Genomic DNA, 104,679 nt, shown 5'->3' with positions numbered 1-104,679 from the left:
CGGATGCGCGGCGGCAAGGCGCAGCGCGGCGGCGGGGCCGCGCGCGACCAGCGCCGGGCCGGTGCCGGGGGCGGCGGCGATGGCGGCGCGCTCGGCCGCCGTCAGCCGCGCCGTGACGCGCGGCCCCTTGCCGCCCTGCGCGGCGCGCGTGACGCGCAGCGCCAGCGCCATGCCCTCGTTCACCGCCTCGGCGATCGGGCGGCGGGCCTCGCCGGTCTCGCGTTCGGGCAGGAAGCCGGTCTCGCCGCCGGCCAGCGCCACGAAGGCGCCGGCCATGGCGGGTGCCACCGCCGCGACTCGGCCGCGATGCAGGTCACCCACGCCGTCGGGCCGCGCGGGGCGCTCGACCCAGGCCTCGACCGCCGTGCCGTCGACCAGCAGCGCCGTCCGCCGTTCCCCCGGCGACGCGCTGACGAGGATCAGGGCGTGAGCCACCCGATCCCCCGCAGCAGCTGCGCGGTCTCGAACAGCGGCAGGCCGACGACGTTGGAATGGCTGCCCGACAGGAAGCGGATGAAGGCTTCCGCGCCGCCCTGGATGGCATAGGCGCCGGCCTTGCCGCGCCATTCGCCCGACGCGATGTAGGCGTCCATCTGCTGGCCCGTCAGGCGCTGGAAGGTCACCTGGCTTTCCACGCTGCGGAACAGCCGCCGCCCATCGGGCAGCGCGAGCACCACGGCGGTGACGACGCGATGCCGACGTCCCGACAGCAGGTCGAGGCAGGCGCGCGCCTGCGCCTCCGTCTCCCCCTTCGGCAGGATGCGGCGGCCCACGCCGACGACGGTATCCGCGGCGAGCACGATGGCGGCCGGCGCCTGCGCCGCGGCGGCCTCCGCCTTGGCGCGCGCGAGCCTTGCCGCGTGCGGGCGCGGCACCTCGCCCTTGTAGGGCGTCTCGTCGATGTCGGTCGGCAGGACCCGGTCCGGCACGATGCCGAGGCGGGCAAGGAGTTCGAGGCGCCGCGGGCTGGCGCTCGCCAGCACCAGCGGCGGGCGCGCATCGGCCATGGGCGCGGTTACTTGAAGCGGAAGGTGATGCGACCCTTGGTCAGGTCGTAGGGCGTCATCTCCACGTTCACGCGGTCGCCCGCCAGCACGCGGATGCGGTTCTTGCGCATCTTGCCGCTCGTGTGCGCGAGAACGATGTGGTCATTGTCCAGCTTCACGCGGAACATCGCGTTGGGCAGCAGTTCGACCACCTGCCCGCTGAACTCGATCATGTCTTCCTTAGACATCGGGCCTCTTTGAATGGGCGCGCACAAGGCGCGCGGGAAATGGGGGGCGCGGAAAAGCGCCGCAAAATGGTCCTCGCGCCGCGCCGGGTCAACCACCAAGCCGCAGGGCGACGCTGCGCGCATGCGCCGTCAGGCCCTCGGCCTCCCCCAGCACGACCGCGGCGGGGCCGACCGCGGCGAGCGCCGCCGCATCCGCCTCCACCCAGGTTGTGCGCTTGAGGAAGTCGAACACCGACAGCCCCGAGGCGAAGCGCGCCGTCCGCCCCGTCGGCAGCACATGGTTCGGCCCTGCCACGTAGTCGCCCACCGCCTCCGGGCAGAAGCGGCCGAGGAAGGCCGCCCCGGCATGGCGGATCTGCGCGAGCAGGGCGCGCGGTTGTTCCACCATGAGTTGCAGGTGCTCCGGCGCCAGCCGGTTGGTCAGCGCCGCGGCCTCATCGAGGTCCCGCACCAGGACGATCGCCCCATGCCGGCGCCAGGACTCGGCCGCGATGGCCGCGCGCGGAAGGCTGCGCAGCTCCTCCTCCACCGCGGCCGCGACGGCGGCGGCGAGCGCGGCGTCCGGCGTCACCAGGATCGACTGGGCGCTCTCGTCGTGCTCGGCCTGGGCCAGCAGGTCGACCGCCACGTGCCGCGGGTCGTTCCCCGCATCGGCGATCACCACCACCTCCGACGGGCCGGCGATGGAATCGATGCCCACGCGCCCGAAGACCTGGCGCTTTGCCTCGGCGACGTAGGCGTTGCCGGGGCCGACGATGCGGTCGACCGGCGCGATCGACGCCGTGCCCCAGGCCATCGCCGCGACGGCCTGCGCGCCGCCAAGGCGATAGACCTCGGTCACGCCGGCGCGCCTGGCCGCCGCCAGCACCAGCGGGTTCAGCTCGCCGCCCGGCGTGGGCACGCACATCGCGATGCGCCCGACGCCGGCGGCGCGCGCCGGGATCGCGTTCATCAGCACCGATGACGGATAGGCCGCCTTGCCACCCGGCACGTAGATGCCGACGGCATCGAGCGCGCCCCAGCGCATCCCCAGCGTCAGCCCGGCCGCGTCCTTCATCTCGAGATCGGCGGGCAGCTGCGCGCGGTGGAAGGCCTCGATCCGCTCGGCGGCCATGTTCAGCGCGGCTCGGCGGTCGGGCGGGATGCGCGCGTCGGCGGCCTCGATCTCCTCCGCACTCACGCGCAGCGCCGAGGCATCGCGCGGCGTCCAGGCGTCGAAGCGGGCGGTGAGGTCCACCAGCGCGGCGTCGCCGCGGGCGCGGACGTCGGCGATGATCCCGGCGACCGCGGCGTCGACGCGGGCGGTCGTCTCGCGCGCTTCGTCCAGCAGGGCGGCGAAACGTGTCTCGAAGTCGGGGGCGGTTGTGTCGAGGTGCTTCATCTTGATCAGGCGGGGGGAGAAGGGAACTTCTCCCCCCGTACCCCCCTCAACCTTCTTTGGGAATTGGGTTCAGCGGGCGTCGCGTTCGGCCAGCGCCGCCCGGAAGCGCGCGATCCACGCCCCGATCGCCTCCGGTCGCGTCTTCAGCGCGGTGCGGTTGACGATGAGGCGGGAGGTGACGTGCGCGATCACCTCGCTCTCCCGCAGCCCGTTCGCCTTCAGCGTCGATCCGGTCTGCACCAGGTCCACGATCAGCCGCGCGAGCCCCATGGACGGGGCGAGTTCCATCGCGCCGTTCAGGTGCACCACCTCCGCCTGCACGCCGCGCGCGGCGTAGTGGCGGCGCGCGATGTTCGGATACTTGGTGGCGACCGTCACGCGCGACCAGCGGGACGGGTCGTCGGCATGGCCCGCGACGGGTTCCGCGACGCTCACGCGGCAACGCCCGATGCCGAGGTCGAGCGGCGCGTAGATCTCGGCATAGTCGAATTCCATCAGCACATCGGCGCCGCAGATGCCGATCTGCGCCGCGCCGTGGGCCACGAAGGTCGCGACGTCGAAGGACCGCACGCGAATCACGTCGAGCGAGGGGTCTTCCGTCGGGAAGCGCAGGCGCCGGCTGCTCTCATCGGCATAATCCGCCGCCGGCACGATGCCAGCGCGCGCCAGCACCGGGCCCAGTTCCGACAGGATGCGGCCCTTGGGCAGGGCGAGGACCACCGGCCCGGCATCGTCGGGCGTGGAAGGCGACATCGGCGTCGGGATCGGGTGGTCCATGCGCGTCAGCCCGGCAGGCGTTCGATGTCGGCGCTGACCGCGGCGAGCTTCGCCTCGATCCGCTCATAGCCGCGGTCGAGGTGGTAGACGCGGTTAACGATCGTCTCGCCTTCCGCCGCCAGCCCCGCGAGGATCAGGCTGACCGAGGCGCGCAAATCGGTCGCCATCACCGGCGCGCCGGCCAGCCGCGGCACGCCGCGCACGATGGCCGACGCCCCGTGGAAGTTGATGCGCGCGCCCATGCGCAGCAGCTCGGGCACGTGCATGAAGCGGTTCTCGAAGATCGTCTCGGTGATCATCGACGCGCCCTCGGCGACGCACATCAGCGCCATGAACTGCGCCTGCATGTCGGTGGCGAAGCCCGGGAAGGGCTCGGTGATGACGTCCGTGCCGCGCAGGCCATTCAGGCGGGAGACCTTCAGGCCACCCTCGGCTTCCGCCACGTCCACGCCCGCGTCGCGCAGGATGCGCACCACGGCGCCGAGATGGTCGAGCCGCGCGCCCGCCAGGAGCACCTGGCCGCCGGTGATGGCCGCGGCGCAGGCGAAGGTCCCGGCCTCGATCCGGTCGGGGATGATGGGATGCACGGCCGCGCCCAGCACGGGCACGCCTTCCACCACCAGCCGGTCGGTGCCCAGCCCCTCGATCCGGGCGCCCATGCGCATCAGGCAGGCGGCGAGGTCGGTGATCTCCGGCTCCCTCGCCGCGTTGACGATCTCGCTGGTGCCGCGGGCGAGGGTCGCCGCCATCAGGATGTTCTCGGTCGCGCCGACCGAGACCTGCGGGAAGATGATGCGCGCGCCCTGCAGCCCCTGCGGCGCCGTCGCCTCGATATAGCCCGCGGTGATCTCGATGACCGCGCCCATCTGCTCGAGCGCCTTCAGGTGCAAATCCACCGGCCGCGTGCCGATGGCGCAGCCGCCGGGCAGGGAGACCCGCGCCCGCCCGTGCCGCGCCAGCAGCGGCCCGAGCACGAGCACCGAGGCGCGCATCTTCCGCACCAGGTCATAGGGCGCTTCGAGATTCGTCGCCGTGCCGGACAGCGTGATGGTGCGCGCCTGCTTGTCGCGCGCGACCGTCAGCCCGTGCTGGGCGAGCAGCCCGGCCATGGTCGTGACGTCGGCGAGGTCCGGCGCGTTGGTCAGCGTCAGCGGCCCGTCGCCCAGCAGCGCGGTCGCCATCAGCGGCAGCGCGGCGTTCTTGGCGCCGGAGACGGGGATGGTGCCGGTCAGCGCCCGGCCGCCGCGGATGCGGATTCGATCCATCGTTCAGAGCCTCGGCAGCGCGACGCCGCGCTGGCCCATGTATTTGCCGCGCCGGTCGGCGTAGCTGACTTCCGGCGGGCTTTCGCCCTTCAGGAACAGGAACTGGCAGACGCCTTCATTCGCGTAGACCTTGGCGGGCAGCGGCGTCGTGTTGCTGATCTCGATGGTGACCTGGCCTTCCCATTCGGGTTCGAGCGGCGTGACGTTCACGATCAGGCCGCAGCGCGCATAGGTGGACTTGCCGAGGCAGATGACGAGCACGTCGCGCGGGATGCGGAAGTACTCGACCGTGTGCGTCAGCACGAAGGAATTGGGCGGGATGATGCAGACGGGGCCCTTGCGGGTGACGAAGCCTTCCTCGCTGAACGCCTTCGGATCGACCACGGCGTTGTCGACATTGGTGAAGATCTTGAACTCCTCGGCCGCGCGCGCGTCGTAGCCGTAGGAGGACAGGCCGAAGGAGATGACACCTTCGCGCCGCTGGGCTTCCACGAAGGGCTCGATCATGCCGTGCTCGGCCGCCATGCGGCGGATCCAGGTGTCGGGCATGATCGGCATCGGGTTGGGCCTGGCCTGCGGAGGGTTGGCGGGCGGCGCGGCGCCGGCGCGGCCCGGGGGCGGCCGGATTAACCGATGGGGGTGCCCGGGGCAACCTTGGGCGGCGGCGCGGCATCCATTCCGGCCGCGTCTTCCCGCGCCCGGGCCTGGGCCTTCCGGCGCTTCAGGTTTTCCCGCAGCGCGGCGGCGCGGCGCGCCGCGCGCTCCTCGGCCGGGGTGGGGGGCTTGGCGGGGGGCTTTTCCACGGCGCGGAAGGTGGCGGGGCGCGGCGCGCGCGGCAAGGGTTGCGCGGGGCGGGCCGTCCGCCTAGAGAGGGCGCCGCCTGGACACCCCGGGGCTGCTGTAGCTCAGTGGTAGAGCACTCCCTTGGTAAGGGAGAGGTCGAGAGTTCAATCCTCTCCAGCAGCACCACCTTTTCCCTGGGTTTCAGCGATCTCGGCGGGCCAACACAGAGGGTCGTGCCAACACCAGGCCAACACCAGCAAGAGTGCCCGCTTGTTTTCGCGCTGCGACGGCCCCTGGCGGTTGCCGTGGTAGCCTCGCGCTATGCCCGACGCCGTCCCGCCCCGCCGCTCTGCTCGCCCTGACGCTGCCGTAAGTCCGCACATGGGCGACGACGGGTCGCTTACGCTCGCGGCCTACGAGCGTGTCGCCGACGACTACTGGCTGAGCCTTATCTGTTCAGGCTTGAAGGGGTGCCAGCGCGTCGTCGATCTCGGCATCCGGCCCGCTATCGCGCGCTTCGGTAGGGGCACGACGGCCCGAGGTCTGGCGCGGCGGCTCAGGTGCAGCGCCTGCGGTGGGCGCGAGGTTCGTCCGATGCTCGGTTCGGACACCCGCGGCCAGCACGCCCGCGAGCGCGATGGGCCTGCGCGGGGGACACGCGCTCATCTTTCGCTGGCAGAGCCGCATCCGCTCTGCTTTCCGAGTGATCACGTCGGCGAACCCACGCGGGGGGGGGGCGAGTGTTTTTGACCAAGACAGCGAAATGCTACCGGAGCGGCCAGCTTATCCGAAGAATGTCGGGCGAAATCCGTAATGGCCCCTAATTTTGGCAGTGCCAGTTCGGAGGAGAGACAAAGTGAAGCCGATGATCCTTAGCTTCGCCGACGCGAATATGGCGGGCTTCTCCTGGCGGTGGGAGTTCTATGTCGAACGGAAAGCAAAGGGATTTAGGCTAAGTGCTCGCCAAGTTGTTTGTGAGGACATACCCACTGTCGTCGATCCCGTGGACGGTCTCCGCGACGGGGCAGATATATATAGGGCTCTCGACAGCATGCTCTGCGACGTTGGGTATTCGCTGAACCAAGACGACGTCCCGGAGATCTCGCGCAGAATTGCAATTCTTGATCCGAAGGCTGCCGACGAGTTCCGTCGCGGGCAGGAAATCTTGGATGCACGGGACGAGGCGGAAGCTGCGCGGCGCGCATCCGAGCGTGATCGCAAACTCGCTCCCTTCCGGTCGCGCATTGACGCCTACGTCCTGAGGTTCAGCGATGCGCCGTTCCGGAACTATGGCGGAAATCGAAGGGTCTTCGCGCGGGCATTCATTGAACAGTACGTGTTGGAGAATGGGCGGTTGCCGACTGGCGAACACCACATCCGTGTCGGAGGCTATAGCGGCGGCAGCCACGATTTCACCGATCTGCACTCATAATGCGTACCGTGCTGATGTCCGTGCGCCGAGGCCAATTCGGGCATGCCGTACGTCACGGCACCCTTGAGTTACGCTCGGCCCGTGTTCGGTGCAGGTAGGAGCGCGACACGGGACGTAACCCAACGGCGGTGGAGGGGTAGGGCGATGGCCACGTCATGGGAGGTCCATGGCTATGTCGATGGCAGATACGAACTGCACTTGGCTTTGGGTACGCCGGGGGAAGACCTCTTCGTGCCCGTGAAGAGGGAGGACGCTCCCGCTGTGCGCTTCACGTCCATGGAGGCGGCTGAGAAGGTCGCCACGGAGCAACCTGCTGGACCCTCGTTGGATTGGCGGGCCGCCCGTGCTGAAGGCGGATCGTAGCCCGATGCGAGGCCGGAGCCTGCCGGAAGGCATTATCGCGACGGGTGAGTTCTCGGGCGCCATCGACGCTTGGCCGGAGTACCTCCGGCTCTATCGTCTGCCAGGCGGCGGCATCGAACTCGCGTCCATGGGCAACGCGGTGATCGGCGAACCGGGCGACTTCGGGGAGCAGGACGAAGAGACCGGCGAGTGGGCCCTGCCGGACGAGATCGACGACCAGCGGGTGTTCCTGCAGGGCGATCTGGTCGTGTCCGAGGCCCTGGTCCCGGCGAACGATGACGCAGTCGCGGAGTTCGCGCCGGGCGAGGTCGAGGACGCGCTCCAGTGGCTTCGCGACTATGGGTGGGGCGGTGGCAAGGACTGGCCCAGGATCGAGCGCGCCGTTCGTGCCGCGCTGGAGCCGCCGGGGTCGCTTTAGACGCGGTCGCGTCGTGCGCATTCGGGAACGCCCGAATGCGAAGAAGTCACGGTTGCACCGCTTTGCAAGCGGGCGACATGACCATGGCAGCCCAATCTCCCAGCAGCATCGTATCCCTAAGTTTCGGTCGGCCAAGATATAGAGGGAATGATTAGACGTTGGCGCTTTTGCAAGGCGCGTTTTGTTTTATCGGAGCACAAATGACTTGTGATGATAAGAAGGAATTTTTGATCGTTAGGATGCATTGAGCGAAATAAATGAAGTATGGTCTTCTCTTTTTCGTCGGCAGCAAAATCAGCAAAATCCAATATGTCTTTTATATCAATGTCTAGTAGTCGCGATAGGGATTTTGCGTTTTCAAAAGATGGGGCGCATAGATTATTTTCCCATTGCGCAATGGCTGAGCGAGAAAGGCCAAGATGTCGTGCAAGTTTATCTTGGCTTAAGCCGCTGTCTTCGCGCGCTTGGGCAATTTTTCCACCAATGGTGCTCAGATCACGCAAACGCTGTCTTGGCATCCCATCCCTCCGAGGTGAAGTGTAGCGCCGAAAGATGCACACGCATGCGGGCGGGTAGTGTCGGGCAACTCGAACTTATCCGCCCTGAGTACGTTTCCGCCCGAGGACTTCGTCTGCCTTTGGCGCCCGATCCGCCCGCTCGGACCATGAACGCATTCCCGTCGATGCCGTATCCGCCACCCATCCCAACCGAAGCTCGACACCCGCGCACCGCCGTGGCGGCGAGATGGCGCCGATGTCCACCGGGCACTGGAGAAGCTGCGCGAAGGCGACAAAGTCGCTGAAGGACGTGCGCGTCGGGCTGAACGAATGAACGAGCATCAGCGCGCGGTCGCAGCGGTATCTCTGTGCCTCGTAGATGGCCGACGCGGTGCGGTGGAGGAGTTGGTAGCGGATGCTTCCGACGGCGGCGGCATCCAGCCCCAGCGTGTCGCAGAGGCTCCTGAGGCGAACCTGCTTGTTCGGTGATCCGTTGTCCCATTCCACGACGGTCGGGCCGAAGACCTCCTCGGCCTTCCCCTCCACCGCGACAACGGCGTAGCCGCCCGCCGCCTTCACGAACGCCATCAGGTCGGTCTGGCTCGCGGCGCCCCTCCCGGCGAGTTCTATCTCGCGCTCGAAGAAGCCCTCAATCAGTTCGGCGCGCTGGTAGTCCGGGCAGGTGTCGAGGACAGCGCGGACGGACGGCGGGATGCCGTCTGCCGCGACCCACGAACGCGCGAGTTCGCAGGCGGATTTGCCCGGCTGCCAGTCCCCGATCCCCTTCTTCAGGAACGGGATCACATCCTCGGGCTGGACGATCTCGGTGAGGTGGAACAGGCGACGCATGACAGGCCCCGTTCGACCGTCGCTTCTCGTCATCAACCGTCCGCGGCCTTAAGCCGGGCCAAATCCGCCGAAACGGCTGCTATGAGCGCGGCGACTTCCGCAGCCACGGACGCCTCCGACGCGCCGTTGGCCATCGTGAAGACGTAGCCAGAACCCCCCGCCGGTCCCTGGTCGGCAGGACCGTGATCAGCCATCACCTCGATGCTTGGCAACTGCTCCAGCAACATGGCCAGGTCGCTGTCCGGCTCGTACGCAAGATCGACGGCGCCTGATGGCAACAAGATCCGGAGTGGGCGGATGTGCTCCGGGATGAGATCTTGGTACTCGTATGGGGGAAACGCGCGGAGCGGCTCAAGGAGCGGACCCGCGATCAGTTGCCCGTCCCAAGAGTGGCCGAGATATCCGGGTGTTTCTTCGATGGGCGTAGCGTCTGCCGCGTCATCCCAATCTTCGTCGCCCGTCATTCTCCATTCTCCTGCACGCAGATCGTCAGGTACGCTACAGCACACATGATCGCTAAATCATCCGCTTCGTGGGTGTCCTTCGCTTCGGCAGCGAGACATTGCCGAAGTCCTGACGCGGCGGGAGGTTTGGATCGAATGGCACTGAGGAGCGGTATGCATGTCGGGTGACTTGGCCGAGATCGAGAAACGCCTCTGGGCGGCGGCCGATGACTTCCGGGCTAACTCAGGCCTCATGCCCTCGGAGTACGCGGCGCCGGTCCTGGGGATGCTGTTCCTGCGCCAGGCCGAGGCCCGGTTCAATGAGGTCGGCCAAAGGCTAGGGGGAGGCAAGGGACGCCGGGGCGGTCTGGATCCAGACGACTACAAGGCCAACGGGGCGATGTACCTGCCCGAGGAAGCCCGCTTCTCCCACCTCCTGGCCCTCCCTGGCTCAGAGGACCTGGGCAAGGCCGTCAACGGGGCCATGGCTGCCATCGAGAAGGCCAATACGGAACTTGAAGGCGCCCTGCCGCGCACGTACGGGCAGGTCCCGAAGGCCACGCTGCAGAACCTGCTGAAACTCCTGGCACCCCTCGACATCCCAGGGGACGCCTTCGGCAAGGTCTACGAGTACTTCATGGGCGCCTTCGCCATGGCGACCATGCAGAAGGGCGGCGAGTTCTACACACCCGAGAGCATCGTGCGCCTGATCGTGGAGGTCATTGAGCCCTTCCATGGGCGGATCCTCGACCCCGCCTGCGGCTCGGGTGGCATGTTCGTCCATTCGGCAGACTTCGTGCGGCGGCACCAGCGCAGCCCGGAAGCGGAGATCTCCGTGTTCGGGACCGAAAAGGTCCGCGAGACGCTGCGAATGTGCCGGATGAACCTCGCGGTCCATGGCCTCTGGGGCAACGTCAAGGAGAGCAACACCTACTACGAGGACCCGCACAACGTCGTCGGCGGCTTCGACTTCGTCATGGCCAACCCGCCCTTCAACGTGGACGGCGTGGACAAGGCCAGGATCGCCAAGGACCCGCGGTTCCCCTGGGGCATCCCTGGCCCTGACAACGCGAACTACCTCTGGATCCAGTTGTTCTGGTCGGCGCTGAACGCCAATGGTCGCTCGGGCTTCGTCATGGCCAACAGCGCGGGCGATGCGCGGGGCAGTGAGGCCGAGATCCGCCGCAAGATGATCGAGACCGGCACGGTGGACGTGATCGTCGGGGTGGGCCCGAACTTCTTCTACACTGTGACCCTGCCCTGCACGCTGTGGTTCTTCGACAAGGCGAAGGCCAAGACCACTCGCAAGGATCAGGTGCTGTTCATCGACGCCCGCCACGTGTTTCGCCAGATCGACCGGGCGCACCGGGACTTCACGGATGGCCAGATCGCGTTCCTGGCCAACATCGTGCGGCTGTGGCGCGAGCGGGACGTGGAACACCAAGGTGACAGCGAGGCGCTCCTGGCGGCGAAGCTCCCCGAGGCGCGGTACGTGGATGTTCCCGGCCTGTGCAAGGCGGCGACGCTGGCCGAGATCGAGGCCCAGGGCTGGTCACTGAACCCTGGCCGCTATGTCGGGGCGGCTCCGGGCGAGACCATGGACGCCGTGGACTTCAAGGAACGCCTGGAGGCGTTGCAGGAGGAACTGGAGATACTGAACGCCGAGGCGGCTCGGCTGCAGGCCCGGATCGCGCAGAACGTCGCCGAGGTGCTCCAAGCATGACGGGCAAGGCGCACTGGCATGAGGTGGCCCTCGGCACAGTGGCTGAAGTCCGCTGGGGCGACACAAAGACCACGAAGGCGTCCTACGTCACCGCCGGTTACCCCGCATTCAGTGCGACCGGAAAAGACGGACTTCTCGATCATTACGACCATGAGGGTCCGGGCATCGTCTTGAGTGCCATCGGCGCACAGTGCGGGAAAAGTTGGTTCACCGACGGTCGTTGGTCGTGCATCAAAAACACAATCTACATCAAAGGGGACAGTAAGCGCGCCGACACGCGGTATCTGTCGTTCGTACTCTCTGACCCAGACGTCTGGCCGAAGAGGGGAGCCGCCCAACCATTCATTTCGCAGACCGACGCGCGTGCGGTCCAGATACGCCTCCCTCCCTTGGACACCCAGCGTCGTATTACCGGGATCCTCTCGGCCTACGACGACCTCATCGAGAACAACGAGCGGCGCATCGCGATCCTGGAGGAGATGGCCCGGCGGATCTTCCGCGAATGGTTCGTGGACTTCCGGTTTCCTGGGCACGAAGCGGTCCGCATGGTGGACACGGAGGCGGGGAAGATCCCGGAGGGGTGGCAGTTTGGGCCCGTCAGCAGGATCGCGGAGGCAACAGGCGCGTCGATCTCGCCGTCTCAGTCGCCCCAAAGGTTCTTCGCGCACTATAGCCTTCCCGCATTTGACGCTGGGCAGCAGCCAGCCGTCGAGTTGGGCAGTGCGATCCAGAGCAACAAACTCCTCTTCGAGCCGCCAGTCGTTCTCCTGGCAAAGTTGAACCCAAGGTTTGACCGCACCTGGGCGATCACCGAAGCCGCAGGCCATAAACAGGTGGCTTCCACCGAGTATGTGCCTCTCCGGCCTCGGCCAGGTGTTCCGCTCGCGTACCTGCAATGTGCCGTTCAAGGAACTGCGTTTCGGGACAGACTGCTGGGGCTCGCGCAGGGTACATCGACGTCACATCAACGGGCGAAGCCCCAGGACATCCTCGCCATCAACGTTCCTGTGCCTCCGTCGAGGCTGCTGCAGTTGGCAGACGAGCACCTCGATCCACTTCTCGTAGGAGCGAAACTAGCCCGCGCAGCAAACGTGGGTTTGCGACGTTCCAGAGACCTCATCCTCCCACGCCTGATCTCGGGCGACCTCACCGTGTCCGCAGCCGAGCTCGCACTGGAGACGGCGGCATGACCAAGAAACTCGGCACCCTTGAGCCCGTCGATGTCCGCGACGCGTGGCCCAATGAGGCCTCAGACTTCACGCCGTGGCTCGCCTCAGAGGAAGGCCTGAAACTCCTCGGCGAAGCCCTGGACATGGACCTGGAGGTCGAGGCCACCGAGGAGAGCGTCGGCCCCTTCAGCGCGGACATCCTCGCCAAGCGCACCGACACGCCCGACGAACACTGGGTCGTCATCGAGAACCAGTTGGCGAAGACGGACCACCGGCATCTTGGTCAGTTGCTCACCTACGCCGCCGGGCTGAAGGCAGCCACGGTCATCTGGATCGCCACCGAGTTCACCGAAGAGCATCGCGCGGCCATCGACTGGCTCAATGAGATGACCAGCGACCGCCTGCAGTTCTTCGGCCTGAAAATCGAGTTGTGGCGCATCGGCACCTCTGATCCGGCCCCGATGTTCAACGTCGTTTCGGCGCCTAACGAGGCCACAAACGCCGCAGGAATGGCCCGCGAGACCCTCGAAGCCGGACTGTCTCCCCTTGGTGCGCAGAAGCGGCGCTACTGGGAAGCCTTCGCCACCGTGCTGGCCGCGAAGAATGGGAAGGTGAAGCCCGCGAGGCCAAGGCCGCAGCACTGGGTCTCCTTCGGTCTCGGACGCTCGCACCTCTGGCTGAGCACGATGCTGAATAGCAAGGACAAGACGATCGCGGTCGAGTTCGCCTTCAATGGGCCGATGAAGCAGGCATGGTTCGATCAACTGGCGGCCAAAAAAGCCGAGATCGAGGCGACTGCGGGCGAGACCCTGTCCTGGGAGGCGATGGAGACGAAGAAGATGAGCCGCATCGCACTTTACCAGTCGAACAGGGATCCCACCGTCGAGACCGACTGGCCGTCGCAGCATGCATGGCTCGCCGAGAAGGTCGAACTCTTCCACAAGGTCTTCAAGCCGTACGTCCAGGCACTTCCTGGCCCCGCAGACACCACGAGCGAAGACGCCCAGCCCGAGCCCCCGGAGGCCGGATCGTGAACCGTCTCCTTGTCATCGCCCTCGCCACGCTGCCGCTCGCGGTTCTGTCCCGTGAAGCCCTGGCATCTTTCTGCCACCGCCCGACGCCGCCGCGATGCACCATGTACCTGATGTCCAACTCCCCGAACTGGGAGTTCGAGGATTGCCGAGGCCGCATCGAGCGCTTCCGCCAGGAAGTCCAGGTCTTCTTGGACTGCCAGCGGGACGAACAGGCGACAGTGATCCGCGAACTCAACGAGGAGGTCCGGCAGTTTAACGCCTGCGCCCGTGATCGGTTCTGCTGAAGCCACATGGCCATCGGCGAACTGCAACTGGAAGGCCGCACGGTTCTGCAGTGGCTCACGCGCGCGTCCGAGGATGAGTGGGGCGCTCTCATCGATTGCCTCGTCGATGACGGAGACAGGGAGGAGGCTTGGCTGATCGTCAACGTGCGCCGGAACCTCCTGGAGGTGACCACGGAGGGAACACCGGCGGCCCGAGTGAGGCGTCAGTGGACTTGGCTGAGCAGCGGCTTTGTGATCATCCCCGAGGCTCGCCGCGAGGTTGTCGATCTCGTCGAGCGTAGCCGTCCACCCGAGGTCGTGGCCTTCGAGGCGGCACAGGCGCGTTTGCGGAACCTCGGCTTCGATCCGCACCGCTTCGCGACGTCCGACGATGTCTTCCTGGTGGACAGGGTTCTCGCAGAGGCAGCGACTGACCGGGTCGTGCCAAGACGCGCTGACCGCTTCGCCTTCTACGAGGCGCTGAAGTCCTGCGGGCAGTTCCGCCCCGCGATCCCGCACCTGAGAGCCTGGATGGCAGCAGTGGAGGCGGATCAGGAACCGCTCGTGGATGCCAGCGAGCGCTTGCGCCTGTCCGTGATGCTGCGCCACGCCGGTCAACCTGGGGCATCACTGGATGTCAGCGCGGTGGTTGACCTTCCGCCGACCTTGCTGCGAGCCGAGGACGAGGTCGTCGCCATGCTCTGCACGCACCGGGCCGCTGCGTTGCTGGATCTCTTCGACAGCACCGGAGACTGCGACCTGCTCACTGACGCACGCCGCTACCTCGACCGGGCATGGCGGCTGAAGAAGGGTCCCGAAGCCTCCAACACATACCAGCGCTGGCACCGGCTCAAGGAGCGCTGCAAGCCCGCCAGGACCTCACTGGGGCTTCGCCGAGAGGATCATTAAGCGGTGGCACCATCCCCGATCAACGAGAAGGCACTGGTCGAAGATCCAGCCCTGGAGCGATTCCAGGAGGTCGGCTGGACCACGAAGAGCCTGCTCAAGGAGTTCGATGGCGGAGCGAGCAGCGAAGGCCGTGAGACCAAGCGTCAGCCCTACCTGCCCAGTCGGCTCCGTGCAGCCCTGGCCCGCCTGAACCCCGGCCTGGACGCCACCGTCATCGACAAGGCGGTCGAGGAAGTCACCAGGTCCCGGTCCTCCATGGCCTTCGTGGCTGCCAACAAGGAGGTCGTGCGGCTCCTCCGTGACCGCGTCCCGGTGCCCACTGTCGGCGAGGACGGCCAGCCGACCACCGTGCATGTCACGGCCATTGACTGGGAGAACCCTGGCAACAACGAGTTCCTCATGGCCAGTCAGGTCTGGTTCGCGGGCGACCTGGGGCAGAAGCGGGCCGACGCGGTGGGCTTCGTCAACGGTATCCCGCTGCTGTTCTGCGAGTTCAAGGCACCCACCCAGCCCGTCAGCGATGCCCTGGATGGCAACCTGAAAGACTACCGGGCAACCATTCCGCACGTCTTCGCGCCCACGGGCTTCGGCCTGATCTCCAACGGCCACGACACGCGCCTGGGAGCCGTGGAGGCGCCCTGGGAGCACTGGCTGGAGTGGAAGCGCCTGGACGAGGACGACGCCCCCACGAACAGCCTGGAGGTCGCCATACGGGGTGCCTGCGAGCCCGCGCACTTCCTCGATATCGTCGAGAACTTCGTCGTCTTCCAGGAGGAAGCCCAGAAGACCGGGACGGTTCGGCTGATCAAGAAGGTGGCGCGGAACCACCAGGTGCTCGGCGTCAACCGCGCCATCCAGGCGGTCCAGGATCTCCGGAGCAACCAGGGGCGCCTGGGCGTCTTCTGGCACACCCAGGGGTCCGGGAAGTCGCTCTCCATGGTGATGTTTGGGGAGAAGGTCCATCGCAAGGTCAAGGGCAACTGGACCTTCGTGGTGGTCACGGATCGCCAGGAACTCGACGACCAGATCGCCCGGACCTTCGCCGAGTGCGGTGCGGTCACCGAAGACATCCACGAAGTCCAAGCCTCGTCTGCGGCTGATCTGCGACGGCTGCTGCGGGAAGACCATCGCTATGTGTTCACCCTGATCCACAAGTTCCGCCCGGAGCCCGGCAAAGCGATGGAGGTGCTGTCGGATCGCAGCGACATCATCGTCATCACGGACGAGGCCCACCGGAGCCAATACGACGTCCTGGCGCTGAACATGCGGACCGCACTGCCGAACGCCGCCTTCATCGGCTTCACGGGCACGCCGCTGATCAAGGGCGAGGAGGAGCGGACCCGCGAGGTCTTCGGCGACTACGTCTCGGTCTACGATTTCGGCCAGAGCATCGCCGATGGCGCCACGGTGCCGCTGTACTACGAGAACCGGATCCCGGAGGTGCGGCTGGCGAACCGCGAGTTGGGCGACGACTTCGAGAACCTTGTGGAGGAAGCCTCCATCGACGAAGACGTCGAGGCCCGGCTCCAACGGCAGTTCGCGCAGGAATACGCGCTTCTCACCCGCGACGACCGCCTGGATATCATCGCCAAGGACGTGGTGCGGCACTTCACGGGCCGTGGCTACCGGGGCAAGGCTATGTTCGTCGCGGTGGACAAGGCGACCGCCGTGCGGATGTACGACAAAGTCCAGGCCCACTGGCAGGTCATGCTGGCCGAGAAGAAGGCCTTGCTGGACAAGGCAGCACCCGAGGACCGCCAAGCCGTCCAGGCCGACTACGACTGGCTCCGCGAGACCGACATGGCGGTCGTGGTCAGCCAGGGCCAGAACGAAATCGAGGATTTGGCGAAGAAGGGTCTCGACATCGTCCCGCACCGGAAGCGGATGGTGAACGACAACCTCGACCTGAAGTTCAAGGACCCCGACGACCGCCTGCGCCTCGTCTTCGTCTGCGCCATGTGGATCACCGGCTTCGACGTGCCGACGTGCTCGACGATCTACCTCGACAAGCCGATGCGGAACCACACCCTGATGCAGACCATCGCCAGGGCGAACCGAACGGCACGGGGCAAGACGGCGGGCCTGATCGTGGACTACGTCGGCGTCTTCGCGAACCTGAAGCGCGCCCTGGAGATCTACGCTACCGGTGGCCGTGATGCTCCGGCGATCCGCGACAAGGCCGCTTTGGTCGAGGACATCCAGCGCGGGCTCCGCGAGACCAAGGCGTGGATGGCCGAGCGGGGTGTCAGCGTGGATGCTATCGTGGCTGCCGAGGGGCTGGCGAAGAGCGACCTGATCGGTGGGGCCAGGGCGAAACTGACCCTCCCGGACGATGTGAGGATGCGCTTCCTCCGCATGTCCTCAGAACTCTGGGCCGCCTTCAAGTCGGCGCTGCCGGATCCGCTCGTGGGCGCGCTGTTCCCCGAGATCGACACGGTCCGCAAAGTCGACATCGCGATCCGGGAGCACCTGCCAAAGCCGAAGATCGGCGACCTCGCTGCCGAGATGGAGGATCTCCTCGACAGGTCAGTGGTGGGCATCGAGATCACGCGGCCCTTGCCCGATCCCGACAGCATGGACGGCTTGGTGAACCTGGGTGCCATCGACTTCGAGCGCTTGAGGGCGCTGTTCGCCAAGGGGCGTGGTCAGAGCGCCGTGCAACTGGCCCGCAACGAGGCCGAGACGCGCGCGAAGAACCTCGCTGCCCAAAACCCGACCCGCCAGTCTTTCCTCGACCGCTACCAGCAACTCGTCGCGGACTACAATGAGAGGCGCATGACCGCCGAGGAGATCTTCGCTGAACTGATGCGCCTGATCGAGGCGATGGGCGAAGAGGATCGGCGCCATGCCAGGGAGAATCTCGGCGAGGAGGAACTGGCGCTGTTCGACGTGCTGACCCAGCCAGATCCGCAACTCCCTGAGGCGAAGCGCGACGAGGTCAAGGACGTCGCCCGAGATCTCCTGACGAAGTTGAAGAGCCTATTCTCGGGGATCGACTGGCAGGCCAACCCGACGATGCGGGCCAAGGTACGGACGACTATCAAGGGCGCGCTGCGGAAACTGCCCGACGAGTACGACGACAACCTGTGGGAAGCGAAGGTGGCCGCCACGGTGGATTGGGTGTTCCGCCGGTACGGGGGCGCCGCGTAGTTCGTTCTTGGAACGGGGACGGCCCGGGCTGGTAATGACGCCTTCTCACCGCGCCAAAATCGGAGCTTCGCCGGGCGGGGGGGGGAGGGAGACAGGCGGTTGGGGGAGGGGGGGGGCCTGCCAGGTCCTCGTGTTGGGGGATCAAGGCAGGCCCTCAGTTCCCCCGCCCGGTGGGGGATGGCCCCTGGGGGGGGCTGGCCTCGTCCCACCCTGCCGCGGCGTCTCCCGGCATGCGGCCTTTATCAGGCCAGCGGCGACCGACCCAGACGGGCGAGCAAGCGCTGAACCTGTACCGCCTGCCAGGAACCGGCCTTGCCCGACGGCAGCGGCACGCCGCGCGCCGTCAGCGCCTGCGCGGTGGCGGAGGCACTGGTGACGCCCTCGGCGCGGATGGCAGCGATGGTCGTGGCGTAGTCGGTCGCCCGCCTGTCGGCTTTGGCAGTGCGCGCTACGGAGGCATGCAGGAGCGCGGCTCGGGCCTGCTCGGGCGTCGGCGGGCGCGGCGTGCCCAGGCGCACACCACGCGCCTTCGCGGCTGCCAGCGCGGCCCTCGTGCGGGCCGAGATTGCCCGCGCTTCCTCTTCCGCCACCAGCGCCATAATGCCGACGGTCAGTCGGTTAGCGTTCGGCATGTCGGCGGCAACGAAGTCGATGCCCGCCTTCTGCAGGCCCAGCAAAAAGTGAGCGTCGCGAGCGAGGCGGTCCATCTTCGCGATGACTAGCGTGGCGTTGTGTAGTCGGCAGGCCGCGAGTGCGGCGGCGAGTTCCGGGCGGTCGGACGTACGTCCGCTCTCAACCTCGACATGCTCCGCGAGCAGTGACCAGTTCCCCCCGTTCAGGTACGCGGCGACGGCGGCGCGCTGCGCCTCCAGGCCCAGGCCAGAATGGCCCTGCTTCGCGGTGCTGACGCGGAGGTAGGAGACGAACCGGCCCTCGGCCATGGATTTACACCTTCGGAAACGACCGTTTCTGATAATGTAAGTATCGCCCGGCGATGTGGCAATGTTCTCACCGCACGCGAGACTTGGTCGCGCCTGCCGCGCCGCCAAGCGCCTTCGGCCCCGACTGCGAGTGTACCGCGTCGCGTCCTGCCGCCCTTCGCGACATCAGACCGACGGGTGCGCCGTCCTCCGCCACCTCCGGGGGCGGGCGGCGAGCGACGCAGAGTTCTCGCCCGCTTAGGAGAGCGGGTCGATGGCGGGTTCTCGATCTCCGGCGGCTTCGGAGGGATGACCTTCTGCGGTGTCGTTTTCTTCGGTGGCCTCAAGCGAGGCTACGATCAGCCCGCGCTCGTCGATCATGTCCTGCGTCACCTCCAGGCCGATTAGCCCCGCCTCTTTGGCTGTGAGGTCGAGTAGCGGCCCCGTTCGCGCCGCCGCCTTCTCCAACAGGCCGCGCCACGCCATTAGGACATCCAGGGGAACGCCAGAGAGGTAGTCTCGCTGGACGTGATGGGTGGTGCTGTTCAGGCCCTGGATCCGACCGATGCCGTCGATGGCGCGCACGGCGACCTGTGGCGAGCCGCGCCGGGTCTCCAGTGCGATGCCGCCCAGCTGGTTTGTCGCCCAGGCGCGCAGCCGTTCTTGTTCCCATGTGCCGAAACCGGCGGGCGGCTCCTGCGGCTCGAAGGACACCTGCGGGGGAAGCGGTACGGACGCAGACGGCTCCGAAGCGGCTTTCGGTCCGTCAGGAAGCAAGCGCGTCAGAGAGTGCGATGGTCGAACGATCTCAGCGGGTGGGACGCCCCTGATCTCTCCAATGCGGGCGATGACCTCCGGCATGCGCAGATACTCCGGTCCGCGAACACGGGCGCTTGCGGCGCTCACACCTGCTGACCGCGCCGCCTCCTTCGCGGTCGCTTTTGGGTTCGCGGCGATGTGTTGAGCGAAGGCCTCCAGGCGGGTGTCGGGCAGTGCGGGCACGGCTGCGGCTCCGGTGTGTGAAGGGCGAACTGCTATAGCAGATGGCAGTGATCCGGTCAGCATTTCAGGCACACCGGGGCGCAGGTCAGGCACGGCGGGGGCACAGGGCACAGGCACAGAGGCACAATGCTGCCAGGCCTTGTGCGCTTCCCTAGCAGCGAGGGCTTTCCGCCCCTAAAGGCGCCTCGCGCCTCGAACTGCGGGCCTTCGACGTTCGCTGTCTGGCTTGAGCCGCCATGGCTCGGACCACGTCCGGCCCTACGGTGTGGCGCCTCGGCGGAGGTCGTTACGATTACGGGGTGGCGATGGTGGTGATGGTGCCTCCGCCCACACATATCGTGCCCACGCGTATAATTAGCGAGCCCTTATCAAGTGCGCATCACCTTACGGACGGCTCCGAAAAGCATCACCACCATCGCCACCCTGCGCTCGTAACGAACCCCAAAAACCCCAGTTTTCTGACCCCTCCGCGAAGGCGTTCATCTCAATTCCATCACCACCCTGATCGCTTTTCGTCGCCACCCCGCGAGCAAAACGATCCTCTGCGTGCTGGTCCCTCACAACACCCACTTGCAGCCCGCCGCCATCCACACCCCGAAGGCGTTGTTGCGCGGCACACTACGCCGGGAAATCACTACCCTCCCGCAGGCGGATACCCTCGACGACGGTCACGCCATTGACTGCCTTCCAGCGGAAGCTCCTAGGCCGCCTCGTCATCTCCTCTTTGAATGTCGCTCGGCTGAGTTCCCGCTCCCGGTTGACCCGCGCCCACTGGTTGTAGTCCGCAAGCAGCGCCGACGGAGGCGTCTCGACACGACCCCCTGTCACGCAGCGACCCGCGATCCAGGCCCCGACCGTGTCCTGGTTGATGAAGTACTGTTGCGTGGCTTGATTTACGCTTTCGGGCGTATCGAGCTTCGTGCCGCTACCCCAGCGGGCCGCGCCATTGACGAGCCACCGCAGAATGCCCCGCGCCTCGCCCTTAAGCCTCTCCGACAGAGTTGCATCAGGGTTCTCAAAGAACGCATCGAAGGGCACCACGCGCAGCCGCCGCGTCATCGCAGGCTGAATGCCCTCAGCGAGGCGCGGCATGTGGTTGGTCGAGATGACCGGCGTGAAGCTCGGGGTCATGGTGAAGAAGTCCTTCCCCATGAACCTCGCCGCTACAGGATCGCCGCCTGTCAAGGCTTTGAGACGCATCGCGTCCAGGGTGTCATCGGCGCCCATCTCGCTGACCGTCAGAAGCCTCGCTCCCTTCAGCCGCGCCATGCCGGTCGGGTGCTTGTCGCCCCGTGTCAGCCTGAACAGATCGAGGTCGCCCTGCTTCGCGTAATCCTTCAGCACATGGGCCACCGTGTTCAGCAGCACGCCCTTCCCATTGCCGCCCGGCCCGTACATCACCAGCGCGATCTGCTCGTCCGTCAGACCGATGATCGAGTACCCCAGCGCCGCCTGGAGGTAGTCGATCAGTTCCTGCCTGTTCCTGGTGATCTCCTGCAGGAACTGGTGCCAGCGCGGGCAGTCCTCGGTGTCGGCGGGCCCGACCGCCGTCGTCATCGACACGAAGTCCATGGCCCTACCAGGCCGCATCACACCCGAGCGAAGATCCACGACGCCTTCGGGCGTGCCGAGCAGCCAGGGGTCAGCGTCGAACAACGACGGCTCGATGACCACCGCACGGTCCACCTTTGCCAGCGCTTCGACGCCATTTACGAAGGAGGCAGCCTGCATCGCGAGGCGCTCCCTCGGACCCAGACCGCTCGCCTGCGCCGCTTCAACGCGGCATTGTTCCCGGATGGCGTCGCGTACGAAACCATCCTCGTCCTTCCGCCAGACGCCGCGCTGGAACACGAACCAGCCGCCTGCCTGGGCGCAGTACTTCATGCGCTCGGCGTTCTCCTGGACGAAGGCGAGCGCGATGGCGTCATGTCCGCGCACCGTCGAGACTGCCACGCTTGTCGCCTTCTGCACGGCGTGGCGCTGGCGGATCTGTTTATCCAGCGTCCTCACGCTGACGCCCAGCGCCTTCGCGGCCCCCGCGCGCTGCCGGTCGTACTCGAAGGGGGCGAGAGCCGCGAGCCGCGTAAGTTCCTGCTCGTCGGTTTCCTGCGTCACGATATCGGCGCCACCAGTGCCGCCTTTCATCCCGTCCTTCATGCGCGCTCCTTCTTTTCGGCAACGAAGCTGCTGAAGCACCCCTCCAGCCTTGTTAGGTCGTTCATCACCGCCTCACGGGTTGCACTGGCGGCGTCCGCGCGCGTCGATCTGCCGCTCGCGGTATCGCGCGCGGCGACACCAACAACCCTGGCGATCTCATCCAGCGCGCGGTCGCGCTCGCTCTCCTGTTGCGCCGCGCAGAACCGCGCGAAGCCCGGCAGCGTTCCGCTGAGTGCCACGAGATAGGCCCGGTCGGCGCCGCACCGCTCTGCGACCGCTACGCACCGCGCGATAATCCCGTTTGCATCCGCCTTTGCACCATTCTCGCGGACCCAGCGCGCGATAATCTTCTTGCTGCTCTCGTAGAGGCCGATGCCGCCCATGTGCATGGGCCGCATTGCGGCGAGCAGCTCCTCGACCGTGCCGCTCATCTCCAGGCCAGCAGCGGTCCCGCTGAACTGCGTCAGCAGGCGCATAGGCATGGGTGGGATAGGGGGCACGACCGCGAGGCGGTGCTTGGACCGAAAGAGATACGCCCGCGCCTTGCCCGGCAGCGGATCCGCGACACCGCCACGGAACACGGGGCGCGCCGTGTAGATCGGCTGCACGGGCACCAGCACGCTGGCGTCGAACGTCGTCCGATCCGCCAGCAGGCGCATAATCTCCTCGCGCACCAGGGGCCGGTCGAGCAGATGCCATGTCCGGATCCGCACGGTGGGCTTGAAGCCCATGCCGCTGGTGAACTGCACAATCATGTCGGCGTCGAGCAGCCACTCCGGCAGCACCGCGTTCGCCGCCTCGCGGGCGCAGCGCCCCGGTTCCGTGCGCCAGTCCACACCGGCAGGGAACTCGACGGCGTCGAGGTCGAGGGCCAGCCATTGGCGCCGCACCTCGACCATTGTCGGGCGCCCGTCGGCCTCGTCCGGGCGGTCGTGCAGGAGCCTGCGCTGCTGCTTCGCCAGATCGACGCCGGGCAGCACGGCTCCACGCAGGACGCAGATATCCGGACGGTCCATCAGCCGCAGCAGCAGGCGGTCCAACCTCGCTATCTCGTTCGGCAGAACGAGGGGCTTCAGGGTCATGCGCAAGAACCGGGGAGCCGAGGTTTCGTCCCTTGGCTCCGTCCCGTAGCGAACTTTTGTGGCGATGCTGCCCTCAGGGGAAATGGCGAGCGTGCAGCCCCACACCCCAGTGGGATCGACCTGCGGCGTGGTCATGACCGCACCCCCAGTGCCGCGAAGCTCCTCAGGATCGGCACCATGCGCCCGTTCGGGGTCTTCCAAGTGGCGAGAGCCACGCGGACCCGCCTGCGGTTGCCTTGGAGAGCCGCCAGGAGCCGCCCAAGCCTCTCCGGCACCTCAGGCACTTGCAGCGCCCTGAGGAGGCCAAGCAGCCTCGCCAGATCGCTCTGGCGGCGCTCCGGCGCGCCTCCCGCCACCAGCAGCCTGACGGGCGCGGCGCCGCCCTCGGTCACGAGCATCAGCCGAAGCCAAGTTTCGCCGGGCCGGGTGGTGTCGATGCGCGCACAGTCGATGCGCACGTCGTGTTCGCCGGAGGGCAGCAGCGGCGTGTGACCAGTCGACAGGCGGGAATACTCAACGCTAGACCCGGCGCCGATGGCGCACTGTGTCACGACAGCACCTTGGTGGGATCGTGTGCTACTACGCGCCGTTGTACGAGCCAGGCCAACACGTCGGCGCGGTGGTAGCGGATGCTGCGCCCGAGGCGCGTGTAGACCGGTCCCTCGCCACGAGGGCGCCAACTCTCCAGGGTCTGCTCCTGCACCTTGGTGAAGGCCGACAATTCGCGCGTCGTCATCAGGATCGGCAGCGTGTCGGGGTCGGTGATCGCCGCAGGCGGTGCCTGAGGCGTTTCGACGGTGGGCGCTGCCTTGCTCTTCGTCTTTGGCATGGTCCTCTCCGTGGCAGCGCGGAATGCACGGCCCGGCAGACCAACTATCGCAGACGAAATGCGAGGTGCTCTGTATCCTGCAGACTATTTTCGTCCGGTTGCGTTTTTCTCGGCCTCGACCCAGGAGCGGATAGTTGAAGGCGGCGGAAGGGGGCGCTTGATGCCCGCCTTCGCGTCCCCCTCGACCAGCAGGCGCCGGGTGACGTTGAGGCGCTCGCTCTGTCGCTTCAGATGCGTGGTCTGGTTCAGGTAGATCGCGACGGCGTAGTCACGCACGTCAGCCCCGTACTTGGTGTGGCCCTTCTTCGCGCCGCCGCCCTTCGCCGCCGGGGCGCGACGCACGTCCGTCTCCGAGCGCAGCATGCCGAGCACAGCCATCAGGACCATCTCATGGAGGAACTCGCGGTCGAACTCGTCGGGCGGGGGGCGATACAGCCGGTGTTCGCTGTACAACGTGAACTCGGCCTGGGCGACCAGCAGCACCAGCACCGCCCGGCGTAGCAGAGCGGCGCCATGTTCGTCGGTCTGGAGGCGCTCTGCGAGGGTGCGGTCGCCCGGTTTGCCACTGGCGGACAGGCGCGCCAGGATTTCCGCCCGCACCTCGTCCTCGCGCGGCACCGTTTGGGCAGGTACAAGATCCCCGTCGATCTTCTTCCTCGTCGTCACGACGCCACAGCCTTTCGCGGCAGGCGCACGACCTTACCGGTGCTGGGCTTCTTTTCGGGCGGCAGCAGCCAGGCGCAGGCGCGCCGTGTGGCTTCGGCGCGAGCAGGAAGCCGGTCGGCGCGGTCGTACCTCTCGATCAGGTCGTCGCGCACGTGGTTCAGCAGGAACTCCGCCAGGTCCGTCTCGACGCCCGCCTCGGAACATGCGCTGCGGAAGGTGCGGCGCAGATCGTGCAACCGCAGGCGAGGGGCCTCGGCCTCGGCGCCGTGCTTTTGCCTCCAGGCCCAGGCAAAGGCGTCGTTCATCGCCTCGTTGAAGCGCGTGCGGTTGTCGCTCCACGCCTTCGCGCCGCCGAAGACGTAGCTGCCGATCCGGTCGAGCGCGTCGAGCGCGGCGGCGATGGTAGGGACGAGGAAGACTTTGTGCGCCCGCGCGTTCTTGGCGTTCGCCGCCGGGATCGTCAGCCACGAGCCGTGGGCGTCGGTCGTTATGTCCGACCACTTGGCCCGCTCCGCTTCCTGCCGTCGCATGCCGGTTGCCAGGAGGAGCAGCAGGAACGCGCTCTCCCGGTGCGGTAGGGCGGCGCGCGCGGCGTGCAGCACTTCGACCTCGACCTTCAACAGCGCGCGCCCAGCGCGGCCCTCGCGCTCCAGCATCTCGGCCTTGGTGGCACGGGGCTTCCTCCATCCCGCAAGGGGGCTGGCCGTGATCAGGCCGGTGTTGGCGGCCCAGTTCAGCATGCCCCCCGTGTCTCGCCGCAGCATCTCGGCTGCGCCGCGCCTGCCATCTCGCTCGACGGTGGAGATGCGCTCGATGAGGTCGGCTCGGGTCAGGTCGCGCAGGCGCCGCGTCCCGAGTTGCGCCGCCAGTTCTCGGCGAAGGAGGCTGGTGATGGTCTTGTGGTTGCGGTGAGAGGCCAGGGTCGCAGCGTACTGCTCGATCGCCTCGCGCACCGTCATGGCGGCCCTGGCGGCGGCCCGCTCGGCGGCAGGGTCGCGGCCCTCGGCGGTCTGGCCCATGACCTTCCGCGCCTCGGTGCGCGCCACCTCCGGCTTCGTCTCGCGCGCGTCGCCGAGCGTGACTTCGCGGACGCTGCCGCGCCTGCCGCCTGTGGTCCTGTAGACCACGACCCAGGACGCGGCGCCGGAGGCCCGCTGCCGGAGGGCGAGGTGCCGCACCTTTTCGTCCCAGGTACGCCGGTCGGCGGGTTCGGCCAGAAGCCGCTCGACTGCCGCCTGGGTCAGGTTCACTCGATCCGCCATTCGACCTCTCCCGCCTTTCGGGGCCAACACCGGGCCAACACGCCTAATCCGACTTGGTCAGGCTCAATATCGCGGGAGAGGTCAGATATACAAGGTATAATAAGGACAACGTAGGGCTCAATTGGGGAGGCTCAGGCTCGATCAGGCAGGGGTGGCACCCTTGGTAAGGGAGAGGTCGAGAGTTCAATCCTCTCCAGCAGCACCATCCGAAGCCCTTGACGGGCCTCGATATCTCGGAAAATCAGGACATTGCGACGCCCCTCTAGGCACAAAGGGGCGGCACATGGCCTTGGTGATGACGCGACCGACGAAGGACCCAAAGAGCGGCATTTGGGAAGTCCGCAAGGGCGTTCCGAAGGCCCTGCGCGCCATCATCGGCGTTCGCGAATTGAAGCGCTCGCTGGGCACCAAGGACGATGCGGAGGCGCGGCGGCGCGGTCCTGCCGTCATTGCAGAGTTCGAGGCGCGCATCGCGGCGGCTTGGGCCCAGCACCGCGGCGCTGCTGCGTCCCTCAGCCCACAGGAAGTCGCCGCCATCGTCGGCGAGTGGTATCGCGTTGAAGGCGCGAAGATCGACGCGGCGCCCGGCGACCCGGATGTGCGCGACGTGGAACAGGACATTGTCGTCAACGACCGCGTTGACCCCATTGAGGGCGACGTGACGGCGACGGATGACGACCAAGCCACCGCGGATGCGGTCCTTGCGCTTCGCGGGATCGCTGCGGACGAGACGACCCGCCGACTGACAGCAACAGCGATTGCCGGTGCCCGAATAGACCTTGCGGTGCGGGCCGTCCGGCGCGCCGGCGGGCGCTGGGCGCCTGATCCCGCTGAGGCGGAATTTCCCGCTCTCGTCTCGCGGGAGCCCACCGCGAAGGCCGAGCCGCTCAGAAGCGCAGCCTTGCTTGCGGCCTGGGCGACGGAAACGCGGCCGGCGCCAAGCACGTTGAAGAAGTATCGGGCGACGTTCCGACAGATCGAGCGCGTCCTGGGGTTCGACGATGTCCGCCGCATCACGGTCGCGGACGTGGTGAGGTTCAAGGAGGCTCGCCTCGCGGAAGGCAAGGACGTTGGCACCGTTGCGGACGATGTTTTGAGCGCGGGAGCGGTTTTCCGTTGGGCGGTGCGCAACGGGAAAGTCTCTGACAATCCGTGTGCTCAGATGGCGCCGAAGGTGAACCGCCGAGGCCCCGCGCCGCGCGCCCCATACGACGATGAGGAGGCGGCGCGCATTCTCACCGCTGCGCGACAGGAGAGCGGTGCGCTGCGCTGGCTACCTTGGCTCTTGTGCTTCACCGGCGCGCGGATTGGCGAACTCGCCGAACTTCGGCGCTGCGCTGTGCAGAGGGAGCGCGATGTTCCGTTCCTCGATATTCGCCCAACGGAGACGCGAGCGGGCAAGAACGCGACCATGCAGCGCATGGTGCCTTTGCATCCGGCGCTAATCTCGGAGGGCTTCCTCGATTATGTCGCGGGTCTTCCCGCGAACCCCGACGGCCCCCTGTTCCCGGACCTCGCGCCCGACCCACGCGGCTCCCGCGTCGCGCCCGCTCAGGGCCGAATTGGACGGTGGATGCGCCGCTCGGTCGGCATCACGGACAAACGAAAGGCCCCGGCGCATTCCTGGCGGCACCGCATGGAGGACGAACTTCGCAAAGTCCGGGCGCCGGCCGAGGTACAGGACGCGATCACTGGGCGGTACAACCCGCGGAACGCCGGCGCAGGTTACGGCCTTGGTTTTCGCGGGATGCCTGATGAGGTCCTGAAGGACCTGCGCCGTATCCCGTCGCCCTTGGAGCAGAGGGCGGCGCAGGGTCCGGAAGACGCCTAGCCCGCGCCGGCGGCGTTCGCGAGGGGCGGCGGGGGACGTCGCGGCAGGGTCTTCGCGAACGATCTCAGAGCCGCCGTGCCGTCCCTCCCGCGCGCCACCACGACGCCCGCGGCGCTGTCCACCACCACCATCCCGCCTCCCGCGGCCGCGGGCTGAAGCGCGAACAGCGCGGGGCCGCCCGGCCCGTCGCCGACCTCTAGACTGACGAACCGCAACCCGTCGTCGGTGCACAGGGGGACCGCGACGATATCGGGCCGCGCGGTGAGGCCGCGCCGGATCGTGGCGTGCTGCTCGGTGATCTCGGCGAGGCGCGCAGCGACGCGCTGTGCGACATGTGCCGCGAGCGAGGCGCGGCGGCTGGATCGGGAAGAGGGCATGGCGGTCTCCGTCGGGTTCCGAAGCGCCGTGTGGTGGGGCGCTCGAATCCTCGCCGCCAAAGGCGCCAGCGCCTAGTGAGCGGATTGCTTTATTTTCGCTGGTGGAATCAGCGTCGCGCCTTGCCGCGAGCCCTTGGGGTCTTCGCAGCCCGCGCCCGCATCTCCTCGCCCGCCCGGGTGAGCCATTCACACGTCGCCTCCGAGAGCCCCGTTGAGAGCCCGGTGTCCGCTACGGGGCGCGGCGCACGGAATCTGTCCAACTCGCCCGCCTCGGCAACCTGCGCCGCGATCTCCAGGGCGAGCCGCATTGCATCGACCGGGCTAAGGAAGGGCGCGCCCGCGGCGTCAGGCACCGCGCGGGCAAGCCGGTGGACGCGCGCAGCGTCCTGCAACGTGAGGCGGAGCGTCAGTGGCCACGGAACCGGCAAGGCGGACGGCGGGGGTGTGCAAGAGGCTAGCGGGGGCATGGGGGATTTCTCCATTTCGAATCGCGGCGGGGCCGTCACGCCGCGAACTCAGGGATGCCGCACGGGTGCGACGCTGGCGGCTCCAGGGCTGCTTGCGGCGCCGCTGGTGGGGACGATGCGGCGGACGTCGAAACGCCGTCCTTGGTCGCCACGTGCCGGTCGCGCTCGGCCGTCCAGTCGCGATGGGGACGCAGACGGAGCCCGCTGTCGTCTTCGTGCAGCGTGAAGCGCGCGGCACGCTCGACGGCACGGACGGTGAGGCGCAGTCGCCCACCCTCGTCGCGGACCTCGGCCGGGCCTACGAGACCCGCCGCGACCATTGCTCGGCAGAGGCGCCGGAGGGCATCGGTGCGATGCGACGCCGAGAGACCTCCGCATGTCACGGTCTCGATGCCGCGGCGGTGACGTGTGACGATTTGGTGGGGCGACGGTGAGGCAGGAATCGCGGGGACGGATTGCATGGGTCTGCTCCTTGGATGAAGCGCGCCCGTGTCTCCCGCGCATCGCGGTGGATGCGGGGAGGCGCTCGGATGATGGGTGACAGTGGCGGCCGGACCGATGTGGCGCGGGCCCGCGTGACGGCCTTTTTGCGGTCGCAAGTTAAAGCAGGGGGGTCTTTAGGAACTCTCCTTGCGTGGTCCTTGGACCCTGGTGGCGGGCGCGAGAGCGTCGCTTCCGACGCCCGCGGCTAGACCACACGAACACCCAAGGCGCACAGGGTGTCGTGAGGTTGATCGTGTGGGATTCCCTAGGTCGGGCGACCAAGCACGCGCTCCCGCGCTCGCGCCCTGCTCAGGCGTACCATCGGCGAGTCCACAGGCGTGGCTCAGCGTGTCTCGGAGCGGTCCTGTGGAACGTCCGATGGTCTGGCCAAGAGCGACGGTGACGGGCGGCGGAGGCGCCCGCCGTTCTCTGCCATCTCCATCAGCGCCCAACCACGGATCAAGGGCGGCGCGCTGCCAGCAGCAGTGCGTCGTCGTTGGTCTTCAGCCGCGGCACGGGCTTTAGCCGCCGCCGCCTCAACGGACCTCTGAGACATCCCGCTGAGCCTCTTCAGTTCGTCGTTCGGGAGGTAGTGGTGCCAGCGAACGAGCCACTCCAGGCGCCGGCGCTTGTCCGCCAGCCGGGCGCAGTGCGCGGCGATCCGGCCCAAGTCGAGCGTCCACAGGACGTCGTCCAGGCGGTCTGCGAAAAACACTGGGAATGGGGCGGAGCGGGCGAAGCCGCTTATGCGCGGGCTGTGCTTCCCGGTGGTCTCGACATTGTGCCCCAGGCCCGCGCGTTCGGCAGCCTCTGTCACCAGCGTCCGTCGCTGACGCCCGTGGTAGGCGTCCGCGAGGTATCCTTGATGGATCATCGCGGCCTTGAGCGTGGACCGCGATATTCCAGTCTCCTCCTCGATCTCCGAGAGGGTCAGTCCGCGGGCATGTGCCCGGCCGGATGGGCGACGCGTGCCTCCGCGCTTGCCGCGTTTCGCGCCGCGGCCGGGAAGCGGCTCAACGAAGACATCCTCGCGCGACGCTAAGACGGCCTCGTGCATCGCGCGGACTCTCAGCGGGTCCTCCCGAGGAAGAGCGGCGCACGCGGTATCGGGGCAAAGACCGCGCAGCACGCAGTCGGCGACGGCAAGCGCTAGCGTCTGGGGCGACAGTGTCGCCGCGTGGACAGTCGTGGTGGACATCTCGTGATCCCGTGGGTGCGCGCCCTCCGCGCCACGGCGGTGTGGCGCAAGGAGAGGCCCCGTGGCGGGCCGGCGTTGTCTGTAAGCGGCGCGGGCGACGGCCCGGCGCAGATAGGAGGGGGGGGGCGCGGGGGCGCCTCAGGAGCGTCTCAGCGTTGGCCGCCGCGCCTGGTCGTCAGTGCCCCGCAAGGTCCGCGCGATACCGCGCGAGGACGGCGTCTAGGTTCCCCTGGCGCGCGAGGATTGCGGCGGCGCGGAGCGCGGCGCGGATCGCCGCGGTGGCGGGGAGGAAAGGCCGGCGGGAGGAAGCGCGGAGTGCATCAGCGATGGCCGCGAGGTTCGCCGCGTCCTCCTGCGTGGAGCGGACGGAGATCGTGGGGTAGGTCGCAAGGTGGCTCATGCGGTGGCCTTCTGGAGTGCAGACTGACAAACAGGGGCGCGCAGATGCGCCGGCGATGACGAAGGACGCCCCACGGCGTTGGCGGTCCTTCTGTGAGAGTGTCGACTAAAGAGGCTGCGCTTCTGAAATGCACGCCGCGCGGGCGCCCTGCTGCCCAGTGCCCGGCCGTTACTGTGCGAAAGCGAGGGCGGCCAGCGCGACGAAGGCGGCTGCCTGGGCAACGATGCCGGACCAGTCGCGCGCCTCGCGCCGCCATTCACCGGGCGGCCTCGGCGTCTCAGGAGCGCGCCGCGGGCTGTGACCGCCAATGGGCGCCGGGCTGGCGTCGCGGCGGACGTCAGGCACGGACGTGGACGCCGTCCAGGTCCCCGGCAATGCGGGCGCGCCAGGGTTTTCCAGCGCGTGCAACCGGGCGGCCCAGTCGCGGTCCACCGGTCAGCCCTCCACGGACGCGACGGAGGCGCGCAGCATGGCGCGGCGGACGGCCGTTGCAGTCCATGCGCTTCCCCCTCGCGGCGTGGGGACGCCTTCGGCCGAGAGGGCAGCAGCGACGCTGGCGAGCGACGCGCCTTCGGCGCGCAGGGCTTCAATGCGCGAAAGGACGCGATGGGCGGCGTGGTCTGCCTTCCGCTGACGTGCTTCCTGGGATGCCGCCGCGCCGCGCTGCGCCGCTTGCGTGTCGGGAAGTCGCTGGCCGGGCCTTAGGCCGCCGAGCGTCTGTCCGCGGGCCTTGGCGGCGGCGAGTGCGGCGCGCGTGCGCTGGCCAATGAGCCCCGCCTCAAGTTCGGCCACGGCCGCCATTTGCGTCAGCAGGAACTTGCCCACGGGTCCGGGCGGGATCGTCGGGAGGTCGAGGAATACGACGCCAGCGTCGCCCGTGCCCTCGACCACGCTGAGGAGGAACCGGGCGTTGCGGGCGAGTCGGTCGAGTTTGGCAACCAGCAGCGTCGCGCCCGTTGCGCGGCATTTTGCCAGCGCCTTGGCGAGTTCCGGCCGGTCATTCCGGCGGCCGCTTTCGACCTCCACAAAGGTGGGGGTCAGCAGCCGGTCGCCGGGGCGGAGGAAGGCGCGGATCGCCGCCTCCTGCGCGTCTAAGCCAAGGCCGCTGCGTCCCTGCCGTTCCGTGCTGACGCGGGCGTAAGCGATGAAGGTGCGGGGCACGGCAATGTCCATGGGCAGCGGTTCCGATGAGGTCCTTCCTCATCCGACTCCGCTAGGTCGAGTATGTCAAGTAGCGTCATCGTTCGTTGGCGGGAAATGACAAGGGGTCAATATCCCACCGCACAACCGACAAGGCTCCCGATAAAGCCGAAAAGGATGAACATCTGAATTGGCGCACCCCAGGTCCGTATGAAGTCCCCGTCGCGAAACCTATCGCCCGCTTCCCAGCCGCGGAGCCTTGCCCACGCTGCCGCACCAATGCCAGCGAGCAGCCCGAAAAGATTGAAGGGGCCGATGCCGCCTCCGTATCGGTCACTCCAATAGTCCGCGTGCGCCTCGCTCGCTGTGAAAGCCACGACTGTGAAGATGATCAAAGCGCGCATTCGCGTCCCTCCGCCTCTGGCGCGGCATAGTCCAGGCGACTGGCGTTGGCTGCCAAGGGGCACCATGGATGACCGGCGCGGGGGCTACTCTGGGTCACTTGGTGGGGGGGGACGGGGGGGAAATGCGCGTGCGCGACCCTGGAAATACGTCCGTGAATTCCCGGCTAGTTTTCAACCGAGGGCGACGGCTCACCGAGTTAGAGAATTGAGTCGTTCGAGGTGCCGCCTCAACTGGCGCATGATTGCGCGGCGCTGAAACACCTTCCCGGCAACCTTCGCGTATGTTCTCAGCAGACTGTCACGACCGAGGTGGCTGAAACTGTGCATCAGTTTGCGGCGCTGAAGGACAGGCCGCCCGCCTTTCGGCGACCCCTGGAACTTGTCGTTCGTTAGGTCGTGCTGTGCCGACTTAACAGCGCGACGCATCCGTCCATAGAACCGCGAGATGGTCGATGCGCGCAGGACCGCGCGCTCTCCGTTGAACAGGAAACCGAGATACTGCATGTGCTTGACATTTGCGGGGAGGCGGCCGCCGGGGAACTCGACGCGGCTCGTCTTGTCGTCGTTGAGTGTCAGCCCTTCGCAGTGGCGGATGAGAGCGTCGCGAAGGAAATCGAGCAGCGAATTGGCAGCGGCGGGCGGGCAGACTAGCAGAATGTCGTCCGAGTAGCGGCGATACGTTCCACCCACGCGCGCGGCCTCGGCGGCCACCGCGCAGTCGAAGCGGAACATCGCGACATTGGCCGCGATGGCTGACATCGGCGTTCCCTGCGGGATGCCAAAAGCGTTCTGGTTGACCTCGACCAAACCCCCACCTCCGCTTGCGGTCTTCCGCCCGCGGACGGCGGCGCGAAACGCATCGGGTGAGCACAGGGGACGCGGCAACTTCCTTGACTGCGTTCGTGGCGGCAGCCCGAGCCGCTTGAGACACGCGCCACGATCAACCAAAGCGAACCGGGTAATCGCCCTGAACGCAGCATAGTGGTGTGGTGGCAGTCCGCTGCCCAGCACGTCCTCCCAGCACCGCTTCAGGACGCGGTGGCGGATTGTGTCGAAGAAGTGCTTAAGGTCCAGGGCAATGGTCGTGCAGGTGCCCAGCCGTTGCACGTCAGCGAATGCATCGCGGGCTGTCGTGACGTTAGAGCGGCCGAGCCTGTACCCGACGACGACGTTGTCGAGACCGGCTCGCTTCAGCGCCTCCTCGTATGCCGCCGACAATTCCCAACCAACGTACGCAAGCACATGTGCGTCGCGATTTGAGCAGTACGCGAGGGGGCGCTTCTTCCAACTCTCCCGTGTGCGGCCGGATTTCTCGTCCGTTCGCCAACGGCGCGCCCATCGCTTGAAGGAGATAAGAGGCAGGAAGCGATATTGCTCGGGTGACTTCGTGAACGACGCGACGATGCCCTCCGCGACGGAGCGATCACTGACGGGCCGATCAAAGTGCGGGTAGTTTCTGGGAGCGAACCAGTCGTCTGGCTTCTTCCGCAGTCTCGACCGCAACTGTCCCCTCCCGAAGGTTTGGCATGTCGGGGGGCAGGGTCGGGTGCGAACCCCCCGGCACAGCCGGATACCCCTCCGACGAACCCGACGGCTAGAAGACCCGTCGACAAAGGCCCGGCATCGTCCGTGAGACCCCGCCTAAGCCCCGTTTTCACTCGAACCCCAATACGCGGCGTCCGGCACCTCAAAGCCAACGTCAGTTGTTACGATGCCTGCCCGGAGGGCTGGATCGCGGTGAAGGTCGCCATCACGGTGTTCCGGCTTCTCGTTCATATCTGGGTCCGGCAGGGCCGGGCCGCGACATGGAGAAACGAAATCGTGCTTGCGTTCTTCAACTGACCTCACCCGGACCTAGTCGTGCCGGGGCCGCACTGAGGTGGGAACCCCGCGCCATGGTTTCAAGAGGCCGACGTCATTCGCCCATATCGGGCGTGATAACCTGACGGGGCTCGACAAGGCACAAAACAAGGGCACAATGCCCGGCGTGGCGGCGTCTCTATGTTGTTGATTTTCCAGTACGTGGTGTGGCGGGGCGACCTTTCAATCCTCTCCAGCAGCACCAGCTCCCCCCCCGGTCTGCGGCCCCCGCCCATCCGCCCCCGCCTCGAACATTCGGTGATCGGCATTTTGGCCGATCATTAACGTGTCGCGACGAGAATGTGAGCAGGACAGCGGAGGATCACGCGTCATGTCGGCCTGCGCCCGCCACAATCTGCGCGCCTATGGCCCCGAGCGGGCCCACACCATCGTCTTCGCGCATGGCTATGGCTGCGACCAGACCATGTGGCGCTTCGTTGCGCCCGCCTTCGCCGCCGACCATCGCGTCGTGCTCTTCGACCTCGCCGGCTGCGGCCGCGCCGAGCCGACGCTGCACGACCCCGTCCGGCACGGCAGCCTCGCGGGCCATGCCGAGGATCTCTGCGACCTCATCCGCGACCTCGGCCGCGGCCCCGTCACCTTCGTCGGCCATTCGGTCAGCGCCATGATCGGCGCCCTGGCGGCGATCCGTGCGCCCGAACTCTTCGACGCGCTCGTCATGGTCGGCCCTTCGCCCTGCTACCTGAACGACGGCGACTACCGCGGCGGATTCGAGCGTGCGGACATCGAGGGCCTGCTCGACCTGCTCGACGGCAACCACCACGCCTGGGCGGCGCAGATGGCGCCCGTCATCATGGGCAATCCCGAACGCCCAGAACTCGCCGCCGAGCTCGAGGCCAGCTTCTGCCGCATGGAACCGGGCGCCGCCCGCGTCTTCGCGCGCGTGACCTTCACCTCGGACTGCCGGGCCGACCTGCCCCTGCTCGGCGTGCCGACGCTGATCCTGCAATCCGCGGACGACGCCGTCGCGCCGGTGGAGGTCGGCCACTGGGTCGCCGGCCAGGTGCGCGGCAGCAGCCTCGTGCATCTCGGCGCCAAGGGGCATTGCCCGCATGTCAGCGCGCCGGAGGAAACGGCGCGGGCGATCCGGGCCTGGCTGGGATGACCGACGCGGCGCCTGGGCCGGATGCGGAACTGCTGCCGGCCTCGGACCGCCCCGAGGATCTGCGCGCGTTCTACGAAAGCGCGCCCTGCGCCTACCTGACGATGCGCCGCGACGGGCTGCTGCTCGGCGCGAACCGCACGCTGCTCGACTGGACCGGGGCGGAACTCGGCCGGCCGGGCCACGAGCTGTGGCTGCGCGATGTGCTGACGGCGGCGAGCTGGGTCGTCTTCAACATGAAGTGCCTGCCCGTCGCGACGTTGCAGGGCCGGGTCAACGAGATCGCGCTGGATCTCCGGCGGGCAGACGGCACGGCGCTGCCCGTGCTCGCCAGCTTCCAGCGCGTGGAACAGCCCGGCGGCGCGCCGCCGCTGTTGCGCGGCATCCTGTTCGACGCGACGGAGCGCCGGCTCTACGAGCGCGACCTGCTCGAGGCCCGCAAGGCCGCCGACCAGGCGCGGGCGAGCGTGGAGGCGTCGCGCGCGCGGCTGTCCGCGATCCTGGAAAGCACCACCGACGGCGTGCTGCTGGTCGAACCGGGCTGGCGCCTCGCCTACGCGAATCCGAGCGCCGCCGGCCTCGGCATCGTGATCGAGCCCGGCGCGGACATTCGCGCGGCCTTCCCCCGCGACCCCGAAGGGCGCTTCCTCGCCGCCTTCGCGCGGGCGATGGACGGGCAGGTGGCGGAACCCGTCCAGGGTCTCGTCCATGGCGCGGTCTGGCTGCAGGTGAAGGCCTTTCCCGCCCTCGGCGGCGGCATCACGGTGTTCTTCCGGGACGTGACGCCGGAACGCCAGGCCGAGGAGGAGCGCCAGCGCGCCGCCGAGCGCATCCGGCACATGGCGACGCATGACCCGCTGACCGGGCTCGCGAACCGCGTCCGCTTCGCCGAGCGGCTCCGCGCGGCGCTGGATTCGACCGGGGGGCGCCTCGCGGTGCTGTGCCTCGACCTCGATCGCTTCAAGCAGGTCAACGACCGGCTCGGCCACCCCGCCGGCGATGCGCTGCTGCAGGCGGTCGCCAGCCGCCTGCGCGCCGAGCTGCGCGGCGACGACACCGTGGCGCGCTTCGGCGGCGACGAGTTCGGCATCGTGCTGGCGAGCGCGGGCCGCAGCGGCGGCGATGCCGAGGCGCATGCGGAGGCCGTCGCGGCGCGCATCGTCGCCGCGGTCAGCGCCCCCTACACGCTCGGGGGTGAGCGGGCCGAGATCGGCACCTCGATCGGCATCGCCTTCGCCGCCGGGCGCGACACGACGCCCGAGGCCCTGCTGGCGGAGGCCGACGTCGCGCTGTACTGCGCCAAGCGCGCCGGGCGCGGCCGGCACGCCGTGTTCGAGCCCGCCATGGCGGCCGAGCAGCGCACGAAACTCGAGATCGGCGAGGCCCTCCGCCAGGCGCTCGCGGACGGCGAATTGCTGCTGCACTACCAGCCGGTGGTGGACGTGGCCACGCGCACCGTGCGCGGGCATGAGGCGCTGGTGCGCTGGGACCGTCCCGGCCATGGGCTGCTTCTGCCCGGCGCCTTCGTCCAGGTGGCGGAGGAGACGGCGCAGATCAGCCGGCTCGGCGCCTTCGCGCTGCGCCAGGCCTGCCGCGACGCGGCCACCTGGCCTGACCGGAACCTCCGCGTCGCCGTCAATCTCTCGCCGCTGCAGCTGCGCGACCCCGCGCTGATGGACGCGGTCGCCGACGCGCTGCGCGACAGCGGGCTCGCTCCCTCGCGCCTCGAGCTCGAGATCACCGAGGGCGTCCTGCTGGAGCGGACGGAGGCGGTGCTCGGCGCCATGCACCGGCTGCGCGCGATGGGCGTCGCCTTCGCCATGGACGATTTCGGGACGGGCTATTCCTCGCTCGCCTGCCTGCGCTCCTTCCCCTTCGACCGGGTCAAGATCGACCGCTACTTCCTGCGGGAAGCCGAGACGGAAGAAGGCGACGCCGCCATCATCGAGGCCGTGGCGGCGCTGTGCCGGCGCCTGGGCATGACCTGCACGGCCGAGGGCGTCGAGACCGAGGGCCAGCTGCGCCTGCTCGCGCGCGCGGGGTGCACGGAGGCGCAGGGCTACCTGTTCGGCCGGCCTGTGCCGCAGGAGGATCTCCTGCGCGCGCGCATGGCCGCGGCCTGACCCGGCGGGCGGGCGCCGGGCATCACCACCCGCACAGCCGCCGCCCCGTCCGGTTGTGCGCCAGGATAGCCCGCGCCGTCGCCTCGCTCAGCGCATCGGCCTCCGAGACCAGCACCGGGCGCCAGGGCGCGCAGGCCTCACCGCCGCCGCCAGTCCCGGCGCAGCTCGCCGGCAGCATCGCCAGCGCGATCCACATCGCTGTCCACCGCATCGCGAATCTCCCTTATGCGTGCCGCGCGGCGCAGGGCCGCGGCCTCGGAGGCGCGCCGCCCGTCGCGCCGCCCGGCCGCCCATGCGGCCGCGAGCAGCGCCAGCGCGGCCGCAAGCCCCGCCACCCAGCCCGAGACGCGGCCCCAGAGGGCCGCGAGAAGGGCGCTCATGCCGCGCGCCGCGCGCGCTGCCAGACAAAGAAGCCCGCGACGGCAAGGATCAGCGCCACCGCGACGAAGGGCGAGATGTCCCGCAGCGCTGACAGCGCCGGGGCGGCCTGGGCGAGGGCTTCGGCCGCCGGCTGCACGATGGCCACCGCCGCCGCGCCCGCCGCCGCCGTGCCCGCCGCCGCCCGCGCCGTGCCGGTCCGCGCGACGGCGGCGGCACCTTCCGGCACCACGCCCGCGAGCCGCAGCCCGGCGTCGATCGTCGCGCGGTCGTAAGGCATGCCGCCGATCTCGTGATGGATGACGGCTTCGACCAGCGGGCGGAGATCCTCGTGCCGGTGCAGGTCCAGCATTGCGCGCGGATGCCGCCCCGTCCGCCGCGCGACGGCGGCGATGTAGGCTTCCGTGTCGTTCTCCGCCCCCGGCGCCCAGCGGCTGACGATGCCGCGGATGCTGCGCAGCCCGTGCCGGTCCTGGTAGGTGATGAGCAGCGAAGCCAGCGCGCGGATCCCGTATTCATGGGAGACGAAGCGCGCGAAGCGGGCGCGCCCGCCGCCCGGGGGCGGGGGTTCGACCGGCGGCTCGGCCAGGCCCTGCCAGCGATTGGCGGGGACATGGTCGATGTTGCCCGGGTTGCGGTTGCGGTATCCGCGGGTCTGGCGGGGGTCCATGCGATGCTCCTCGCGATGCGGGGGAAGGGGATGGGAATGGCGATGCGCGCGGCGGTGCTGGCGCTGGCGGGTTGGGCGGCGGCGGCGCCGGCGGCGGCCTCCTGCATCCATGTCGTCCGCCACGCGGATGCGCGGGACGACGCGAACGCCTTCGCCGCCGGCCTGCAGCGGGAGGCGCGGATCGCGATCGAGCGAAACGGTTCCTGCACGCCGGAACTGCATGCGAGCTTCATGGTGCTGGAACTGTCGGTGATCGCCGGGCGCGTCGGCCGCGGCTTCCTCGTCACCTACGCGGTGGTGGACGAAAGGCTCGGCGACCTGCGCCCGCAGATGGGCGCGACCTGGTCGCTCGACCGCACCCAGGCGCTGATCGATGCGGGCCGCTCGGCCGGGGGCCTGATCCGCGCCCGGCCGGCGGAACAGTGATCAGTCCGGCGCGATGGTCAGGCTTTCCGCCGGCACGGTGATGGTGCCGGCGGCCGGCAGGTTCGCCGGCGTGCCGAGCGGCGCCCAGGCGAGCGGATTGCCCCCCGCCACCGCGTCGAACAGCCCGACATGGGTGATGGTGCCCGCGGCCGCGGTGAAGGCGAAGCGGACCGGCGCGGCGTTGCGCTGCGCGCCGCTGCCGGTGAAGGCGACGGGCTGGCGGGCATAGCCGGTGGGCGCGGCGGGTTCGCCAGTGACGCCGGCGGCATCCGTGCCCCCGGTGCCGAGCGCGGCCCAGACCGCGGTCGGCAGGGCGGGCTGCCGGCCGGCCAGCGCGCGGCCGAGCAGGTTCTTCGCGTAGTCGGTCAATGCGGTCATCTCGGTCTGCCTTTCCTGCTCAGCCCACCACGTTCCCGTCCGGCCAGCGCCAGGCGACGCCGTCGCTGACCGCGAGCCGCTTGTTCGCCGTGCCGTCCGAGACGAAGGCGATGCAGCGCGTGAAGGTCAGCGGGCTGGGCAGCGTCGCGACCGTGTAGGCGGGCAACTGCAGCGGCATGCTGACGGCGACCGGCGCGGTACCCTTCGCGCGCAGGTCGAGCGCGACATTGGTGTCCCCGCCCGCCGCCTCGACCCGCGGCGCGCCGCCCGAGGCATTGCCGCGCAGCAGGATGCGGTTGGTGGGGGTGGACAGCGCGTCGACCTCCACCGCGCTGCCGCCGCGCGTCTGCAGCCGGATCATGCCGGTGCCCTTGGCCGCCAGGTTGATCGCGAGGTTGGCGTCGCTGCCCTGGGCGGCGAGGCCCGGCGTGCCGCCCGCCGCGGCGCCGCTGGCCACCAGGCGGTTGACGGAGGCGGCGGGCGTGGTGACGCCGAGGCCGTGCAGCCCGTTCGCCGCGCCGATGGTCACGTTGCCCGTGGCACCCGCGCGCAGCACCTCGACCCCGCCGGCGACGGCGGCGATCTCGTTCGCGGCAGGGGCAAAGAGGCCGGTCGCCTCGCCGCCCAGCGCAAGCCCCGGCCGGTCGAGCCGTCCGGCCGGCGCGCCCGCCGAGACATGGCCGTTGGTGCCCGCGTTCGCGAGCGGCCCGCCATTGCCGTTGGACAGCAGGGCTGCGGAGCCGAGGAAGACCGCGTTCGGTGTCCCCAACGCGACGTTCGAGACGTGGATGGCGGCCGAGCCGTCGTTCAGCCGGTTGAAGAACTCGGCGCGGAAGGCGAAGACGTCGAGCCGGTTGCCCACGCCGTTGATCCGCACCGAGTTGCTCTCGGCGTCGTCGATGCGGAGGTTGCCGACCTGGATGCGCGTGTTGTTCGCGTCGATGCGCAGCCCGTGGCTGCCGGGCAGGGGGGCGGCGGCACCGTTGAACAGCTCGCACTGCACGGTCGCGTTGGCGATCTGGCCGGAAGTGCCGTTGCCTTCCACCCAGATGCCGTTCAGCGCGAAGTCGGCATAGAGGTTGCCCACGTAGAATTTCTGCGTGATGCCCGAGGCCGACGACGCGAAGCGCAGCACCGACCGCGCGCCGAGCGCGAAGACGTCGTCGATGAAGATGCCGTCCACGCGCCGGCAGACGATCGCATCCGTGTTGAGCTGCTGCCAGCGCACGACGTCGTCGTCCGGCGCGGCGAAGGGCCAGAAATGCGCGTGCTCGATCCGGCAGGTGTCGAAGGCGCGGTCGATCTCGACGCCGGTGGTGAAGACCTGGCCGCGCAGGCGCTCGATCGTCAGCCGCCCGGAATTGTCGCACCAGATGCCGCGGTTGATGGCGCAGAGGAACACGTTGTCGAACTCGACCGCGCCGAGGCAGTCCTGGATGCGGAAGACGAAGTCGTAGTTGGTCGGCGCCCAGCCCGGCACCTGCGCGGCCGCGTGCACCTGGTAGACCGCGAGGTCGCGCACCGCCGACCCGCGCGCATTCGCGCCGGTGAAGGTGAAGGGGGTGAAGCCCGTGCCGTCCACGACCAGCCATGTGCCGTCGGCCGGGCCGGGCCCTTCCGTGTAGCCCGCGCCCTGGAGGCGGATGGTCACGCCGTCCGCCACCACGGGCCCGGCGAGGCGGTAGCGGCGCGGGCCGAATTCCACCACGCCGCCGCCCGCGGCCGCGAGCGCGTCGATCGCCGCCTGGATCGCCGGCGCGTCGTTCGCGACGCCGTCGCCCACGGCGCCGAAGTCGCGCACATGCACGGCGCGGTCGGCGAACAGGCCGCCCCGCAGCTGGGCAAGGCTCGCCCGCCGCGTGGTGGCGGCCGGGCCGCTGCCCTGCACGATGGGCAGGAGGTCGGCATCCGCCGTGGCCGCGACGGCGGGCAGGGCGCTGATCTTGCTGTCGGACATGGTGCGCGGTGTCTCCGATGGGCGGGAAGGAAGGGGGTCAGGCGAGGAGGAGGAGGAAGCCGTCCTCGAGCAGCAGGCGCCCGCCGGCCTCGGTCAGCAGGCGCGGCGGCAGCACGACCGAGACGGGGGAGGAGAGGGCGAAGAGCGTCGGGTCCGCGGCGTCGCGCGCCAGCAGGCGGTAGCCGCCGCCCGGCGCGGGCGCGTCGAAGGCGGCATCGGCCCGGCCGGCCGAGACCGGCACGGTGACGGGCGCGGTGGCGTCCGCCCCGCTTGCGCTGCGCAGCACGAAGGTCACGGCCGCGATCGGGCCGGTCACCGTCGCGCCGGCGGCGATCGGGTCCCCGGTCACGACGATGCCGGGCAGCGGGTCCGGCTCGATCGCGCGGGCGACCGCCGTTGCGGGCAGCGCGACCGAGAAGGGCAGCAGCACCGAGCGCAGCAGCGCCGGCTGGCTTCCCGAACCGTCCACCGTCACGCCGCCGCCCGGCAGCGTGCCGCCGCGGATGGGCACGATGGCGGTCGCGTCCGAGGCCTGGACGATGACGATGTCGCCCGGCAGCAGCCGCCCCGCCGCCGGCGCGAAGTAGCCGGGTGCCAGGACCGTCGCGCGGTCGTCGGTGGTCCGGTAGTGCCACAGCGTGAAGCCGTTCGCGGTGCTGAGCGCCGAGAGGCCGGCGTCGGAATAGGGCATGCAGGGCTCCTCGCCCGCCGCATGGGCGGTCGCGCTGGGTCGGGATGGAGGGGGGGAGCGGCGGGCGCACTTCGCCCGGTGATGACGGTGCGATACAGGAATGTTCGCCGCGCGTCAAGGTAAATTATCCTAACGATGGCGCCGCGCCGGCCAGGGGATGGCGCGCGCGGCACGCGCCATTACTCTGAAGCCTCGCCGCCGAACGACGCCCGAGGGACCCGCGCCGATGCTCCGACGCCTGCTGCCCATGATCGCCCTGCTGCTCGCCGCCCTGCCGGCCGCGGCGCAGGAGCGCGTGCTGAACGTGTACAACTGGTCCGACTACATCGACCCCTACGCCGTCGCGCGCTTTACGCGGGAGACGGGCATCCGCGTCCGCTACGACGTCTACGACAGCCTCGAGACGCTGGAAGGCCGCCTGTCGGCCGGGCGTTCGGGCTACGACATCATCGTCCCCACCAGCGAGCCATCCTTCGCGCGGCTGCTGCGCGCCGGCGGGCTGCGGGAGATCGACCGCGCGCGCATCCCGAACTGGCGCAACCTCGACCCCGTGCTGATGGAACGCGTCGCGTCCATCGATCCGGGCAACCGGCATGGCGCGGTGTATCTGTGGGGCACGGTCGGGCTCGGCATCCGCGTCGACCGCGTGCGCGCCGCCCTCGGGCCCGACGTGCCGCTCGACAGCCTCGACATCCTGCTGCGGCCGGAGAACGCCGCGCGGCTCGCGCGCTGCGGCATCATGGTGATGGACAGCCCGACCGACGTGCTGCCTTCCGTCCAGCGCTGGCTCGGGCGCGACCCGAACGGCACCTCGGCCGAGGACCTGCGCGCGGCGGGCGACGCGCTGATGGCGATCCGCCGGCATGTGCGCGCGATCGTGCCGTCCTCCTCCATCCTCGACGCGCTGGCCAGCGGGGAGGCCTGCGTCGCGCTGACCTATTCGGGCGACGTGATCCAGGCCCAGGCCCGCGCGCGGGAGGCGAACCGCGGCGTCGAGGTCGCCTACGTCATGCCGCGCGGCGCGCAGCTGTGGTTCGACATGCTGGCGATCCCGGCCGATGCGCCGAACCCTGAGGCCGCGCACGCCTTCATCAACTTCCTCCTCCAGCCCGACGTGATGGCGGGCATCACCAGCCATGTGCGCTACCCCAACGCGGTGCCGGCGAGCCGCCCGCTGGTCGAGGAAGCGGTGCGCAACGACCGCAGCGTCTTCCCCGAGGCCGCGCTGCTCGCCGAGACCTTCGTCGCCGGCACCCCGCCGCGGGAGGCGGAGCGCGCGCGCACCAGGCTCTGGGCGAGGTTCAAGGCCGGGCGCTGACATGGGCGCGCTTCTGTCGGCCGAGGCGCTGACCAAGCGCTTCGGCGCGACGGTGGCGCTGGACGCGCTCGACCTCGACATCGCGGAGGGCGAGTTCTTCGCCCTGCTCGGCGGATCGGGTTCGGGCAAGTCCACGCTGCTGCGCATCATCGCGGGCTTCGAAGCACCGGATGCCGGGCGGCTGCTGCTGGATGGCCGGGACATTTCCGCGACGCCGCCCTGGGCGCGGCCGGTCAACATGATGTTCCAGTCCTACGCGCTGTTCCCGCATTTGACCGTCGCGGACAACGTCGCATACGGGCTGCGCCGCGCGGGCGTGGCGGCGGCCGAGCGCGCGAGGCGCGTGGGCGACGCGCTGGCGATGGTGGGCCTCGAGGGCTTCGACCGGCGCCGCCCGCAGCAATTGTCCGGCGGGCAGAAGCAGCGGGTCGCGCTCGCGCGCAGCCTGGTGATGCGCCCGCGCCTGCTGCTGCTCGATGAACCGCTGGGCGCGCTGGATGCCGGGCTGCGCGAACGCACCGGCTTCGAGCTGCGCGCCCTGCAGCGGGAGACGGGGGCGGCCTTCGTCATGGTCACGCACGACCAGGAGGAAGCGCTGGCGCTGGCGGACCGCGTCGCGCTGCTGGATGGCGGGCGGATCGCGCAGGTGGGCCCGCCGCGCGCGATCTACGAACGGCCGGCGAGCCGCTTCGTCGCGCGCTTCCTCGGCGCGGCGAATGTGCTGGAAGGCCGCGCGGCCGATGGCCGCTTCGAGAGTGCGGAGGCAGGCATCACCTTCGCCGGCGAGATCCCGCCCGGCACCGTCGCCGTGGCGCTGCGGCCCGAACGCATCGCCATCCTCGCCACGCCCGGGGAAGGACCGAACAGCGTCCGCGGCAGGGTGGAGGACGTCGCCTTCCGCGGCGATGATTCGCTGCTGCTCGTGCGCACCGAGGCGGGTGCGGTGCTGCGCGTCGCGCATGCCGAGGAGGATGGCGCGCCGCCCGCGCGCGGCGCCGACATCGTCCTGGGCTGGGCGGCGGCGGATGTGGTGGCGTTGCCGGCGTGACGCGGCGCGCGCTGCTTCTCGCCCCCGCCTGGGCCTGGCTGCTGCTGTTCGTCGCGGGGCCGGCGGCGATCCTGGGCGCCATCGCGCTGGCCGACCCCGACGCCGGCCTGCCGCCCTTCCGCCTGGCGCTGTCCGGCGCGGGCTTCGCGCCGCTGGTCGAGGACACCTACTACCTCGACGCGCTGGTCACCGCGCTGCGGGTCGCGGCGGTCACGGCGGCGCTGTGCCTGCTGGTTGCCTATCCGATGGCGATGGGCATCGCGCGCGCCGCGCCGGGGCGGCGGGTGCTGCTGCTGGCGGCGCTGATGCTGCCCTTCTGGACCGGCTTCCTGCTGCGCGTCGGCGCCTGGATCGGCCTGCTGCGGGACGAGGGCTGGATCAACGGCCTGCTGCGCGGCGCGGGGCTGATCGAGGCGCCGCTGCCCATGCTGTACACCGAAGGGGCGATGCTGGCCGGCATGGTGCATGCCTACCTGCCCTTCGCGGTGCTGCCGTTGTTCGCCGCGCTGCTGCGGCTCGATCCGACGCTGGAGGAAGCGGCGGCGGATCTGGGGGCGCGGCCGGCGACGGTGTTCGTCACCGTCACGCTGCCGGCGACGCTGCCCGCCGCGCTCGCCGCCTTCCTGCTGGTATTCATCCCGGCCGCGGGGGAATTCGTGATCCCCGACCTGATGGGCCCGCCGGAGGCGCAGATGGTCGGCCGCGTGCTCTGGCAGGAATTCTTCCAGAACCGGGACTGGCCGGTGGCCGCCGCGCTCGCGCTGTCGCTGCTGGTCCTGCTGATCCTGCCGATCCGCCTGTTCCAGCGGCTGGAGGCGCGGTGATGCGGCGTGGGCGGGCGATCCGCTGGGCGATGGGCCTGGGCTTCGCCTTCCTCTGGGCGCCCATCCTGCTGCTGGTCGCCTATGCCTTCAGCGCGGACCGCATCCCCTACCAATGGGGCGGGTTCTCCCTGCGCTGGTTCGCCGCGCTGGCCGCCAATGAAAGGCTGGTGGAGGCGGCGCTGCTGTCCCTGCGCATCGCGGCGGGGGCGGCGAGCCTTGCGGTCCTGCTCGGCGGCGTGGCGGGCTGGGCGCTGGCGCGCTTCGGGCCCTTCCGTGGCCGGGCGCTGTTCGGCGCGCTGATCGGCGCGCCGCTGGTCCTGCCGGAAGTGGTGACGGGCCTGTCGCTGCTGCTGCTGTTCGTCGCGCTGGAAGCCGCCATCGGCTGGCCCGCGGGGCGGGGGGCCACGACGGTGCTGCTGGCCCATGCGACGCTGGGTGCGGCCTTCGTCGCGGTGGTGGTGCAGGCCCGGCTGGCCGAGGCCGACCGCAGCCTGGAGGAAGCGGCGATGGACCTCGGCGCCACCCCCTTCATCGCCTTCCGCACTGTGACGCTGCCGCTGGTCGCACCAGCCCTGGCGGCGGGCTGGCTGCTCGCCTTCACCCTGTCGCTGGACGACGTCGTCATCGCCTCCTTCGTTTCGGGGCCGGCGGGCACGACGCTGCCCATCGCGCTGTTCTCCATGCTGCGGCTGGGGCTGACGCCGGAGGTGAACGCGCTTGGCGCCGTGGTGGTGCTCGGCGTCGGCGCCATGCTGGGGCTGGTCGTGCTGCTGCTGCGCCCGCGCCGCGGCTGACGGATCGCCACCCTTTCGCCGCGCGGATGCGGCAGTATGCCTGGATGCGGAAGGTTCTCCTCCTCCTTCTTTTCCTGCTGCCCGCCTGCGCCGAGCGCTGGGAACGGCCCGGCGCGACCGAGGCGGAGTCGGAAGCCGCCCAGGCCCGCTGCACCGGGATCGCCGCGCGGGAAATCCCGCCCGCCCTGGTCTGGACGCAGGTGTCGGCCGGCTATTGGGAAGCCTCCCGCCGGGAGTGCCGGACGCGGCACGGCCAGACGGAATGCGTCTATCACCCCGGCCGCTACAACCCGCCGCGCTACGATTGGGTGGACATGAACACCGGCCGCCGCCGGGCCGTCCGCGCCGCCTGCCTGGCGGAGGAAGGCTTCACCTACCAGGGGCTGCGGCCGCTCAGGCTCTGGTAGCCGGGTTGCTGGCGGGGGGAGGGGGGATTAGGTTCGCGGCCTTCCGACACACCGGACCGGGCCTGCCATGAACCTGATCGCCGACCGCCTCAACCGCATCTCGCCCTCGCTGACCATCGCCATGACGGCGAAGGCGCGCGCGCTCAAGGCCGCCGGCAAGGACGTGATCGGCCTGTCCTCCGGCGAGCCGGACTTCGACACGCCGCGCAACGTGAAGGACGCGGCCATCGCCGCGATCGAGCGCGGGGAGACGAAGTACACCGACGTCTCCGGCACCGTCGCGCTGCGCCAGGCGATCTGCGACAAGTTCAAGCGCGACAGCGGCCTCGACTACAAGCCGGAGGAGATCATCGTCGCCACCGGCGGCAAGCAGGTGATCTTCGACGCGCTGGTCGCCACGATCAATCCGGGCGACGAGGCGATCATCCCCGCCCCCTGCTGGGTGTCCTACCCGGACATCGTCCAGCTGGCCGAAGGCACGCCCGTGATCGTGCAGTGCGGCCAGAATTCCGGCTTCAAGATGACGGGCGAGCAGTTGGAAGCCGCCATCACGCCCAAGACCAAGTGGCTGATCCTGAACAACCCCTGCAACCCGACCGGCGCGGCGTACAACGCGGCCGAGCTCAAGCAGATCACCGACGTGCTGATGCGCCACCCGGATGTCTGGGTGTTCACCGACGACATCTACGAGAAGCTGTCCTACGACGGCTTCAAGCCGGCCACGATCCTTGAGGTCGAGCCGCGGCTGCGCGACCGCACCGTGACCATGAACGGCTGTTCCAAGGCCTATGCCATGACCGGCTGGCGCATCGGCTTCGCCGGCGCGCCCGTGCACCTGATCAAGGCGATGGACAAGCTGCAGGGGCAGTCCACCTCCAACACCTCCTCCATCTCCCAGGCCGCGGCCATCGAGGCGCTCACGGGGCCCCAGGAGAGCATCGAGGAGATGCGCAAGGTCTACGAACGCCGCCGCAACATGGTGGTGGAGATGCTGAACCAGGCGCCCGGCCTGCGCTGCCACAAGCCCGAAGGCGCCTTCTACGTCTTCCCCGACATGCGCGGCTGCATCGGCAAGACCACCGCCGCGGGCAAGAAGATCGAGACGGACGAGGACTTCACCATCGCGCTGCTCGAGGAAGCGGGGGTCGCGACCGTGCATGGCGCGGCCTTCCTCAGCCCGGGGCATTTCCGCATCTCCTACGCGACGTCCGACGAGGCGCTGCGCGAGGCCTGCACGCGCATCCAGAAGTTCTGCGCCGCGATGACGTGACGGCCGCGTTCCGGCTGCGCCCGGTCGGGGAGGCGGATTTCGCGCCGCTCCTCGACCTGTCGATCCGCGTCCTGCGCGCGGACCTCGACCGCGTCGGGCGCTTCGACCCAGCCCGCCGCGCCGCCCGGATGCGCGCGGTCTTCGACCCGGCGACGCTCTCGGCGATCGAGGTCGAGGGGACGCTTGCCGGCTGCATCGGCTGCACCCCGCACCCCGACCATGTCGAGGTCCATTCCTTCTACCTGGACCCCGCCGCGCAGGGGCGGGGGCTGGGGACAGCGGTGCTCGCCGCCGCGCTGGCGCCCCATGCCGGCCTGCCCGTGCGGATCGAGGTGCTGAAGGGCGCCCCGGTGCACCGCTTCTGGGAACGGCAGGGCTTCGTGCGGAGCGGGGAGCAGGATTTCGACTGGTTGTACGAGCGGCCTGGGCGCTGACCGTGCCGGCGGCGGGCCAGCGCCCCGTCCGGCGCATGCCTGACCCGCCTTGCCCGCCCGTCGGTTTTGCGTAGGGTCGCAGCGCGCCCCGCGCGCGACCCAACCGAAGGTGCCACCCATGCCCGCTTTGTCCGCCCGCGTTTCGGAAGTCTCGATCTCCGCCTCCGTCGTGATGACGATGAAGGGGCGCGAACTCGCGGCGAAGGGCATCAAGGTCATCAGCCTCGCCGCCGGGGAACCCGACTTCGCCACGCCTGCGCATGCCATCGAGGCCGCGCACAAGGCGGCGCTGTCGGGCGACACCAAGTACCCGCCGCAGGACGGCACGAAGGCGCTGAAGGAAGCGATCCAGCGCAAGTTCAAGCGCGACAACAACATCGACTACGCGCTGGACGAGATCATGGTCGCCAATGGCGGCAAGCAGTGCATCTTCAACGCCTTCATGGCCACGCTCGACCCGGGCGACGAGGTGGTGGTCCCCGCGCCCTACTGGATCTCCTACGCCGACATGGCGAAGGTCGCCGGCGGCAAGCCCGTTCTCGTCAGCTGCCCGCAGAACAACGGCTTCAAGCTGCGCCCCGAGGACCTGGAAGCGGCCATCACGCCCAAGACCAAGTGGGTGATGCTGAACTTCCCGAACAACCCGACGGGCGCGGCCTGCTCGCGGGAGGAGATGCAGGCGCTGGCCGACGTGCTGAAGCGCCACCCGCATGTCTGGGTCATGACCGACGACATGTACGAGCACCTCGTCTACGACGGCTTCGAGTTCTGCACGATCGCCGAGGTGGAGCCCGCGCTGAAGGACCGCACGCTGACGGTCAACGGCGCGTCCAAGACCTACGCCATGACCGGCTGGCGCATCGGCTTCTGCGGCGGGCCCAAGGCGCTGATCAAGGCGATGGTCAACATGCAGGGCCAGGCGACGTCGGGCGTGTCCACCATCGGCCAGGCGGCCGCGGCCGCGGCGCTCGACGGGCCGCAGGACCTGGTGCGCGAGCGCGCCGAGGAATACCGCCGCCGCCGCGACATGGTGGTGGACATGCTGAACCAGGCGCCCGGCATCGCCTGCCACAAGCCCGAGGGCGCCTTCTACGTCTTCCCCAACATCGCCGGCTGCCTGGGCAAGACGACGAAGGGCGGGCGCCGGATCGAGACCGACACCGACTTCGCCCTCGCGCTGCTCGAGGAGAAGTACGTCGCCGCCGTGCAGGGCGCGGCCTATGGCATGTCGCCCTACCTGCGCATCTCCTACGCGACGGACACCGACAGCCTGCGGGAGGCGTGCACGCGCATCCAGGAGTTCTGCCGGGAACTGTCATGATCCCATCCGGCTGGCGCGGCCGTCGTCGCGCCGGGCGTCGCGGGCCCGGCTCGGATGACTAGGCCCATGCTCCGCGAGGGCCGCGATTCCGACGCCGAGGGCTTCATCGCGCTGATCGGCGCCTGCTGGGCGGAATATCCCGGCTGCGTCCTCGACCTGGATGGGGAGGTGCCGGAACTGCGCGCGCTGGCGACCTATTTCCGCGACCAGGGCGGGGCGCTCTGGGTCGCGGAGGAGCAGGGGCGCGTCGTCGGCATGGTCGGCACGCGCCCGATGCGGGAGGACGCGGCCTGGGAGATCTGCCGCATGTATGTCGATGCCGCGACGCGCGGCGCGGGGCTCGCCGCCGCGCTGCTCGACACGGCGGAGGCCCATGCGCGCGCGGCCGGCGCCGAGCGCCTGGTGCTCTGGACCGATACGCGCTTCACCCGCGCGCATCGCTTCTACGAGAAGCGCGGCTATGTCCGGCACGGATCGATCCGCATCCTCGACGATCTCTCCCACTCGCTGGAATTCCGCTACGCCAAGCCGCTGCGCGGGCTGGTGGTGGAAGCGCTGGACGCCGCCGCGGCGGCGAGCGCGGAACGCGTGCTGTCGGACCTTCTCGTCGCCTGCGTGGCGGAAGGGGCCTCGCTCGAATACCTCCCGCCGCTCGCGCCCGAACGCGCCCGCGCCTTCTGGAAGCAGGCCGCGACTGCGGTGGCCGCGGGCACCCGCGTGCTGCTCGCGGCCTGGCATGACGGGCGGCTCGCGGGGACGGTGACGCTCGACCTCGCGACGGCGGAAAACCAGCCGCATGTCGCCGCGGTGCAGAAGCTGCTGGTCGATCCGGCCCTGCGGCGCGCGGGGATCGGCCGTGCCCTGATGCGGCGGGCGGAACAGGCCGCGCGGGCGCATGGGCGGCGGATCCTCGCGCTCGACACGCGCGCGGGCAGCGCGGCCGCGGCGCTGTATGTCGCCGAGGGCTGGTCCGAACTCGGCCGCATCCCCGGCTTCGAGATCGACGCCGCCGGACACGCCGCGGCGACCGTCTTCTTCTGGAAGCCCGTCTAGGTCCTGGACGAGGCGCGCGCGCGCGCGATGGAAATTCGTGCGGGATGCGCTAAGGCTATCGGCAAAACAAATGCCGCATCGCCGGGTTCCGCCGACGGCGCGCTGGGAAAGACACGTTGCGCATGACGCCCGATTGGTGCCGCATGATGGCGGTCTACAATGCCGAGATGAACCAGCGCCTCTACGCGGCCGCGACCACGCTCGAGGATTCCGTCCGCCGCGCCGATGGCGGCGCCTTCTGGGGCTCGATCCACGGCACGCTCAGCCACCTGCTCTGGGGCGACACGCTCTGGATGAGCCGCTTCGACGGCTGGACGCCGCCGGGCGTCGGCATGAAGGACAGCCCGCGCCTGGTCGAGGAATGGAACGAGCTGCGCGGCCGCCGCGTCATCGCGGATGCGCGCATCATCGCCTGGGCGAGCCGGCTGACGGCGGCCGACCTCGCCGCCGAGATGCGCTGGTTCTCCGCCATCGTGCAGCGCGAGGTCGGCATGCCGCGCTGGATCGCCGCGACGCATTTCTTCAACCACCAGACGCATCATCGCGGCCAGGCCCATGCGCTGGTCACGCGCGCGGGGGCCGCGACCGGCGACACGGACCTGCCCTGGGTGCTGGACCTCGCCGCGCTGGGCCTGGTGCCGTGACAGGCGACGCCACGGAGCGCCACGGGCCGGAGGAGGAGCGCACGCTGCTCCGCCGCCCCGCGCCCGCCGTGACCGTGGCGGACCCGGTGCTGCACGTGCTCGACCTGGAGGCGGCGGAAGGCGTGGCCGGGCGGCGCATCGTGCTCGGCGCGGCGCCGCTGTCGATCGGGCGCTCGCCGCAGAACGGGCTGTCGCTGCCCTCGGGCGACGTGTCGCGCACCCATTGCGTCGTCGCGCTCGATGGCGGCGTGGCGGTGGCGACGGATCTCGGCTCGACCAACGGCACGCTGGTGGACGGCATCCGCGCGGAAGGGCCGGCGCGGCTCGCCCATGGCGCGCGGATCGGCCTCGGGCCCTTCGTGCTGGTCTACCGCACCGGCCGCGCCTCGGACCTCGCGCGGGAGGAAGAGGCGCGGCGGGAGATGGAGCGCGCGCGCCGCTACATCGCGGCGCTGCTGCCCGCACCCGTCGCGCAGGGCCCGGTGCGCGCGGACTGGCGCTTCGTGCCCTCGGCCGAGGTGGGCGGCGACGGCTTCGGCTATGGCTGGCTGGATGCGCGGCGCTTCGCGGTCTGGCTGCTCGACGTCTCGGGCCACGGCGCCGGCTCGGCGCTTCTCGCTGCCTCGGTGATGAACCTGCTGCGCGAGCACAGCCAGCCGGGGATGGACTTCGCCAGCCCCGGCGCGCTGCTGTCGCAGTTGAACGCGCGCTTCCAGGCGGAACGGCAGGGCGGGCTGTTCTTCACCATCTGGTACGGCGTGGCGGATGTGGCGGAACGGCGGCTCGCCTTCGCCTGCGCCGGCCAGCATCCGGCCTTCCTGCTCGCGCCGGGGGCGGCGCCGGCGCCGCTCGCCGTGCGCAACCCGGGGGTGGGGCTGGCGCCCGACTTCGCCTTCCGCACGGCCGAGGCCGCGCTGCCGGCCGGTTCGCGGCTCGTGCTGTTCAGCGACGGCGCCTTCGAGACGCGCGGCGCGGACGGCGCCCAGCGCGGCATCCAGGACTTCATCCCCGCCATCGCGGCGCAGGCCGAACCCGGCCTGCCGGAGGCCGAGCGGCTGCTGCGCGCCGCGCGCGCCGGCGCCCGCCCCGGCCCGCCGGAGGACGACATCGCGATCCTCTGCCTCGACTTCGCCTGATCCGCGGGGCAGATGGCGCGCGGGGGACCGCACCGGAGGACCGCATGGAGTTCAGCATCGCCGCCGCGGGGCCACGCGCGGCCCGCATCGCCTTCCGCGGGCGGCTCGACGCGGCCGGGGCGGAACGGATCGAGGAAGCGCTCGCCGCCGCCCTGGCGCGGGAACAGCGCCACCTGCTGTTCGACCTGACCGAGGTCGCCTTCGTCGGCTCGCTCGGCATCCGGCTCATCACCGCCTCGGCCCGCGCGGCCGGGCGGCGCGGGCTGCGGCTCGCCGTGTTCGGCGCCCAGCCCCAGGTGCAGGAGGTGTTCGACACCGTCGCCCTGGACGCGATCCTGCCGATCGCGGCCGATGAGGCGGCGGCCCTGGCCGCCATCGGCGCATGAGCGCGCCGCGCGCCTTCGTCATCCGCGGCGACGCGGCGGCGCTGGCGCGCGTGCAGGCGGACGCCGTGGCGGCGCTGGCCGATGCGGGGGCGGGCCCGCGTGGCCAGGCGCGGGCGGGGTTGCTGATCGAGGAGATCGCGCTGAACGCCCTGCGCCATGGCGGCGCGCCGGAGGTGCGGCTGACCGTCGCGGTCGAGGATGGCCGCGCGCGCCTGGTCTTCGAGGATGCCGGCCCGCCCTTCGACCCGACCGCGGCGCGCGCGGCGCCGCCGCCGGGGGCGGAACCGCGCATCGGCGGGCTCGGCCTGCCGCTGCTGCACGGCACGGCCGCCCAGGTCGCCTATGCGCGCGACGCGCGCGGCGTGAACCGGCTCGACATCCTCCTGCGCGGGGAGGAGGAGGCTACCGGCTGAGGAAGCCCTCGAGCCGCGCCAGCACTTCCTCCGGCGCTTCCTCGGCCAGATAGTGGCCCGACCCGACGGCGCCGGTCGCGAGCGGCCCGGCGGCGTAGCCGCGCCAAATCGAGGCCGGGTCGTACCATTTCGGCAGGCTGCCCTTCGCGCCCCACAGCGCCAGCATCGGGCAGGCGACCTTGCGGCCTTCCTCGCGCGAGGCGCGGTCGTGGTCGAGGTCGATCGTCGCCGCGGCGCGGTAATCCTCGCAGATCGCCTCGATCGTGCCGGGCGCGTGCAGCGCCGCGAGGTAGTCGGCGCGCGCCTCCGGCGCGAAGAAATCGGCGGGCTTCGGTTCGCGCGAGGTGTGGAAGTCGAACCAGGGCACGATGTCGGCGCGGATCATCGCCTCCGGCCCGGGGTGCCGCTGCGCCAGGAAGAACCAGTGCCAGTAGCCCATGCCGAAGGCCATGTCGGCGCGCTCGAAATGCTCGAGCGTCGGGATGATGTCCATGGTGACGAGGCGTTCCACCGCCGCCGGATGGTCGAGCGCCATGCGATGCGCGACGCGCGCGCCGCGATCGTGCGAGACCACCTGGAAGCGTTCGTGCCCGAGCGCGCGCATCAGCGCGATCATGTCCGCCGCCATGGCGCGCTTGGCGTAGGGCGCGTGGTCCTCGCTCACGGCCGGCTTGTCCGACAGGCCGTAGCCGGTGAGGTCGGGGCAGACCACGTCGTAGCGCTGCGCCAGCACCGGGGCGACGCGGTGCCACATGGCGTGCGTCTGCGGGTTGCCGTGCAGCAGCAGCAGCGGCGGGCCTTCGCCGCCGCGGCGGAGTCGGAAGCGCCTGCCGTTGGCTTCCTGGAACTGGAGCGTGAAACCGCCGAAGAACATCCTGGCCTCCCGTTGACCGCCCGGCGGGACCGCGCAAGCCTGCGCACGCAATCATCCCGAGGGAGTGACGTTCTATGTCCGACGATCAGGCGCTGTTCGACAAGGGCCTGCCGATCCGGCGCGCGGTGCTGGGCCCGGAATACGTGGATTCGTCCATGGCCAAGGCCGACGAGTTCATGATGTCCTTCCAGCGCGCGACGACCGCCTGGGCCTGGGGCTGGGCCTGGGGCGACCCGACGCTGGACCGCAAGACGCGCTCGCTGCTCAACCTCGCCATGCTGACCGCGCTGGGCAAGATCCCGGAGGTGAAGCTGCATGTGAAGGGCGCGCTCAACAACGGCATCACGGTGGACGAGATCAAGGCGACGCTGCTGCACGCGACCGCCTATTGCGGCATCCCCGCCGGCCTCGACGCCTTCAAGGCGGCGCATGAGGTGCTGATCGCCGAAGGCGCGCTGCCGGGGAAGAAGTGACCGACATGGCCGCCATCAAGCGCATCGCCTTCGCCGGCATCGGCAACATGGGCTGGCCGATGGCGGCCAACCTGGTGAAGGCCGGCTTCGAGGTCACGGTCTGCGACGCCGTGCCCGGCCGCGCCGATTCCTTCGCCGCCGAGACCGGCGCGAAGGCCGCCGCCACGCCGGCCGAGGCCGCGGCCGGCGCAGACTGCGTCGTCGTCATCGTGCCGACCAGCAAGCAGGTGGCCGAGGCGGTGGAGGCGATGCTGCCCTCGCTCGCGAAGGGCACGCTCGTGGTCGACATGACGTCCGGCCAGCCCGGCCGGACGCGGGAGATCGCGTGCATGCTCGCCGGCCATGGCGTGGCGATGATCGACTGCCCCGTCTCGGGCGGCGTGCCGCGTGCCAGGACGGGCCAGCTCGCGCTGATGGCGGGCGGGGAGGAGGCGGAGATCGACCGCGCCGAGCCCGTGCTGAAGGCCATGGGCACCTCGATCCATCGCTGCGGGCCGATCGGCGCGGGGCAGGCGATGAAGGCGCTGAACAACCTCGTCAGCGCCGGCGGCTACCTGATCGGCATCGAGGCGCTGCTGATCGGCCAGCGCTTCGGCCTCGACCCGGCGAAGATGGTGGATGTTCTCAACGCCAGCACCGGGATGAACAACTCGACGCAGAAAAAATTCAAGGAATACGTGCTGTCGCGCCGCTTCGACGCGGGCTTCGGCCTCGACCTGATGGTCAAGGACCTGTCCATCGCGCTGGAAGTGGGCCGCGAGACGACGACGCCGACGCCCTTCGCGGCCCTGTGCCGGGAGATGTGGGCCTCGGCCGCGGCGATGCTCGGGCCGGGCGCGGACCACACCGCGGTCGCGAAGCTGTCGGAGCAGATGAGCGGCACGGTGCTGGGGGGCAACCGCGAATGAGCACCTGGGAAGCCTACGCCATTCGCTACGGCCGCCACGATCGCACGGCGCAGACCAACCACCTGCTGCCGCTGCCCGACCCGCATGAGGCGATGCCGCTCGACTACTACGTCTGGCTGCTGCGCGGCCCCGGCGGGCGGGAGATCGTGGTCGACACCGGCTTCGACCACGAGCTCGCCGCCAAGCGCGGGCGGAAGCTCTCGCGCTCCGTCGCCGACTGCCTGACGTCCATGGGCACGGACCCCGCCTCGGTGCGGGACGTGATCATCACCCACCTGCACTACGACCATGCCGGCAGCCTCGGCATCTTCCCCAATGCCCGCTTCCACCTGCAGGAGCGGGAGATGCACTTCGCCGTCGGCCGGCACATGTGCGTCCACGCCATCCGCATGCCCTTCGAGGCCGAGCACGTCGTCGCCATGGTCCGCGCCCTGTATGCCGACCGCGTCGAGTTCCACGAGGGCGATGCGGAAGTCGCGCCGGGTGTCACGGTGCACCGCGTCGGCGGCCATTCGGACGGGCTGCAGGTGGTGCGCGTCGAGACGGCGCGCGGGCCGGTGGTGCTGGCCTCCGACGCCATGCACTTCTACGCCAATGCGCTGAGCGGCAATCCCTTCCCGATCATCTTCGACCTGGGTGCGATGGCGGCCGGGTGGCGGACGGCGAAGAAGCTCGCGGGGGGTGAGGACAGCCGCGTCATCCCCGGCCACGACCCGGCGGTGCGCGACCGCTTCCCGGCCGTGCCGGGGCAGGATGGGGAGGTGGTGGCGCTCCACCTCCCGCCGGTCGGCTGACCGCTACTGCAGGAAGGTGACGGCGCCGGACGCGAGCCCGGCGCCGCAGAACATCATCGACAGGCCGGGCCAGGTCCGCATCGGCCCGCGCGTGGCGATCAGCGCGTTCACGCCGAGGGAGGCCAGCACCGCCGCCAGCGGCTGCGACCAGTGCAGGTACCAGACCCCCCAGGCGATCAGCGCGAGCCACATCATGAAGGAGGCACGCGCCATCCAGCCCCAGACCATGTCCGCGGCGGCCGAGGCGGGACGCATCTCCGGCGCCTCGGAGCGCGTGCGGATGAAGCTGCCGGCGGACAGCAGGATCATCGCGATCAGGTAGGTGGACATGGGCCGCTACTTGCGTGCCGGCCGGCTTGCGCGCAAGACCCGCCGCGCCCCCTGACCCGACCGTGAAGCGCCCTTGCCCGCCGCCCCGCCGCCCGCCGTGCTCCAGATCCTGCCCTCGCTCGTCTCGGGCGGGGTGGAACGCGGCACGCTGGAAATCGCCGAGGCGCTGGTGGGCGCGGGCTTCCGCGCCTTCGTCGCCTCGGCCGGCGGGCCGCTGGTGGCACCGCTGGAGGCGCTCGGCGCCCGGCACGTGACGCTGCCGCTCGCCACCAAGTCGCCGCTCGGCATATGGCGCAATGCCGCCGCGCTGGCCGGGCTGGTCCGGGCGGAGGGCATCGGCATCCTGCACGCCCGGTCCCGCGCACCGGCCTGGTCGGCGCTGCTCGCCGCGCGGCGGACCGGGGCGCGCTTCGTCACCACCTATCACGGCACCTACAACGAGGGCCTGCCCGGCAAGCGGCTGTACAACTCGGTGATGGCGCGCGGCGACCGCGTCATCGCCATCAGCCGCTTCATCGCCGAACACCTGCGCGCCCGGCATGGCGTGGCGGAGGACCGCGTGCGCGTCATCCTGCGCGGCGTGGACGAGCGCGCCTTCGACCCCGCCCGCGTGGACCCCACGCGGATCGCCGCGTTGCGCGCCGCCTGGGGCGTGCCGGAAGGCCGGCCGGTCGTGATGCTGCCCGCCCGCGTGACGCGCTGGAAAGGGCAGGGGGTGCTGGTCGAGGCCATGGCCCGCCTGCCGGGCGAAGCCTTCGCCCTGATGGTCGGGGATGCCGGCGCCAAGCCCGCCTTCCGCGACGAGCTCGCCGCGCGCATCGCCGCACTGGGGCTCCAGGACCGGGTGCGGCTGGTGGGCCATGCCGCGGACATGCCGGCGGCGCTGCTGCTGGCCGATGTGGTGGTGCATGCCTCGACCGACCCGGAAGCCTTCGGCCGCACGGTGATCGAGGCCCAGGCCATGGCGCGCTGCGTCGTCGCGAGCGACCTGGGCGGCCCGCGGGAGACGGTGGAGGAGGGCGTGACAGGCTGGCGCGTCCGGCCCGGCGACCCGGATGCGCTGGCGGCGGCGATCGGGCGCGCCCTGGCGCTGCCGGCCGAAGCGCGCGCGGGCATCGGGGCGGCGGCGCGCGCCTGGGTGCTGGCCCATTGCACCACGGCGCGGATGCAGGCGGCCACGCTCGGCGTGTACCGGGAACTGCTCTGATGCGCGTGCTGGTCATCAAGCTCGCGGCGCTCGGCGACTTCGCCCAGGCCTTCGGGCCCTTCGCCGCGATCCGCGCGCATCATCCCGGCGCGCGCATCACGCTGCTGACGACGCGCGCCTACGCCCCGCTCGCCCGGATGGCGCCCTGGTTCGACGAGGTGTGGGAGGATGGGCGGCCGGACTGGACCGACATCCCCGCCGTTGTGCGGCTTGCCCGCCGGCTGCGGGCGGCGCGCTTCGACCGGGTCTATGACCTGCAGACCTCCTCCCGGTCCTCACGCTACCGCTGGTTCGTCGGCCGCGGGGTGGAATGGTCGGGGATCGCGCGGGGCTGTTCCCATCCGCACGCCAATCCGGCGCGGGATGCCATGCACACGGTCGATCGCCAGCGGGAGCAGCTGGAGATGGCCGGCATCCGGGATTTCCCGCCGCCCGACCTGTCCTGGCTCGATGCCGACATCGCGCGCTTCGCCCTGCCGGGCCGCTTCGCGCTGCTGGTGCCCGGCGCTTCCCCCGGCCGGCCGGCCAAGCGCTGGCCGGCGGAACGCTTCGCCGCGCTGGCGGCGGGGCTCGACCTGCCGGCAGCGGTCATCGGCGGGCCGGGGGAGGCGCCGCTCGCCGCGGCCATCCTCGCCGGCGCGCCGGGGGCGGTGGACCTGACCGGCCGGACCGGCTTCGCCGACATCGCCGCACTCGCCCGGCGGGCGGAATTCTGCGTGGGCAACGACACCGGGCCGACGCACCTGGCCGCCGCCTGCGGCTGCCCGACGCTTGCCCTGTTCGGGGAGGACAGCGACCCGGCCCTGTGCGCCCCGCGCGGCCGGGCGGCCTTCTTCCTGCGCGAGGCGCCGCTGGCGGACCTGGCGGTGGACCGGGTCAGGGCCGAGATCGACCGCCTGACTTGACCGCGCCGGGCGCGCTCCCCATGGTCCGCGCCCGCCTTTTCCCGAAGCCTGTGGAGACGCCTGCCCGATGCCCGCGATCACGCTCCCCGACGGTTCCGTCCGGTCCTTCGACGGGCCCGTGACGGGCACGGAGGTTGCGGCCGCGATCGGGCCGGGCCTCGCCAAGGCCGCGCTCGCCATGCAGGTGGACGGGGCGATCCAGGACCTCGCCCGGACCATCGAGTCCGACGCGACGCTGCGCTTCATCACCCGCAAGGACCCCGAGGCGCTCGACCTGATCCGCCACGACTGCGCCCATGTGCTCGCCGAGGCGGTGCAGGCGCTGTACCCGGGCACGCAGGTGACGATCGGCCCGTCGATCGAGAACGGCTTCTACTACGACTTCGCCCGCAACGAGCCCTTCACGCCCGAGGACTTCGCCGCGATCGAGGCGAAGATGCGCGAGATCGTCGCGCGCAACGCCGCCTTCGAGCGCATCGTGACGACGCGCCACGAGGCGATGGAGCTGTTCGAGGCCAAGGGCGAGAAATACAAGGTCGAGCTGATCCGCGACCTGCCGCGCGGGGAGACCATCACGCTCTATCGCCAGGGCGACTGGATCGATTTGTGCCGCGGCCCGCACATGCCCGGCACGGGCGCGGTGGGCACCGCCTTCAAGCTGATGAAGGTGGCCGGCGCCTATTGGCGCGGCGACCACCGCAACGCGATGCTGAGCCGCATCTACGGCACGGCCTGGCGCGACCAGAAGGAGCTCGACGCCTACCTCACCCAGATCGAGGAGGCGGAGAAGCGCGACCACCGCAAGATCGGCAAGGAGATGGGGCTGTTCCATCTCCAGGAGGAAGCGGTCGGCTCGGTCTTCTGGCACCCCAAGGGCTGGCGGCTGTACCGCACCGTCGAATCCTACATGCGCCGGCGGCTGGACGCGGCCGACTACCAGGAGGTGAAGACGCCGCAGCTGGTGGACCGCAAGCTGTGGGAAGCCTCCGGCCACTGGGAGAAGTTCCGCGAGAACATGTTCATCGCGACGGTGGAGGATGAGGGGGAGAAGGACCGCATCCTCGCGCTGAAGCCGATGAACTGCCCCTGCCACGTGCAGATCTTCAACCAGGGGCTGCGGTCCTATCGCGAATTGCCGCTGCGCATGGCCGAGTTCGGCTGCTGCCATCGCTACGAGCCGTCCGGCGCGCTGCACGGCATCATGCGCGTGCGCGCCTTCACGCAGGACGACGCGCACATCTTCTGCGCCGAGGAGCAGATCGCGTCGGAGACGGTGCGCTTCGTCGAATTGCTGTCCTCGATCTACCGCGACTTCGGCTTCGCCGAGTTCCGGGTGAAGTTCTCCGACCGCCCGGCCAAGCGCGCCGGGTCGGACGAGGTATGGGACCAGGCGGAAGGCGCGCTGAAGGAAGCCTGCCGCATCGCCGGCGTGGACTACGTTCTGAACCCGGGGGAGGGCGCCTTCTACGGCCCGAAGCTGGAATTCGTCCTGCGCGACGCGATCGGGCGGGACTGGCAGTGCGGCACGCTGCAGGTGGACTTCGTCCTGCCGGAACGGCTCGACGCGCTCTATGTGGCCGAGGACGGGACGCGCAAGCGGCCGGTGATGCTGCACCGGGCGATCCTGGGCAGCTTCGAGCGCTTCCTCGGCATCCTGATCGAGCAGCATGCGGGGCGCTTCCCGCTCTGGCTCGCCCCCGTGCCCGTGGTGGTCGCGACCATCGTGGACGAGGCGGCGGATTTCGCGCGCGAGGCCGCGGCGGCGCTCAACAAGGCCGGCGTGCATGCCGTGCTCGACCTGCGCAACGAGAAGATCAACCGCAAGATCGTCGACCATATCGACCAGCGCGTGCCCATCCTCGCCGTGGTCGGGCGGCGGGAGGCGGAGGAGCGCAGCCTGGTGCTGCGCCGCCTGCCCGGGCGGGAACAGGAGACGGTTCCCCTCGAGGCTGCCATCGCCCGGCTGGTCGCGGAGGCCATGCCCCCCGACCTGCCTGTTGCGGCGGCTTGAGCGCCGATCCATAAAGCGCATTGCACTTGTTTTGAACTTCGACAGGAGACGACCATAGCCCGACCCCCAATGCCCGCCGCCCAGGCCCCGACCCGCGACGGCCCGCGCATCAATGACGAGATCCGCGTCCCCCAGGTCCGCCTGATCGACCAGCACGGCGAGATGCAGGGCGTGATGACCGCCCGGGAAGCGCTGATCCGCGCCTATGATGTCGGGCTCGACCTGGTCGAGATCTCGCCGAACGCGGTGCCGCCTGTCTGCAAGATTCTCGACTACGGTAAGTACAAGTACGAGCAGCAGAAGAAGGCGAACGAGGCTCGGAAGAAGCAGAAGATCGTCGAGCTGAAGGAAATCAAGGTCCGTCCGAACATCGACGACCATGACTACGACGTGAAGATGCGCCAGATGAAGACCTTCATTTCCGAAGGCGACAAGGTGAAGGTGACGCTGCGGTTCCGTGGCCGCGAGATGGCGCACCAGGACCTGGGCGTGAAGGTGCTGGACCGGATCCGGACGGAGCTGTCGGAGACGACGAAGGTCGAGCAGTTTCCGAGGTTGGAGAACCGGCAGATGATCATGGTGCTGGCGCCCAAATAGGGTCCTCAGTCGCCGGTGCCCGCCTCCGCGGGCTTGGCTTGCGCGCCCTTGGCTGGTCGGCCCGGCGCCGCTGACGGTCTGGGCGCGGTCGCGCTTCGCGCTCCCGGCCCGAGGCCGAGCCTCGGGCCGCAGGTCGTCCCGTCCTCTGCTTTCTTGACCTTGTGGCTGGCGGGGGCTAATCCCCGCATCCTCCGGTTCACCCCGAACCGCCCGGTCCGGCCCCTGATGGGCTGGGCTCCGCCGCTCCGCGAAGGCTCGCGCAGCGGCGCAAATGCGTTTTGGGGTGCGCCAATGCGCGATGAAGGACTGAACGGACCGCCCGATGTTCGAGGCACTTTCCAGCAAGCTCAACGGGGTCTTCGACCGGCTGCGCCGCCGCGGCGCGCTGTCGGAAGCCGACGTGACGGAAGCGCTGCGCGAAGTCCGCGTCGCGCTGCTGGAAGCCGATGTCGCGCTGCCCGTCGTCCGCGACCTGGTCAACAAGGTCCGCGAGCGCGCCGTGGGGCAGGAGGTCATCCGCTCCGTCTCCCCCGCCCAGCAGGTCATCAAGATCGTCAACGACGCGCTGGTCGAAGCGCTCGGCGGCGGGGAAGGCGATGACGGCAAGCGCGGCATCGACCTGAACGCGCCTTCGCCGGTGCCGATCCTGATGGTCGGCCTGCAGGGCTCGGGCAAGACGACCACCTCGGGCAAGATCGCGCTGCGGCTGCGCACGAAGGACCGCAAGAAGGTCCTGCTCGCCTCGCTCGACGTGCATCGCCCCGCCGCGCAGCTGCAGCTGCAGACGCTGGCGCAGCAGGCGGAAGTGACGTCGCTGCCCATCGTCGCCGGCCAGTCGCCCATGCAGATCGCCATGCGCGCGATGGATGTGGCGCGGCGCGAGCTTTACGACGTGGTGGTGCTCGACACCGCCGGGCGCCTCGCGATCGACGAGGCGCTGATGGAGGAGGTGGCGCAGGTCAAGCTCGCCACCAACCCGCACGAGACGCTGCTCGTCGTCGACGCCATGACGGGCCAGGACGCGGTGAACACCGCGAAGGCCTTCCAGGACAAGGTCGGCGTGACCGGCATCGTCATGACGCGCATCGACGGCGATGCGCGCGGCGGCGCGGCGCTGTCCATGCGCGCGGTCACCGGCGCGCCGATCAAGCTGCTCGGCGCGGGGGAGAAGCTCGACGCGCTGGAGGATTTCCACCCCGACCGCATCGCCTCGCGCATCCTCGGCATGGGCGACATCGTCTCGCTCGTCGAGAAGGCCGCGGCGACGATCGACCAGGCGGAAGCCGAGAAGCTCGCGGCCCGGATGCAGAAGGGCCAGTTCACGCTCGAGGACTACGCCGCCCAGCTCAAGCAGATCGGCAAGATGGGCAGCCTGCAGGGCATCCTCGGCATGCTGCCCGGCGTGGGCAAGATCAAGCAGCAGCTCAACGACGCGAACCTGGACACGGCGATCCTCGGCCGCCAGGCGGCGATCATCTCCTCCATGACGCCGCGGGAACGCCGCACGCCCGAGATCCTGAAGGCGTCGCGCAAGAAGCGCATCGCCGCCGGCTCCGGCACCACGGTGCAGGACGTGAACAAGCTGCTCAAGCAGTTCGACGACATGTCCGCGATGATGAAGCGGATGAACAAGCTCGGCCAGAAGGGGCTGATGCGCGGCGGGCTCGCCGCGTTGCTCCCCGGGGCCGGAAACAAGCGACCCTTCTAGAGACGACAGACGAAAGGAAGCCTCATGGGCCTCAAGATCCGCCTTGCCCGCGCCGGTGCGAAGAAGCGCCCCTACTACCACATCGTGGTGGCCGACAGCCGTTCGCCCCGCGACGGCCGCTTCATCGAGGCGGTGGGCTCCTACAACCCGATGCTGCCGGCCGAGCATGCCGAGCGCGTGCGCCTGAAGAACGAGCGCATCACGCACTGGATCAGCCAGGGCGCGGTCGCGACCGATCGCGTGGCGAAGTTCCTGGGCAAGGCCGGCCTCGCGCCGATGCCGGTGTTCCGCGAGCAGCCGAAGCAGTCCGCGCCGAAGAAGAAGGCGCAGGAGCGCGCCGCGGCCGCCGCCGCCGCGGCCGGCTGAGGCACGCCGCGCGGGGTGACGTGACGTGGCGGGCAAGCGCGTGATGGTGGGCGAGATCGGCAGGCCGCATGGCGTGCGCGGCCTCGTGCGCCTGCGCGCCTTCACCGAGGACCCGTCCGCCATCGCGCGCTACTCGCCCCTGACGGATGAGAGCGGGACGCGTCGCTTCGTCCTCACCCTCAAGGGCGGCGACATCGCCGCCATCGAGGGTGTCGCGGATCGCGACGCGGCGCAGCGCCTGACGGGCACGCGCCTGTATGTCGAGCGCGACCGCCTGCCGCCCCCGGCGGAGGAGGAGTTCTACCTGACCGACCTGATCGGCCTCGCCGCCGTGACGGAAGGCGGGGATCGCCTCGGCCAGGTGCGCGCGGTGGAGGACCACGGCGCGGGCGCCTTCCTCGTCATCGAGGGGGAGGGGCGGGAACACCTGCTGCCCTTCACCCGCGCGGCGGTGCCGGTGGTCGACATCGCCGGCGGCCGCGTGACGGTGGCGCTGCCCGACGAGGTCATCGTCGCGCCGCAGAAGGGGGAGGACGCGGCATGAACTGGCACGCCTCCATCCTCACGCTGTTCCCGGACATGTTCCCCGGGCCGCTCGGCCTGTCGCTCGCCGGCCGCGCGCTGCGGGACGGCACCTGGCGGGTCGAGGCGACCGACATCCGCGGCTTCGCCACCGACCGCCACCGTACGGTGGACGACACGCCGGCCGGCGGCGGGGCGGGGATGGTGATGCGCCCGGACGTGCTGGACGCGGCGATCGCGGGCGTGATGCCCGCGGGCGACGCGAGGCCGCTGATCTACCTGACGCCGCGCGGCCGGCTGCTCGACCAGGCGATGGTCCGCGGCCTGGCGGCGGGCCCCGGCGTGGTGCTGCTCTGCGGCCGCTACGAGGGCGTGGACCAGCGCGTCATCGACGCGCGCGGCATGATCGAGGTCTCGGTCGGCGACTATGTGCTGAGCGGGGGGGAGACGGCCGCACTCGTGCTGCTCGACGCCTGCGTGCGGCTGCTGCCCGGCGTGATGGGCGCGGCCGACAGCGCGGCGGAGGAAAGCCACGGCGCCGACGGCCTGCTGGAATACCCGCACTACACCCGCCCGGCCGAATGGCAGGGGCGGACCATTCCGGACGTGCTGCTGTCCGGCCACCACGCGGAGATCGCGCGCTGGCGCCGGGCGGAGAGCGAGCGGATCACGAAGGAGCGCCGCCCCGATCTCTGGGCGCGGCATGAAGCGAAACCGGCGGGCGCGGGGGGCATGGACGGCCGCCCCGCCGCCGCCTAAACGACTGCCAACGAAAGGAACCTGTCATGAACCTGCTGCAGCAGTTCGAGGCCGAGCAGATGGCCCGCCTCGCCGCCGCCCGCGCCGTGCCGGACTTCGCGCCCGGCGACACCGTGCGCGTGATGGTGAAGGTCGTGGAAGGCGAGCGCACCCGCACCCAGGCCTATGAGGGCGTGGTGATCGCGCGCTCGAACAAGGGCGTGAACAGCAACTTCACCGTCCGCAAGCTGAGCTACGGCGAGGGCGTGGAGCGCGTCTTCCCGCTGTACTCCCCGAACGTGGCCGACATCCAGGTGGTCCGCCGCGGCAAGGTGCGCCGCGCGAAGCTGTATTACCTGCGTGGCCGCACCGGCAAGTCGGCGCGCATCGCCGAGAAGCTGGGCATGAAGTCGGACGGCGCCGCCAAGGCCGCCGCCACGACCGAAGCCTGAACCAACCAGGGGTGCCGCGATCGACGCGGCGCCCCTCGCGCACTGCCCCGGGGGAAAACGATGTCAGCGCAGAAGCCGCGCACCTTGTTCGACAAGATCTGGGACGCCCATGTGGTGGAGACGCTCCCCGACGGCACGGCGCTGCTCTACATCGACCTCCACCTGACGCATGAGGTGACCACGCCGCAGGCCTTCGACGGCCTGCGCGCCGCGGGGCGCCGCGTGCGCCGGCCGGATGCGACGCTCGCGGTGGTGGACCACAACATCGCCACCGACGACAGCCGCCGCACCGGCATCGTGGACCCCGAGAGCCGCCTGCAGGTCGAGACGCTCGAGAAGAACGTCGTCGAGTTCGGCGTGCCCTACATCCCGCTGCTCGACGACCGGCAGGGCATCGTGCACGTGATCGGGCCCGAGCTCGGCCGCTCGCTGCCCGGCATGACGATCGTCTGCGGCGACAGCCACACCTCGACCCATGGCGCGATGGGCGCGCTCGCCTTCGGCATCGGCACGAGCGAGGTCGAGCACGTGCTCGCCACGCAGACGCTGCTGCAGAAGCCGGCCAAGAACATGCGCGTCAGCGTCGACGGCAACCTCGCCTTCGGCTGCTCGGGCAAGGACATCGTGCTGGCCATCATCGGCAAGATCGGCACGGCGGGCGGCACGGGGCACGTCATCGAATACGCCGGCGACGCGATCCGCGCGCTCGACATGGCCGGGCGCATGACAGTCTGCAACATGACGATCGAGGGCGGGGCGCGCGCCGGCATGGTCGCCCCCGACCAGACCACCTTCGACTACATCGCCCGCACGCCGAACGGCCCGAAGGGCGACGCGCTGAAGCGTGCGATGGAATGGTGGAAGACGCTGCCGTCCGATGCGGGGGCGCATTTCGACACCGAGATCCGCCTCGACGCCCATGCCATCGCCCCGCAGGTGACCTGGGGCACGAACCCGGAAGCCGTGCTGCCCATCACCGGCGTGGTGCCGAACCCGGCCGACGTGGCGGATGAGGCGAAGCGCGCGCAGATGCAGCGCATGGTCGAGTACATGGGCCTGACGCCCGGCCAGCGGCTGCAGGACCTCAAGGTCGATGTCGTGTTCATCGGTTCGTGCACCAATTCGCGCATCGAGGACATCCGCGCCGCCGCCGCCATCGCCAAGGGCCGCCGCGTGGCCGACGGCGTGCGCGCCCTGGTCGTGCCCGGCTCGGGCCTGGTGAAGAAGCAGGCGGAGGCCGAGGGCCTCGACCGCATCCTGAAGGAAGCGGGCTTCGAGTGGCGGGAAGCCGGCTGCTCCATGTGCCTCGGCATGAACCCGGACAAGCTCACGCCCGGCCAGCGCAGCGCCTCGACCTCGAACCGCAACTTCGAGGGGCGGCAGGGTCCGGGCGGGCGCACGCATCTTCTCAGCCCCGCCATGGCGGCCGCGGCCGCGGTGTCCGGGCACCTCGCCGATGTGCGGGACTACCAGCCGAAGGAAGCTCTGTGATGCAGGCCTTCACCAAGCTCACCGGCATCGCCGCGCCGCTGCCGAAGGCGAATGTCGACACCGACCAGATCATCCCGGCGCGCTTCCTCAAGTCGATCTCGCGGCTCGGCTTCGGGAAGAACCTGTTCGCCAACTTCCGCTACAAGGAAGACGGCAGCGAGAACCCGGACTTCGTGCTGAACCAGGAGCCGTACCGGAAGGCCGAGGTGCTGATCGCCTTCGAGAATTTCGGCTGCGGTTCGTCGCGTGAACACGCGCCCTGGGCGCTGCTGGATTTCGGCATCCGCTGCGTCATCGCGCCCGACTTCGCCGACATCTTCCACAACAACTGCTTCAAGAACGGCGTCCTGCCGGTGCGGCTTCCGAAGGAGGTCTGCGCGCAGCTGATGGAGGATTCGAAGCTCGGCGCGAATGCGCGCATCACCGTCGACCTCGAGCGCGAGGTCGTGGTGCGCCCGAACGGGGAGGAAATCCCCTTCAAGATCGACCCGCTGCGCCGCCACCTGATGCTGAACGGCCTGGACGACATCGGCCAGACCATGCAGCACGCGCCGGCGATCGACAGCTTCGAGGCGCGGCAGAAGGCCGCGCAACCCTGGCTCTACGCCTGACCTGACGCCATTCCCGGGCCGCGGTCCCACCCGGGGCGTCGCCCATCGTACCAGAGGACGCCCCAGACTATGCCCGCCAACAAGAAGCTTCTCATCCTCCCGGGCGACGGTATCGGCCCGGAGGTGATGCGCGAGGTCCGCCGCGTCATCGACTGGATGTCCCGTCGCCGCGCCATCTCCTTCGACATGGAGGAAGGCCTGGTCGGCGGCGCCGCGATCGAGGCCGAGGGCAGCCCCTGCCCGGATGCGACGGTCGAGAAGGCGATGGCGGCGGACGCGGTGCTGTTCGGTTCCGTCGGCGGCCCGCGCTGGGACAGCCTGCCCTTCGACAAGCGCCCCGAGCTCGGCATCCTGCGCCTGCGCAAGGACCTCGGCCTGTTCGCGAACCTTCGCCCCGCGCTCGTGCTCGACGCGCTGGTCGATGCCTCCTCGCTCAAGGCCGACATCGTGCGCGGCGTGGACATCATGGTGGTCCGCGAGTCGACCGGCGGCGTCTATTTCGGCGAACCCCGCGGCGTCGAGATCCTGCCCGACGGCAAGCGCCGCGGCTTCGACACCGACGTGTACCATGAAGACGAGATCGCCCGCGTCGCGCGCGTCGCCTTCGACCTCGCGCGCAAGCGCCGCAGGAAGGTGACGAGTGTCGAGAAGGCGAACGTCATGCAGTCCGGCCGCCTGTGGCGCGCCGTGGTGGGCGAGATCCACAAGGCCGAATACGCCGATGTGGAACTCGAGAACATGTACGCCGACAACTGCGCCATGCAGCTCTGCTCGCGGCCGAAGCAGTTCGACGTCATCCTCGGCAACAACCTGTTCGGCGACGTGCTGTCGGACCTGGCGGCGGCGCTGACGGGCTCGCTCGGCATGCTGCCCTCGGCGACGCTCGGCGCGGTGGATCCGGTCACCGGCAAGCGCCACGCGCTGTACGAGCCGATCCACGGATCCGCGCCGGACATCGCCGGCAAGGGCATCGCGAATCCGCTCGCGCAGATCCTGTCCTTCGCGATGCTGCTGCGCTGGTCCTTCGCGCTGGATGAGGACGCGACGCTGCTCGAGACCGCGGTCGCCAAGGTGCTCGCGGGCGGCCTGCGCACGGCGGACATCATGCAGCAGGGCATGGCGCGCGTCGGCACCTCGGTCATGGGCGAGGCCGTGGTGCGCGAACTCGACAAGATGGCGGCCTGAAAACGCAGCGGAGGGGTTGCGCCACCGCCGCCTCTCCGCTATTTCCCCCGCCTCGCCGCCGTGGCGACTGCGCGCCCGTAGCTCAGCTGGATAGAGCACCAGACTACGAATCTGGGGGTCAGAGGTTCGAATCCTTTCGGGCGCGCCATTCGCCGCCGGGCAGCATCAGCGCCCGTAGCTCAACTGGACAGAGCACCAGACTACGGATCTGGGGGTTGGGAGTTCGAATCTTCCCGGGCGCGCCACGCCATCAGGCGCGGAAATCCCCGGGCGAAACGCCCCCCAGTTCCGTCAGCAGCATCGGCCAGGCCCGCAGCCCTTCCTCGAGCGACGACAGCCGGAAGAACTCGTTCGGCGCGTGGATGTCCTCGTCCGGCATGGCGAAGCCGAACATCAGCGTATCGAGCCCCAGCATCTCCTGGAACACCGCCGTGATGGGCAGGGTGCCGCCGATCCGCGCGCGCACCGGCGGGCGGCCGGAAAGCCGTTCCAGCACCCGCTCGGCGGCGGCCAGCAGCGGATGCCCGTCGCGCAGCGTGAAGGCGGCCGATCCCGCGCCGCTCTCCTCGAAGGCAAGGGTGACGCCGGGCGGGACGCTGGCGAGCAGATGGTCGCGCATCACGCGCTGGCAGCGCGCCGGATCCTGCCCGGGGCCGAGGCGCATGGTGACCTTCGCATGCGCCTCGCAGGGCAGGACGGTCTTGTTGCCCGCGCCGGTATAGCCGCCCCACATGCCGTTCACCTCGATGCTCGGCAGCAGCGTCAGGCGTTCCTGCACGCTGTGCGCCGGATCGCCCCAGGGCGTCGCGCCGATCGCGGCGTAGAACTCCGCCTCGTCCACCGCGAGCGCCGCGGCGTCCGCGCGTTCGCGCGGCCCGATCGGGGCGAGGTCGTCCATGAAGCCGGGAATGGCGATCCGCCCTTGCGCGTCGTGGAAGGTCGCGACCAGCCGCGCCATCTCGTGCAGCGCGTTGCGCACCGCCGCGCCGAAGCGGCCCGAATGCAGGTCCTTGCCTGCCGTGCGCAGGGTGAAGCGCAGCGCCGTCAGCCCGCGCGACCCGACATTGATGGTGGGCAGCACCGTGCTCGCCCGCCCGCCATCGGCCGACAGCACCGCATCGGCGCGCAGCGAGTCCCGGTGCCGCCCGATCAGCGTGCGGATCGACGGGCTGCCCGTCTCCTCCTCCCCTTCCAGGAAGAAGCGGATGTTCACCGGGCAGCCGCCGGCGGCGATGAACTCGGCGACCGTCTCGATGGCGATCAGCGTCGATCCCTTCACGTCCGAGGCGCCGCGCGCATAGATCCGCCCGTCGCGGATGTCGGGTTCGAAGGGCGGGGTCTTCCACAGATCGAGCGGGTCCGGCGGCTGCACGTCGTAATGGCCGTAGACGAGGATGGTCGGCCGCCCCGGCGCGCCCTCCCACGCCGCCGTCACCGCCGGCTGGCCGCCGCCATCCAGCAGCCGCACGTCGGACAGGCCGGCCTCCCGCAGCCGGGCCATCAGGAAGTCCCGCGTCGCGTCCATGCCGGCCGCGTAGGCCGGGTCGGTGCTGACGCTGGGCAGGCGGAGCAGGGCCTTGAGCCGCTCAAGGATTTCCCCCTGCCGCGCCAGAAGGCGCATCGCCACGGCCTCGCTCATCGCGCATCCCCCGCATGTGCCGGGGCAGCCTAGACCGGTCCGCGGCGCGGTTGCACAGTGCGCGGGACAGAAACGGGAACCCGGGATGGAACGTCCACCGAACGCGGCCGCGCGCCGCGCCGCCTTCCGCGCGATCCTCGCCGGCGGCGCCTGCATCCATCCGGCCTCGGTGCATGATCCGGTCGCAGGGCGCATCGCCGCCGACCTCGGCTTCGAGGCGGCGATGTTCGCGGGCTCCGTCGCCTCGCTCGCCGTGCTCGGCGCGCCCGACCTTATCCTGGTGACGCTGACGGAATTCGCCGAACAGGCGCGCCGCATCTGCCGCGCCGGCGCCCCGCCGCTGCTGGTCGATGCCGACCATGGCTACGGCAACGCGCTCAACGTCATGCGCACGGTCGAGGAACTGGAAGCCGCCGGCATCGCCGCGCTGACCATCGAGGACACCGACCTCCCCCGCGCCCATGGCGGCGGCGAGCCCGGCCTGCTGAGCCTGGAGGCCGGCCTGGGCAAGATGCGCGCGGCCGTCGCCGCGCGGCAGGAAGCGGGCCTCGTCGTCGTCGCGCGCACCAGCGCGCTCAACCTCGTCAGCCTGGACGAAGCCGTGCGCCGCGCCGCGGCCTATGCGACCTGCGGCGCCGACGCGCTGTTCTTCACCGGCGTGAATGAATGGGAGCAGCTCGCCGCCATCCAGGCCGTCTCCGGCGGTCTGCCCATCATCCTCGGCGGCACGCCGGCCAAGATGAGCGACCGCGCGCGGCTCGCCGCCCATGGTGTGCGCGTGGCACTCCAAGGCCACCAGCCCTTCGCCGCGGCCGTCGCCGCGCTGCACGCCACGCTCAAGGCGCTGCGGGACGGCACGCCGCCGTCGGACCTGCCCAACATCGCCCCCGCCGCCCTGATGAAGGCGGTCACACGTGAAGGCGACTACGCCGCCTTCACCCGCGACTTCCTCTGACACCGGACGAGACCGCCCATGCCCGTCGATCCCCAGACCCTGGCCGCGCTGCAGGACAAGTACCTGGTGCTGCATGAATTCGTCCGCGCGGCGAAGAACCGGCTCGACGCCAACATCTGGGACTACCTGGTGGGTGCCACCGAGACGGAGGCGACCATGCGGCGCAACCGCATGGGGATCGACGCGCTCGCCTTCCGCCCCCGCGTCCTGCGCGACGTGTCGGAGATCGACACCTCGTCGACGCTCTTCGGCAAGAAGGTGCGGCTGCCGGTGCTGCTCGCCCCGGTCGGCGGGCTCGAATTCATGGCGGTCGGCGCCAATGGCGCGGTGACGGCGGGGGAGGGGGCCTCGGCCTTCGGCGTGCCGATCATGCTCTCCTCCGTCTCCAAGCCGGGGCTGGAGGAGGTCGCGGCGGCGGCCACGGGGATGAAGATCTACCAGCTGTATGTCCGCGGCGACGCCGCCTCGGTCGAGGACAGCATCCAGCGCGCCAAGGCCCATGGCTACGACGCCTTCTGCCTGACGGTCGACACCGCGATCTACAGCCGCCGCGAACGCGACATCGCGCGCCGCTTCGCCAAGCCCTGGCGCGCGACGGCGACGGGGGAGGCGCAGCGCTACCAGGCCGCGCTGAACTGGGACGACGTGAAGCGCATCAAGGACCGCCATCCCGACATGCCGCTGATCCTCAAGGGCATCGGCACCGGGGAGGACGCGCTGATCGCCTGCCAGCACGGCGTCGAGGTCGTCTATGTCTCGAACCATGGCGGGCGGCAGCTCGATGCCGGGCGCGGGTCGATCGAGGTGCTGCCGGAAGTGGTGCAGGCCGTCGCGGGCCGGGCGAAAGTCTGGGTCGATGGCGGCTTCTCGCGCGGGACCGACATCGTGAAGGCGCTCTGCCTGGGCGCGGAATGCGTGGGCCTCGGGCGGCTGTACTGCTACGCGCTGGCGGCCGATGGCGCGGCGGGCGTGGTGCGGCTGCTGGAGGTCCTCGAGAACGAGTTCCGCTCGGCACTCGGCCTGCTCGGCGTCACCTCGGTCGGGCAACTCGGCCCGTCCTTCGTCGCGCCGTCCACGCCGACCAACCTGCCGCATGTGCACAGCGCCTTCCCGCTGCTGCGGCTCGACGATTCGGGGTATTGAACCCGCCCGCCCCGTCCCCCGGCCGAAGTCCCGTCCGCGAGCTGCTCGCGGACGGCACCTTCGTCCGTCTCTGGGCGGCGGGCGGCATGACCAATTCGATGCGCTGGGTGGAGATGCTCGTCAGCGGGCTGTTCGCCTATGAGCTGACGGGATCCGCCTTCGCCGTCTCCCTCGTGCTGATGTCGCGCGCGCTGCCGATGCTGACGGCGGGCGCGCTGGCGGGCGCGGTGGCCGAGAGCCTGGACCGCAAGCGGCTGCTGATGGCCGGCCAGGCGGCGACGGCGGGCGGCGCCATCGTCATCGCCATCCTGTCCGCGACGGGGCAACTCGCGCTGTGGCACCTGTTCCTCAACGGGCTGCTCGGCGGGCTCGTCTGGACCAACGAACTGGCGACGCGCCGGCGGATGGTGGCGGAAGCGGCGGGGCCGCAGCGCATCGTCCAGGCGGTCGCCTTCGACACCATGACGGGCAGCACCACGCGCATGGTCGGGCCGCTGGCGGGCGGCATCTTCTACCAGACGGTCGGCGTCACCACGGCCTATGTCATCGCCTCCTGCGTCTATGTGCTCGCCTTCACGCTGGTGATGGGCGTGGCGCACACCCAGGAACGGCGCATGCTGGTCGCCCGCCGGCTGGTGGCGGACGTGGCCGAGGCGCTGCGCATCGCGCTGTCCATGCCCGCGCTGCGCCTCGTGCTCGGCATCACCATCGCGATGAACGTCTTCGGCTTCTCCTACACCGCGATCCTGCCGGCCTTCGGGGCGATCGCCTTCCAGGCGAGCCCGGTCGAGATCGGGCTGCTCGCCGCGGCGGAGCCCTTCGGCGCGCTGCTCGCGGGGCTGGCCATCGCGCTGCGGCGCGGGCCGCCGCCCGGCCGGCTCGCCTTCGCGCTCGGCTCGGCCGGCTTCCTCGTGGTGCTCTGCGCGGCGGCGCTGGCGCCCGGCCTGCCGCTCGCCGCGCTGCTGCTGATGGTGGGCGGCATCGGCACGGCCTGCTTCGCCAGCCTGCAGACCGGGCTCGTGATGATGCAGGCGCCGATCGAGGCGCGGTCGCGCATCCTCGGCCTGACGACGACCTGCATCGGCATGGGTCCGCTCGGCGTGCTGGTGGTGGGCGCGCTGGCGGATGCGGTCGGGCCGCGCGCTGCGATTGCGGGCATGGCCGTCGCGGGTGTCGCTGCGGTTGCGATGGCGGTCGCTTTTTCGCGGAAGTGAGTGCAACTTCACCTAGTGAATCACTTTTTCTTGAATCTGATTCAAAGTCGGATCGACAGGCTATGCTGCGCCTCAGTTCGCAGTCTCGCCGCGGCGCATCGGTGCGCCGGTCCATGAATGCATCTGCCCAGGGGAGACCCGACGACCATGCTCGACTTCCCGCACCGCATCCTGATCGTCGAGGACGAGACGCTCGTCGCCATGCTGGTCGAGGATGCGCTGAACGATGCCGGGTACGGCGTCATCGGCCCCGCCCGCACCGTGACCGAGGCGCTGCACCTGCTCGAGGGCGAGCGCCCGAGCGCCGTGGTGCTGGACCTCAACCTGGCGGGCGAGAGTTCCGGCGGCATCGCCGACCTGCTCGCCGCGCGCGGCATCCCCTTCGTCGTCGCGACCGGCTATGGCGCGGCCGGCGTCCCGCCGCAGCACCGCAACGCGCCGGTGCTGCCCAAGCCCTACGATCCCGCGGACCTCACCGCGGCCGTCGCGCGGCTCTGCGGCCAGGCCTGACGACGGGGCTTGCATCGGCGCCCTTCGGCCGCACCTATTCGCGGCGAGGAGATCGCGATGACCGAGGACGAGGTCCCGACGACCGGGGCGGTGCGCGACAAGCTGATCCGCACCAAGGAGAAATGGGCCGAGGAAGGCCGGCTGCTGACCGGCACCACCGCCGACCCCGCGCGCGACCGCCTGCCGCCCGGCCAGACGCTGGTGAAGGACTGGCCGGTGCTCGACCTCGGCGTCCAGCCGGACGTATCCAAGGCGAAGTTCCGCCTGCGGGTCGAAGGGCTGGTCGAGAACCGCCTTGCCCTCGATTGGGACGCCTTCATGGCGCTGCCGCAAAGCGAGATGGTCTGCGACATCCACTGCGTGACCCAGTGGAGCCGCTACGACAACCGCTTCGCCGGCGTGAAGGTCGCCGACATCCTCGCCCAGGCGAGGCCGAAGCCCGAGGCGCGCTTCGTCAGCCTGACCTGCTACGACGGCTACACGACGAACCTGACGCTCGAGGATTTCGCCGCCCCCGACGTGATCTTCGCCCATGCGTGGGAAGGCGCGCCGCTGGAACGCCAGCACGGCGCGCCGGTGCGGCTCGTGCTGCCGCGCCTGTACTTCTGGAAAAGCCCGAAATGGATCACGCGGGTGGAATTGCTCGCCGCCGACCGGCCCGGCTTCTGGGAGGTGCGCGGCTACCACAATCGCGGCGATCCCTGGATGGAGGAACGCTATGGCTGATGCCCTTCGCCGCGCCCTGCTGGCAGTGCCGCTGATGGCCGCCATGCCCGCGGATGCGTCCGAGCCCGACGCTTTTTCGTTCCGCTTCGCCTCCCTCGAAGGCGGCGAGATCGACCTCGCCGCCTGGCGCGGGCGGGTGCTGCTGGTGGTCAACACCGCGTCCTTCTGCGGCTTCACGCCGCAATACGCGGCACTCCAGCGGCTGCACGACCGCTACCAGGCGCGCGGCCTCGTCGTGCTCGGCGTGCCGTCGAACGACTTCAACCAGGAAGCCGGCAACGCCCGGCAGATCCGCGAGTTCTGCGACGCGCAATTCGGCATCGAGTTCCCGATGGCGGGGCTGACGCGGGTGCGCGGCGTGCAGGCGCATCCCTTCTTCCGCTGGGCGTCGTCGCGCGCCGGCGGCGAGCCGCGCTGGAACTTCCACAAATACCTCGTCGCGCGCGACGGGCGCCGCGTGCAGGGCTTCGCCACGCGCATCGAGCCCGACAGCCGCGAGATGACCCAGGCGATCGAGGCCGCGCTCGCCGCCCCTACGGCCTGAGCGGCGGCGCGAGGCGCGGGATGAAGGCGACGCATTCGTCATCCTCCCGCCCGATCGCCATCACCAGTTGCCCGCCTTCGAAGAAGCAGCCGGAGCGCCACATGCCGGCGACGCGGTTGTCGGGGTCGGTGTAGACGCCCTGGCCGTGGGGGAAATCATCCTCCCACATCCCTTCGTAGCGGCGGCCGCCGGGCCAGACATGCACGCCATGGCCGTGGAAGTCGTTGGCGCGGAAGCCGCCATCATACCGGTCGCCCTCGCCGAATTCGTACCAGCCTTGGCCGTCCAGGCGTCCGTTGCGGAGCGTGCCGCCGAAGCGTTCCACCTCCGCCTTGCCATCCTCGGTCCAGCGCCAGACGCCCTCGCCCTCGCCCTCGGCCGGGCCGGCGGGGCAGGGGCCGGTGAAGGCGAGCGTCTCGCCCTCCTTCGAATTCGGATTCCAGATCCAGCAGCCGCTATCCGCGGCGACCGACCAGCCGGGCCGGCCGGGAATGGCGCGCTCCGCCTCGGGCGGCGCCGGCGGCCGGGCAAGGGCTGGTGGGGCAAGCAGCAAGCCGAGCATGAGAAGGCAGGCAAGGCGGCGCGGCATGGGCGTGGTCTCCGTCGGCGGCGCCATCGAAGCCGTTGTGCCGCCGTTCCGGCAAGCCCCGCGGTCAACCCAGCCGCGCGAGCAGCGCTTCGACCGCGGCCTCGAACATCTCCGGCGTCAGCCGGCGGGTCGAGGTGTTGTAGCGGCTGACATGGTAGGAATCGGCCAGCATCAGCCCGTCCGGCAGCACATGGATCGCGCCATGCGCGAAGGCATGGCGGGATGCCGGGATGCCCTTGGCCCGCAGCAGCGCGTTGTGCGCGACGACGCCGAGCGCGAGCACCGCGCGCAGCCCCGGCATGGCGGCGAGTTCCGCCTGCAGGAAGCCGTTGCAGGTCCTGATCTCGGCCGGCGTGGGCAGGTTCTCGGGCGGCACGCAGCGCACGGCGTTGGCGATGCGGCAGCCGGTCAGCTCCATGCCGTCATTGGGGTCCTCGCGGAATTCCCCGCGCGCCTGGCCGAATTTCAGCAGGGTCCCGTAGAGCAGCCGCCCGGCATAGTCCCCCGTGAAGGGCCGCCCCGTCCGGTTCGCCCCGCGCACGCCGGGGGCGAGGCCGAGCACGAGCAGCGGAGCATCCCGCGGCCCCCAGGAGGGCACCGGCCCGTTGTGCCAGCCGGGATTGGCCGCGCGGTTCGCCGTGCGATAGGCGACCAGGCGCGGGCAGAGCGGGCAGTCATGGGCGGGCGCGGCGCTCAAGCCTCGGGCTCCGGCACCACCGCATCGGCATAGGGGTCGGCCGGCGTCGCGCGCGTCGGGCGCGGCGCGGGGGCGGCTATGGGGGCCGACGGCGGCGGCGGCGCGGCCGCGGCGGCGCGGCCGCGGGGTTCGATCTGCCGGCGCGTGATCTGCGGCGCGATCTCCTCCAGTTCCAGGAAGGCATCGGCCTGGCGGCGCAACTCGTCGGCGATCATCGGCGGCTGCGCGCGCATCGAGGAGACGACCGTCACCCGCGCGCCCGTCCGCTGCACCGATTCCACCAGCCGGCGGAAATCGCCGTCGCCCGAGAACAGCACCACGTGGTCGAGCTGCGGGGCGAGCTCCAGCATGTCGACCGCGATCTCGACATCCATGTTGCCCTTCAGGCGCAGCCGCCCGCTCGGGTCCGATTGCTGCTTGGCCGGCTTGGTGACCACCTGCCAGCCATTGTAGCCGAGCCAGTCGGTCAGCGGGCGAAGCGGGGAGTAGTCCTCCGTCTCGACCACCGCGGTGTAGTAGAAGGCGCGGACGAGGTAGGTGCCGCCACGGAAATAGTCGAGCAGCGCGGCGAAATCGATCTCGAAGCCCAGCGCGCGGGAGGTGTGGTAGAGGTTCGCCCCATCCACGAAGACCCCGATGCGCTCAGCAGCACCTTGTCGCCGCATGTCCTTGGTCCTGCCTTCCCTGGCGCCGCCGTATCGCGGGCCGGCGTCCGCTACACCCTCCGGGGGGTCCTGTCATGCCGGCTGAGGTCGCGCTGGTGGCGATCGGCGCCAACCTGCCGCGGGAGGATGGCGCGGGGCCGCACGAGACCTGCCGCTGGGCGGTCGGGCGGCTCGGCGCGATTCCGGGGCTGCGGGTCGTCGCCGTCTCCTCCTGGTGGGAATCGGCGCCGATCCCGCCCGACCCGCGCTCCCCGCCCTATGTGAACGGGGTCGCGCGGCTGGAGGGGGAGGCGACGCCCGAGGGGCTGCTCGCCGCCCTGCACGCCATCGAGGACGAGGCCGGCCGGGCGCGGCCCTTCCCGAACGCGCCGCGGGTGCTGGACCTGGACCTGATCGACCTGGGCGGGCGGGTCCTGGCCGGGCCGGCGCCGATCCTGCCCCATCCGCGGGCGGCGGAGCGCGCCTTCGTGCTGCGCCCGCTGGCGGAGGTGGCCCCCGGCTGGGTCCACCCCGTGCTGGGCCGGCCGGTGGAGGCGCTGATCGCCGCCCTGCCGCCCCAGGAGATCGGGCGGCTGGCGGGGGAATAGCGCGGTTGCGCCTTGCTTCCAGGGCGGGGCGTGGCTATGTGGAGGGTTCACCGGCATGCCCGGGCGCCGGGGGACCCCTCCGCGCGCCCCACATCTGTTTGGAGCCTCCATGGCGCGCGTCACGGTCGAAGACTGCATCGAGAAGATCCCGAACCGCTTCGAGCTCGTGCTGCTCGCCGCCCAGCGCGCGCGCAACATCAGCCGCGGGGAGCAGATCGAGGTCGATCGCGACAACGACAAGAACCCCGTCGTGGCGCTGCGCGAGATCGCCGAGGAGAAGGTCGAGCTCGCCGCGCTGGAAGGCGACCTCATCAAGTCGCTGAGCCGCGCGCCGGAGCCCGAGCCTGCCGAGGAGGAGGTGATGGACATCATCGCCACCGACGAGAACATCTTCGGCATCATGGAAGTGCAGGACGAAGCGCTGCCCGAGGCCTCCGCCGAGGATCTGTCGCCCGACGACATCGAGGCGGCGATCGCCGCGGAACTGGCCGGCAAGCGCTAAGGCCGCGCCATGGGCCAGGGCGCCGCAGGCCGCCCCAGCAACGGCCCCCTGCCGGCCCCCGAAGGGCTGCGCGGCACCGGGACAGTGAACCCCGGTGCCGAACTCGCGGCCAAGGTCCTCGCCTACGATCCCCGCGCCGATGGCGGCCTGATCGAGCGCGCCTACGCGCTGGCCGAGGAAGCCCACGCCCCGCAGCGGCGGGAGGACGGGCAGCCCTACATCGTCCATCCGCTCGCCGTCGCCGACATCCTCGCCGGCTACCGGCTCGATGCCGCGACCGTCGCGACCGCGCTGCTGCACGACACGGTCGAGGACACCGGCGTCACGCTGGCGGAACTCGAGAAGCGCTTCGGCAAGGAAGTGGCGCGCCTCGTCGACGGCGTGACCAAGCTGACGCGGCTCGAACTGCAATCCGAGCGCACCAAGCAGGCGGAGAATTTCCGCAAGCTGGTGCTGGCCATGAGCGAGGACATCCGCGTCCTCATCGTCAAGCTCGCGGACCGGCTGCACAACATGCGCACCATCGGCGCGGTGGCCAAGCCCGAGAAGCGCGTGCGCACGGCGCGCGAGACGCTCGAGATCTATGCCCCGCTCGCCGAGCGCATCGGCATGGACGCGCTCAAGACCGAGATCGAGACGCTGTCCTTCCGGGAGATGAACCCGGATGCCTGGCAGACCATCGCCGCGCGCCTGACCTACCTGCGCGGCCAGGGCGCGGACCTGATCGAGGAGATCGAGCAGGATGTCCGCCGCGTGCTGCGGGAGGCGGGGGTCGAGGCGATCGAGGTGCAGGGGCGGGAGAAGTCGCCCTATTCCATCTGGCTCAAGATGCAGCGCAAGAACGTCGCGTTCGAGCAGCTGTCCGACATCATGGCCTTCCGCGTCATCGTGAAGGACAAGGGCGATTGCTACGGCGCGCTCGGCGCCATCCATTCCGCCTATCGCGTCGTGCCCGGCCGGTTCAAGGACTGGATCAGCACGCCCAAGACCAACGGCTACCAGTCGGTCCACACCGGCGTGACGGTGCCGGAAAAGCGCAACGCCAAGATCGAGGTGCAGATCCGCACGCGCGAGATGCACGACGTCGCGGAATACGGCGTGGCGGCGCACTGGGTGTACAAGCAGGGCGAGGGATCGGCCGCGACGCGCAAGCGCTACCCCTGGGTGCGCGACCTGCTGGAGATCCTGGAATCCGCCTCCGACCCGCAGGACTTCCTCGACCACACCAAGCTCGAACTGCATCGCGACCAGGTCTTCTGCTTCACGCCCAAGGGCGACCTGATCGAATTGCCGCGCGGCGCGACGCCGGTCGACTTCGCCTACCAGGTGCACAGCCAGGTCGGCGACAACACCGTCGGCGCCAAGGTGAACGGCAAGATCGTGCCGCTGCGCCACACGCTGGAGAATGGCGACCAGGTCGAGATCATCACCGCCCGCGGCGGCAGCCCGAACCCGGCCTGGGAACGCTTCGTCGTCACCGGCAAGGCGCGCGCGCGCATCCGCCGCTTCGTCCATGCCCGCCAGCGCGCCGAGCAGCGGGAGGAAGGGCGCGCGGCGATCGCCAAGGCGTTCCGCGCCGCGGGCCTCGACTTCAGCGAGAAGATCGCCGAGCCGGCCGTGAAGGCGCTGAAGCAGCCGGATTTCGAGACGCTCTGCGTCGCGGTCGCCTCGGGCAACCTCTCCCCGCGGGAGGTGCTGCACGCCGCGGTGCCCGAGATGCGCACGCATATGCGCTCGGTGGACCAGATGCCGCTTGCCCGCCCGCGCGGGCGGCTCGGCGCCGGGCCGACGCTGACGGCGGGCAAGGCCGACCGCGCGCCGTCGTCCAAGCGCGATTCGGCGATGGGCGTGACCGGCCTCGTCTCCGGCATGGCGGTGCATTTCGCCGGCTGCTGCCACCCGCTGCCGGGCGACCGCATCGTCGGCATCGTCACCACGGGGCGCGGCGTGACGATCCACAAGCATGACTGCCACGGGCTGGAGGCCTTCTCCGCCACGCCCGAGCGCTTCATCGACGTGGACTGGGAATACGATGGCGGTGCCAAGGGCGCCCATGTCGGGCGGATCGAGCTGACGGCCGAGAACAACGCCGGCGCGCTGGCGGGCCTGACGACGGCGATCGCGCGGCAGGAAGGGGCGGTGAACAGCCTGCGCATCCTCAACCGCGCGGGGGAGTGGTGCGAGGTGCTGCTGGACGTGGAGGTGCGCGACACGGGGCACCTCGCCGCCATCCTCGCCGCGCTGCGCGCCTGCCCGGGCGTGACGCAGGTGGAGCGTGCGAAGGGATGAGGGGGAAGGGCGCGCCATGCGATCGCCGGAGGGCGCGAGCACCCGGAGGCGTGAATCGCTTGCTCGAGCAAAACGCATGATCATCGGCATAGGCTCCGACGTCCTCGACATCCGCCGGCTCGAGCGGACGATCGAGAAGCATGGCGACCGCTTCATCGAGCGCATCTTCACGCCCGTGGAACGCGCCAAGGCCGAGCGGCGGACGGAACGGATTCGTACCGCCACCTACGCCAAGCGCTTCGCGGCGAAGGAAGCGGCGTCGAAGGCGCTGGGCACCGGCTTCCGCGCCGGCGTCTTCTGGCGGGACCTCGGCGTGGTGAACCTCCCTTCCGGCCAGCCGACGCTGCGGCTGACGGGCGGGGCGGCGGCGCGGCTCGCCGCCATCACGCCCCCCGGCCACCGGGCTGAGATCGCCCTGACGATGACGGACGAATTCCCCTACGCCCAGGCCATGGTTGTCATCACCGCGGTCCCGCTTCCTTGACAGCGCGGCCCCGCGCTGTTTTCCCTCGCCCGCCCGCGCCGACCGGTCGCGGCTGAACCCCCTCCCCAGGCCGTCGAAAAACCAGATCCATGGCGAAGAAGAAGACCGGCGGCTGGCTGGAAAGCATCAAGACGATCGTCTACGCGGCGCTGATCGCCGTCGGCATCCGCACGATCGCCTTCGAGCCCTTCAACATCCCCTCCGGGTCGATGATCCCGACGCTGCTGGTGGGGGACTACCTGTTCGTCTCGAAGTACTCCTACGGCTATTCGCGGCACTCGATGCCCTTCAGCCCGCATCTGTTCGACGGGCGCATCTTCGGCCGCCTGCCCGACCGCGGCGACGTGGCGGTGTTCAAGCTGCCGCGCGACGGGTCGACCGACTACATCAAGCGCATCATCGGCCTGCCCGGCGACCGCATCCAGGTCCGCGGCGGTATCCTCCACATCAATGGGGAGGCAGTGCGCCGCAGCGCGCTCGGCCCCTTCACGGTGGAAGGCGACGGGCCGCGCATCACCGTGCGCCGCTTCCTCGAGACGCTGCCCGGCGTGGCGGGCGCGGCCGGCGTGTCGCACCAGATCCTGGAAGCGACCGACGACGGCCCCTTCGACAACACCACCGAGTTCCGCGTGCCCGAAGGCCATGTCTTCGCGATGGGCGACAACCGGGACAACAGCCTCGACAGCCGCGCGATGAACGCGGTGGGCTTCATCCCGATCGAGAACCTGGTCGGCCGCGCGGAGTTCATCTTCTTCTCCGTCGACGGTTCCGCCGCCTGGTGGGAGGTCTGGGGCTGGCCCTTCGCCATCCGCTGGAGCCGGCTGTTCTCCGCCGTGCGATGAGCGGCATCGAGGACCGCCTCGGCCACGCCTTCGCCGATCCGGCGCTGCTGGGTCAGGCGCTGACCCATCGCAGCGCGGCCGATGCCCGCGGCGGGCAGCTCGATTCGAACGAGCGGCTGGAATTCCTCGGCGACCGCGTGCTCGGCCTGCTGATGGCCGAATGGCTGACCGAACGCTATCCGGAGGAGCGCGAGGGCAACCTCACGCGCCGCCTCTCCTCCCTCGTGGCGTGGGAGACGCTGGCGCGGGTGGGCGAGGCGATGGGCCTGGCCGAGGCGCTGCGCATCCCGCCCGGGGAGGAACGCGCGGGGCTGCGCGCGCGCCAGACCGTGCTGGCCGACGCGGTGGAAGCGCTGCTCGGCGCGGTCTATCGCGATGGCGGGCTGGACGCGGCGCGCGCCGTGGTGCGCCGGCACTGGGCGGCGCTGCTCGATGCCGCGCCGAAGCCGCCGGTCTCGGCCAAGAACCGGCTGCAGGAACACACGCTGGGGCGGGGGCTTGGCCTGCCCGAATACCGGCTCGTCTCCGCCGCCGGCCCGTCGCACGCGCCCTTCTTCGTCGTGGAGGTCACGGCCGAGGGGCGCAGCGCTGAGGGCAGCGGTGAGACGAAGCGCGCGGCGGAACTCGCCGCCGCGGAAGCCTGGCTTGCGGGGATATCGCCATGACGACGCGCTGCGGGCTGGTTGCCATCGTCGGCGCGCCGAACGCCGGCAAGTCCACCCTGGTCAACCGCATGGCCGGGACCAAGGTGACGATCGTCTCGCCCAAGCCGCAGACGACGCGCTTCCGCATCCGTGCCGTCATCATGCGCGACGCGGCGCAGATCATCCTGGTGGACACGCCGGGCATCTTCGCCCCGCGCCGACGGCTGGACCGCGCCATGGTCGCGGCCGCCTGGGGCGGGGCGCAGGATGCCGACCTCGCGCTGCTGGTGGTCGATGCGCGCGCCGGGCTGACGGACGCGGTGCGCAAGATCGTCGAGGGGCTGGCCAAGTCGCGCCGGCCGGTCTGGCTCGCGCTGAACAAGACCGACCTGATCCCGGCGCCGCGGCTGCTGCCGCTGACGGCGGAACTCAACGCGCTGCTGCCCTTCGCCGAGACCTTCATGATCTCGGCCGAGAAGGGGGATGGGATCGACCGGCTGGAAGCGTCGCTGGCCGCCGCCATGCCGCCCGGGCCCTATCTGTTTCCCGAGGACGACCTGACCGACCTGCCGAACCGGATGCTGGCGGCGGAGATCGTGCGCGAGCAGATCCTGCGCCAGACGCACCAGGAAGTGCCGCACCACGCCTCGGTCGAGACCGAGCAGTGGACCGAGAACGAGGACGGCTCGGTGCGCGTGGACTGCACCATCTACGTCTCCCGCGCCACGCAGAAGGCGATCCTGATCGGGGAGAAGGGCAGCCGCATCCGCGCCATCGGGCAGTCGGCGCGGATCGAGCTGACGAAGCTGCTGGACCGCACCGTGCACCTGTTCCTCAACGTGAAGGAACGGGAAGGCTGGGACGAGGAACGGGCGCGGATCCGGGCGATCGGGCTCGACGACGCGGGCTGAGCGGGCGCGGCGCTACAGCACTATCCGATCACACTGAACCAGTGTGATCGGATAGTGCTGTAGAATCAGAGGTTTCTAGAGCAAGAAATCCGATCAGCCGTTTCCGGCTGATGGGATATTGCTCTAGGCCGCGCGCCGCTGCGCCAGCCCCGCGATCACCGCGTTCACCGCCGCGCGCGTCGCCGCATCCTGGCGCAGCGTGCAGGCGACGCCATCCGCCGATCCGCGCACGATCCGCGCGGGCAGCGGCGCGCCGCCGGCGAAGCTGATCTCCACCTGCATCCCCGGCGCGGCGTCGATTCCCGGCGTCATGGCCGCGCCGCCGAAGGAGATGTCGGAGAGGCGCGCGGCATGCCTGCGCCCGCCGGGGAGGTGGATCTCGACCGGCAAGCCCTGGCCCGGCACGCGCTCATAGGCGCGGCGATCCTCGGCCTCCCGCATCGCGGCGAGGAAGCCGTCGAGTTCCGCCCGCAGGCTTTCCGCCTCCTGCCCGTTGCGCTCGGCGGCGGACAGCACGTCGCTGCCGAGCCCATGCGCCTGGTCGGCGAGATTGCCGAACTCGGCCATCGCTCCGCTCGCGGCCGATGTCGCTGCGGTGACGACCTGCGTCGATTCGGCGATCTCGCGCGTCGCCTTGCCCTGTTCCTCGACCGCGCCGGCGACCGAGGCGGCGATCGCCTCGACGCGCGCGACCGTCTGCCCGATGGCGGCGATGCCCTCGCAGGCGCGGCGCGTCGCTTCCTGCACGGCGGAGATGCGCGTGCCGATCTCGGCCGTCGCGGTGGCGGTCTGCGCGGCGAGCGCCTTCACCTCGCTTGCGACGACGGCGAAGCCCTTGCCGGCTTCCCCCGCGCGCGCGGCCTCGATGGTCGCGTTGAGCGCGAGCAGGTTGGTGCGCCCGGCGATGTCCTCGATCAGGCGCACGACGCCGCCGATCGCCTCGGCTTCCCCGGCCAGTCCAGCGACGAGTCGGTCGCTCTCCTGGGATTGCGCGACGGCCTGCGTCACGGCTTCCGTCGCCGCGCCGACCTGGCGGGCGATCTCCCCGGTGCTGGCGGCGAGCTCCTCGGTCGCGGCGGCGACGGAGGAGAGGTTGCGCGCCGCGCCCTCGGCCTCGGCGCCGGTTTCCTGGGCGCGGGCGCGGATGCGCGCGGCGGCGCCGGCCATGGCTTCGGCCACTTCCCGCATGCGGCCGGCGCTCTCGACGACGTTGCCCATCGCGCCGGACGCCGAGGCGCCGAATTCCTGCACATGCGCCTCCATCGCCGCGTGGCGCTGCGCGGAGGCGGCGCGCGCGGCCTCGGCCGCGGCTTCCAGTTCCCGCTTGTCGAGCGCGTCGCGGCGGAAGGTCTCGAGTGCCGCGGCCAGGCGGCCGATCTCGTCCGCGCGGCCGGCGCCTGCGATCGGATGGTCGAGGTCGCCGCCCGCCAGCGCCGTCGTGCTGCGCGTCACCGCGCCGAGCGGGCCGGCGATGCCGCGCGCGAGCAGCGTCGCGAAAAGCCCGACGAGCAGCCCTGCCAGCGCCGCCTCGCCAAGGGCAAAGAGCCAGATCTCCCGCTGCGCCGCGCGCAGGTCGTCCACGTAGATGCCCGTGCCCACCACCCAGCCCCATGGGGCGAAGCCGCGCACGAAGGAGAGCTTCTCGACCGGCTGCGCCGCCCCCGGGCGCGGCCACATGTAGCCGACGACGCCGCCCTCGGGGCGCGCGCGGACGGTGTCCACGAAGCCCTGGAACAGGCGGAAGCCGTTCGGGTCGGCGAAGGCGGAAAGGTCCTGGCCGTTCAGGTCCGGGCGGAAGGGGTGCATCACCATCCGCGGGCCCATGTCGTTCACCCAGACATATTCCTGGCCGCGGTAGCGTATGGCGGCCATGGCCTCGGCGGCGCGGCGCTTCGCCTCATCCTCCGTCGCCTGGCCGGCGGCGACGCGCGCCTGCTCGGCGGCGGCGATGGCGATGGCGCCGTCGACCACCGTGGCGAGCATGGCGGTGCGCTCGCGTTCCAGCTCGCCCGTGCGCGTCATCGCGTTCAGCGCGCCGACAAGGATCAGGCCGGCGAAGGCGATCGCGGTGATGAGGTGGATGCGCAGCGAGATGGGCAGGCGGGCGAGCATGAAGGGCCTCGTAATGGCGGCGGAGGCGCTAGACTGCTCGCCTCGGATTCAAGCAGTTGTGAACAGCGCGGACAGGTGGCCGCGAATTCATGCGATGAGGATGTGGAATGGAATGGCAGGCCCCCGCCATCGTGCTGGATGTCCGCCCCCACGGCGAAGGCGCCGCCGTCGTGTCGCTGCTGACCGAGGAACACGGCCGCCACGCCGGCCTCGCCAAGGGTGGCGCCTCGCGCGCCCAGGCCGGGCTGTGGCTGCCGGGCAACCTGATCGAGGCGCGCTGGATCGCCCGCCTGCCGGACCAGCTCGGCGCCTTGAGCGGGGAGATGGTGCACCCGGCCGCGGCGCTGGCGATGGAGGATCCGCTGGCGCTCGCGCTGCTGTCGTCGGCCTGCGCCATCGCCGCCGATGCGCTGCCGGAACGCGAGCCGCATCCGCGCGCCTTCCAGGCGCTGGTCTCCCTGATCGGGCATCTCGCCGGCGGGGCGGAGGGCGTGATGGCCGACTACGTGCGGTGGGAGGCGCTGGTGCTGGCCGAGCTCGGCTACGGGCTCGACCTGGCCGCCTGCGCCGTCACGGGGGTGACGGAGGGGCTGACCCATGTCTCCCCGCGCACGGGACGCGCGGTGAGCGCCGGGGCGGCCGCGCCCTATGCGGGGCGGCTGCTGGCGCTGCCGACCTTCATGCGGGATGGCAGCGGGGCGGGCGATCCGGCCGGTTGGGATGCCGGGCTGCGCCTGACGGGGCATTTCCTGGCGCGCGACGCCTTCGGGGCACGCCATCGCCCGGTGCCGGAAGCGCGGTTCAGGCTGGTCGACCGGATCGCGGCGCTTGTCCCCGGGACCGCGGCCCCGCCGCCCTGATGCCGCGAAGCCCCGTGCGGGTCAGCGCCCCCGGTCGGTCAGTGCAGCGTGCCGCGATACAGGATAAGGCCGATCCGGCCCGTGATGGCCGTTTCATAGGCGTCCTGGAAGGCGGGTTCCATCGCCTCCAGCGCGCCGGGGTCGAGCGGCCCGGCCTGCTGCACCGCGATCGGCCGCCAGCCGAGCCGTTCCAGCCCGCGCGTGACCACCGCTTCGGCCTGCGGGCCGGCCGGCGCGCGGGCAAAGCCCAGCAGGACCTGGCGCATGGCCTCGGGCCCGCCGGTTTCGGCCACCGCATCCGCCTTGACGATCCACACCTGCATCGACCTGCCCCTGGCTCTTCGACGGCACGAAGGCTAGACCCCAGCCCCTGAACGAAGTCCGAATCAAACCATGCCAATCGACAAGACGGAATCCCCCTCCGCCGGGGGCGAGCGCGAGACCCGTCTCGCGGACGCACTGTCAGAACGCTACCTGGCCTACGCCTTATCCACGATCACGGCACGTTCGTTGCCGGATGTGCGGGATGGGCTGAAGCCGGTCCATCGCCGGCTTCTCTGGGCCATGCACCAGCTGCGGCTGGACCCCGAGGCCGGGTTCAAGAAATGCGCCCGCATCGTCGGCGACGTGATGGGCAAGTACCATCCGCATGGCGACAGCAGCATCTACGAAGCCCTGGTCCGCCAGGCGCAGGATTTCGCCGCCCGCTACCCGCTGGTGGAAGGCCAGGGCAATTTCGGCAACATCGACGGCGATAACGCCGCGGCCATGCGCTACACGGAAGCGCGCCTGACCGAGGTCGCCCAGGCGATGCTGGACGGCATCGAGGAGAACGCGGTCGATTTCCGCGCCACCTACGATGGCGAGGAACGCGAGCCCGTCGTCCTGCCCGCCGCCTTCCCGAACCTGCTGGCGAACGGCGCGGCGGGCATCGCGGTCGGCATGGCGACCTCCATCCCGCCGCACAATGCGGGCGAGCTCTGCGACGCGGCACTCGCGCTGATCCGCGACCCGAACGCCGACCTGCTGGCCCATGTGCGCGGCCCGGACTTCCCGACCGGCGGCGTGCTGGTGGAACCGCCCGAGGCGATCCGCGAGGCCTACGAGACCGGCCGCGGCGGCTTCCGCGTGCGGGCCCGCTGGGAAAAGGAGCCGCTGAAGAACGGCACCTGGCAGATCGTGGTCACCGAGATCCCCTACCAGGTGCAGAAGGCGAAGCTCATCGAGCAGATCGCCCAGCTGCTGGAGGAGAAGAAGCTGCCGCTGCTCGGCGACGTGCGGGACGAGAGCACCGACGTCGTCCGCCTGGTGCTGGAACCCAAGTCCCGCATCGTCGAGCCCGCGGTGCTGATGGAGACGCTGTTCCGCGCCACCGCGCTCGAATCCCGCTTCCCGCTCAACATGAACGTGCTGGATGCCGAGCGCACGCCGCGCGTGATGTCGCTGCGGGAGGTGCTGCGGGCGTGGCTCGACCATCGCCACGTCGTGCTGGTGCGGCGGACGGAGCATCGCCTGGCCGCCATCGCCCGGCGGCTCGAGATCCTCGACGGCTACCTGATCGCCTATCTCAACCTCGATGAGGTGATCCGCATCATCCGCACCGAGGACGAGCCCAAGCCGGAGCTGATGAAGGCCTTCGGGCTGACCGACCTGCAGGCGGAATCGATCCTCAACATGCGCCTGCGCAGCCTGCGCAAGCTCGAGGAGATGGAGATCCGCAAGGAGCACAAGAAGCTCAGCGCGGAGCAGAAGCGGCTGCAGGGGCTGATGGGGTCGGACAGGAAGCGCTGGGACGCGATCGCCGAGGAGATCGCCGCGACGCGCGCGAAGTTCGGCGACGGCGCGCTGGGCAAGCGGCGCACGGAAACCGGCCGCCTGCTGCCCGCCGTGCTGGTGGACGAGACCGCCTTCGTCGAGCGCGAGCCGATCACCGTGATCCTGTCGGAGAAAGGCTGGATCCGCGCGCAGAAGGGGCACATCCCGCTCGACGGCGAGATCCGCTTCAAGGAAGGCGACAGCCTGCTGGTCGCGCTGCATGCCGAGACGACCGACCGCATCGTGGTCTTCGCCACCAACGGCAAGGCGTACACGCTGAAGGCCGACGCCATTCCGCGCGGGCGCGGCGACGGCCAGCCGGTGCGGCTGATCGTGGAACTGACGAACGAGGACGCGGTCGTCGCCATGTTCGTCCATCGCGACGGGCAGCGCTTCCTGGTCGCGGCGTCCGACGGCAAGGGCTTCATCGTCAAGGGCGAGGACCTGCTGGCGGAAAAGCGCACCGGCAAGCAGGTGCTGAACGTGGACCCGCCGACCGAGGCCGCGCTGTGCGTGCCCGCCGACGGCGACAGCGTCGCGGTGATCGGCGAGAACCGGAAGCTGCTGGTCTTCCCGATCGAGCAGGTGCCGGAGATGACGCGCGGCCGCGGCGTGCAGCTGCAGGCCTATCGCGACGGCGGGCTTTCCGACGCGAAGGTTTTTGTCCGTGCCGAGGGCCTGAGCTGGACGCTGGGCGGGCGGACGCGGACGGAGACGGACCTGCGCCCCTGGGCGGGCAACCGCGCCGGGGCGGGCAAGTCGCCGCCGAACGGCTTCCCGCGCGGCAATCGTTTCGAGTGAGGGCGCGGACGCCCGGGTGATGGTGTCCAGAGGCCTTTCGGCCTCTGGCGGGTGGTCCATGAGGGCGGCGCCCTAGCTGGTCCCGCCACGACGCTCGCCGCCCTGTCCGGTCGACCGCCGTCGTCCAGGGTGCCTCCCGCCGCGCGAGGGCCGCCGGCGGGCTTCGGAGCCACGCCCCGCACTGTGGGCTCGGCCTTCCGGCGATGGAGATCGCTGCCGGTCGCCCCCGCCCCCCAGGACTCGATCGCGTGGTGCGCTGAAGCACTTCGGCGCCCGTCCGGGCCTGTCATGGTCGAACCGAACCGTCGCCGTGACGATGAAGGAGATGCCGGATGGGCTGGTGGGAAGCGCGTTCGTCCCGATGGGAATGCTGCGTGGTCGCGCAGATGGGCGGTGCGGCCGTGCTCGGCGGCGGGGTCTTCTTCCTGCAATGGCGTTCGCCGGACGTGCCGGTGAAGCCGGTCTTCATCGCCATCGCGGGCGGGGCCGGCGTCGGGGGCAGCATCGGCAGCGCGGTCGGCATTCCGTATGCGGATGTCGTCCGCCAGCTGATCAACCCGAACTTCCATCCGCCGACCGACAGCTACGGCTGGTCGGCCATGGACGGCACCTGTTCCTGCCGGGACCTGCAGCGATCCTCCTTCAGCATCGTCTCCGCCGGCGCCTCGGCCATCGTCGTCGGAGCGCAGGTGGCGTCGCTGGAATTCAACGATGTCGGGATCTTCTCGACGCGCTTCCTCTGCCGGACGCGCATCACCATCCCGCCCAACCTGCCGAGCTTCGGCCGCGCGCTCTATGAGGCGCCGCAGATCCAGGGCGGGCTCGGCGCCGGTGCCTTCGCCTTCACCGGCATCGCCGTCTATATCGGCGCCAGCTGAAGGCGCGGGCGTTCAGCCCGCGCGCACCAGCACGTGGCGCTTCCGCCCGGCCGAAAGCTTCGCCGCACCGTCGCGCAGGTCGGCGGCGGTCACGCTCAGCGCCACGTCGCTGACGACCGCGTCGTTCAGCCGCAGCCCGTTCTGCGCGATCAGCCGCCGCGCCTCGCCCTTGCTCCCGGCGAGGCCCGCCTGCACGGCGAGGTCGACGAAGGGCGCGGGCAGCGTGGCGGTGATGCTGGGCAGCGTCTCCGCCGCCGCCCCTTCCTCGAAGGCACGCCGCGCCGTCTCGGCCGCTTCCTCGGCCGCCGCGCGGCCATGCAGCAGCGCGGTCGCCTCGGTCGCCAGCACCTTCTTCGCCTCGTTCACCTCGGCGCCGGCCAGCGCGCCGAGGCGGCGGACCTCCTCCATCGGCAATTCGGTGAACAGGGCGAGGAAGCGGCCCACATCCGCATCCTCCGTGTTCCGCCAGAACTGCCAGTAGTCATAGGGGCCGAGCCGGTCCGGGTTCAGCCACACCGCGCCGGCGGCCGTCTTGCCCATCTTGGCGCCGGAGGCGGTGGTCAGCAGCGGCGTCGTCAGCACATGCGCATGCCCGCCCGCCATGCGGCGGATGAGTTCCGCCCCCATGACGATGTTCCCCCACTGGTCGGACCCGCCCATCTGCAGCACGGCGCCGTGGCGGCGGTGCAGTTCCAGGAAGTCGTAGGATTGCAGCAGCATGTAGTTGAACTCGAGGAAGCTCAGCGAATGCTCGCGTTCCAGCCGCAGCTTCACGCTGTCCATGGTCAGCATGCGGTTCACGCTGAAATGCCGGCCCACGTCGCGCAGGAAGGGGATGTAGCGGAGTTCGTCGAGCCATTCGGCGTTGTCGAGCATCATCGCGCCCGACTTGAAGTCGAGCAGCGCCTCGAAGGTGCGGCGGATGCCGACCTTGTTCGCCTCGATGATCTCCTCGGTCAGCAGCTGCCGCGCCTCGTCCTTGCCGGACGGGTCGCCCACCTTGGTGGTGCCGCCGCCGATCAGCGCGATGGGGCGCCCGCCGGTCTTCTGCAGCAGGCGCAGCAGCATGGTCGGCAGCAGGTGGCCCACATGCAGGCTGTCGGCCGTGCAGTCGTAGCCGATATAGGCGACGAGCCCGCCCTTGTTCAGCGCGGCGTCCAGCTCCGCCTCGTCCGAGGTCTGGTGGACATAGCCGCGTTCCTTGGCAATGCGCAGGAAGTCGCTGTTCGGGCCGCTCATGGTGACGTGATCTCGTTCCGTGGCATCCGGGCGCTCGCCCGACGGGACCGGCGGGCTATCACGCCGGACGCGGGGGGGAAAGCATTGTCCAGCGCGACGCGGGTCCGTAACGTCTGTCCCCGGTCACCTGGGATGCGAACATGACGGGTAGCAGCGCGGATACGGGACAAGCCGGCGGATGGCGCGTCGTGGATCTGGACGGGAAGACCGTCAGGCACATGGCTTCGCTCCCGACGCCGCTGCCGTTCTCGATCGTTCCCGGCACCATCGTGTCGGTCAACATCAACGAGTTGTTGATGCTGGTGGACATCCGGTTCACCTGGGACGCGGGTTCCAGCACCTGGGTGCAGGTTGGTCAAATGGTGCGTCTTGCAGAACCGCCGAATGAACCGGACATCTGGGAGGTCCGCCGTCACTGGCTCAGGCATTTCGGCTGGCTCTAGCGGGGTGGCCTGACAGACCCGTCATCTGGCTCTATGCCTGCCGAATGCTGAGAACCATCGGGCTCATGAGCGGCACCTCGCTGGACGGGGTGGACGCGGCCTATCTCGAGACGGACGGGGAGACGATCGGGCGGATCGGCCCGCGGCTGACCCTGCCCTACGACCCGAAGCTGCGGCGCCAGCTGCGCGCCCTGCTGGACCGGGCCGAGACCCTGGCGGCGAACGATCCCGATCTGCTCGACGCCGTGAAGCGCATCACCGACCGCCATGCCGAGGCGGTGGAGGCGCTCGGCCTGGAGGCGGACCTCATCGGCTTCCACGGCCAGACCATCCTGCACCGCCCGCCCGTGGCGGGGCGCAACGTCGCGCCCTTCACCTGGCAGGTGGGGGATGCGACGGAACTCGCGCGGCGGACGGGCATGACCGTCGCCTATGATTTCCGCTCGGCCGATGTCGCCGCCGGCGGGCAGGGCGCGCCGCTCGTGCCGGTCTTCCATCGCGCGCTGTCCCAGCCGCTGCCCAAGCCGCTCGCCATCCTCAACCTGGGGGGCGTCGCGAACGTCACCTGGCTGGGGGAGGGCGGGGAGATGCTCGCCTTCGACACCGGCCCCGCCAACGGGCCGCTCGACGACTGGGCGCGCAAGCACACGGGCAAGGATTACGACGCGGCGGGCAAGCTCGCCCTGGCGGGCCAGGCGGATGGGGCGGTGCTGGGGCGGCTGATGGCGCATCCCTATTTGTCCGCGCCGCCGCCGAAATCGCTCGACCGGCTGGATTTTGACCGGGCGCTGAAGGAAGCGGGCGCGGCGGAGCTTTCGGCGGCGGATGGCGCGGCGACGCTGTGCGCCTTCTGCGCCGTCTGCGTCGCGGCCGCGGCCAGGCTGTTCCCCGACCCGCCGCTGCAATGGCTGGTCGCCGGCGGCGGGCGGCGCAACCCGGCGCTGATGCGCGCCCTGGCCGGTGCGCTGGAGGAACCGGTGCGCCCGGTGGAGGTCGCGGGCTGGGACGGGGATGCGCTGGAAGCGCAGGCCTTCGGGCTGCTCGCGGTGCGCGTCGCGCGCGGCCTGCCCATCACCTTCCCCGGCACGACCGGCGCGCCGCGGCCGCTGCCGGGCGGGCGGATCGTGGGATCGCTGCTGTAGCCCGCATCTCCTGCTAGGCTGCGGGGATCACGGAGGGGCGATCCTTGGCCTGGTCATTCGCCATCGGCAGCGTGCGCGGAACGGTCATCCGCATCCATGTCACCTTCTTCCTGCTGCTCGCCTGGATCGGCGCGATGCACGCCATGCGCGGTGGTCTCGCCGAGGCGGTGGCGGGGATCGTCTTCGTCGCCCTCGTCTTCGGCTGCGTCGTGCTGCATGAACTCGGCCACGCCGCGGCGGCCAGGCGCTACGGCATCGCGACGCCGGACATCACGCTGCTGCCGATCGGCGGCGTCGCGCGGCTGGAATCCATCCCCGAGGAGCCCTGGCGCGAAGTGTTCATCGCGCTGGCCGGCCCGGCGGTGAATGTCGGGATCTGCCTGCTGATCGCCCTGCTGCTCGGCGGCGTGCCGGGGCCGGAGGAAGGGCTGGAGGTGGAGGACCCGACCGCGGGCTTCCTGCCGCGCCTGTTCTGGGTGAATGCCTTCCTGGTGCTGTTCAACCTGCTGCCGGCCTTCCCGATGGATGGCGGGCGGGTGCTGCGCGCGCTTCTCGCGCTGCGCATGGGCCATGCCGATGCGACCGAGGCCGCGGCGCGAGTGGGGCAGGGGATCGCCTTCCTGCTCGGCCTCGCGGGCCTCTTCGGCGCGCCGCTGCTGATCTTCATCGCGCTGTTCGTCTATCTCGGCGCGGCGGGGGAAGCGGCCGAGGCCGGCTTCCGCGCCGCGACGCGCGGCCTGACGGCGGAAGACGCGATGGAGACGCGCTTCGAGGCGCTGCCGCCGACCGCCGATGTCGGCGCGGCCGCCGAGGCGCTGCTGCGCACGCCGCAGCAGGATTTCCCCGTCGTGGACGGCGCGGGGCGGCTGATGGGCCTGCTGACGCGCGATGCCATCATCCACGCGCTGCGTGCCGCCGGGCCCGCGACGCGGGTCGCGGATGCGATGGCGCCGGTGCCGCGCGTGGCCCCCGGCGCGCCGTTGAACGAGGCGGTGAAGGGTCTCTCCGGCGCGCCCGCCGTGGCCGTGGAGGATGGCGCCGGGCGCCTGGTGGGGCTGCTGACGGCGGCGAATGTGGCGGATCTGGTGGCCCTTCGGGCGTGAGGAGAAGGGGCCTTCTCGCCCCCCCCGCCCTTCACAATGCGGGCAACCCCCGCCCCAACCGCTCCAGGATCCGCGCCCCCAGCGGATGCGGTTCCACGCAGGGCCGGCGCGGATGCACCGCGCCGATCCCCGCCCGCTTGGCGAAGAACGGCTTGCCGTAGGCGGCGAAGTGCTCGGCCGTGCGCGGCATCATCATGAAGGTCGCGATCGGCAGGATGCTCCGGTGCAGCGCCTCGGCCTCCTCCTCCCGCCCTTCATCCATCAGGGTCCAGATGCGGGCCTGCACGTCGGCGACGTCGGGGGCCGGGATCATGCCCGCGCAGCCGATGCGGTGCGTGTCCGTCAGTTCGAGCCCGGCCAGCCCGTTGAAGATCGCGAAGGCGCCCTCGGTCTCCTCGATCAGGCGCTGCACATAGAGGATCGGGCCTTCGCCCTTCATCATCCGGAAGTGCGGATGGGCGCGGTTGAGCGTGCGCAGCGCGCCCGTCGACAGCGCGACATCCATCATCGAGGGATTGTTCTGCGGCCCGCAGGGGATGGAGACCGCCTCGGCCAGCGCGCCCATGAAGCGCAGCAGCGCGGCCTCGTTCATCCCGGCGATCTGCGGCGGCTGCAGGATCAGCCAGGCGGCGCCGCCCGCTTCCGCCGCGCGCGCCACCTCTCGCGCCGCGGCGACGCCGGCCTCGTTCACCGTGACGGCGACGGGCAGGCGCCCGGCCACGTCCTCGAGCACCCAGTCGATCAGCATGCGGCGCTCGACGAGCGTCAGCTTGTGGAACTCGGTCACCAGGCCGAGCAGCGCGATGCCGTGCGCGCCGCCGCGGATGCAGGCTTCGACTTGCGCCTTCATGGCAGCACGGTCGAGCCGCTCCTCGGCATCGAAGAAGGCGTAGAGGATGGGCCAGACGCCGCGCATTTTCATGATCCCTCAGACGGCGGGCGGCCCGCATCCGCGGGCCTTGCCTTCGCGCCGTGGACTGTCGCGCCGGGGGCGGCGGTTGGTCTGGGCGCGGTCGCGCTTTGCGCTCGCGGATCGCGGTGGGCCGCGATCCGATTTGCTTGGCCCTCGGATGGCGGGCGGGTCCCATCCGCGGGCCTTGCCTTCGCGCCGTGGACTGTCGCGCCGGGGGCGGCTGTTGGTCTGGGCGCGGTCGCGCTTTGCGCTCGCGGATCGCGGTGGGCCGCGATCCGATTTCGCTGGCCCTCAAGCGGCGGGCGGGCCGTATCCGCGGGCCTTGCCTTCGCGCCTGGGGCGGTGGTCGGTCTGGGCGCGGTCGCGCTTCGCGCTCGCGGATCGCGGCGGCGCCGCGATCCGATGGCTCGTCCCGCAGCGCGCACCATCCGCCTCACTCCCGCCAGGGATGCTGCGCCCACAGCGCCTCGTAGCGCGCCTTCAGCGCCTCCAGCTCCGCGCGATACGGCGCGGGGGCCAGGAAGCGCAGCGGCAGGTTCTGCTGGCGCGCGATCGCCTGGAATTCCGCATCCTCCACCGTGCGGCGCACGGACAGGGCAAGCCGTTCCAGCACCTCGGCCGGCATTCCCGCGGGGGCAGCCATGCCGCGCATGGACCCCTCCACCACGTCGATGCCCATCTCCTTCAGCGTCGGCACCTCGGCCGCCGGTTCCCAGCGCGTCGCACCCATCTGCGCGAGCGGCCGCAGCACGCCCTGCCGCCATTCCGCGATGCCCTCGGCCATGTTCATCACGGCCAGCGGGATCGCCCGCGACAGCAGGTTCTGCTTCACCTGCGACGACCCTGCGAAGGGGATGTGCAGGAATTCCGTGCGCGTCGCGCGCTGGATCGCCAGCACCGCCAGGTGGTCGTCCGACCCGATCCCCGTCGTGCCGTAGCCGATCGTCCCGGGCTGCGCGCGTGCCGCGGCCAGCAAGCCCTGCAGGTCGCGGATCGGGCTGTCGGCCAGCACCCACATCCCGCCCGGATCGTCCACGATGTTCGCGATCAGCGCGAAGTCGTCGAGCTTGAACCGCGCCCGCCGCTCGATCGGGATGGTCACGATGGTGGGCGTGTTGATGAAGCCGATCGTGTAGCCGTCCGGCCGCGCGCGGGCGAGTTCCGAGAAGCCGATCTCGCCCCCCGCGCCCGGCCGGTTCAGCACCACCACGGGCTGGCCGAGATCCTTTTCCATGAAGCGCGCGATGGTCCGCGCGGCGAGGTCCGTGCCCCCGCCGGCGGCGAAGGCGACGACCATGGTGATCTGCCGGTCCGGCCGCCAGCCGGCGCCCTGCGCGCGGGCCAGCGTGGGGGCGGCGAGGGCGGCGGCCAGCGCCGTTCTGCGCGTGATGCTCAAGGGGCTTCCTCCGGGCGATGTTGCGCGCAGGATGCACGGGCGACGCGCGCCGTGCCAGGGCGGCGGCGGACCGTCGAATGTGTGATCTGGATCAATGCGTGACATCGCACGCATGGGCATCCTGCGACCCGGTTCCCGTGAAGTGTCGCTTGCCAAGGCTGGCGCGAAAGGTTCCCCCCCGCGTCGCGCCGCCCAAAGAAAAAGGGCCGCCGGATCGCCCGGCGGCCCCTGGCCTGGTCGGATCGTGATGCCGCTCAGTCGGCCGCGAGCGACATCCGGCCGCGGTTGAGCACGCCCATGACGTGGTCTTCGGCCGCGTCCACGACCTTTTCCGTCTGCTCGGGCGTATAGACATGCCCCGCGCCCGGCATCACGCGGTAGTCGATGGTGATGCCCTTCTGCGTGTTCAGCTTGTCGACCAGCTTGCGCACGGACGGCTCGGGCACGAGTTCGTCGTCCGCGCCGTGGAAGATCAGCCCGTTGCAGGGGCAGGGCGCGAGGAAGCCGAAATCGTAGTGCGAGGCCGGCGCGCTGATGGAGATGAAGCCGCCCATTTCCGGCCGGCGCATCAGCACCTGCATCCCGACATAGGCGCCGAAGGAATAGCCCGCGACCCACAGCATGGACGCGTTGGGGTTCACGGCCTGGAGGAAGTCGAGCCCGGAACAGGCATCCGCCACTTCGCCGATGCCGCCGTCGTAGCGGCCCTGGCTGCGGCCGACGCCGCGATAATTGAAGCGCAGGGTCGAGAAGCCCATCGCCTGGAAGCGCTGGAACAGCGAATAGGTGACCCGGTTGTTCATGGTCCCGCCATGCAGCGGGTGCGGGTGCAGGATCAGCGCCACAGGGGCATTCTGGCGCTTCGAGTGGTGATAGCGCCCTTCGAGCCGGCCATCCGGCCCGGCGAACATGACCTCGGGCATCGTGCGTTCAGTTCCAATGCGCTTTGCCGCTGGTCGCGCGCGGCAAGCCCGCCCCGAAGGGCCTGAGCCAGCCTGCGCGGCGACCCGCCGCGGTTTGGGGAACCTCGCATCATCGGCTTGCGCCGCCATGGACCACGGCCCGATCGGGGGGCGAATTCTTGACCCCGCCGGTCGACAATCATACCGTTGCCCCGCAACGCACCTGCGGGGCGCAATGGCACCGAACAAAACTGGCCTTGCTGTCGTCCATGGTGCCCCAGGGGAGGTTCCCGTGTCCCGGGGCGGCGCCAATATACTTAGCCGACCTCCAGATTCATAACAGAATCACGACAGCGGCATCATGTCGGGAAGTGTCAGCAGCATTGCAGGGATAGCGGGGTAGCCCATGCGTTTGTCCACCCGGGGTCGCTACGCGGTCATGGCCATGGTGGAAATGGCGGCGCGCGAGGCACGCGGCGAATGCGCCACCGATGGCCGCCCCGTCACGCTGGGCGACATCGCGGCCGCCCAGCACCTGTCCGTCGCGTATCTGGAACAATTGTTCGGCCGCCTGCGCCGCGCCGGCCTCGTCGCCTCCGCCCGCGGTCCGGGCGGCGGCTACCGCCTGGCCCGCCCGGCGGCCGAGATCCCGATCGCCGAGGTGGTCGAGGCCGCCGACGAGCCCATCGTCGCCACCCGCTGCGAGGATGGCGGGCCGGGCTGCCTCGCCGGCCATCGCTGCCTGACCCACGACCTCTGGGCCGAGCTCGGCGCCCAGATCCGCCTGTTCCTGGCCGGCATGACGCTTGCCGACGTCGTCGACGGCCGCATCATGGGCCGCGCCTGCCCCCCGGGCCCGGCGCAGGAGGACGCCCCGCCAGCCCAGGCGGCGGCCCAGTAGCGCCCATGCCGGCGCTGGACCTCGACGCCAACGCGACCGAACCGCTCCGGCCCCTCGCACGCGCCGCCCTGCTCGCCGCGCTCGACCTGCCGGGCAACCCGTCCTCGGTCCATGCCGCCGGCCGCGCCGCGCGGCGGGTGCTGGAGGATGCCCGCGCCGCCATCGCCGCCCGCTTCGGCGCCAGGCCCCAGCACCTGGTCTTCACCTCCGGCGGCACCGAGGCGAACACGCTGGCCATCCGCGGCCTGTCCGCCGGGCGGCGCATCCTGGTGGGCGCGACCGAGCACCCCTGCGTCCTGCGCGCGGCCGAGGGCGCGGCGACGCTCCCCGTCCTGCCCGACGGCACGCTCGACCTCGCGGCGCTCGAAGCGGCGCTTGCCGGCCAGCCCCCGGCGCTGGTCTGCCTGATGGCGGCCAATAACGAGACCGGCGTGCTGCACCCCATCGAGGCCGCCGCCACGCTCTGCCGCGCCCATGGCGCCCTGCTGCATGTCGACGCCGTCCAGGCCGCGGGGCGCGTCCCGCTCGGCCTCGCGCCCGCCGACAGCATCGCGCTTTCGGCCCACAAGATGGGCGGGCCCAAGGGGGCGGGGGCGCTGCTGCTGCGCCCGGGGCTCGACCCGGCGCCGCTGATCGCCGGCGGCGGGCAGGAACGCGGGCGGCGAGGAGGCACGGAACCGCTGCCCGCCATCGCCGGCTTCGCCGCCGCCGCGCCCGATCCCACCGAGCCCGGGCGCCTCGCCGCCATCCGCGACGCGATCGAGGCCCGCATCGCCGCCATCGCCCCGGAAGCCCGCTTCCCCGGCCGCACGGCGCCGCGCCTGCCCAACACGACCTCGATCCTGCTGCCAGGCGTCCCCGCCGAAACCCAGGTCATCGCGCTCGACCTCGCGGGGGTGCGCGTTTCGGCCGGGGCGGCCTGCTCCTCGGGCAAGGTCGGCGCCTCACACGTGCTGGCAGCGATGGGGCTCGGCGCCGACGCGGCCTGCGCGATCCGCGTCTCCCTGCCGTGGAATGCGCCGGAGGATGCGGCGGAACGCTTCGTCGCGGCCTGGGCGGCATTGCGGGCGCGACGCGCGGCGTAAGGGTCAGGGGGCGAGGGAACTCGCCCCCCGACACCCCCCACTCCTTCTTTTGTCAGTCAAAAGGCCGGTGCGGGGGCCATCACGAAGCGCCGTCACGCCGCATAGATCGGGCGCGCCTCGGCCAGGATGCGACGACGCCGGATCGGGTTGCGGCTGGCCTCGATCGCGGCACGCTCCACCAGATCCACGCGGCGGCCGAACAACGCCTCGAGCTCAGCATGCAGGTCGGCGAAGCCCGCGAGATCGTCATGCACGGCAGGCGCCAGCGTCACCAGCAGATCGAGGTCGCTGCGCGCCGGCACGAAATCCGTCCCGCGCGCGGCTGACCCGAAGACATCAAGCCGCGCCACCCCGAACCGCCGGCACAGCGCGGCCAGCGCATCGCGCTTGGCATCAAACTCGGCGGGAAGGGAGTTTGGCGACATGGGCGAGACGATAGCACGGGCGGCATCGGCGTCAGGGGGCGAGGGAACTCGCCCCCCGACACCCCCAACTCCTTTCCTTGCCAGTCAGAAGGGCGCGACCCTTGCGGCGATCCTTGCCGCGATCCTTGCAAAATGAAAACATTCCTAGTATGGTCGCTGCCAGCGGCACCCGCCGCCCCGCTCCTTGAAACCGTGCATCCGTCCCAGCCACGCCAGCCAGCCCGGTGCGCCGGGAATTTGTCCGAAACCAACACCACCCGCCGGATGGGCAATTTGTCCGAAACCGGCACGCACCGCCCCGGCCGGGCAATTTGTCCGAAACAAGCAATCCCGCCATGCCGGCCGCGACCCTCCCGCCGGCGCCCCATCCGGCCCATCTTCGCTCCATGAGCGCGACGCCGAACCGACCCATCTACCTCGATTGCCACGCCACCACGCCCGTGGACCCGCGCGTGCTCGCCGCCATGCGCCCCTGGTGGGAGGAGAACTTCGCCAACCCCGCCAGCATCGAGCACGCCATGGGCCGCGCGGCGGAAGAAGCGGTCGAGGAAGCCCGCGGCCACGTCGCCGGGCTGATCGGCGCCGACGCGAAGGAGATCATCCTCACCTCGGGTGCCACGGAGGCGAACAACCTCGCCATCAAGGGCGCCGCCCGCTTCGCGGCCAGCCAGGGCAGCGACCGCCGCCGCGTCGTCACCTTCGCCACCGAGCACAAATGCGTCCTGGAATCCGTCCGCGACCTGGCCGCGGAAGGCTTCGAGCCCGTCATCCTGCCGGTCGACGGCGACGGCCGTGCCGACCTCGACGCGCTGCGCGCCGCCGTCGACGACCGCACGCTGCTCGTCTCCGCCATGGCGGTGAACAACGAGATCGGCGTCATCCAGGACCTCGCGGCGATCGGCGCCATCGCCAAGGAAGCCGGCGCGCTGTTCCACACCGACGCCGCCCAGGCCGCCGGCCGCATCCCGCTGGATGTGGAGGAGATCCGCGCCGACCTCCTCTCGCTGTCCGGTCACAAGGTCTATGGGCCGAAGGGGATCGGCGCGCTCTATGTCCGCCGCCGCCCGCGTGTCCGCCTCGCCCCGCTGTTCTCGGGCGGCGGGCAGGAAAGGGGGCTGCGCTCGGGCACGCTGCCGGCGCCGCTCGTCGTCGGCTTCGGGGAAGCCTGCCGGGTCGCGGCGATCGAGGGGCTGCTCGATGCCGGGCGCATCGCCGGCCAGCGCGACCGCTTCCTCGCCGCGCTGTCCGCCGCCGTGCCGGGCCTCGCCGTCAACGCGCCGGGAGCCGACAAGGTCTCGGGCAATCTCAGCCTGGTCTTCCCCGGCGGCGTCGCGGCGCAGGCGGTCATTGCAGCCGCGCCGATGGTCTGCGTCTCGACCGGCTCGGCCTGTTCCTCGGCCGAGGTCGAGCCCTCCTACGTGCTGCGCGCCATCGGCCTGGACGAATCCAGGGCGCGGGCCACCTTGCGGATCGGCATCGGACGCTTTACCTCGCCCGCCGATGTCGACCAGGCCGCCGCGATGCTCGCGGACGCCTGGGCGAAGGCTTCTTCCGGAACAAGCAGGGCGGCGGAGTAGACATGCCGAAGATGGTGTTCGTCGGGCGCGACGGTTCGCGCAGGGAAGTGGATGCGCCGCTGGGCCTCTCGGTGCTCGAGATCGCGCACCGCCACGGCGTGGATATCGAGGGCGCCTGCGAGGGCTCGCTCGCCTGCTCCACCTGCCACGTGATCGTGGACGGCGCCTGGTTCGCCAAGCTCGCCAAGCCGACCGAGGACGAGGAAGACATGCTCGACCTCGCCTTCGACCTGCAGGAGACCTCCCGCCTCGGCTGCCAGATCATCATGACCGATGCGCTGGACGGCCTGGTGGTGAAGCTGCCGGCCGGCAGCCGCAACGCGGGCGGCTGACGCCATGGTCGCGCCGCGTTGGGAGACCGACTTCGGCGCGGAAGGCGGCCTGTTCCGCCGCCTGCGCGCCGCCTCGGCCGACGCGTGGAGCGGCTACACCTGGCATCCCTTCGTCCGCCGCCTGTCGGATGGCACGCTGCCGCTGCCGGCCTTCCGCACCTACCTGATCCAGGACTACCTGTTCCTGATCCACTTCGCCCGCGCGAAGGCCTTCGCGGTGGTGAAGGGCGAAAGCCTCGCCGCGATGCGGGAGAAGGCGGCCGCGGTGCTGGCCATCCTCGACGAGACGAAGCTCCACCTGAAATACTGCGCCGAGTGGGGGCTGTCCGAGCAGGATGTGGTCGCGACGCCGGAGAGTGCCGAGACCGTCTCCTACACCCGCTGGGTGCTCGACCGCGGCCTGTTCGGGGACATCCTTGACCTGGAAGTCGCACTCGCCCCCTGCACGGTCGGCTACGGCGAAGTGGCGCTGCGCATCCTCGCCGACCCCGCCCGCCGCGCAGACGCCAACCCCTACCAGTCCTGGATCGATACCTACGCGGCCGAGGAATACCAGGCGATGGCGCGCGCCGCCGCGGCGCGGATCGACGCGCTCGGCGTCTCCCACGGCGGCGAGGCCCGCTTCGCGCGGCTCGCGGCCGACTTCGCCGAGGCCGCGCGGCTCGAGCAACGCTTCTGGCAGCAGGGGCTGGACGCCGCGCCATGAGGATCCTCGTCGCCATGTCGGGCGGCGTCGATTCCAGCGTGGTCGCGGGCCTGCTGGCCGAGGAAGGCCACGAGGTCGTCGGCGCCACGCTGCAGCTGTACGACCATGGCGCGGCGATCCAGAAGAAGGGCGCCTGCTGCGCCGGCCAGGACATCCACGACGCGCGCGACGTGGCCGATCGCCTGGGCATCCCGCACTACGTGCTGGACCGGGAGCAGGTGTTCCGCCGCGAGGTGATCGGCGACTTCGCCGACAGCTACGCCCGCGGCGAGACGCCGATCCCCTGCATCCGCTGCAACCAGACGGTGAAGTTCCGCGACCTCGTCGCGCTTGCCCGCGACCTGGGCTGCGAGGCGCTGGCGACCGGCCACTACGCCCGCCGCGTGGAAGGCGCGAACGGCGCCGAGCTGCACCGCGCCGCCGACCCTGCGCGCGACCAGTCCTACTTCCTCGCCGCCACCACGCGGGACCAGCTGGCCTTCGCGCGCTTCCCCCTCGGCGGCTACGCGGACAAGGCCGCGGTGCGCGCTGTCGCCGCGCGGCTTGGCCTGAGGGTGGCGGACAAGCCCGACAGCCAGGACATCTGCTTCGTCCCCGAGGGCCGCTACGACGACCTCGTGGCCAAGCTGCGGCCCGAGGCGACGGCGCCGGGCGAACTCGTCCACGCCGATGGCCGCGTGCTTGGCACCCATCGCGGCATCGCGCGCTACACGGTGGGCCAGGGCAGGGGCCTGGGCGAGGCATCCTGGGATGGCGACGAGCGGCTGTATGTCGCCGGCGTCGATGCCGGCAAGCGCCGCATCGTCGTCGCCCCGCGCGGGTCGCTCGAGACGGGCGAGGCGGTGGCCGGCGAGATGAACTGGCTGATCGATCCGCCCGCCGCGCCGCTGCGCTGCCAGGCCAAGCTCCGCGCGCGGGAAGCCCCGCGGGATGCGACCGTGACGTGGGATGCGGCGGCCGGTCTTGCGCGCATCGCGCTGGATGTCCCGGGAATCGTGGCGCCCGGCCAGGCCTGCGTGCTGTATGATGGCGACCGCGTGCTGGGCGGGGGCTTCCTGCGCGGCCGCGGATCGGTTGACACGGGGCGGGCCGCGGCCTAACTCGCGGCCCTCGCGTTGGCGGCGTAGCTCAGCTGGTTAGAGCACGGCACTCATAATGCCGGGGTCGGCGGTTCAAGTCCGCCCGCCGCTACCACGCCTTCCGCCACCGGTCCCGGGTTCCGGCATGACGGCCCGCGCGGCGCACGACAGGCCAGCGGACCCCGATCGCCCCGCCCGTTACGCGAAGCGCGCGCCATGCGCCTGCGCCACCCTTACGGATCAGCATGTGGTTCCGCCGATCGCGACTGCCGCCTGACCTGCGCGACGCGCTGCGCGCCGCCGAGCGCGCCGCCCGTCCGCCGCTGCATCGCCGCGTCGCCGCGCGTCTCCGCGCCGTCGGGCGCATGCCGCTGCTCGCCTGGATCGTGCTCGCGGGCCTGCTTGGCTTCGCCGGCTGGAAGGCCGGCCTTGTGGGCGATGGCGCTTCCGTCGCCGGCCCGTCCACGCCGCGGCCGGTCGCCCGCATCACCGTCCGCGCCAGCGCGGTGGATGGCGATACGCTCGCCGCGGGCGCGGACCGCCTGCGCATCAACGGCATCGACGCGCCGGAGATGGCGCAATCCTGCGAGCGCGCCGGCGCCGCCTATCCCTGCGGGCGGCTGGCGCGGGACGCGATGGCGTCGATCCTCGGGCGCGGCATGGTCGATTGCGAGATCCTCGGCGCCGACCAGTATGGCCGTCGCATCGCCCGCTGCCGCAACGAGGCCGGGCAGGACATCGCGGCGGAACTCGTCCGCCAGGGCTGGGCCATCGCCTTCCGCCGCTTCAGCCTGGACTATGTCGGGCAGGAGGACGAGGCGCGCCGCGCCCGGCGCGGCATCTGGGACGGCCGCTTCGAGGAGCCGGACGCCTACCGCGCCCGGATCCGGTCCGGCGCCGCGCACTGACGGGATGGGCGCGGAGGCGGCCCCCCGCCGCCCCCGCGCATCGCGGCACCGCCCACCGGATTCCCCGGCTGGCAGCGCCGCGCTTCAGCGCCGCAGCCGCGCGCGCAGAAGGTCGATCACGCCCGGGTCGTAGGCGGCCGCGCCGCCGCGCCCCTCGGCGCGGGCGAACTCGGCCAGGGCGGCGCGCACCGCCGGCCCGTCCACCCCGTCGACCGGCTGGTTCCACCGCCCGAGCCGCGCGAGCGCGGACTGGACGAAGCGCACCAGCGCCCGGTCGACCGGGGCGACCGCCCCGCGCGCCGTTTCGGCCTGCACCCGGGCCAGGGCGCGGCGCGCCTCGGCCGGCGGCACGCGTGGCTGCAGCGCGGCGCGGTAGCGCGCCACGCCCGGCACGCCGCGGCGTTCCGCAAGGGTGAGCCGCGCGAGAGCCTCGGCGGGCGCCTGCGCGGTACCCTCGCCGGCGATCTGCAGCAGGGCGAGGGCGAAATGCGCCTCCGCCTGGCCACGCTCCGCGGCGCGCTGGAACCACACGGCGGCCCAGGCGGGTTCCCGCGGCGTGCCGCTGCCTTCTTCCAGCAGCCGGCCGAGCCGGTACTGCGCCTGCGACTGGCCCTGATGCGCCGCGCGGTTGAGCCAGGATGCGGCGGAAGCGCGGTCCTCGTCGTCATCGGCTTCCGCCAGCAGGCCGGTCGCCAGCAGCAACTGGGCCTCGGGATCGCCGAGCCGCGCGGCGCGCTCGACCAGGGCAGCCGCCTCGGCGGTGTCGGGCCTCTGCCCGGCGGGTGGGTTGAGCCGGCGCAGCGCTTCCTGGTGCAGCGCGGCGCCCTGGGCCAGGTCGCTGGCGGCGGGTGCCGCCGGCATCGCGCTCGGCAGGGGCTGCGGCGCGGTGGAGGTCAGGTTGCCGCAGCCCGCGAGCGCCAGGATCAAGGCCAGCGCCGCCGGCGGGGTCAGGCGAATCATGCATCGTCTCCGGTGGTGACGGGGCGGTCCGGCCCCGTTGGCGCCCGGCGCTGGCCGGGCGTGGTTCGCTTCGTATCTGGCTTATGCGCCGTCGCGGACCCTTCGAGGGGTCCGCGGTCCGGCTGGCCGTGCCGGGCCTCGCCCTGCCTCAGATGGTCCGGCCAGGCGGGCCCGCCTGGCCGGAGGTCGCCTCAGCGGCGGAGGCCGCCGCGATCGTCGCCGGCCGGATCATCCGCACCACGCCCGCGGGCGGCCGTGCGCATACCGCCCCGGTCGTCGCCGGCCACGTCATCCGCGCTGCGCCCACGGCCGCTGGCACGCTGGCCGCCGCGGTCGTCGCCGGCCACGTCATCCGCGCCGCGCCCACGCCCGCCGACGCGCTGGCCGCCGCGGTCGTCGCCGGCCACGTCATCCGCGCCGCGCCCAC

Annotated in this window: 109 protein-coding genes, 4 tRNA genes and 1 pseudogene; 72 read left to right on the top strand and 42 right to left on the bottom strand. The window is 70.6% G+C overall.

Going from position 1 to position 104,679, the window contains the following annotated elements; translation table 11 throughout:
- The 7 genes and pseudogenes from J5Y09_RS18350 to dcd all read right to left on the bottom strand — a co-directional run.
- Nucleotides 1-435: pseudogene (locus J5Y09_RS18350) on the bottom strand (ribonuclease E/G); the annotation flags it as partial.
- A complete protein-coding gene (locus tag J5Y09_RS18345) occupies nt 420-1,007 on the bottom strand; it encodes a Maf family protein (protein ID WP_209353275.1) in 588 nt (195 codons plus the stop codon). The gene J5Y09_RS18345 and the pseudogene J5Y09_RS18350, both read right to left, overlap by 16 nt.
- Before the next feature lie 8 nt (nt 1,008-1,015).
- Nucleotides 1,016-1,234: a translation initiation factor IF-1 gene (infA, locus tag J5Y09_RS18340; protein WP_137128126.1), complete on the bottom strand. Its 219-nt coding sequence runs from the start codon at nt 1,232-1,234 to the stop codon at nt 1,016-1,018.
- A gap of 88 nt (nt 1,235-1,322) precedes the next feature.
- Nucleotides 1,323-2,615 carry a histidinol dehydrogenase gene (hisD, locus tag J5Y09_RS18335; RefSeq protein WP_209353274.1) on the bottom strand — a complete coding sequence of 431 codons (1,293 nt, stop codon included), beginning with the start codon at nt 2,613-2,615 and terminating at the stop codon, nt 1,323-1,325.
- Nucleotides 2,616-2,684: 69 nt separating this feature from the next.
- Nucleotides 2,685-3,392 carry an ATP phosphoribosyltransferase gene (hisG, locus tag J5Y09_RS18330; protein ID WP_209353273.1) on the bottom strand — a complete coding sequence of 236 codons (708 nt, stop codon included), beginning with the start codon at nt 3,390-3,392 and terminating at the stop codon, nt 2,685-2,687.
- A gap of 5 nt (nt 3,393-3,397) precedes the next feature.
- Nucleotides 3,398-4,657 carry a UDP-N-acetylglucosamine 1-carboxyvinyltransferase gene (gene murA, locus J5Y09_RS18325; protein WP_209353272.1) on the bottom strand — a complete coding sequence of 420 codons (1,260 nt, stop codon included), beginning with the start codon at nt 4,655-4,657 and terminating at the stop codon, nt 3,398-3,400.
- A gap of 3 nt (nt 4,658-4,660) precedes the next feature.
- A complete protein-coding gene (gene dcd, locus J5Y09_RS18320) occupies nt 4,661-5,215 on the bottom strand; it encodes a dCTP deaminase (RefSeq protein ID WP_209353271.1) in 555 nt (184 codons plus the stop codon).
- A gap of 336 nt (nt 5,216-5,551) precedes the next feature.
- On the opposite strand from dcd, the gene J5Y09_RS18315 reads away from it, so the two are divergent.
- The 3 genes from J5Y09_RS18315 (at nt 5,552) to J5Y09_RS18305 (ending at nt 7,653) form a co-directional block, all read left to right on the top strand.
- Nucleotides 5,552-5,626: transfer RNA gene (locus tag J5Y09_RS18315), tRNA-Thr, on the top strand.
- Between the two features lie 670 nt (nt 5,627-6,296).
- The gene (locus tag J5Y09_RS18310; RefSeq protein ID WP_209353270.1) at nt 6,297-6,872 is read left to right on the top strand and encodes a hypothetical protein; all 576 of its coding nucleotides are present in this window, start codon (nt 6,297-6,299) and stop codon (nt 6,870-6,872) included.
- A gap of 343 nt (nt 6,873-7,215) precedes the next feature.
- Nucleotides 7,216-7,653, top strand: a complete 438-nt coding sequence (locus J5Y09_RS18305; protein WP_209353269.1) for a hypothetical protein — start codon at nt 7,216-7,218, stop codon at nt 7,651-7,653.
- 116 nt (nt 7,654-7,769) lie between these two features.
- Here the strand turns inward: J5Y09_RS18305 and J5Y09_RS18300 are convergent, their stop codons facing one another.
- The 3 genes from J5Y09_RS18300 to J5Y09_RS18290 form a co-directional block, all read right to left on the bottom strand.
- Nucleotides 7,770-8,171, bottom strand: coding sequence for a helix-turn-helix domain-containing protein (locus tag J5Y09_RS18300; protein WP_209353268.1), 402 nt, complete (start codon nt 8,169-8,171; stop codon nt 7,770-7,772).
- Nucleotides 8,172-8,246: 75 nt separating this feature from the next.
- Nucleotides 8,247-8,999: a DUF6946 family protein gene (locus tag J5Y09_RS18295; protein WP_209353267.1), complete on the bottom strand. Its 753-nt coding sequence runs from the start codon at nt 8,997-8,999 to the stop codon at nt 8,247-8,249.
- 32 nt (nt 9,000-9,031) lie between these two features.
- Nucleotides 9,032-9,463, bottom strand: a complete 432-nt coding sequence (locus J5Y09_RS18290; protein WP_209353266.1) for a hypothetical protein — start codon at nt 9,461-9,463, stop codon at nt 9,032-9,034.
- A 157-nt stretch (nt 9,464-9,620) separates the two neighbouring features.
- On the opposite strand from J5Y09_RS18290, the gene J5Y09_RS18285 reads away from it, so the two are divergent.
- The 6 genes from J5Y09_RS18285 to J5Y09_RS24655 are packed head-to-tail and all read left to right on the top strand — an operon-like array spanning nt 9,621 to nt 17,690.
- Nucleotides 9,621-11,165, top strand: coding sequence for a class I SAM-dependent DNA methyltransferase (locus J5Y09_RS18285; RefSeq protein WP_209353265.1), 1,545 nt, complete (start codon nt 9,621-9,623; stop codon nt 11,163-11,165).
- Complete coding sequence (locus J5Y09_RS18280; protein ID WP_209353264.1) at nt 11,162-12,355, top strand: restriction endonuclease subunit S; 1,194 nt, start codon at nt 11,162-11,164, stop codon at nt 12,353-12,355. Before J5Y09_RS18285 ends, J5Y09_RS18280 begins: the two co-directional genes overlap by 4 nt.
- Nucleotides 12,352-13,368 (top strand): DUF4268 domain-containing protein, encoded by a 1,017-nt coding sequence (locus J5Y09_RS18275; protein ID WP_209353263.1) that lies wholly within the window; start codon nt 12,352-12,354, stop codon nt 13,366-13,368. Before J5Y09_RS18280 ends, J5Y09_RS18275 begins: the two co-directional genes overlap by 4 nt.
- Nucleotides 13,365-13,652, top strand: a complete 288-nt coding sequence (locus tag J5Y09_RS18270) for a hypothetical protein (protein WP_209353262.1) — start codon at nt 13,365-13,367, stop codon at nt 13,650-13,652. Before J5Y09_RS18275 ends, J5Y09_RS18270 begins: the two co-directional genes overlap by 4 nt.
- Nucleotides 13,653-13,658: 6 nt before the next feature.
- The gene (locus J5Y09_RS18265) at nt 13,659-14,540 is read left to right on the top strand and encodes a hypothetical protein (protein ID WP_209353261.1); all 882 of its coding nucleotides are present in this window, start codon (nt 13,659-13,661) and stop codon (nt 14,538-14,540) included.
- Nucleotides 14,541-14,543: 3 nt separating this feature from the next.
- Nucleotides 14,544-17,690: a type I restriction endonuclease subunit R gene (locus tag J5Y09_RS24655; RefSeq protein ID WP_209353260.1), complete on the top strand. Its 3,147-nt coding sequence runs from the start codon at nt 14,544-14,546 to the stop codon at nt 17,688-17,690.
- 242 nt (nt 17,691-17,932) lie between these two features.
- Here the strand turns inward: J5Y09_RS24655 and J5Y09_RS18255 are convergent, their stop codons facing one another.
- From J5Y09_RS18255 to J5Y09_RS18220, 8 genes are all read right to left on the bottom strand, one after another.
- Entirely contained in the window at nt 17,933-18,631 is a 699-nt protein-coding gene (locus J5Y09_RS18255; protein ID WP_209353259.1) for a recombinase family protein, read from the bottom strand.
- Nucleotides 18,632-18,868: 237 nt separating this feature from the next.
- Entirely contained in the window at nt 18,869-19,612 is a 744-nt protein-coding gene (locus tag J5Y09_RS18250) for a terminase small subunit (protein WP_209353258.1), read from the bottom strand.
- Nucleotides 19,613-20,230: 618 nt separating this feature from the next.
- Nucleotides 20,231-21,769, bottom strand: coding sequence for a phage/plasmid primase, P4 family (locus J5Y09_RS18245; protein ID WP_209353257.1), 1,539 nt, complete (start codon nt 21,767-21,769; stop codon nt 20,231-20,233).
- A complete protein-coding gene (locus J5Y09_RS18240) occupies nt 21,766-22,986 on the bottom strand; it encodes a hypothetical protein (RefSeq protein WP_209353256.1) in 1,221 nt (406 codons plus the stop codon). The genes J5Y09_RS18245 and J5Y09_RS18240 overlap by 4 nt, the downstream gene beginning before the upstream one ends.
- Entirely contained in the window at nt 22,983-23,309 is a 327-nt protein-coding gene (locus tag J5Y09_RS18235) for a hypothetical protein (RefSeq protein ID WP_209353255.1), read from the bottom strand. Before J5Y09_RS18235 ends, J5Y09_RS18240 begins: the two co-directional genes overlap by 4 nt.
- An 89-nt stretch (nt 23,310-23,398) precedes the next feature.
- Nucleotides 23,399-23,680, bottom strand: coding sequence for a helix-turn-helix transcriptional regulator (locus J5Y09_RS18230; protein WP_209353254.1), 282 nt, complete (start codon nt 23,678-23,680; stop codon nt 23,399-23,401).
- Between the two features lie 84 nt (nt 23,681-23,764).
- Nucleotides 23,765-24,346: a hypothetical protein gene (locus J5Y09_RS18225; RefSeq protein WP_209353253.1), complete on the bottom strand. Its 582-nt coding sequence runs from the start codon at nt 24,344-24,346 to the stop codon at nt 23,765-23,767.
- On the bottom strand, nt 24,343-25,608 hold the full coding sequence (locus J5Y09_RS18220) for a tyrosine-type recombinase/integrase (protein WP_209353252.1): 1,266 nt from the start codon (nt 25,606-25,608) through the stop codon (nt 24,343-24,345). The genes J5Y09_RS18225 and J5Y09_RS18220 overlap by 4 nt, the downstream gene beginning before the upstream one ends.
- 283 nt (nt 25,609-25,891) lie before the next feature.
- On the opposite strand from J5Y09_RS18220, the gene J5Y09_RS18215 reads away from it, so the two are divergent.
- Entirely contained in the window at nt 25,892-27,439 is a 1,548-nt protein-coding gene (locus J5Y09_RS18215; RefSeq protein ID WP_209353251.1) for a DUF6538 domain-containing protein, read from the top strand.
- On the opposite strand, the gene J5Y09_RS18210 is transcribed toward J5Y09_RS18215, so the two are convergent.
- A complete protein-coding gene (locus J5Y09_RS18210; protein ID WP_209353250.1) occupies nt 27,436-27,816 on the bottom strand; it encodes a hypothetical protein in 381 nt (126 codons plus the stop codon). The two genes, J5Y09_RS18215 and J5Y09_RS18210, sit on opposite strands and share 4 nt — an antisense overlap.
- A 619-nt stretch (nt 27,817-28,435) precedes the next feature.
- Here J5Y09_RS18210 and J5Y09_RS18205 point away from each other — a divergent pair.
- The gene (locus J5Y09_RS18205; RefSeq protein ID WP_209353249.1) at nt 28,436-28,717 is read left to right on the top strand and encodes a hypothetical protein; all 282 of its coding nucleotides are present in this window, start codon (nt 28,436-28,438) and stop codon (nt 28,715-28,717) included.
- 392 nt (nt 28,718-29,109) lie between these two features.
- Here J5Y09_RS18205 and J5Y09_RS18200 read toward each other — a convergent pair whose 3' ends face one another.
- From J5Y09_RS18200 to J5Y09_RS18185, 4 genes are all read right to left on the bottom strand, one after another.
- Nucleotides 29,110-29,964: a hypothetical protein gene (locus J5Y09_RS18200; protein WP_209353248.1), complete on the bottom strand. Its 855-nt coding sequence runs from the start codon at nt 29,962-29,964 to the stop codon at nt 29,110-29,112.
- A 175-nt stretch (nt 29,965-30,139) separates the two neighbouring features.
- Entirely contained in the window at nt 30,140-30,364 is a 225-nt protein-coding gene (locus tag J5Y09_RS18195) for a hypothetical protein (RefSeq protein ID WP_209353247.1), read from the bottom strand.
- A gap of 435 nt (nt 30,365-30,799) precedes the next feature.
- Nucleotides 30,800-31,537 (bottom strand): recombinase family protein, encoded by a 738-nt coding sequence (locus J5Y09_RS18190; RefSeq protein ID WP_209353246.1) that lies wholly within the window; start codon nt 31,535-31,537, stop codon nt 30,800-30,802.
- Between the two features lie 560 nt (nt 31,538-32,097).
- Nucleotides 32,098-33,411, bottom strand: coding sequence for an RNA-dependent RNA polymerase family protein (locus tag J5Y09_RS18185; protein ID WP_209353245.1), 1,314 nt, complete (start codon nt 33,409-33,411; stop codon nt 32,098-32,100).
- A 688-nt stretch (nt 33,412-34,099) separates the two neighbouring features.
- On the opposite strand from J5Y09_RS18185, the gene J5Y09_RS18180 reads away from it, so the two are divergent.
- Together J5Y09_RS18180 and J5Y09_RS18175 are read left to right on the top strand one after the other, a co-directional pair.
- Nucleotides 34,100-34,894, top strand: a complete 795-nt coding sequence (locus tag J5Y09_RS18180) for an alpha/beta fold hydrolase (RefSeq protein WP_209353244.1) — start codon at nt 34,100-34,102, stop codon at nt 34,892-34,894.
- A complete protein-coding gene (locus J5Y09_RS18175) occupies nt 34,891-37,014 on the top strand; it encodes a putative bifunctional diguanylate cyclase/phosphodiesterase (protein ID WP_209353243.1) in 2,124 nt (707 codons plus the stop codon). The genes J5Y09_RS18180 and J5Y09_RS18175 overlap by 4 nt, the downstream gene beginning before the upstream one ends.
- A gap of 137 nt (nt 37,015-37,151) precedes the next feature.
- On the opposite strand, the gene J5Y09_RS18170 is transcribed toward J5Y09_RS18175, so the two are convergent.
- Both J5Y09_RS18170 and J5Y09_RS18165 read right to left on the bottom strand, forming a co-directional pair.
- On the bottom strand, nt 37,152-37,394 hold the full coding sequence (locus J5Y09_RS18170; protein ID WP_209353242.1) for a hypothetical protein: 243 nt from the start codon (nt 37,392-37,394) through the stop codon (nt 37,152-37,154).
- Entirely contained in the window at nt 37,391-38,062 is a 672-nt protein-coding gene (locus J5Y09_RS18165; RefSeq protein WP_209353241.1) for a structural protein, read from the bottom strand. Before J5Y09_RS18165 ends, J5Y09_RS18170 begins: the two co-directional genes overlap by 4 nt.
- 36 nt (nt 38,063-38,098) lie before the next feature.
- Here J5Y09_RS18165 and J5Y09_RS18160 point away from each other — a divergent pair, with 36 nt between their 5' ends.
- Nucleotides 38,099-38,488: a hypothetical protein gene (locus J5Y09_RS18160; RefSeq protein WP_209353240.1), complete on the top strand. Its 390-nt coding sequence runs from the start codon at nt 38,099-38,101 to the stop codon at nt 38,486-38,488.
- On the opposite strand, the gene J5Y09_RS18155 is transcribed toward J5Y09_RS18160, so the two are convergent.
- Genes J5Y09_RS18155 through J5Y09_RS18145 form a run of 3 tightly spaced genes read right to left on the bottom strand, consistent with a single transcriptional unit; the run spans nt 38,489 to nt 41,514 of the window.
- A complete protein-coding gene (locus J5Y09_RS18155; protein ID WP_209353239.1) occupies nt 38,489-38,866 on the bottom strand; it encodes a phage tail fiber protein in 378 nt (125 codons plus the stop codon).
- 19 nt (nt 38,867-38,885) lie between these two features.
- Nucleotides 38,886-40,823 carry a glycosyl hydrolase family 28-related protein gene (locus tag J5Y09_RS18150; RefSeq protein WP_209353238.1) on the bottom strand — a complete coding sequence of 646 codons (1,938 nt, stop codon included), beginning with the start codon at nt 40,821-40,823 and terminating at the stop codon, nt 38,886-38,888.
- 37 nt (nt 40,824-40,860) lie between these two features.
- Nucleotides 40,861-41,514 carry a hypothetical protein gene (locus J5Y09_RS18145; RefSeq protein WP_209353237.1) on the bottom strand — a complete coding sequence of 218 codons (654 nt, stop codon included), beginning with the start codon at nt 41,512-41,514 and terminating at the stop codon, nt 40,861-40,863.
- A 226-nt stretch (nt 41,515-41,740) separates the two neighbouring features.
- Here J5Y09_RS18145 and J5Y09_RS18140 point away from each other — a divergent pair, with 226 nt between their 5' ends.
- The 13 genes from J5Y09_RS18140 to J5Y09_RS18080 all read left to right on the top strand — a co-directional run bounded on the left by J5Y09_RS18140 (nt 41,741) and on the right by J5Y09_RS18080 (nt 52,562).
- Nucleotides 41,741-42,832: a polyamine ABC transporter substrate-binding protein gene (locus tag J5Y09_RS18140; protein ID WP_209353236.1), complete on the top strand. Its 1,092-nt coding sequence runs from the start codon at nt 41,741-41,743 to the stop codon at nt 42,830-42,832.
- A 1-nt stretch (nt 42,833) separates the two neighbouring features.
- Complete coding sequence (locus J5Y09_RS18135) at nt 42,834-43,880, top strand: ABC transporter ATP-binding protein (RefSeq protein ID WP_209353235.1); 1,047 nt, start codon at nt 42,834-42,836, stop codon at nt 43,878-43,880.
- Nucleotides 43,877-44,704 (top strand): ABC transporter permease, encoded by an 828-nt coding sequence (locus J5Y09_RS18130; RefSeq protein ID WP_342451500.1) that lies wholly within the window; start codon nt 43,877-43,879, stop codon nt 44,702-44,704. The genes J5Y09_RS18135 and J5Y09_RS18130 overlap by 4 nt, the downstream gene beginning before the upstream one ends.
- Nucleotides 44,704-45,498: an ABC transporter permease subunit gene (locus J5Y09_RS18125; RefSeq protein ID WP_209353234.1), complete on the top strand. Its 795-nt coding sequence runs from the start codon at nt 44,704-44,706 to the stop codon at nt 45,496-45,498. Before J5Y09_RS18130 ends, J5Y09_RS18125 begins: the two co-directional genes overlap by 1 nt.
- A gap of 44 nt (nt 45,499-45,542) precedes the next feature.
- Nucleotides 45,543-45,905 carry a hypothetical protein gene (locus tag J5Y09_RS18120; protein WP_209353233.1) on the top strand — a complete coding sequence of 121 codons (363 nt, stop codon included), beginning with the start codon at nt 45,543-45,545 and terminating at the stop codon, nt 45,903-45,905.
- Between the two features lie 67 nt (nt 45,906-45,972).
- The gene (locus J5Y09_RS18115; RefSeq protein ID WP_209353232.1) at nt 45,973-47,175 is read left to right on the top strand and encodes a pyridoxal phosphate-dependent aminotransferase; all 1,203 of its coding nucleotides are present in this window, start codon (nt 45,973-45,975) and stop codon (nt 47,173-47,175) included.
- Nucleotides 47,172-47,609, top strand: coding sequence for a GNAT family N-acetyltransferase (locus J5Y09_RS18110; RefSeq protein WP_209353231.1), 438 nt, complete (start codon nt 47,172-47,174; stop codon nt 47,607-47,609). Before J5Y09_RS18115 ends, J5Y09_RS18110 begins: the two co-directional genes overlap by 4 nt.
- A 118-nt stretch (nt 47,610-47,727) precedes the next feature.
- A complete protein-coding gene (locus J5Y09_RS18105; protein ID WP_209353230.1) occupies nt 47,728-48,930 on the top strand; it encodes a pyridoxal phosphate-dependent aminotransferase in 1,203 nt (400 codons plus the stop codon).
- Between the two features lie 66 nt (nt 48,931-48,996).
- On the top strand, nt 48,997-49,983 hold the full coding sequence (locus tag J5Y09_RS18100) for a GNAT family N-acetyltransferase (RefSeq protein WP_245217219.1): 987 nt from the start codon (nt 48,997-48,999) through the stop codon (nt 49,981-49,983).
- 122 nt (nt 49,984-50,105) lie between these two features.
- A complete protein-coding gene (locus J5Y09_RS18095) occupies nt 50,106-50,627 on the top strand; it encodes a DinB family protein (RefSeq protein WP_209353228.1) in 522 nt (173 codons plus the stop codon).
- A complete protein-coding gene (locus J5Y09_RS18090; protein ID WP_209353227.1) occupies nt 50,624-51,763 on the top strand; it encodes a SpoIIE family protein phosphatase in 1,140 nt (379 codons plus the stop codon). Before J5Y09_RS18095 ends, J5Y09_RS18090 begins: the two co-directional genes overlap by 4 nt.
- A 44-nt stretch (nt 51,764-51,807) precedes the next feature.
- Nucleotides 51,808-52,149, top strand: a complete 342-nt coding sequence (locus J5Y09_RS18085; protein WP_209353226.1) for an STAS domain-containing protein — start codon at nt 51,808-51,810, stop codon at nt 52,147-52,149.
- Nucleotides 52,146-52,562 carry an ATP-binding protein gene (locus tag J5Y09_RS18080; RefSeq protein WP_209353225.1) on the top strand — a complete coding sequence of 139 codons (417 nt, stop codon included), beginning with the start codon at nt 52,146-52,148 and terminating at the stop codon, nt 52,560-52,562. Before J5Y09_RS18085 ends, J5Y09_RS18080 begins: the two co-directional genes overlap by 4 nt.
- Here the strand turns inward: J5Y09_RS18080 and J5Y09_RS18075 are convergent.
- Entirely contained in the window at nt 52,552-53,436 is an 885-nt protein-coding gene (locus J5Y09_RS18075; RefSeq protein ID WP_209353224.1) for an alpha/beta fold hydrolase, read from the bottom strand. The genes J5Y09_RS18080 and J5Y09_RS18075 overlap by 11 nt on opposite strands.
- Nucleotides 53,437-53,510: 74 nt before the next feature.
- Between J5Y09_RS18075 and J5Y09_RS18070 the strand changes: the two genes are divergently transcribed.
- The 3 genes from J5Y09_RS18070 to J5Y09_RS18060 are packed head-to-tail and all read left to right on the top strand — an operon-like array spanning nt 53,511 to nt 55,611.
- Nucleotides 53,511-53,909: a carboxymuconolactone decarboxylase family protein gene (locus J5Y09_RS18070; RefSeq protein ID WP_198374960.1), complete on the top strand. Its 399-nt coding sequence runs from the start codon at nt 53,511-53,513 to the stop codon at nt 53,907-53,909.
- Nucleotides 53,910-53,914: 5 nt separating this feature from the next.
- On the top strand, nt 53,915-54,817 hold the full coding sequence (locus J5Y09_RS18065; RefSeq protein WP_209353223.1) for an NAD(P)-dependent oxidoreductase: 903 nt from the start codon (nt 53,915-53,917) through the stop codon (nt 54,815-54,817).
- Nucleotides 54,814-55,611 (top strand): N-acyl homoserine lactonase family protein, encoded by a 798-nt coding sequence (locus J5Y09_RS18060; RefSeq protein WP_209353222.1) that lies wholly within the window; start codon nt 54,814-54,816, stop codon nt 55,609-55,611. Before J5Y09_RS18065 ends, J5Y09_RS18060 begins: the two co-directional genes overlap by 4 nt.
- Before the next feature lie 3 nt (nt 55,612-55,614).
- On the opposite strand, the gene J5Y09_RS18055 is transcribed toward J5Y09_RS18060, so the two are convergent.
- Nucleotides 55,615-55,941, bottom strand: coding sequence for a multidrug DMT transporter permease (locus tag J5Y09_RS18055; protein WP_209353221.1), 327 nt, complete (start codon nt 55,939-55,941; stop codon nt 55,615-55,617).
- A 73-nt stretch (nt 55,942-56,014) separates the two neighbouring features.
- Between J5Y09_RS18055 and J5Y09_RS18050 the strand changes: the two genes are divergently transcribed.
- The 14 genes from J5Y09_RS18050 to J5Y09_RS17985 all read left to right on the top strand — a co-directional run bounded on the left by J5Y09_RS18050 (nt 56,015) and on the right by J5Y09_RS17985 (nt 67,979).
- Entirely contained in the window at nt 56,015-57,148 is a 1,134-nt protein-coding gene (locus J5Y09_RS18050) for a glycosyltransferase family 4 protein (protein ID WP_209353220.1), read from the top strand.
- On the top strand, nt 57,148-58,053 hold the full coding sequence (locus J5Y09_RS18045; RefSeq protein ID WP_209353219.1) for a glycosyltransferase family 9 protein: 906 nt from the start codon (nt 57,148-57,150) through the stop codon (nt 58,051-58,053). Before J5Y09_RS18050 ends, J5Y09_RS18045 begins: the two co-directional genes overlap by 1 nt.
- Nucleotides 58,054-58,120: 67 nt before the next feature.
- Nucleotides 58,121-60,064, top strand: coding sequence for a threonine--tRNA ligase (gene thrS, locus J5Y09_RS18040; RefSeq protein WP_209353218.1), 1,944 nt, complete (start codon nt 58,121-58,123; stop codon nt 60,062-60,064).
- A gap of 69 nt (nt 60,065-60,133) precedes the next feature.
- A complete protein-coding gene (infC, locus tag J5Y09_RS18035) occupies nt 60,134-60,661 on the top strand; it encodes a translation initiation factor IF-3 (protein ID WP_209353217.1) in 528 nt (175 codons plus the stop codon).
- Between the two features lie 322 nt (nt 60,662-60,983).
- Nucleotides 60,984-62,369: a signal recognition particle protein gene (gene ffh, locus J5Y09_RS18030; RefSeq protein WP_209353216.1), complete on the top strand. Its 1,386-nt coding sequence runs from the start codon at nt 60,984-60,986 to the stop codon at nt 62,367-62,369.
- 24 nt (nt 62,370-62,393) lie between these two features.
- On the top strand, nt 62,394-62,735 hold the full coding sequence (gene rpsP / locus J5Y09_RS18025; RefSeq protein WP_198374952.1) for a 30S ribosomal protein S16: 342 nt from the start codon (nt 62,394-62,396) through the stop codon (nt 62,733-62,735).
- 25 nt (nt 62,736-62,760) lie between these two features.
- Complete coding sequence (rimM, locus tag J5Y09_RS18020) at nt 62,761-63,279, top strand: ribosome maturation factor RimM (protein ID WP_209353215.1); 519 nt, start codon at nt 62,761-62,763, stop codon at nt 63,277-63,279.
- The gene (trmD, locus tag J5Y09_RS18015; protein WP_209353214.1) at nt 63,276-64,016 is read left to right on the top strand and encodes a tRNA (guanosine(37)-N1)-methyltransferase TrmD; all 741 of its coding nucleotides are present in this window, start codon (nt 63,276-63,278) and stop codon (nt 64,014-64,016) included. The genes rimM and trmD overlap by 4 nt, the downstream gene beginning before the upstream one ends.
- 26 nt (nt 64,017-64,042) lie before the next feature.
- Entirely contained in the window at nt 64,043-64,447 is a 405-nt protein-coding gene (rplS, locus tag J5Y09_RS18010) for a 50S ribosomal protein L19 (RefSeq protein ID WP_209353213.1), read from the top strand.
- 60 nt (nt 64,448-64,507) lie between these two features.
- Nucleotides 64,508-65,938: a 3-isopropylmalate dehydratase large subunit gene (leuC, locus tag J5Y09_RS18005; RefSeq protein ID WP_209353212.1), complete on the top strand. Its 1,431-nt coding sequence runs from the start codon at nt 64,508-64,510 to the stop codon at nt 65,936-65,938.
- On the top strand, nt 65,938-66,549 hold the full coding sequence (leuD, locus tag J5Y09_RS18000; protein ID WP_209353211.1) for a 3-isopropylmalate dehydratase small subunit: 612 nt from the start codon (nt 65,938-65,940) through the stop codon (nt 66,547-66,549). The genes leuC and leuD overlap by 1 nt, the downstream gene beginning before the upstream one ends.
- Nucleotides 66,550-66,618: 69 nt before the next feature.
- Nucleotides 66,619-67,734, top strand: coding sequence for a 3-isopropylmalate dehydrogenase (gene leuB / locus J5Y09_RS17995; protein ID WP_209353210.1), 1,116 nt, complete (start codon nt 66,619-66,621; stop codon nt 67,732-67,734).
- A 71-nt stretch (nt 67,735-67,805) separates the two neighbouring features.
- Nucleotides 67,806-67,882, top strand: a tRNA-Arg gene (locus tag J5Y09_RS17990).
- A gap of 20 nt (nt 67,883-67,902) precedes the next feature.
- Nucleotides 67,903-67,979 (top strand) — tRNA-Arg (locus tag J5Y09_RS17985).
- 5 nt (nt 67,980-67,984) lie between these two features.
- Here J5Y09_RS17985 and J5Y09_RS17980 read toward each other — a convergent pair.
- Nucleotides 67,985-69,373, bottom strand: a complete 1,389-nt coding sequence (locus tag J5Y09_RS17980; RefSeq protein ID WP_209353209.1) for a M20/M25/M40 family metallo-hydrolase — start codon at nt 69,371-69,373, stop codon at nt 67,985-67,987.
- Nucleotides 69,374-69,458: 85 nt separating this feature from the next.
- Here J5Y09_RS17980 and J5Y09_RS17975 point away from each other — a divergent pair, with 85 nt between their 5' ends.
- The 6 genes from J5Y09_RS17975 (at nt 69,459) to J5Y09_RS17950 (ending at nt 74,465) form a co-directional block, all read left to right on the top strand.
- Nucleotides 69,459-70,328 (top strand): isocitrate lyase/PEP mutase family protein, encoded by an 870-nt coding sequence (locus tag J5Y09_RS17975; RefSeq protein ID WP_209353208.1) that lies wholly within the window; start codon nt 69,459-69,461, stop codon nt 70,326-70,328.
- 18 nt (nt 70,329-70,346) lie between these two features.
- Nucleotides 70,347-71,471, top strand: a complete 1,125-nt coding sequence (locus J5Y09_RS17970; protein ID WP_209353207.1) for an alpha-hydroxy acid oxidase — start codon at nt 70,347-70,349, stop codon at nt 71,469-71,471.
- On the top strand, nt 71,468-72,685 hold the full coding sequence (locus tag J5Y09_RS17965) for an MFS transporter (RefSeq protein WP_209353206.1): 1,218 nt from the start codon (nt 71,468-71,470) through the stop codon (nt 72,683-72,685). The genes J5Y09_RS17970 and J5Y09_RS17965 overlap by 4 nt, the downstream gene beginning before the upstream one ends.
- Before the next feature lie 147 nt (nt 72,686-72,832).
- Entirely contained in the window at nt 72,833-73,195 is a 363-nt protein-coding gene (locus J5Y09_RS17960; RefSeq protein WP_209353205.1) for a response regulator, read from the top strand.
- Nucleotides 73,196-73,252: 57 nt separating this feature from the next.
- Nucleotides 73,253-73,921, top strand: a complete 669-nt coding sequence (locus tag J5Y09_RS17955) for a sulfite oxidase-like oxidoreductase (protein WP_209353204.1) — start codon at nt 73,253-73,255, stop codon at nt 73,919-73,921.
- On the top strand, nt 73,914-74,465 hold the full coding sequence (locus tag J5Y09_RS17950) for a glutathione peroxidase (protein WP_209353203.1): 552 nt from the start codon (nt 73,914-73,916) through the stop codon (nt 74,463-74,465). The genes J5Y09_RS17955 and J5Y09_RS17950 overlap by 8 nt, the downstream gene beginning before the upstream one ends.
- Here J5Y09_RS17950 and J5Y09_RS17945 read toward each other — a convergent pair.
- The 3 genes from J5Y09_RS17945 to J5Y09_RS17935 all read right to left on the bottom strand — a co-directional run bounded on the left by J5Y09_RS17945 (nt 74,455) and on the right by J5Y09_RS17935 (nt 76,416).
- Nucleotides 74,455-75,054 (bottom strand): MORN repeat-containing protein, encoded by a 600-nt coding sequence (locus tag J5Y09_RS17945; protein ID WP_209353202.1) that lies wholly within the window; start codon nt 75,052-75,054, stop codon nt 74,455-74,457. The genes J5Y09_RS17950 and J5Y09_RS17945 overlap by 11 nt on opposite strands.
- Nucleotides 75,055-75,118: 64 nt before the next feature.
- The gene (locus J5Y09_RS17940; protein WP_209353201.1) at nt 75,119-75,751 is read right to left on the bottom strand and encodes a uracil-DNA glycosylase; all 633 of its coding nucleotides are present in this window, start codon (nt 75,749-75,751) and stop codon (nt 75,119-75,121) included.
- Nucleotides 75,748-76,416 (bottom strand): LabA-like NYN domain-containing protein, encoded by a 669-nt coding sequence (locus J5Y09_RS17935; protein WP_209353200.1) that lies wholly within the window; start codon nt 76,414-76,416, stop codon nt 75,748-75,750. Before J5Y09_RS17935 ends, J5Y09_RS17940 begins: the two co-directional genes overlap by 4 nt.
- 74 nt (nt 76,417-76,490) lie before the next feature.
- Between J5Y09_RS17935 and folK the strand changes: the two genes are divergently transcribed.
- The 7 genes from folK to era all read left to right on the top strand — a co-directional run bounded on the left by folK (nt 76,491) and on the right by era (nt 82,675).
- Entirely contained in the window at nt 76,491-77,003 is a 513-nt protein-coding gene (folK, locus tag J5Y09_RS17930) for a 2-amino-4-hydroxy-6-hydroxymethyldihydropteridine diphosphokinase (RefSeq protein WP_209353199.1), read from the top strand.
- A 109-nt stretch (nt 77,004-77,112) separates the two neighbouring features.
- Entirely contained in the window at nt 77,113-77,505 is a 393-nt protein-coding gene (gene rpoZ, locus J5Y09_RS17925) for a DNA-directed RNA polymerase subunit omega (RefSeq protein WP_209353198.1), read from the top strand.
- 9 nt (nt 77,506-77,514) lie between these two features.
- Entirely contained in the window at nt 77,515-79,794 is a 2,280-nt protein-coding gene (locus tag J5Y09_RS17920) for a RelA/SpoT family protein (protein ID WP_209353197.1), read from the top strand.
- 76 nt (nt 79,795-79,870) lie between these two features.
- Nucleotides 79,871-80,278 (top strand): holo-ACP synthase, encoded by a 408-nt coding sequence (gene acpS / locus J5Y09_RS17915; protein WP_209353196.1) that lies wholly within the window; start codon nt 79,871-79,873, stop codon nt 80,276-80,278.
- A gap of 89 nt (nt 80,279-80,367) precedes the next feature.
- Nucleotides 80,368-81,120 carry a signal peptidase I gene (gene lepB, locus J5Y09_RS17910; protein WP_209353195.1) on the top strand — a complete coding sequence of 251 codons (753 nt, stop codon included), beginning with the start codon at nt 80,368-80,370 and terminating at the stop codon, nt 81,118-81,120.
- A complete protein-coding gene (rnc, locus tag J5Y09_RS17905) occupies nt 81,117-81,785 on the top strand; it encodes a ribonuclease III (RefSeq protein ID WP_209353194.1) in 669 nt (222 codons plus the stop codon). The genes lepB and rnc overlap by 4 nt, the downstream gene beginning before the upstream one ends.
- Nucleotides 81,782-82,675, top strand: coding sequence for a GTPase Era (gene era / locus J5Y09_RS17900; protein ID WP_209353193.1), 894 nt, complete (start codon nt 81,782-81,784; stop codon nt 82,673-82,675). The genes rnc and era overlap by 4 nt, the downstream gene beginning before the upstream one ends.
- 123 nt (nt 82,676-82,798) lie before the next feature.
- On the opposite strand, the gene J5Y09_RS17895 is transcribed toward era, so the two are convergent.
- Nucleotides 82,799-84,787, bottom strand: coding sequence for a cache domain-containing protein (locus tag J5Y09_RS17895; protein WP_209353192.1), 1,989 nt, complete (start codon nt 84,785-84,787; stop codon nt 82,799-82,801).
- 107 nt (nt 84,788-84,894) lie between these two features.
- Between J5Y09_RS17895 and recO the strand changes: the two genes are divergently transcribed.
- A complete protein-coding gene (gene recO, locus J5Y09_RS17890) occupies nt 84,895-85,647 on the top strand; it encodes a DNA repair protein RecO (protein ID WP_209353191.1) in 753 nt (250 codons plus the stop codon).
- A gap of 38 nt (nt 85,648-85,685) precedes the next feature.
- On the opposite strand, the gene J5Y09_RS17885 is transcribed toward recO, so the two are convergent.
- Nucleotides 85,686-85,970, bottom strand: coding sequence for a hypothetical protein (locus J5Y09_RS17885; protein ID WP_209353190.1), 285 nt, complete (start codon nt 85,968-85,970; stop codon nt 85,686-85,688).
- Nucleotides 85,971-86,040: 70 nt separating this feature from the next.
- Here J5Y09_RS17885 and parC point away from each other — a divergent pair, with 70 nt between their 5' ends.
- Both parC and J5Y09_RS17875 read left to right on the top strand, forming a co-directional pair.
- Nucleotides 86,041-88,263: a DNA topoisomerase IV subunit A gene (parC, locus tag J5Y09_RS17880; RefSeq protein WP_209353189.1), complete on the top strand. Its 2,223-nt coding sequence runs from the start codon at nt 86,041-86,043 to the stop codon at nt 88,261-88,263.
- A 332-nt stretch (nt 88,264-88,595) separates the two neighbouring features.
- Complete coding sequence (locus tag J5Y09_RS17875; RefSeq protein WP_209353188.1) at nt 88,596-89,141, top strand: hypothetical protein; 546 nt, start codon at nt 88,596-88,598, stop codon at nt 89,139-89,141.
- 12 nt (nt 89,142-89,153) lie between these two features.
- Here the strand turns inward: J5Y09_RS17875 and tyrS are convergent, their stop codons facing one another.
- Nucleotides 89,154-90,380, bottom strand: coding sequence for a tyrosine--tRNA ligase (tyrS, locus tag J5Y09_RS17870; RefSeq protein WP_209353187.1), 1,227 nt, complete (start codon nt 90,378-90,380; stop codon nt 89,154-89,156).
- A 140-nt stretch (nt 90,381-90,520) separates the two neighbouring features.
- Between tyrS and J5Y09_RS17865 the strand changes: the two genes are divergently transcribed.
- Genes J5Y09_RS17865 through J5Y09_RS17855 form a run of 3 tightly spaced genes read left to right on the top strand, consistent with a single transcriptional unit; the run spans nt 90,521 to nt 93,068 of the window.
- Nucleotides 90,521-90,823 carry a hypothetical protein gene (locus J5Y09_RS17865; RefSeq protein WP_209353186.1) on the top strand — a complete coding sequence of 101 codons (303 nt, stop codon included), beginning with the start codon at nt 90,521-90,523 and terminating at the stop codon, nt 90,821-90,823.
- 47 nt (nt 90,824-90,870) lie between these two features.
- Nucleotides 90,871-91,965: an anhydro-N-acetylmuramic acid kinase gene (locus J5Y09_RS17860; RefSeq protein ID WP_209353276.1), complete on the top strand. Its 1,095-nt coding sequence runs from the start codon at nt 90,871-90,873 to the stop codon at nt 91,963-91,965.
- A gap of 44 nt (nt 91,966-92,009) precedes the next feature.
- Nucleotides 92,010-93,068: a site-2 protease family protein gene (locus tag J5Y09_RS17855; RefSeq protein ID WP_209353185.1), complete on the top strand. Its 1,059-nt coding sequence runs from the start codon at nt 92,010-92,012 to the stop codon at nt 93,066-93,068.
- Nucleotides 93,069-93,099: 31 nt separating this feature from the next.
- Here the strand turns inward: J5Y09_RS17855 and J5Y09_RS17850 are convergent, their stop codons facing one another.
- The 3 genes from J5Y09_RS17850 to J5Y09_RS17840 form a co-directional block, all read right to left on the bottom strand.
- Nucleotides 93,100-93,984, bottom strand: a complete 885-nt coding sequence (locus J5Y09_RS17850; RefSeq protein ID WP_209353184.1) for a dihydrodipicolinate synthase family protein — start codon at nt 93,982-93,984, stop codon at nt 93,100-93,102.
- A gap of 430 nt (nt 93,985-94,414) precedes the next feature.
- Nucleotides 94,415-95,377 carry a tripartite tricarboxylate transporter substrate binding protein gene (locus tag J5Y09_RS17845; RefSeq protein ID WP_209353183.1) on the bottom strand — a complete coding sequence of 321 codons (963 nt, stop codon included), beginning with the start codon at nt 95,375-95,377 and terminating at the stop codon, nt 94,415-94,417.
- 254 nt (nt 95,378-95,631) lie between these two features.
- Nucleotides 95,632-96,300 (bottom strand): alpha/beta hydrolase, encoded by a 669-nt coding sequence (locus J5Y09_RS17840; RefSeq protein ID WP_209353182.1) that lies wholly within the window; start codon nt 96,298-96,300, stop codon nt 95,632-95,634.
- A gap of 385 nt (nt 96,301-96,685) precedes the next feature.
- Between J5Y09_RS17840 and J5Y09_RS17835 the strand changes: the two genes are divergently transcribed.
- Together J5Y09_RS17835 and J5Y09_RS17830 are read left to right on the top strand one after the other, a co-directional pair.
- On the top strand, nt 96,686-97,180 hold the full coding sequence (locus J5Y09_RS17835; RefSeq protein WP_209353181.1) for an Rrf2 family transcriptional regulator: 495 nt from the start codon (nt 96,686-96,688) through the stop codon (nt 97,178-97,180).
- Between the two features lie 5 nt (nt 97,181-97,185).
- The gene (locus tag J5Y09_RS17830; protein ID WP_209353180.1) at nt 97,186-98,265 is read left to right on the top strand and encodes a cysteine desulfurase family protein; all 1,080 of its coding nucleotides are present in this window, start codon (nt 97,186-97,188) and stop codon (nt 98,263-98,265) included.
- A gap of 92 nt (nt 98,266-98,357) precedes the next feature.
- Here J5Y09_RS17830 and J5Y09_RS17825 read toward each other — a convergent pair whose 3' ends face one another.
- Nucleotides 98,358-98,690 carry a nucleotidyltransferase family protein gene (locus tag J5Y09_RS17825; protein ID WP_209353179.1) on the bottom strand — a complete coding sequence of 111 codons (333 nt, stop codon included), beginning with the start codon at nt 98,688-98,690 and terminating at the stop codon, nt 98,358-98,360.
- A gap of 386 nt (nt 98,691-99,076) precedes the next feature.
- On the opposite strand from J5Y09_RS17825, the gene J5Y09_RS17820 reads away from it, so the two are divergent.
- The 6 genes from J5Y09_RS17820 to J5Y09_RS17795 all read left to right on the top strand — a co-directional run bounded on the left by J5Y09_RS17820 (nt 99,077) and on the right by J5Y09_RS17795 (nt 103,292).
- The gene (locus tag J5Y09_RS17820; protein ID WP_209353178.1) at nt 99,077-100,267 is read left to right on the top strand and encodes a cysteine desulfurase family protein; all 1,191 of its coding nucleotides are present in this window, start codon (nt 99,077-99,079) and stop codon (nt 100,265-100,267) included.
- Between the two features lie 2 nt (nt 100,268-100,269).
- On the top strand, nt 100,270-100,599 hold the full coding sequence (locus tag J5Y09_RS17815; RefSeq protein ID WP_209353177.1) for a ferredoxin family 2Fe-2S iron-sulfur cluster binding protein: 330 nt from the start codon (nt 100,270-100,272) through the stop codon (nt 100,597-100,599).
- A gap of 4 nt (nt 100,600-100,603) precedes the next feature.
- Nucleotides 100,604-101,305: a TenA family protein gene (locus tag J5Y09_RS17810; protein ID WP_209353176.1), complete on the top strand. Its 702-nt coding sequence runs from the start codon at nt 100,604-100,606 to the stop codon at nt 101,303-101,305.
- The gene (gene mnmA, locus J5Y09_RS17805) at nt 101,302-102,405 is read left to right on the top strand and encodes a tRNA 2-thiouridine(34) synthase MnmA (RefSeq protein WP_209353175.1); all 1,104 of its coding nucleotides are present in this window, start codon (nt 101,302-101,304) and stop codon (nt 102,403-102,405) included. The genes J5Y09_RS17810 and mnmA overlap by 4 nt, the downstream gene beginning before the upstream one ends.
- Before the next feature lie 17 nt (nt 102,406-102,422).
- Nucleotides 102,423-102,499: transfer RNA gene (locus J5Y09_RS17800), tRNA-Met, on the top strand.
- A gap of 130 nt (nt 102,500-102,629) precedes the next feature.
- Nucleotides 102,630-103,292 (top strand): thermonuclease family protein, encoded by a 663-nt coding sequence (locus J5Y09_RS17795; RefSeq protein WP_209353174.1) that lies wholly within the window; start codon nt 102,630-102,632, stop codon nt 103,290-103,292.
- An 84-nt stretch (nt 103,293-103,376) separates the two neighbouring features.
- Here J5Y09_RS17795 and J5Y09_RS17790 read toward each other — a convergent pair whose 3' ends face one another.
- Nucleotides 103,377-104,252 carry an SEL1-like repeat protein gene (locus tag J5Y09_RS17790; protein WP_209353173.1) on the bottom strand — a complete coding sequence of 292 codons (876 nt, stop codon included), beginning with the start codon at nt 104,250-104,252 and terminating at the stop codon, nt 103,377-103,379.
- An 83-nt stretch (nt 104,253-104,335) separates the two neighbouring features.
- Here J5Y09_RS17790 and J5Y09_RS17785 point away from each other — a divergent pair.
- The coding region (locus tag J5Y09_RS17785; RefSeq protein WP_209353172.1) for a hypothetical protein at nt 104,336-104,679 on the top strand (344 nt) is incomplete at its 3' end.

The organism is Roseomonas nitratireducens (assembly GCF_017813355.1).
GTDB classification, from domain to species: Bacteria; Pseudomonadota; Alphaproteobacteria; order Acetobacterales; family Acetobacteraceae; genus Neoroseomonas; species Neoroseomonas nitratireducens.
This window is presented reverse-complemented; position numbering and strand designations above follow the sequence as displayed.

Excerpts from the sequence above, each read along its gene's own strand:
- J5Y09_RS18345 (WP_209353275.1), bottom strand. The coding sequence starts at position 1,007 with ATGGCCGATGCGCGCCCGCCGCTGGTGCTGGCGAGCGCCAGCCCGCGG.
- infA (WP_137128126.1), bottom strand. The coding sequence starts at position 1,234 with ATGTCTAAGGAAGACATGATCGAGTTCAGCGGGCAGGTGGTCGAACTG.
- hisD (WP_209353274.1), bottom strand. The coding sequence starts at position 2,615 with ATGAAGCACCTCGACACAACCGCCCCCGACTTCGAGACACGTTTCGCC.
- hisG (WP_209353273.1), bottom strand. The coding sequence starts at position 3,392 with ATGGACCACCCGATCCCGACGCCGATGTCGCCTTCCACGCCCGACGAT.
- murA (WP_209353272.1), bottom strand. The coding sequence starts at position 4,657 with ATGGATCGAATCCGCATCCGCGGCGGCCGGGCGCTGACCGGCACCATC.
- dcd (WP_209353271.1), bottom strand. The coding sequence starts at position 5,215 with ATGCCGATCATGCCCGACACCTGGATCCGCCGCATGGCGGCCGAGCAC.
- J5Y09_RS18300 (WP_209353268.1), bottom strand. The coding sequence starts at position 8,171 with ATGCCAAGACAGCGTTTGCGTGATCTGAGCACCATTGGTGGAAAAATT.
- J5Y09_RS18295 (WP_209353267.1), bottom strand. The coding sequence starts at position 8,999 with ATGCGTCGCCTGTTCCACCTCACCGAGATCGTCCAGCCCGAGGATGTG.
- J5Y09_RS18290 (WP_209353266.1), bottom strand. The coding sequence starts at position 9,463 with ATGACGGGCGACGAAGATTGGGATGACGCGGCAGACGCTACGCCCATC.
- J5Y09_RS18285 (WP_209353265.1), top strand. The coding sequence starts at position 9,621 with ATGTCGGGTGACTTGGCCGAGATCGAGAAACGCCTCTGGGCGGCGGCC.
- J5Y09_RS18280 (WP_209353264.1), top strand. The coding sequence starts at position 11,162 with ATGACGGGCAAGGCGCACTGGCATGAGGTGGCCCTCGGCACAGTGGCT.
- J5Y09_RS18275 (WP_209353263.1), top strand. The coding sequence starts at position 12,352 with ATGACCAAGAAACTCGGCACCCTTGAGCCCGTCGATGTCCGCGACGCG.
- J5Y09_RS18265 (WP_209353261.1), top strand. The coding sequence starts at position 13,659 with ATGGCCATCGGCGAACTGCAACTGGAAGGCCGCACGGTTCTGCAGTGG.
- J5Y09_RS18255 (WP_209353259.1), bottom strand. The coding sequence starts at position 18,631 with ATGGCCGAGGGCCGGTTCGTCTCCTACCTCCGCGTCAGCACCGCGAAG.
- J5Y09_RS18245 (WP_209353257.1), bottom strand. The coding sequence starts at position 21,769 with ATGAAGGACGGGATGAAAGGCGGCACTGGTGGCGCCGATATCGTGACG.
- J5Y09_RS18240 (WP_209353256.1), bottom strand. The coding sequence starts at position 22,986 with ATGACCACGCCGCAGGTCGATCCCACTGGGGTGTGGGGCTGCACGCTC.
- J5Y09_RS18230 (WP_209353254.1), bottom strand. The coding sequence starts at position 23,680 with ATGCCAAAGACGAAGAGCAAGGCAGCGCCCACCGTCGAAACGCCTCAG.
- J5Y09_RS18220 (WP_209353252.1), bottom strand. The coding sequence starts at position 25,608 with ATGGCGGATCGAGTGAACCTGACCCAGGCGGCAGTCGAGCGGCTTCTG.
- J5Y09_RS18215 (WP_209353251.1), top strand. The coding sequence starts at position 25,892 with ATGGCCTTGGTGATGACGCGACCGACGAAGGACCCAAAGAGCGGCATT.
- J5Y09_RS18210 (WP_209353250.1), bottom strand. The coding sequence starts at position 27,816 with ATGCCCTCTTCCCGATCCAGCCGCCGCGCCTCGCTCGCGGCACATGTC.
- J5Y09_RS18200 (WP_209353248.1), bottom strand. The coding sequence starts at position 29,964 with ATGTCCACCACGACTGTCCACGCGGCGACACTGTCGCCCCAGACGCTA.
- J5Y09_RS18195 (WP_209353247.1), bottom strand. The coding sequence starts at position 30,364 with ATGAGCCACCTTGCGACCTACCCCACGATCTCCGTCCGCTCCACGCAG.
- J5Y09_RS18190 (WP_209353246.1), bottom strand. The coding sequence starts at position 31,537 with ATGGACATTGCCGTGCCCCGCACCTTCATCGCTTACGCCCGCGTCAGC.
- J5Y09_RS18180 (WP_209353244.1), top strand. The coding sequence starts at position 34,100 with ATGTCGGCCTGCGCCCGCCACAATCTGCGCGCCTATGGCCCCGAGCGG.
- J5Y09_RS18175 (WP_209353243.1), top strand. The coding sequence starts at position 34,891 with ATGACCGACGCGGCGCCTGGGCCGGATGCGGAACTGCTGCCGGCCTCG.
- J5Y09_RS18170 (WP_209353242.1), bottom strand. The coding sequence starts at position 37,394 with ATGAGCGCCCTTCTCGCGGCCCTCTGGGGCCGCGTCTCGGGCTGGGTG.
- J5Y09_RS18165 (WP_209353241.1), bottom strand. The coding sequence starts at position 38,062 with ATGGACCCCCGCCAGACCCGCGGATACCGCAACCGCAACCCGGGCAAC.
- J5Y09_RS18160 (WP_209353240.1), top strand. The coding sequence starts at position 38,099 with ATGGCGATGCGCGCGGCGGTGCTGGCGCTGGCGGGTTGGGCGGCGGCG.
- J5Y09_RS18155 (WP_209353239.1), bottom strand. The coding sequence starts at position 38,866 with ATGACCGCATTGACCGACTACGCGAAGAACCTGCTCGGCCGCGCGCTG.
- J5Y09_RS18150 (WP_209353238.1), bottom strand. The coding sequence starts at position 40,823 with ATGTCCGACAGCAAGATCAGCGCCCTGCCCGCCGTCGCGGCCACGGCG.
- J5Y09_RS18145 (WP_209353237.1), bottom strand. The coding sequence starts at position 41,514 with ATGCCCTATTCCGACGCCGGCCTCTCGGCGCTCAGCACCGCGAACGGC.
- J5Y09_RS18140 (WP_209353236.1), top strand. The coding sequence starts at position 41,741 with ATGCTCCGACGCCTGCTGCCCATGATCGCCCTGCTGCTCGCCGCCCTG.
- J5Y09_RS18135 (WP_209353235.1), top strand. The coding sequence starts at position 42,834 with ATGGGCGCGCTTCTGTCGGCCGAGGCGCTGACCAAGCGCTTCGGCGCG.
- J5Y09_RS18125 (WP_209353234.1), top strand. The coding sequence starts at position 44,704 with ATGCGGCGTGGGCGGGCGATCCGCTGGGCGATGGGCCTGGGCTTCGCC.
- J5Y09_RS18120 (WP_209353233.1), top strand. The coding sequence starts at position 45,543 with ATGCGGAAGGTTCTCCTCCTCCTTCTTTTCCTGCTGCCCGCCTGCGCC.
- J5Y09_RS18115 (WP_209353232.1), top strand. The coding sequence starts at position 45,973 with ATGAACCTGATCGCCGACCGCCTCAACCGCATCTCGCCCTCGCTGACC.
- J5Y09_RS18105 (WP_209353230.1), top strand. The coding sequence starts at position 47,728 with ATGCCCGCTTTGTCCGCCCGCGTTTCGGAAGTCTCGATCTCCGCCTCC.
- J5Y09_RS18100 (WP_245217219.1), top strand. The coding sequence starts at position 48,997 with ATGCTCCGCGAGGGCCGCGATTCCGACGCCGAGGGCTTCATCGCGCTG.
- J5Y09_RS18095 (WP_209353228.1), top strand. The coding sequence starts at position 50,106 with ATGACGCCCGATTGGTGCCGCATGATGGCGGTCTACAATGCCGAGATG.
- J5Y09_RS18085 (WP_209353226.1), top strand. The coding sequence starts at position 51,808 with ATGGAGTTCAGCATCGCCGCCGCGGGGCCACGCGCGGCCCGCATCGCC.
- J5Y09_RS18080 (WP_209353225.1), top strand. The coding sequence starts at position 52,146 with ATGAGCGCGCCGCGCGCCTTCGTCATCCGCGGCGACGCGGCGGCGCTG.
- J5Y09_RS18075 (WP_209353224.1), bottom strand. The coding sequence starts at position 53,436 with ATGTTCTTCGGCGGTTTCACGCTCCAGTTCCAGGAAGCCAACGGCAGG.
- J5Y09_RS18070 (WP_198374960.1), top strand. The coding sequence starts at position 53,511 with ATGTCCGACGATCAGGCGCTGTTCGACAAGGGCCTGCCGATCCGGCGC.
- J5Y09_RS18065 (WP_209353223.1), top strand. The coding sequence starts at position 53,915 with ATGGCCGCCATCAAGCGCATCGCCTTCGCCGGCATCGGCAACATGGGC.
- J5Y09_RS18060 (WP_209353222.1), top strand. The coding sequence starts at position 54,814 with ATGAGCACCTGGGAAGCCTACGCCATTCGCTACGGCCGCCACGATCGC.
- J5Y09_RS18055 (WP_209353221.1), bottom strand. The coding sequence starts at position 55,941 with ATGTCCACCTACCTGATCGCGATGATCCTGCTGTCCGCCGGCAGCTTC.
- J5Y09_RS18045 (WP_209353219.1), top strand. The coding sequence starts at position 57,148 with ATGCGCGTGCTGGTCATCAAGCTCGCGGCGCTCGGCGACTTCGCCCAG.
- thrS (WP_209353218.1), top strand. The coding sequence starts at position 58,121 with ATGCCCGCGATCACGCTCCCCGACGGTTCCGTCCGGTCCTTCGACGGG.
- infC (WP_209353217.1), top strand. The coding sequence starts at position 60,134 with ATGCCCGCCGCCCAGGCCCCGACCCGCGACGGCCCGCGCATCAATGAC.
- ffh (WP_209353216.1), top strand. The coding sequence starts at position 60,984 with ATGTTCGAGGCACTTTCCAGCAAGCTCAACGGGGTCTTCGACCGGCTG.
- rpsP (WP_198374952.1), top strand. The coding sequence starts at position 62,394 with ATGGGCCTCAAGATCCGCCTTGCCCGCGCCGGTGCGAAGAAGCGCCCC.
- trmD (WP_209353214.1), top strand. The coding sequence starts at position 63,276 with ATGAACTGGCACGCCTCCATCCTCACGCTGTTCCCGGACATGTTCCCC.
- rplS (WP_209353213.1), top strand. The coding sequence starts at position 64,043 with ATGAACCTGCTGCAGCAGTTCGAGGCCGAGCAGATGGCCCGCCTCGCC.
- leuC (WP_209353212.1), top strand. The coding sequence starts at position 64,508 with ATGTCAGCGCAGAAGCCGCGCACCTTGTTCGACAAGATCTGGGACGCC.
- leuD (WP_209353211.1), top strand. The coding sequence starts at position 65,938 with ATGCAGGCCTTCACCAAGCTCACCGGCATCGCCGCGCCGCTGCCGAAG.
- leuB (WP_209353210.1), top strand. The coding sequence starts at position 66,619 with ATGCCCGCCAACAAGAAGCTTCTCATCCTCCCGGGCGACGGTATCGGC.
- J5Y09_RS17980 (WP_209353209.1), bottom strand. The coding sequence starts at position 69,373 with ATGAGCGAGGCCGTGGCGATGCGCCTTCTGGCGCGGCAGGGGGAAATC.
- J5Y09_RS17975 (WP_209353208.1), top strand. The coding sequence starts at position 69,459 with ATGGAACGTCCACCGAACGCGGCCGCGCGCCGCGCCGCCTTCCGCGCG.
- J5Y09_RS17970 (WP_209353207.1), top strand. The coding sequence starts at position 70,347 with ATGCCCGTCGATCCCCAGACCCTGGCCGCGCTGCAGGACAAGTACCTG.
- J5Y09_RS17960 (WP_209353205.1), top strand. The coding sequence starts at position 72,833 with ATGCTCGACTTCCCGCACCGCATCCTGATCGTCGAGGACGAGACGCTC.
- J5Y09_RS17955 (WP_209353204.1), top strand. The coding sequence starts at position 73,253 with ATGACCGAGGACGAGGTCCCGACGACCGGGGCGGTGCGCGACAAGCTG.
- J5Y09_RS17950 (WP_209353203.1), top strand. The coding sequence starts at position 73,914 with ATGGCTGATGCCCTTCGCCGCGCCCTGCTGGCAGTGCCGCTGATGGCC.
- J5Y09_RS17945 (WP_209353202.1), bottom strand. The coding sequence starts at position 75,054 with ATGCCGCGCCGCCTTGCCTGCCTTCTCATGCTCGGCTTGCTGCTTGCC.
- J5Y09_RS17935 (WP_209353200.1), bottom strand. The coding sequence starts at position 76,416 with ATGCGGCGACAAGGTGCTGCTGAGCGCATCGGGGTCTTCGTGGATGGG.
- folK (WP_209353199.1), top strand. The coding sequence starts at position 76,491 with ATGCCGGCTGAGGTCGCGCTGGTGGCGATCGGCGCCAACCTGCCGCGG.
- rpoZ (WP_209353198.1), top strand. The coding sequence starts at position 77,113 with ATGGCGCGCGTCACGGTCGAAGACTGCATCGAGAAGATCCCGAACCGC.
- J5Y09_RS17920 (WP_209353197.1), top strand. The coding sequence starts at position 77,515 with ATGGGCCAGGGCGCCGCAGGCCGCCCCAGCAACGGCCCCCTGCCGGCC.
- acpS (WP_209353196.1), top strand. The coding sequence starts at position 79,871 with ATGATCATCGGCATAGGCTCCGACGTCCTCGACATCCGCCGGCTCGAG.
- lepB (WP_209353195.1), top strand. The coding sequence starts at position 80,368 with ATGGCGAAGAAGAAGACCGGCGGCTGGCTGGAAAGCATCAAGACGATC.
- rnc (WP_209353194.1), top strand. The coding sequence starts at position 81,117 with ATGAGCGGCATCGAGGACCGCCTCGGCCACGCCTTCGCCGATCCGGCG.
- era (WP_209353193.1), top strand. The coding sequence starts at position 81,782 with ATGACGACGCGCTGCGGGCTGGTTGCCATCGTCGGCGCGCCGAACGCC.
- J5Y09_RS17895 (WP_209353192.1), bottom strand. The coding sequence starts at position 84,787 with ATGCTCGCCCGCCTGCCCATCTCGCTGCGCATCCACCTCATCACCGCG.
- recO (WP_209353191.1), top strand. The coding sequence starts at position 84,895 with ATGGAATGGCAGGCCCCCGCCATCGTGCTGGATGTCCGCCCCCACGGC.
- J5Y09_RS17885 (WP_209353190.1), bottom strand. The coding sequence starts at position 85,970 with ATGCAGGTGTGGATCGTCAAGGCGGATGCGGTGGCCGAAACCGGCGGG.
- parC (WP_209353189.1), top strand. The coding sequence starts at position 86,041 with ATGCCAATCGACAAGACGGAATCCCCCTCCGCCGGGGGCGAGCGCGAG.
- J5Y09_RS17875 (WP_209353188.1), top strand. The coding sequence starts at position 88,596 with ATGGGCTGGTGGGAAGCGCGTTCGTCCCGATGGGAATGCTGCGTGGTC.
- tyrS (WP_209353187.1), bottom strand. The coding sequence starts at position 90,380 with ATGAGCGGCCCGAACAGCGACTTCCTGCGCATTGCCAAGGAACGCGGC.
- J5Y09_RS17865 (WP_209353186.1), top strand. The coding sequence starts at position 90,521 with ATGACGGGTAGCAGCGCGGATACGGGACAAGCCGGCGGATGGCGCGTC.
- J5Y09_RS17850 (WP_209353184.1), bottom strand. The coding sequence starts at position 93,984 with ATGCGCGGCGTCTGGCCCATCCTCTACGCCTTCTTCGATGCCGAGGAG.
- J5Y09_RS17840 (WP_209353182.1), bottom strand. The coding sequence starts at position 96,300 with ATGCCCGAGGTCATGTTCGCCGGGCCGGATGGCCGGCTCGAAGGGCGC.
- J5Y09_RS17835 (WP_209353181.1), top strand. The coding sequence starts at position 96,686 with ATGCGTTTGTCCACCCGGGGTCGCTACGCGGTCATGGCCATGGTGGAA.
- J5Y09_RS17830 (WP_209353180.1), top strand. The coding sequence starts at position 97,186 with ATGCCGGCGCTGGACCTCGACGCCAACGCGACCGAACCGCTCCGGCCC.
- J5Y09_RS17825 (WP_209353179.1), bottom strand. The coding sequence starts at position 98,690 with ATGTCGCCAAACTCCCTTCCCGCCGAGTTTGATGCCAAGCGCGATGCG.
- J5Y09_RS17820 (WP_209353178.1), top strand. The coding sequence starts at position 99,077 with ATGAGCGCGACGCCGAACCGACCCATCTACCTCGATTGCCACGCCACC.
- J5Y09_RS17815 (WP_209353177.1), top strand. The coding sequence starts at position 100,270 with ATGCCGAAGATGGTGTTCGTCGGGCGCGACGGTTCGCGCAGGGAAGTG.
- J5Y09_RS17810 (WP_209353176.1), top strand. The coding sequence starts at position 100,604 with ATGGTCGCGCCGCGTTGGGAGACCGACTTCGGCGCGGAAGGCGGCCTG.
- mnmA (WP_209353175.1), top strand. The coding sequence starts at position 101,302 with ATGAGGATCCTCGTCGCCATGTCGGGCGGCGTCGATTCCAGCGTGGTC.
- J5Y09_RS17795 (WP_209353174.1), top strand. The coding sequence starts at position 102,630 with ATGTGGTTCCGCCGATCGCGACTGCCGCCTGACCTGCGCGACGCGCTG.
- J5Y09_RS17790 (WP_209353173.1), bottom strand. The coding sequence starts at position 104,252 with ATGATTCGCCTGACCCCGCCGGCGGCGCTGGCCTTGATCCTGGCGCTC.